The sequence below is a fragment of the Streptomyces sp. NPDC046939 genome (assembly GCF_040644575.1).
Taxonomy (GTDB): Bacteria; Actinomycetota; Actinomycetes; order Streptomycetales; family Streptomycetaceae; genus Streptomyces.
Genome location: NZ_JBEYWV010000002.1, coordinates 223,501 through 333,681, shown reverse-complemented (window position 1 = coordinate 333,681; position 110,181 = coordinate 223,501). Strand labels below are relative to the sequence as shown.

107 protein-coding genes and 1 riboswitch (2 of these 108 cut by a window edge) are annotated in these 110,181 nt (G+C 72.8%); of the genes, 50 read left to right on the top strand and 57 right to left on the bottom strand.

Going from position 1 to position 110,181, the window contains the following annotated elements; all coding sequences use genetic code 11:
* A protein-coding gene (locus ABZ877_RS03800) for a phospholipase D-like domain-containing protein (RefSeq protein ID WP_361063752.1) crosses the window boundary here: on the top strand, positions 1–919 show its 3' portion. Its footprint begins 344 nt before the window's first position; 919 of the gene's 1,263 nt are visible here — the last part of the coding sequence; the start codon falls outside the window, past its left edge; its stop codon occupies positions 917–919.
* 12 nt (positions 920–931) lie between these two features.
* On the opposite strand, the gene ABZ877_RS03795 is transcribed toward ABZ877_RS03800, so the two are convergent.
* On the bottom strand, positions 932–1,645 hold the full coding sequence (locus tag ABZ877_RS03795; protein ID WP_361063749.1) for a class I SAM-dependent methyltransferase: 714 nt from the start codon (positions 1,643–1,645) through the stop codon (positions 932–934).
* Between the two features lie 309 nt (positions 1,646–1,954).
* Between ABZ877_RS03795 and rho the strand changes: the two genes are divergently transcribed.
* The 6 genes from rho (at position 1,955) to ABZ877_RS03765 (ending at position 7,914) form a co-directional block, all read left to right on the top strand.
* On the top strand, positions 1,955–3,088 hold the full coding sequence (gene rho, locus ABZ877_RS03790) for a transcription termination factor Rho (RefSeq protein WP_361063747.1): 1,134 nt from the start codon (positions 1,955–1,957) through the stop codon (positions 3,086–3,088).
* Between the two features lie 30 nt (positions 3,089–3,118).
* Complete coding sequence (locus tag ABZ877_RS03785) at positions 3,119–3,610, top strand: GNAT family N-acetyltransferase (RefSeq protein ID WP_361063744.1); 492 nt, start codon at positions 3,119–3,121, stop codon at positions 3,608–3,610.
* A 76-nt stretch (positions 3,611–3,686) separates the two neighbouring features.
* Positions 3,687–4,190, top strand: coding sequence for an inorganic diphosphatase (locus ABZ877_RS03780; protein ID WP_361063742.1), 504 nt, complete (start codon positions 3,687–3,689; stop codon positions 4,188–4,190).
* A 28-nt stretch (positions 4,191–4,218) separates the two neighbouring features.
* A riboswitch (cobalamin riboswitch) is annotated at positions 4,219–4,439 on the top strand.
* Positions 4,440–4,469: 30 nt separating this feature from the next.
* Entirely contained in the window at positions 4,470–5,561 is a 1,092-nt protein-coding gene (locus ABZ877_RS03775; protein WP_361063739.1) for a HoxN/HupN/NixA family nickel/cobalt transporter, read from the top strand.
* A gap of 545 nt (positions 5,562–6,106) precedes the next feature.
* A complete protein-coding gene (locus ABZ877_RS03770; protein WP_361063890.1) occupies positions 6,107–7,096 on the top strand; it encodes a hypothetical protein in 990 nt (329 codons plus the stop codon).
* A gap of 83 nt (positions 7,097–7,179) precedes the next feature.
* Positions 7,180–7,914, top strand: a complete 735-nt coding sequence (locus ABZ877_RS03765; RefSeq protein WP_361063736.1) for a dienelactone hydrolase family protein — start codon at positions 7,180–7,182, stop codon at positions 7,912–7,914.
* A 50-nt stretch (positions 7,915–7,964) separates the two neighbouring features.
* On the opposite strand, the gene ABZ877_RS03760 is transcribed toward ABZ877_RS03765, so the two are convergent.
* The 3 genes from ABZ877_RS03760 to ABZ877_RS03750 form a co-directional block, all read right to left on the bottom strand.
* Positions 7,965–9,929, bottom strand: coding sequence for a M13-type metalloendopeptidase (locus ABZ877_RS03760; protein ID WP_361063734.1), 1,965 nt, complete (start codon positions 9,927–9,929; stop codon positions 7,965–7,967).
* 100 nt (positions 9,930–10,029) lie between these two features.
* Positions 10,030–12,249 (bottom strand): NADP-dependent isocitrate dehydrogenase, encoded by a 2,220-nt coding sequence (locus tag ABZ877_RS03755; RefSeq protein WP_361063731.1) that lies wholly within the window; start codon positions 12,247–12,249, stop codon positions 10,030–10,032.
* Between the two features lie 114 nt (positions 12,250–12,363).
* On the bottom strand, positions 12,364–12,726 hold the full coding sequence (locus ABZ877_RS03750) for a hypothetical protein (protein WP_361063728.1): 363 nt from the start codon (positions 12,724–12,726) through the stop codon (positions 12,364–12,366).
* Between the two features lie 245 nt (positions 12,727–12,971).
* Between ABZ877_RS03750 and ABZ877_RS03745 the strand changes: the two genes are divergently transcribed.
* Entirely contained in the window at positions 12,972–14,351 is a 1,380-nt protein-coding gene (locus ABZ877_RS03745) for an MFS transporter (RefSeq protein ID WP_361063725.1), read from the top strand.
* Between the two features lie 43 nt (positions 14,352–14,394).
* On the opposite strand, the gene ABZ877_RS03740 is transcribed toward ABZ877_RS03745, so the two are convergent.
* The 7 genes from ABZ877_RS03740 to ABZ877_RS03710 form a co-directional block, all read right to left on the bottom strand.
* Positions 14,395–16,311, bottom strand: a complete 1,917-nt coding sequence (locus ABZ877_RS03740) for a helix-turn-helix domain-containing protein (protein ID WP_361063722.1) — start codon at positions 16,309–16,311, stop codon at positions 14,395–14,397.
* 22 nt (positions 16,312–16,333) lie between these two features.
* Positions 16,334–17,134, bottom strand: a complete 801-nt coding sequence (locus tag ABZ877_RS03735; RefSeq protein WP_361063719.1) for a 3-hydroxybutyrate dehydrogenase — start codon at positions 17,132–17,134, stop codon at positions 16,334–16,336.
* Between the two features lie 66 nt (positions 17,135–17,200).
* The gene (gene ectA, locus ABZ877_RS03730) at positions 17,201–17,713 is read right to left on the bottom strand and encodes a diaminobutyrate acetyltransferase (protein WP_361063716.1); all 513 of its coding nucleotides are present in this window, start codon (positions 17,711–17,713) and stop codon (positions 17,201–17,203) included.
* A gap of 4 nt (positions 17,714–17,717) precedes the next feature.
* Positions 17,718–18,197 carry an NUDIX domain-containing protein gene (locus ABZ877_RS03725; protein WP_361063713.1) on the bottom strand — a complete coding sequence of 160 codons (480 nt, stop codon included), beginning with the start codon at positions 18,195–18,197 and terminating at the stop codon, positions 17,718–17,720.
* 56 nt (positions 18,198–18,253) lie between these two features.
* Positions 18,254–19,858, bottom strand: a complete 1,605-nt coding sequence (lnt, locus tag ABZ877_RS03720) for an apolipoprotein N-acyltransferase (protein ID WP_361063710.1) — start codon at positions 19,856–19,858, stop codon at positions 18,254–18,256.
* Positions 19,859–20,043: 185 nt separating this feature from the next.
* Positions 20,044–20,619 carry a hypothetical protein gene (locus ABZ877_RS03715; RefSeq protein WP_361063707.1) on the bottom strand — a complete coding sequence of 192 codons (576 nt, stop codon included), beginning with the start codon at positions 20,617–20,619 and terminating at the stop codon, positions 20,044–20,046.
* A 77-nt stretch (positions 20,620–20,696) separates the two neighbouring features.
* On the bottom strand, positions 20,697–21,482 hold the full coding sequence (locus ABZ877_RS03710; protein WP_361063704.1) for an aspartate/glutamate racemase family protein: 786 nt from the start codon (positions 21,480–21,482) through the stop codon (positions 20,697–20,699).
* Positions 21,483–21,540: 58 nt separating this feature from the next.
* Here ABZ877_RS03710 and ABZ877_RS03705 point away from each other — a divergent pair, with 58 nt between their 5' ends.
* Positions 21,541–22,713, top strand: a complete 1,173-nt coding sequence (locus ABZ877_RS03705) for a glycosyltransferase (protein WP_361063702.1) — start codon at positions 21,541–21,543, stop codon at positions 22,711–22,713.
* 6 nt (positions 22,714–22,719) lie between these two features.
* On the opposite strand, the gene ABZ877_RS03700 is transcribed toward ABZ877_RS03705, so the two are convergent.
* Positions 22,720–23,985 (bottom strand): TerD family protein, encoded by a 1,266-nt coding sequence (locus ABZ877_RS03700; RefSeq protein ID WP_361063700.1) that lies wholly within the window; start codon positions 23,983–23,985, stop codon positions 22,720–22,722.
* 270 nt (positions 23,986–24,255) lie between these two features.
* On the opposite strand from ABZ877_RS03700, the gene ABZ877_RS03695 reads away from it, so the two are divergent.
* The 4 genes from ABZ877_RS03695 to ABZ877_RS03680 all read left to right on the top strand — a co-directional run bounded on the left by ABZ877_RS03695 (position 24,256) and on the right by ABZ877_RS03680 (position 28,829).
* Entirely contained in the window at positions 24,256–24,696 is a 441-nt protein-coding gene (locus ABZ877_RS03695; protein ID WP_361063697.1) for a DUF6643 family protein, read from the top strand.
* A 54-nt stretch (positions 24,697–24,750) separates the two neighbouring features.
* Entirely contained in the window at positions 24,751–25,572 is an 822-nt protein-coding gene (locus ABZ877_RS03690) for an MOSC N-terminal beta barrel domain-containing protein (RefSeq protein WP_361063695.1), read from the top strand.
* Positions 25,573–25,673: 101 nt separating this feature from the next.
* The gene (locus ABZ877_RS03685; RefSeq protein WP_361063887.1) at positions 25,674–26,279 is read left to right on the top strand and encodes a hypothetical protein; all 606 of its coding nucleotides are present in this window, start codon (positions 25,674–25,676) and stop codon (positions 26,277–26,279) included.
* Positions 26,280–26,408: 129 nt separating this feature from the next.
* A complete protein-coding gene (locus ABZ877_RS03680; protein WP_361063692.1) occupies positions 26,409–28,829 on the top strand; it encodes a right-handed parallel beta-helix repeat-containing protein in 2,421 nt (806 codons plus the stop codon).
* On the opposite strand, the gene ABZ877_RS03675 is transcribed toward ABZ877_RS03680, so the two are convergent.
* Positions 28,799–31,198 (bottom strand): hypothetical protein, encoded by a 2,400-nt coding sequence (locus ABZ877_RS03675; RefSeq protein WP_361063691.1) that lies wholly within the window; start codon positions 31,196–31,198, stop codon positions 28,799–28,801. The genes ABZ877_RS03680 and ABZ877_RS03675 overlap by 31 nt on opposite strands.
* A gap of 233 nt (positions 31,199–31,431) precedes the next feature.
* On the opposite strand from ABZ877_RS03675, the gene ABZ877_RS03670 reads away from it, so the two are divergent.
* On the top strand, positions 31,432–32,277 hold the full coding sequence (locus tag ABZ877_RS03670; protein ID WP_361063688.1) for a DeoR/GlpR family DNA-binding transcription regulator: 846 nt from the start codon (positions 31,432–31,434) through the stop codon (positions 32,275–32,277).
* Between the two features lie 86 nt (positions 32,278–32,363).
* Entirely contained in the window at positions 32,364–32,846 is a 483-nt protein-coding gene (locus ABZ877_RS03665; RefSeq protein WP_361063685.1) for an SRPBCC family protein, read from the top strand.
* A 37-nt stretch (positions 32,847–32,883) separates the two neighbouring features.
* On the opposite strand, the gene ABZ877_RS03660 is transcribed toward ABZ877_RS03665, so the two are convergent.
* A complete protein-coding gene (locus ABZ877_RS03660; RefSeq protein ID WP_361063884.1) occupies positions 32,884–34,002 on the bottom strand; it encodes a PLP-dependent cysteine synthase family protein in 1,119 nt (372 codons plus the stop codon).
* 378 nt (positions 34,003–34,380) lie between these two features.
* Between ABZ877_RS03660 and ABZ877_RS03655 the strand changes: the two genes are divergently transcribed.
* A complete protein-coding gene (locus ABZ877_RS03655; RefSeq protein WP_361063682.1) occupies positions 34,381–34,695 on the top strand; it encodes a hypothetical protein in 315 nt (104 codons plus the stop codon).
* A 231-nt stretch (positions 34,696–34,926) separates the two neighbouring features.
* Positions 34,927–35,487, top strand: coding sequence for an ATP-binding protein (locus ABZ877_RS03650; protein ID WP_361063679.1), 561 nt, complete (start codon positions 34,927–34,929; stop codon positions 35,485–35,487).
* Between the two features lie 302 nt (positions 35,488–35,789).
* Here the strand turns inward: ABZ877_RS03650 and ABZ877_RS03645 are convergent, their stop codons facing one another.
* The 3 genes from ABZ877_RS03645 to ABZ877_RS03635 are packed head-to-tail and all read right to left on the bottom strand — an operon-like array spanning position 35,790 to position 39,429.
* Complete coding sequence (locus ABZ877_RS03645; RefSeq protein WP_361063677.1) at positions 35,790–38,354, bottom strand: FtsX-like permease family protein; 2,565 nt, start codon at positions 38,352–38,354, stop codon at positions 35,790–35,792.
* The gene (locus ABZ877_RS03640; protein WP_361063674.1) at positions 38,351–39,124 is read right to left on the bottom strand and encodes an ABC transporter ATP-binding protein; all 774 of its coding nucleotides are present in this window, start codon (positions 39,122–39,124) and stop codon (positions 38,351–38,353) included. The genes ABZ877_RS03645 and ABZ877_RS03640 overlap by 4 nt, the downstream gene beginning before the upstream one ends.
* Complete coding sequence (locus ABZ877_RS03635; RefSeq protein WP_361063671.1) at positions 39,121–39,429, bottom strand: SHOCT domain-containing protein; 309 nt, start codon at positions 39,427–39,429, stop codon at positions 39,121–39,123. Before ABZ877_RS03635 ends, ABZ877_RS03640 begins: the two co-directional genes overlap by 4 nt.
* 158 nt (positions 39,430–39,587) lie before the next feature.
* Here ABZ877_RS03635 and ABZ877_RS03630 point away from each other — a divergent pair, with 158 nt between their 5' ends.
* Positions 39,588–40,151, top strand: a complete 564-nt coding sequence (locus tag ABZ877_RS03630; RefSeq protein ID WP_361063668.1) for a TetR/AcrR family transcriptional regulator — start codon at positions 39,588–39,590, stop codon at positions 40,149–40,151.
* 14 nt (positions 40,152–40,165) lie between these two features.
* Positions 40,166–40,750, top strand: a complete 585-nt coding sequence (locus ABZ877_RS03625; RefSeq protein WP_361063665.1) for a DUF4865 family protein — start codon at positions 40,166–40,168, stop codon at positions 40,748–40,750.
* A gap of 20 nt (positions 40,751–40,770) precedes the next feature.
* Here the strand turns inward: ABZ877_RS03625 and ABZ877_RS03620 are convergent, their stop codons facing one another.
* The 4 genes from ABZ877_RS03620 to ABZ877_RS03605 form a co-directional block, all read right to left on the bottom strand.
* Complete coding sequence (locus ABZ877_RS03620) at positions 40,771–42,027, bottom strand: ROK family protein (protein ID WP_361063662.1); 1,257 nt, start codon at positions 42,025–42,027, stop codon at positions 40,771–40,773.
* 59 nt (positions 42,028–42,086) lie between these two features.
* A complete protein-coding gene (locus ABZ877_RS03615; RefSeq protein ID WP_361063659.1) occupies positions 42,087–42,737 on the bottom strand; it encodes an alpha-ketoglutarate-dependent dioxygenase AlkB in 651 nt (216 codons plus the stop codon).
* Positions 42,738–42,821: 84 nt separating this feature from the next.
* Positions 42,822–43,673, bottom strand: coding sequence for a class II fructose-bisphosphate aldolase (locus tag ABZ877_RS03610; RefSeq protein ID WP_361063656.1), 852 nt, complete (start codon positions 43,671–43,673; stop codon positions 42,822–42,824).
* Between the two features lie 32 nt (positions 43,674–43,705).
* Entirely contained in the window at positions 43,706–44,590 is an 885-nt protein-coding gene (locus ABZ877_RS03605) for a sugar isomerase (RefSeq protein ID WP_361063654.1), read from the bottom strand.
* A gap of 141 nt (positions 44,591–44,731) precedes the next feature.
* Here ABZ877_RS03605 and ABZ877_RS03600 point away from each other — a divergent pair, with 141 nt between their 5' ends.
* The 3 genes from ABZ877_RS03600 (at position 44,732) to ABZ877_RS03590 (ending at position 47,830) form a co-directional block, all read left to right on the top strand.
* Positions 44,732–45,511, top strand: coding sequence for a DeoR/GlpR family DNA-binding transcription regulator (locus ABZ877_RS03600; protein ID WP_361063651.1), 780 nt, complete (start codon positions 44,732–44,734; stop codon positions 45,509–45,511).
* Positions 45,512–45,631: 120 nt separating this feature from the next.
* Complete coding sequence (locus ABZ877_RS03595; protein ID WP_361063648.1) at positions 45,632–46,837, top strand: MFS transporter; 1,206 nt, start codon at positions 45,632–45,634, stop codon at positions 46,835–46,837.
* Between the two features lie 255 nt (positions 46,838–47,092).
* Positions 47,093–47,830, top strand: a complete 738-nt coding sequence (locus ABZ877_RS03590) for a maleylpyruvate isomerase family mycothiol-dependent enzyme (protein WP_361063881.1) — start codon at positions 47,093–47,095, stop codon at positions 47,828–47,830.
* Positions 47,831–47,857: 27 nt separating this feature from the next.
* On the opposite strand, the gene ABZ877_RS03585 is transcribed toward ABZ877_RS03590, so the two are convergent.
* Positions 47,858–48,274 carry a MarR family transcriptional regulator gene (locus ABZ877_RS03585; RefSeq protein ID WP_361063645.1) on the bottom strand — a complete coding sequence of 139 codons (417 nt, stop codon included), beginning with the start codon at positions 48,272–48,274 and terminating at the stop codon, positions 47,858–47,860.
* A gap of 86 nt (positions 48,275–48,360) precedes the next feature.
* On the opposite strand from ABZ877_RS03585, the gene ABZ877_RS03580 reads away from it, so the two are divergent.
* Positions 48,361–49,878 carry an MFS transporter gene (locus ABZ877_RS03580; protein WP_361063642.1) on the top strand — a complete coding sequence of 506 codons (1,518 nt, stop codon included), beginning with the start codon at positions 48,361–48,363 and terminating at the stop codon, positions 49,876–49,878.
* Positions 49,879–49,882: 4 nt separating this feature from the next.
* On the opposite strand, the gene ABZ877_RS03575 is transcribed toward ABZ877_RS03580, so the two are convergent.
* Positions 49,883–50,548, bottom strand: a complete 666-nt coding sequence (locus tag ABZ877_RS03575; protein ID WP_361063639.1) for a response regulator transcription factor — start codon at positions 50,546–50,548, stop codon at positions 49,883–49,885.
* On the bottom strand, positions 50,545–51,777 hold the full coding sequence (locus ABZ877_RS03570) for a sensor histidine kinase (RefSeq protein ID WP_361063636.1): 1,233 nt from the start codon (positions 51,775–51,777) through the stop codon (positions 50,545–50,547). Before ABZ877_RS03570 ends, ABZ877_RS03575 begins: the two co-directional genes overlap by 4 nt.
* A gap of 212 nt (positions 51,778–51,989) precedes the next feature.
* Between ABZ877_RS03570 and ABZ877_RS03565 the strand changes: the two genes are divergently transcribed.
* Positions 51,990–52,460 carry a nitroreductase family deazaflavin-dependent oxidoreductase gene (locus ABZ877_RS03565; protein ID WP_361063633.1) on the top strand — a complete coding sequence of 157 codons (471 nt, stop codon included), beginning with the start codon at positions 51,990–51,992 and terminating at the stop codon, positions 52,458–52,460.
* A gap of 6 nt (positions 52,461–52,466) precedes the next feature.
* Here the strand turns inward: ABZ877_RS03565 and ABZ877_RS03560 are convergent, their stop codons facing one another.
* Entirely contained in the window at positions 52,467–53,690 is a 1,224-nt protein-coding gene (locus ABZ877_RS03560; protein ID WP_361063630.1) for a geranylgeranyl reductase family protein, read from the bottom strand.
* 143 nt (positions 53,691–53,833) lie between these two features.
* Between ABZ877_RS03560 and ABZ877_RS03555 the strand changes: the two genes are divergently transcribed.
* A complete protein-coding gene (locus tag ABZ877_RS03555) occupies positions 53,834–55,195 on the top strand; it encodes a dipeptidase (protein WP_361063628.1) in 1,362 nt (453 codons plus the stop codon).
* Between the two features lie 68 nt (positions 55,196–55,263).
* The gene (locus tag ABZ877_RS03550; RefSeq protein ID WP_361063625.1) at positions 55,264–56,022 is read left to right on the top strand and encodes an MBL fold metallo-hydrolase; all 759 of its coding nucleotides are present in this window, start codon (positions 55,264–55,266) and stop codon (positions 56,020–56,022) included.
* Between the two features lie 4 nt (positions 56,023–56,026).
* Here the strand turns inward: ABZ877_RS03550 and ABZ877_RS03545 are convergent, their stop codons facing one another.
* From ABZ877_RS03545 to ABZ877_RS03520, 6 genes are all read right to left on the bottom strand, one after another.
* A complete protein-coding gene (locus ABZ877_RS03545) occupies positions 56,027–57,058 on the bottom strand; it encodes an oligopeptide/dipeptide ABC transporter ATP-binding protein (protein WP_361063623.1) in 1,032 nt (343 codons plus the stop codon).
* A complete protein-coding gene (locus ABZ877_RS03540; RefSeq protein ID WP_361063620.1) occupies positions 57,055–58,197 on the bottom strand; it encodes an ABC transporter ATP-binding protein in 1,143 nt (380 codons plus the stop codon). Before ABZ877_RS03540 ends, ABZ877_RS03545 begins: the two co-directional genes overlap by 4 nt.
* On the bottom strand, positions 58,194–59,111 hold the full coding sequence (locus tag ABZ877_RS03535) for an ABC transporter permease (RefSeq protein WP_361063617.1): 918 nt from the start codon (positions 59,109–59,111) through the stop codon (positions 58,194–58,196). Before ABZ877_RS03535 ends, ABZ877_RS03540 begins: the two co-directional genes overlap by 4 nt.
* The gene (locus ABZ877_RS03530) at positions 59,104–60,090 is read right to left on the bottom strand and encodes an ABC transporter permease (RefSeq protein ID WP_361063615.1); all 987 of its coding nucleotides are present in this window, start codon (positions 60,088–60,090) and stop codon (positions 59,104–59,106) included. Before ABZ877_RS03530 ends, ABZ877_RS03535 begins: the two co-directional genes overlap by 8 nt.
* Before the next feature lie 78 nt (positions 60,091–60,168).
* Positions 60,169–61,983 carry an ABC transporter family substrate-binding protein gene (locus ABZ877_RS03525; RefSeq protein ID WP_361063612.1) on the bottom strand — a complete coding sequence of 605 codons (1,815 nt, stop codon included), beginning with the start codon at positions 61,981–61,983 and terminating at the stop codon, positions 60,169–60,171.
* 209 nt (positions 61,984–62,192) lie between these two features.
* Positions 62,193–63,188 carry an NUDIX domain-containing protein gene (locus ABZ877_RS03520; protein WP_361063609.1) on the bottom strand — a complete coding sequence of 332 codons (996 nt, stop codon included), beginning with the start codon at positions 63,186–63,188 and terminating at the stop codon, positions 62,193–62,195.
* 173 nt (positions 63,189–63,361) lie between these two features.
* On the opposite strand from ABZ877_RS03520, the gene ABZ877_RS03515 reads away from it, so the two are divergent.
* Positions 63,362–63,538, top strand: coding sequence for a hypothetical protein (locus ABZ877_RS03515; protein WP_361063606.1), 177 nt, complete (start codon positions 63,362–63,364; stop codon positions 63,536–63,538).
* Positions 63,539–64,118: 580 nt separating this feature from the next.
* On the opposite strand, the gene ABZ877_RS03510 is transcribed toward ABZ877_RS03515, so the two are convergent.
* A complete protein-coding gene (locus ABZ877_RS03510) occupies positions 64,119–65,000 on the bottom strand; it encodes an aminoglycoside phosphotransferase family protein (protein ID WP_361063603.1) in 882 nt (293 codons plus the stop codon).
* A 241-nt stretch (positions 65,001–65,241) separates the two neighbouring features.
* On the opposite strand from ABZ877_RS03510, the gene ABZ877_RS03505 reads away from it, so the two are divergent.
* Positions 65,242–65,667 carry an STAS domain-containing protein gene (locus tag ABZ877_RS03505; protein ID WP_361063600.1) on the top strand — a complete coding sequence of 142 codons (426 nt, stop codon included), beginning with the start codon at positions 65,242–65,244 and terminating at the stop codon, positions 65,665–65,667.
* Between the two features lie 78 nt (positions 65,668–65,745).
* Positions 65,746–65,934 carry a CsbD family protein gene (locus ABZ877_RS03500; RefSeq protein WP_361063597.1) on the top strand — a complete coding sequence of 63 codons (189 nt, stop codon included), beginning with the start codon at positions 65,746–65,748 and terminating at the stop codon, positions 65,932–65,934.
* 79 nt (positions 65,935–66,013) lie between these two features.
* On the opposite strand, the gene ABZ877_RS03495 is transcribed toward ABZ877_RS03500, so the two are convergent.
* Positions 66,014–66,976, bottom strand: coding sequence for an ROK family protein (locus ABZ877_RS03495; protein WP_361063878.1), 963 nt, complete (start codon positions 66,974–66,976; stop codon positions 66,014–66,016).
* Positions 66,977–67,196: 220 nt separating this feature from the next.
* Here ABZ877_RS03495 and ABZ877_RS03490 point away from each other — a divergent pair, with 220 nt between their 5' ends.
* A complete protein-coding gene (locus ABZ877_RS03490; protein WP_361063594.1) occupies positions 67,197–68,231 on the top strand; it encodes a LacI family DNA-binding transcriptional regulator in 1,035 nt (344 codons plus the stop codon).
* 52 nt (positions 68,232–68,283) lie between these two features.
* Here ABZ877_RS03490 and ABZ877_RS03485 read toward each other — a convergent pair whose 3' ends face one another.
* From ABZ877_RS03485 to ABZ877_RS03465, 5 genes are all read right to left on the bottom strand, one after another.
* Entirely contained in the window at positions 68,284–69,582 is a 1,299-nt protein-coding gene (locus ABZ877_RS03485) for an aldolase/citrate lyase family protein (RefSeq protein ID WP_361063591.1), read from the bottom strand.
* A gap of 172 nt (positions 69,583–69,754) precedes the next feature.
* On the bottom strand, positions 69,755–70,717 hold the full coding sequence (locus tag ABZ877_RS03480; RefSeq protein WP_361063588.1) for an electron transfer flavoprotein subunit alpha/FixB family protein: 963 nt from the start codon (positions 70,715–70,717) through the stop codon (positions 69,755–69,757).
* A 75-nt stretch (positions 70,718–70,792) separates the two neighbouring features.
* Entirely contained in the window at positions 70,793–71,581 is a 789-nt protein-coding gene (locus ABZ877_RS03475) for an electron transfer flavoprotein subunit beta/FixA family protein (protein WP_361063585.1), read from the bottom strand.
* Between the two features lie 256 nt (positions 71,582–71,837).
* Positions 71,838–72,344: a flavin reductase family protein gene (locus tag ABZ877_RS03470; RefSeq protein WP_361063582.1), complete on the bottom strand. Its 507-nt coding sequence runs from the start codon at positions 72,342–72,344 to the stop codon at positions 71,838–71,840.
* Positions 72,345–72,517: 173 nt separating this feature from the next.
* On the bottom strand, positions 72,518–72,871 hold the full coding sequence (locus ABZ877_RS03465) for a thioredoxin family protein (RefSeq protein WP_361063580.1): 354 nt from the start codon (positions 72,869–72,871) through the stop codon (positions 72,518–72,520).
* A gap of 240 nt (positions 72,872–73,111) precedes the next feature.
* On the opposite strand from ABZ877_RS03465, the gene ABZ877_RS03460 reads away from it, so the two are divergent.
* Positions 73,112–73,840 carry a lysophospholipid acyltransferase family protein gene (locus ABZ877_RS03460; RefSeq protein ID WP_361063577.1) on the top strand — a complete coding sequence of 243 codons (729 nt, stop codon included), beginning with the start codon at positions 73,112–73,114 and terminating at the stop codon, positions 73,838–73,840.
* A gap of 9 nt (positions 73,841–73,849) precedes the next feature.
* Here the strand turns inward: ABZ877_RS03460 and ABZ877_RS03455 are convergent, their stop codons facing one another.
* The 5 genes from ABZ877_RS03455 to ABZ877_RS03435 all read right to left on the bottom strand — a co-directional run bounded on the left by ABZ877_RS03455 (position 73,850) and on the right by ABZ877_RS03435 (position 78,518).
* On the bottom strand, positions 73,850–74,536 hold the full coding sequence (locus ABZ877_RS03455) for a phenylalanine--tRNA ligase beta subunit-related protein (RefSeq protein ID WP_361063574.1): 687 nt from the start codon (positions 74,534–74,536) through the stop codon (positions 73,850–73,852).
* A 21-nt stretch (positions 74,537–74,557) separates the two neighbouring features.
* Positions 74,558–75,157: a transglutaminase family protein gene (locus tag ABZ877_RS03450; RefSeq protein ID WP_361063571.1), complete on the bottom strand. Its 600-nt coding sequence runs from the start codon at positions 75,155–75,157 to the stop codon at positions 74,558–74,560.
* 90 nt (positions 75,158–75,247) lie between these two features.
* Positions 75,248–76,318, bottom strand: coding sequence for a low specificity L-threonine aldolase (locus ABZ877_RS03445; RefSeq protein ID WP_361063568.1), 1,071 nt, complete (start codon positions 76,316–76,318; stop codon positions 75,248–75,250).
* A gap of 11 nt (positions 76,319–76,329) precedes the next feature.
* Positions 76,330–77,085: an SDR family NAD(P)-dependent oxidoreductase gene (locus ABZ877_RS03440; protein WP_361063565.1), complete on the bottom strand. Its 756-nt coding sequence runs from the start codon at positions 77,083–77,085 to the stop codon at positions 76,330–76,332.
* 26 nt (positions 77,086–77,111) lie between these two features.
* Positions 77,112–78,518 (bottom strand): DUF6421 family protein, encoded by a 1,407-nt coding sequence (locus ABZ877_RS03435; RefSeq protein ID WP_361063562.1) that lies wholly within the window; start codon positions 78,516–78,518, stop codon positions 77,112–77,114.
* Positions 78,519–78,751: 233 nt separating this feature from the next.
* Here ABZ877_RS03435 and ABZ877_RS03430 point away from each other — a divergent pair, with 233 nt between their 5' ends.
* Positions 78,752–79,306 (top strand): FABP family protein, encoded by a 555-nt coding sequence (locus ABZ877_RS03430; protein WP_361063560.1) that lies wholly within the window; start codon positions 78,752–78,754, stop codon positions 79,304–79,306.
* A 493-nt stretch (positions 79,307–79,799) separates the two neighbouring features.
* On the top strand, positions 79,800–80,483 hold the full coding sequence (locus tag ABZ877_RS03425; RefSeq protein ID WP_361063556.1) for a glycerophosphodiester phosphodiesterase family protein: 684 nt from the start codon (positions 79,800–79,802) through the stop codon (positions 80,481–80,483).
* Positions 80,484–80,487: 4 nt separating this feature from the next.
* On the opposite strand, the gene ABZ877_RS03420 is transcribed toward ABZ877_RS03425, so the two are convergent.
* On the bottom strand, positions 80,488–81,039 hold the full coding sequence (locus ABZ877_RS03420; protein ID WP_361063553.1) for a GNAT family N-acetyltransferase: 552 nt from the start codon (positions 81,037–81,039) through the stop codon (positions 80,488–80,490).
* Positions 81,040–81,123: 84 nt separating this feature from the next.
* Between ABZ877_RS03420 and ABZ877_RS03415 the strand changes: the two genes are divergently transcribed.
* Positions 81,124–81,516 carry a VOC family protein gene (locus ABZ877_RS03415; RefSeq protein WP_361063550.1) on the top strand — a complete coding sequence of 131 codons (393 nt, stop codon included), beginning with the start codon at positions 81,124–81,126 and terminating at the stop codon, positions 81,514–81,516.
* A 144-nt stretch (positions 81,517–81,660) separates the two neighbouring features.
* A complete protein-coding gene (locus tag ABZ877_RS03410; RefSeq protein ID WP_361063547.1) occupies positions 81,661–83,088 on the top strand; it encodes an NAD(P)/FAD-dependent oxidoreductase in 1,428 nt (475 codons plus the stop codon).
* Positions 83,089–83,097: 9 nt separating this feature from the next.
* On the opposite strand, the gene ABZ877_RS03405 is transcribed toward ABZ877_RS03410, so the two are convergent.
* Both ABZ877_RS03405 and ABZ877_RS03400 read right to left on the bottom strand, forming a co-directional pair.
* Positions 83,098–83,634: a MarR family transcriptional regulator gene (locus tag ABZ877_RS03405; protein WP_361063544.1), complete on the bottom strand. Its 537-nt coding sequence runs from the start codon at positions 83,632–83,634 to the stop codon at positions 83,098–83,100.
* Between the two features lie 39 nt (positions 83,635–83,673).
* Entirely contained in the window at positions 83,674–85,377 is a 1,704-nt protein-coding gene (locus ABZ877_RS03400) for an FUSC family protein (protein ID WP_361063541.1), read from the bottom strand.
* Between the two features lie 152 nt (positions 85,378–85,529).
* Here ABZ877_RS03400 and ABZ877_RS03395 point away from each other — a divergent pair, with 152 nt between their 5' ends.
* From ABZ877_RS03395 to ABZ877_RS03375, 5 genes are all read left to right on the top strand, one after another.
* On the top strand, positions 85,530–86,075 hold the full coding sequence (locus tag ABZ877_RS03395; protein WP_361063538.1) for a DUF5134 domain-containing protein: 546 nt from the start codon (positions 85,530–85,532) through the stop codon (positions 86,073–86,075).
* 96 nt (positions 86,076–86,171) lie between these two features.
* Positions 86,172–87,107, top strand: coding sequence for a M56 family metallopeptidase (locus ABZ877_RS03390; protein ID WP_361063536.1), 936 nt, complete (start codon positions 86,172–86,174; stop codon positions 87,105–87,107).
* 34 nt (positions 87,108–87,141) lie between these two features.
* Entirely contained in the window at positions 87,142–87,849 is a 708-nt protein-coding gene (locus ABZ877_RS03385; RefSeq protein ID WP_361063533.1) for a phosphatase PAP2 family protein, read from the top strand.
* A gap of 33 nt (positions 87,850–87,882) precedes the next feature.
* The gene (locus tag ABZ877_RS03380) at positions 87,883–88,596 is read left to right on the top strand and encodes an HAD-IA family hydrolase (RefSeq protein ID WP_361063530.1); all 714 of its coding nucleotides are present in this window, start codon (positions 87,883–87,885) and stop codon (positions 88,594–88,596) included.
* Positions 88,597–88,784: 188 nt separating this feature from the next.
* A complete protein-coding gene (locus tag ABZ877_RS03375) occupies positions 88,785–89,501 on the top strand; it encodes a helix-turn-helix domain-containing protein (RefSeq protein ID WP_361063527.1) in 717 nt (238 codons plus the stop codon).
* On the opposite strand, the gene ABZ877_RS03370 is transcribed toward ABZ877_RS03375, so the two are convergent.
* Positions 89,489–90,994: a hypothetical protein gene (locus ABZ877_RS03370; RefSeq protein ID WP_361063524.1), complete on the bottom strand. Its 1,506-nt coding sequence runs from the start codon at positions 90,992–90,994 to the stop codon at positions 89,489–89,491. The two genes, ABZ877_RS03375 and ABZ877_RS03370, sit on opposite strands and share 13 nt — an antisense overlap.
* Before the next feature lie 93 nt (positions 90,995–91,087).
* Between ABZ877_RS03370 and ABZ877_RS03365 the strand changes: the two genes are divergently transcribed.
* Both ABZ877_RS03365 and ABZ877_RS03360 read left to right on the top strand, forming a co-directional pair.
* On the top strand, positions 91,088–91,765 hold the full coding sequence (locus ABZ877_RS03365) for a DUF305 domain-containing protein (protein ID WP_361063521.1): 678 nt from the start codon (positions 91,088–91,090) through the stop codon (positions 91,763–91,765).
* 278 nt (positions 91,766–92,043) lie between these two features.
* Positions 92,044–93,399 (top strand): NADP oxidoreductase, encoded by a 1,356-nt coding sequence (locus ABZ877_RS03360; protein WP_361063519.1) that lies wholly within the window; start codon positions 92,044–92,046, stop codon positions 93,397–93,399.
* Here ABZ877_RS03360 and ABZ877_RS03355 read toward each other — a convergent pair.
* Positions 93,387–93,788: a helix-turn-helix transcriptional regulator gene (locus ABZ877_RS03355; RefSeq protein ID WP_361063516.1), complete on the bottom strand. Its 402-nt coding sequence runs from the start codon at positions 93,786–93,788 to the stop codon at positions 93,387–93,389. The two genes, ABZ877_RS03360 and ABZ877_RS03355, sit on opposite strands and share 13 nt — an antisense overlap.
* Positions 93,789–93,887: 99 nt before the next feature.
* Here ABZ877_RS03355 and ABZ877_RS03350 point away from each other — a divergent pair, with 99 nt between their 5' ends.
* A complete protein-coding gene (locus tag ABZ877_RS03350; RefSeq protein ID WP_361063513.1) occupies positions 93,888–94,970 on the top strand; it encodes an NADH:flavin oxidoreductase/NADH oxidase in 1,083 nt (360 codons plus the stop codon).
* A 24-nt stretch (positions 94,971–94,994) separates the two neighbouring features.
* On the opposite strand, the gene ABZ877_RS03345 is transcribed toward ABZ877_RS03350, so the two are convergent.
* Genes ABZ877_RS03345 through vdcB form a run of 3 tightly spaced genes read right to left on the bottom strand, consistent with a single transcriptional unit; the run spans position 94,995 to position 97,329 of the window.
* Complete coding sequence (locus ABZ877_RS03345; protein WP_361063510.1) at positions 94,995–95,237, bottom strand: non-oxidative hydroxyarylic acid decarboxylases subunit D; 243 nt, start codon at positions 95,235–95,237, stop codon at positions 94,995–94,997.
* A 32-nt stretch (positions 95,238–95,269) separates the two neighbouring features.
* Positions 95,270–96,697: a non-oxidative vanillic acid decarboxylases subunit C gene (vdcC, locus tag ABZ877_RS03340; protein WP_361063507.1), complete on the bottom strand. Its 1,428-nt coding sequence runs from the start codon at positions 96,695–96,697 to the stop codon at positions 95,270–95,272.
* Positions 96,698–96,735: 38 nt separating this feature from the next.
* The gene (gene vdcB / locus ABZ877_RS03335) at positions 96,736–97,329 is read right to left on the bottom strand and encodes a non-oxidative vanillic acid decarboxylases subunit B (protein ID WP_361063505.1); all 594 of its coding nucleotides are present in this window, start codon (positions 97,327–97,329) and stop codon (positions 96,736–96,738) included.
* 83 nt (positions 97,330–97,412) lie between these two features.
* Here vdcB and ABZ877_RS03330 point away from each other — a divergent pair, with 83 nt between their 5' ends.
* Together ABZ877_RS03330 and ABZ877_RS03325 are read left to right on the top strand one after the other, a co-directional pair.
* On the top strand, positions 97,413–98,315 hold the full coding sequence (locus ABZ877_RS03330) for a helix-turn-helix transcriptional regulator (protein WP_361063502.1): 903 nt from the start codon (positions 97,413–97,415) through the stop codon (positions 98,313–98,315).
* A gap of 119 nt (positions 98,316–98,434) precedes the next feature.
* Positions 98,435–99,523, top strand: a complete 1,089-nt coding sequence (locus tag ABZ877_RS03325) for an exo-alpha-sialidase (RefSeq protein WP_361063499.1) — start codon at positions 98,435–98,437, stop codon at positions 99,521–99,523.
* A 32-nt stretch (positions 99,524–99,555) separates the two neighbouring features.
* Here the strand turns inward: ABZ877_RS03325 and ABZ877_RS03320 are convergent, their stop codons facing one another.
* A complete protein-coding gene (locus ABZ877_RS03320; RefSeq protein WP_361063496.1) occupies positions 99,556–100,233 on the bottom strand; it encodes a uracil-DNA glycosylase in 678 nt (225 codons plus the stop codon).
* A 125-nt stretch (positions 100,234–100,358) separates the two neighbouring features.
* Between ABZ877_RS03320 and ABZ877_RS03315 the strand changes: the two genes are divergently transcribed.
* Both ABZ877_RS03315 and ABZ877_RS03310 read left to right on the top strand, forming a co-directional pair.
* Positions 100,359–101,360 (top strand): BadF/BadG/BcrA/BcrD ATPase family protein, encoded by a 1,002-nt coding sequence (locus ABZ877_RS03315; RefSeq protein ID WP_361063493.1) that lies wholly within the window; start codon positions 100,359–100,361, stop codon positions 101,358–101,360.
* 127 nt (positions 101,361–101,487) lie between these two features.
* Complete coding sequence (locus tag ABZ877_RS03310) at positions 101,488–102,423, top strand: hypothetical protein (protein WP_361063490.1); 936 nt, start codon at positions 101,488–101,490, stop codon at positions 102,421–102,423.
* Between the two features lie 135 nt (positions 102,424–102,558).
* On the opposite strand, the gene ABZ877_RS03305 is transcribed toward ABZ877_RS03310, so the two are convergent.
* Both ABZ877_RS03305 and ABZ877_RS03300 read right to left on the bottom strand, forming a co-directional pair.
* Positions 102,559–103,602, bottom strand: coding sequence for a lactonase family protein (locus ABZ877_RS03305; RefSeq protein WP_361063487.1), 1,044 nt, complete (start codon positions 103,600–103,602; stop codon positions 102,559–102,561).
* Between the two features lie 103 nt (positions 103,603–103,705).
* Positions 103,706–105,205 carry an FUSC family protein gene (locus ABZ877_RS03300; RefSeq protein WP_361063484.1) on the bottom strand — a complete coding sequence of 500 codons (1,500 nt, stop codon included), beginning with the start codon at positions 105,203–105,205 and terminating at the stop codon, positions 103,706–103,708.
* A 317-nt stretch (positions 105,206–105,522) separates the two neighbouring features.
* Between ABZ877_RS03300 and ABZ877_RS03295 the strand changes: the two genes are divergently transcribed.
* Together ABZ877_RS03295 and ABZ877_RS03290 are read left to right on the top strand one after the other, a co-directional pair.
* Positions 105,523–105,786 carry a hypothetical protein gene (locus ABZ877_RS03295; protein ID WP_361063481.1) on the top strand — a complete coding sequence of 88 codons (264 nt, stop codon included), beginning with the start codon at positions 105,523–105,525 and terminating at the stop codon, positions 105,784–105,786.
* A gap of 89 nt (positions 105,787–105,875) precedes the next feature.
* Entirely contained in the window at positions 105,876–106,340 is a 465-nt protein-coding gene (locus tag ABZ877_RS03290; RefSeq protein ID WP_361063478.1) for a LuxR C-terminal-related transcriptional regulator, read from the top strand.
* Between the two features lie 19 nt (positions 106,341–106,359).
* On the opposite strand, the gene ABZ877_RS03285 is transcribed toward ABZ877_RS03290, so the two are convergent.
* Together ABZ877_RS03285 and ABZ877_RS03280 are read right to left on the bottom strand one after the other, a co-directional pair.
* Positions 106,360–107,115: a DUF3152 domain-containing protein gene (locus ABZ877_RS03285; RefSeq protein ID WP_361063475.1), complete on the bottom strand. Its 756-nt coding sequence runs from the start codon at positions 107,113–107,115 to the stop codon at positions 106,360–106,362.
* Positions 107,116–107,231: 116 nt separating this feature from the next.
* Positions 107,232–108,098, bottom strand: a complete 867-nt coding sequence (locus ABZ877_RS03280; RefSeq protein ID WP_361063472.1) for an NAD(P)H-binding protein — start codon at positions 108,096–108,098, stop codon at positions 107,232–107,234.
* A 105-nt stretch (positions 108,099–108,203) separates the two neighbouring features.
* Here ABZ877_RS03280 and ABZ877_RS03275 point away from each other — a divergent pair, with 105 nt between their 5' ends.
* Positions 108,204–108,911 (top strand): TetR/AcrR family transcriptional regulator, encoded by a 708-nt coding sequence (locus ABZ877_RS03275; RefSeq protein WP_361063469.1) that lies wholly within the window; start codon positions 108,204–108,206, stop codon positions 108,909–108,911.
* 118 nt (positions 108,912–109,029) lie between these two features.
* Here the strand turns inward: ABZ877_RS03275 and pulA are convergent, their stop codons facing one another.
* On the bottom strand, positions 109,030–110,181 hold the 3' portion of the coding sequence (gene pulA, locus ABZ877_RS03270; protein WP_361063875.1) for a pullulanase-type alpha-1,6-glucosidase. The gene runs 4,104 nt beyond the window's last position; 1,152 of the gene's 5,256 nt are visible here — the last part of the coding sequence; the start codon falls outside the window, past its right edge — the gene reads right to left on this strand; it ends in the stop codon at positions 109,030–109,032.

The following is a 110,181-nucleotide window of genomic DNA, read 5'->3' as shown; positions in this document are numbered from 1 at the left end:
GGCGCTCGGCTCCGACACCGCGAAGACGTCCTGGGTGCACGAGTGCGGGGCGGGCCGCGGCTGCGTCGGGACGCGCACGCTGGGCACGGTCGACGCCATCAACCACAACAAGTTCCTGCTCCTGTCGCAGACGCAGGGCACGCCGAACGTGGTCGTGCAGTCGTCGGCGAACCTGCACAACGGCCGCGACGGCACGAAGGGCTGGAACAACGCGCTGGTCCTGACCGGCAACGACAAGATCTACGCCGCGTACGACGCCTACTTCGACGACCTCGCGGCCGGCAAGGCGAACAACAACTACTACGACACCGGCCGCGCTCCGGTGACGTCCGGCGCGGCCAAGGCGCACTTCTACCCGCGCGCCGAGAGCAACGGCAAGCCGTACGACGACGCCTCCGAGGACACCGTCGCGACCGTGCTCGACCACGTGCAGTGCTTCGGCAACACCAAGTACGGCACGACCGACAACCACCGCACCCGCATCCGCGTCTCCATGACCATCTTCAGCCGCCCCTATCTGGCGCAGCGGCTCGTCGCCCTCGACGCGGCGGGCTGCTACGTGGAGGTCTCCGAGACGTACAACCCGTCCAGCGCGCTGGAGAAGCAGTCGTTGCAGTACCTGCTCGCGAAGACGTCCAGCGCCTACAACGGCGTGATCACGAAGTACTACTGCCAGGCCGACCCGGTCTGGATCCACGACAAGTACCTGCTCGTCGAGGGCAACTACTACGACGGCCCCGACCGCAAGATCGTGTGGACAGGCAGCCACAACTGGAGCGGCAACTCCCTGCGGCAGAGCGACGAGACGATGCTGCAACTGGAGGACGACGCCGTGCACGACGCGTACGTGGCGAACTTCAACGAACTGCGCGCCGCGACGACGCACCAGCCCGCGAACGGCGCCGCGATCGCCTGCTGACCAGCGCGGGGGTCAGGAGCGGCGGGTGGCCACGACGAGGCGGCAGCGCGGGCTGCCGTCGGGCCGCTCGCCCAGCTCCGGCAGCGCCCGCAGCGCGACGTCGAACCCGGCCGCCGCGAGCTCCCGCCGTACGTCGCCGAGCCGGAACGGCCGGTAGTACATGACGAACGGCGGGCGCCACAGGGCGTTGCGCACCCGCATGACGGTGTCGAAGCCGAGCGTCGTCCAGTACGCGGGTGACCCCGGCGGCGCGGGAGCGGGCAGCGGGAAAGCGAACTGCCCGCCTACGCGCAGTACTTGACGCACCTGGGTGAAGAGGTCCGGGTACTGGCCGGGCAGGAAGTGCCCGAACGCGCCGAAGCTCACCACCAGGTCGAAGACGGGCCCGAAGGGCAGCGCGAGGGCGTCGGCGCGCACATAGGAGGCGGCCGGTTCGCCCTCGCGCGCGACACCCAGCATCCCCGCGCTGAAGTCGACGCCCACGGTCCGCCCGGCGCACACCTCGCGCAGCACGCCGAGCCCCGCCCCGGTCCCGCAGCACAGGTCGAGCCCGTCCCCGTACGGGCCGAGGTCGCGCAGCGCCCGGGCGACCGGCGTGAGCACGCTGTCCGGCGTACGGAACGGGGTGCGGTCGAACTTCGGGGCGAGCAGGTCGTAGCCGCGCTCGACCGAGGACAGCGCCTGGACGGCCAGCTCGCGGAAGGTGGGGCCCTGGGGTGTGAACATGGCGGCTCAGCATAGGTCGGCGCGCCCGTGAAGTCCGCCGGTGCCGTCCACCCGGATGTGAGTGCTACACTCCGAGTGGCACGTGTGTACGCCCCCTCCGTGGCGCCGGTGCCGATCCTCTCGCTTCACAGCGATCTCTCTTTGTCAGCGCCTCAGCGCGCGCGTCTTCCGGCCTCGGGCTGTCCTGCCCGTCTCGCACGGGGCGTGATGTTCCGCCCCGCCTCGCGCCGGTCCTCCCTTCCCTCGTCTTCCCTTCCCTCTTCTCCACTCCGCGTACGCACGGCGTCCGCGAAAGGACCGTGATCGACCATGACCACCACCACACTTGAAGCACCGGACACCGCCGTACGGACGGCGTCCGGCGTCCTCGACATCGGCGCGAACGGGGCGGGGCACCTGCGCGCCGCCGGCCTGCTGCCGACCTCCCGCGACGTCCAGGTCCCCGCCGCGCTCGTCCGCAGGTTCGGGCTGCGCAAGGGCGACTTCGTCGACGGGCTGTGCGCCAGGCCGCACACCCTCACCCACGTGGAGACCGTCGACGGCGCACCCGCCGACGCCGTCCGCGACCGTCCCCGCTTCGGCGACCTCACCCCGGTGCACCCCTCGCAGCGCCTGCGCCTGGAGAGCCCGGGGAGCGGCCTCGGGGGCCGTGTCGTCGATCTCTTCGCGCCGGTCGGCAAGGGGCAGCGCGGACTGCTCGTCGCGCCGCCGAGGACCGGCAAGACCGTCCTGCTGCAACAGCTCGCCGCCGCCGTCGCCGCGAACCACCCCGAGGCCCATCTCATGGTGCTGCTCGTCGACGAACGGCCCGAGGAGGTCACCGACATGCGGCGCTCCGTGCGCGGCGACGTGTACGCCTCCACCTTCGACCAGCCCGCCAAGGCCCACATCGCGCTCGCCGAACTCGTCGTCGAACGCGCGAAGCGCCTGGTCGAGCGGGGCCGCGACGTCGTGATCCTGCTCGACTCCCTCACCCGCCTGTGCCGCGCCCACAACAACGCGGCGTCCTCCGGCGGCCGCACCCTCTCCGGCGGTGTCGACGCCGCCGCCCTGCTCGGCCCCAAGCGTCTGTTCGGGGCCGCGCGCGACACCGAGAAGGCCGGCTCCCTGACGATCCTCGCCACCGCCCTCGTCGACACCGGCTCCCGCGCCGACGACTACTTCTTCGAGGAGCTGAAGAGCACCGGCAACATGGAGCTGCGCCTGGACCGCGCGCTCGCCGACCGCCGCGTCCACCCGGCCGTCGACCTCGCCCCGTCCGGCACCCGCCGCGAGGAACTCCTGCTCAGTCCGGCGGAGTTGGCGGCCGAGCGCGGCCTGCGCCGCGCGCTCCAGAACCGCGACGGGCACTCCTCCTACGAGGCGCTGCTCGACAAGCTCCGCCACACCCCGGACAACGCCGCGTTCGTCCGCCAGATCCACTCGACGGTACCCACGCACTGAGACCGCGCCCGTATGCGTAATACTCGACGCATGACATCGAGCATTACGCGCCCGGGCGGTGACCCCGCCGTCACGGTGCGCCGGGCCACCGCGCGCGACGCCCGGCGCCTGACCCGGCTCGTGCGCGGCTCCCGCGCCTACGAGGGCCCGTACGCGCCGATGGTCGCGGACTACCGGGTGGGCCCCGACTACATCGAGGCGCACCGGGTCTTCGTCGCGGTCTCCGTGGCCGACGACCGCGTGCTCGGCTTCTACTCCCTGCTCCTCGCCCCGCCGGAGCTGGACCTGATGTTCGTCGCGAACGACGCGCAGGGGCTCGGCATCGGGCGCCTCCTCGTCGCGCACATGCGGGGCGAGGCGCACGCCGCCGGGCTCGACCACGTACGCGTCGTCTCCCACCCGCCGGCCGAGGGGTTCTACCGCAGCGTCGGGGCGCTGCGCACCGGCACGGCGCCCGCCCGTCCCCCGGCCGTCGCATGGGACCGTCCTGAACTCGTCTTCCCCATCGCCCCCGCCGTCTGAGGGGTTCCGCCCCCGGCCCGCGCGGCGCACACTCGGTGGCAATTCGAGCGGGCGGCAATGCGGCAAGGAGGCCACATTGGGCGGCAGCGAGACGCGCGGCGACGCGTTCGACGTGATCGTGGAGATCCCGCAGGGCTCCCGGAACAAGTACGAGATGGACCATGAACTCGGGCGGATCCGGCTCGACCGGATGCTGTTCACCTCGACCCAGTACCCCGCGGACTACGGCTACGTACAAGGCACCCTCGGCGGCGACGGCGACCCGCTGGACGCGCTCGTGCTGACCGGCGACGCGACGTTCCCCGGCTGCGTCATCGAGTGCCGGGCCATCGGCATGTTCGTGATGAGCGACGAGAAGGGACCGGACGAGAAGATCCTGTGCGTGCCCGCGCACGACCCGCGCCACGCGGAGACCCAGGACATCGAGGACCTCCCCGAGTTCGACCGCCTGGAGATCACCCACTTCTTCGAGGTCTACAAGGACCTGGAGCCCGGCAAGTCCGTGGAGGGCTCGCACTGGGAGGGCCGGGACAAGGCGTACGAGGAGATCCGGCGGGCGCGCGAACGCCGGGAGGGGTAGCCGCCCGAGGCGCCGCGGAGCCCGTCCTCTAAGGTGGGCGGGCCGTGGTGCTCGGGAAGACCGGTGACGGCCCCCAGGGGTCAAGTCCGGAGCGGCCCTCGCCACTGTGATCGGGTTCCGTACCGCCCTCGGGCCGGTGCGGAGCACGCCGTTCCACCAGGCCACTGGCCGCCTCCGGGCGGCTGGGAAGGCAGGAGCGGCGGCGCATGCCCGTAAGCCAGGAGACCGGCCACGGCATCTCACGAAGTGATCCACGAGGTGCTGGAGCGTGATCAAGGCATGACCCTGCCCGGGAACCCCTCTCCCTTCCGCTGGCGCCGGGAGGACACCGTCCGTACGGCGGGCCTCCTGGCGGTGATCGCGGCGCTGCACGTCGTCGCGTTCGGCGTGCTGTTCCTGCTGGTCGTCCCCGAGCACTACGAGGTCGGGGACAAGGCGTTCGGCATCGGCCTCGGCGTCACCGCGTACACGCTCGGAATGCGGCACGCGTTCGACGCCGACCACATCGCGGCGATCGACAACACGACCCGCAAGCTGATGGCGGACGGCAAGCGGCCCGTCTCGGTCGGGTTCTGGTTCGCGCTCGGCCACTCCAGCGTGGTCGTGGCGATGGCGGCGCTGGTGGCGGGCGGCGCGGCGCTCGCCGGAACGCTGCTGAACGACGAGTCCCGCACCCACCAGGTCCTCGGCGTCGTCGGCACGACGGTGTCGGGCACCTTCCTGTACCTGATCGCGGCGCTCAACCTGGTGGCGCTCGTCGGCATCCTCCGGGTCTTCCGGGCGATGCGCGAGGGCACGTACGACGAGCGGGAGCTGGAAGCGCACCTGGATTCGCGGGGCTTCATGAACCGCGTCCTCGGCCGCTTCACCAGGTCCATCACCCGCCCCGGCCAGATGTACCCGCTGGGCTTCCTCTTCGGCCTCGGCTTCGACACGGCGACCGAGGTGACGCTGATGGTGATGGCGGGCAGCGGAGCGGCCGCCGGCCTCCCCTGGTACGCGATCCTGTGCCTGCCCCTGCTCTTCGCGGCGGGCATGAGCCTGTTCGACACCCTGGACGGCACGTTCATGAACTTCGCGTACCAGTGGGCGTTCTCCAACCCGGTGCGCAAGGTGTTCTACAACCTCACGATCACCGGGCTCTCCATCGCGGTCGCGTTCTTCATCGGCACGATCGAGCTGGTCGGCGTCCTGCACGAGAAGCTCGCCCTGACGGACGCCGTGACCGGCTGGATCGCCGGCCTCGACCTCGACAACGTGGGCTACGTCATCGTCGGCCTGTTCGTCGCGGTGTGGGCGGCGGCGCTCGCCTACTGGCACCTGGCCCGGGTCGAGCAGCGCTGGTCGGCGCGGGTCGCCGAGGGTGGTTAGCGGCGGGCTGGTGGGCCTGGCGTGACCAGGGCGCACAGGGGGGCGCGCGGAAGCGGGCCGTTCGGCCCTCGGAGGAGGGTCGACCGGCCCGCATACTCCACCGTCCCCACTGGGGATACTTCTCAGCAGAGCCTCCCGTGCCCTCGCTCTCCCGCCGCGGCGCACGGTCGAGGCCCGGGCCCGCCGGTCGCAGGAGGGGGAGCTGCAATCGGCGGGCCCGGCACCCTTCCGGGGACGGTCCTGCGCGGAGCCGCCGTGGTCCGGGCGATAAGGTATCGGGTCGAACCGCACGCGCCCGAGCAGCCAGGAGCACCTCCGTGACCGTAGCCATCGACTCGTCCGAGGCACCCGTCCCGTCCGGCGAGGAGACCGGGGGGACGAGCGTCGCGGAGCCCACGCCGGGGACGCACGCGGACGAGGAGACGGCCGGGCCGCTGGGCACCGCCGCCACCTGGACGCCGCCCGCCGACGAGCCCGCCGGGGGCGAAGGCGCCGAGAACTTCTGGCAGCCCGCGGACGCCGAGGGCGAGGCCGCCCCGCGCGAGATCCCCGAGGCCGTCCACCGCGACGCCCACGCGTTCGGGGTCTACGCCCGTACCGGCGGGTGGGCGTTCGCCCTGAAGGTGGCCCGCAGCGTGCGGCCCGGCGGACAGCCCGCCGGTGACTCGCCGAAGGTCTCCGCACGGAAGTTCGCCGAGCTCGCCGAGTGCTCCCCCGAGCGCGTCATGCGGTTCTACAAGGCGTGGGACAGGGCGGCGGACGACGGCGTGGTCCCCCAGTTCGAGGCGCTGGCGCCGGGCGAAGAGATCGAGCTGCCGGACGCCGATCTCTGGCTGCAGTACTACGTCTCCCGCTCCAGCGCCGCGTCCGTGCGCGGGCAGGCCATCACCGAGGCCGCCGAGGCCGAGGGCATCCGGCCCACCAAGGCCCTGGAGGTCGCCGAGAACCCCACGGCGCTGCGGGCCGCGATCCTCGCCGACCCCGGCACCGCGGAGGCGGCCCGCAAGGCGCTGCTCGACCGGCTCGACGAGGACCCCGTGCTCCGCTCCGGCCTGGCCCGCGACATCGTGCGTACGGACGATCTGAAGAAAGCCGTCGCCGAGGAGTCCAAGACCGGCGACCGCCTGGAGTACGTACGGAAGATCGCCGAGGAGGGGCAGGTCAAGACCCCCGCGGGCCAGAAGATCGAGGCCCCGCGCGCGTTGCGCGAGGAGGCCGAGCGGCACCTCTCCCTCATCGACGAGCTCGACGAGGACGAGGAGGCGGGCGAGTGGGCCCGTGAGGCGTACGACTCGGTGCGCACGCTCATCGCGGAGACCGTCGAGGCCGACCCCGAGCTGCGCGTGCAGGAGCGGCGCGCGAAGTTCTACAGCAGCCTGCAGAAGGCGACGAAGGCGTTCGAGGAGCTGACCTTCGACGACATCCAGGAGATCGACGACATCTACGAGGACGACATGGTGCGCCGCCTGGAGGAGCTGCAGACGGCCATCTCGGCGTGCATCTCCGCGCTGCAGTCCGCCCAGCAGAAGGACTGACCGGTCCAGGCCCCTGCGCGGGTCCGGGCGCGGGCAGTGGCATCGTGGGGGACGATCACCCAGCCCAGCTCAGGAGGCACCACGTGGCGGACACCCCCGAGAACCCCGCGACCCCCCGCTCCACCGGCCGCCCGGCCCACCAGAACGTGACGTTCGACAGCGGCGGCACCCCCGCCCACGGCTATCTGGCCCTGCCGCCCACGGGCAGCGGCCCCGGCGTCATCGTGATCCAGGAGTGGTGGGGCCTGACCGACCACATCGCCGACGTGACCAACCGGCTCGCGGGCGAGGGCTTCGTGGCCCTCGCCCCCGACCTCTACGGCGGCAACGTGGCGCACGACTCCGGCGAGGCGCTGCGCATGATGCGGGACCTGCCGGTGGAGCGCGGCGTCGAACTGCTCTCCGGCGCCGTCGACCACCTGCTCTCGCTGCCCGAGGTCACCTCGCAGACCGTCGGCGCGGTCGGCTTCTGCATGGGCGGCGGCTTCGTCCTCTACCTGGCGGCGCAGGACCCGCGGGTCAGCGCGGCCGTCCCGTTCTACGGCGTCATCCAGGGCGAGGTCCCCGACTTCTCCGGGCTCAAGGCCCAGATCCTCGGCCACTACGGCGAGCACGACGAGAGCATCCCGCCCGCCACGCTCGACGGCCTGGCCCGCACCATCAAGGAGCAGTCCGGCATCGACGCGGATCTGCGCCTGTACCCGGCGGGCCACGCCTTCTTCAACGACGGCCGCCCGGAGGCGTACGACCCGGAGGCGTCGGCGAAGGCGTGGACGGCGACGCTGGACTTCCTGCGCTCACACCTCTCCGCCGACTGAGGAACGGCGGGGCCAGGAGGCCCGAACCTCCCGGCCCCGCCCCACCGCACCTACCAGATCCGCACCCGATCAGCGGGGTCGAGCCACAGCCCGTCCCCCTCCTTCGTCCCGAACGCCGTGTGGAACTCGTCGAGGTTGCGCACGATGTTCGCCCGGAACTCCGGCGGCGAGTGCGGGTCGATCGTCAGGTACTGCTGCTCCTGCTCCTTGCGCCGCTTGGTGCGCCAGCAGTACGCCCAGTTCAGGAAGAGCCGCTGCGACCCGGTGAGCCCGTCCTCGCCGGTCGGCACCTCCGCGCCGTCGAGCGAGATCAGATAGGCGGTGTGGCCGATGGTGAGGCCGCCGAGGTCGCCGATGTTCTCGCCGACGGTGAGGGAGCCGTTGACGTACTCGCCGGGCAGGTTGCGCGGCGAGAAGCCGTCGTACTGCTTGATGAGCGCCTTCGACTTCGCCTCGAAGGCGGCCTTGTCGTCGGCGGTCCACCAGTCGTTGAGGTTGCCCTGGCCGTCGTACTGGGCGCCCTGGTCGTCGAAGCCGTGGCCGATCTCGTGGCCGATGACGGCGCCGATGCCGCCGTAGTTCTCGGCGGCATCCGCGTCCGGCGAGAAGAACGGCTTCTGGAGGATGCCGGCCGGGAAGCAGATCTCGTTGGTGCCCGGGTTGTAGTAGGCGTTGACGGTCTGCGGGAGCATGAACCACTCGTCGCGGTCGACCGGCGCGCCGATCTTGGCCATCTGCCGGTCGTGCTCGAAGGCGTCGGCGGCGTGCGCGTTGGCGAGGAGGTCGTCGGCGACGACGGTGAGCGCCGAGTAGTCGCGGAACCGGTCCGGGTAGCCGATCTTCGGGCGGAACGTGGCGAGCTTCTCGTACGCCCGCTCCTTCGTCTCGTCCGTCATCCAGTCGAGGGCGGCGATGGACTGCCGGTACGCCTCCAGGAGGTTGGCGACCAGGTCGTCCATGAGCGCCTTGGACGTGGGCGGGAAGTGCCGGGCCACGTACTCCTTGCCGACGGCCTCGCCCATGGCGCCCTCGACGAAGCCGACGGCGCGCTTCCAGCGGGCGCGCAGCTCGGGGGTGCCGTTGAGGGTGCGCCCGTAGAACTCGAAGTTGTTGCGGACGAACGCGGAGGACAGGTACGGGGCCGCGTTGCGCACGACGCGCACCGTCAGCCAGTCGCGCCACTGCTCGATGGGCGTCTCGGCGAGGACCGTGGACAGGTGCGCGAGGTAGGACGGCTGGCGCACGCAGGACTGGGCGAGCGTGTCGTCGTTGCCGCCGAGCCCGGTGACGTAGCCGCGCCAGTCGAACTCGGGGGCCAGCGCGGTGAGTTCGTCGAACGTCGTCAGGTTGTACGTCTTCTGCACGTCCCGCGTCTCGGCGCGCTCCCAGTGTCCGGAGGCGAGCCGGGTCTCCAGGGCGAGGACGGTGCGCGCGGCGGAGGCCGGGTCGGCGTGCTCGGCGAGGGTGAGGAGTTCGGTGAGGTAGCCCTGGTACTTCTCGCGGGTCTCGGCGAACTTCTCGTCGCGGTAGTACGACTCGTCGGGCAGGCCGAGGCCGCCCTGGAGGATGTTGTAGAGGTAGCGGTCGGAATCGCGGTCGTCGGTGTCGATGTACGAGCCGAAGAGGCCGGAGCCGCCGATGCGCTCGAAGCGGCCGACGAAGGCGGCGAGCTCGCGCGTGTCACGGAGCGCGGCCACCTCCGCCAGCAGGGGGCGCAGCGGGTCGAGGCCGCGGGCCTCGACGGCGTCCTCGTCCATGAACGACGCGTAGAGGTCGGCGATCTTGCGGGCCTCGTCGGGTTCGAGGCCGGTGGGGCCGCCCGCGGCGATCTCCTGAATGATCTCCTTGACCTGCTGCTCGGCGACGTCGACGAGCTGCACGAAGGGGCCCCAGCTGGAGCGGTCTTCGGGGATCGGCTCGGTGGCGAGCCAGCGGCCGTTGACGTGGCCGAAGAGGTCGTCCTGCGGTCGGATCTCCGGGTCCATGCCCGGACGTGCGTCATCCAGAGTGCTCATCGCCGCAGCCTACCCAGGTCAGCGGCGTCATACAGCAGCAGATATGCCGCACTGCCCCACAGGCGCGGAGCCTGTGGGGCAGTGCGGGTCAAAACGGTGCTCAGGCGAGCGACGCCAGCGCCTCGTTCAGCGTCTGCGACGGACGCATGACGGCCGCGGCCTTGGCCGGGTCGGGCCGGTAGTAGCCGCCGATGTCGGCGGGGCTGCCCTGGACGGCGTTCAGCTCCTCGACGATCTTCTGCTCGTTGGCGGCGAGCTTCTCGGCGAGCGCGGCGAACGCCTTGGCCAGCTCGGCGTCGTCGGTCTGCTGGGCCAGCTCCTGCGCCCAGTACAGGGCGAGGTAGAAGTGGCTGCCGCGGTTGTCGATGCCGCCGACGCGACGGGTCGGCGACTTGTCCTCGTTGAGGAAGGTGCCGGTGGCGCGGTCGAGGGTCTCGCCGAGGACCTTGGCGTGCTTGTTGCCGGTCGTGGTGGCGAGGTGCTCGAAGGAGACGGCCAGGGCGAGGAACTCACCGAGGGAGTCCCAGCGCAGGTAGTTCTCCTTGACGAGCTGCTGGACGTGCTTCGGAGCGGAGCCGCCGGCGCCCGTCTCGAACAGGCCGCCGCCGTTCATCAGCGGGACGACCGACAGCATCTTGGCGCTGGTGCCCAGCTCCAGGATGGGGAAGAGGTCGGTCAGGTAGTCACGGAGCACGTTGCCCGTGACCGAGATGGTGTTGAGGCCCTGGCGGATGCGCTCGACGGAGAGCTTCGTGGCGTCCTCCGGGGAGAGGATGCGGATGTCCAGGCCCTCGGTGTCGAACTCCGGCAGGTACTGCTCGACCTTCTTGATCAGCTGGGCGTCGTGGGCGCGGCCCTCGTCCAGCCAGAAGACGGCCGGGTCGCCGGTGGCGCGGGCGCGCGTGACGGCGAGCTTGACCCAGTCCTTGATCGGGGCGTCCTTGGTCTGGCAGGCGCGGAAGATGTCGCCCTCGGAGACGGTCTGCTCCAGGACGACGTCACCGGCCTGGTTGACCAGACGGACGGTGCCGGTGGTGGGGATCTCGAAGGTCTTGTCGTGGGAGCCGTACTCCTCGGCCTTCTGCGCCATGAGGCCGACGTTCGGCACGGAGCCCATGGTGGCGGGGTCGAAGGCGCCGTTGGCGCGGCAGTCGTCGATGACGACCTGGTAGACGCCCGCGTAGGAGGAGTCCGGGATGACGGCGAGGGTGTCGGCCTCGGCGCCGTTCTTGTCCCACATGTGGCCCGAGGTGCGGATCATCGCCGGCATGGAGGCGTCGATGATGACGTCGGACGGGACGTGCAGGTTGGTGATGCCACGGTCGGAGTCGACCATGGCCAGGTCCGGCCCGGCGGCCAGCTCGGCCTCGAAGGACGCCTTGATCTCGGCGCCGTTCTCCAGGGACTCCAGGCCCTTGTAGATGCCGCCGAGGCCGTCGTTCGGGGTGAGCCCGGCGGCGGCCAGGTCGGCGCCGAAGCGGGCGAAGGTCTCGGGGAAGAAGGCGCGGACGACGTGGCCGAAGATGATCGGGTCGGAGACCTTCATCATGGTGGCCTTCAGGTGCGCGGAGAAGAGGACGCCCTCCTCCTTGGCGCGGGCGACCTGGGCGGTCAGGAACTCGCGCAGGGCGGCGACGCGCAGCACGGAGGCGTCGACGACCTCACCGGCGAGGACGGGTACGGACTCGCGCAGGACGGTGGTCGTGCCGTTGTCGGCGACCAGCTCGATGCGCAGGATGTCGTCGGCCGGGATCACGGTCGACTTCTCGGTCGAGCGGAAGTCGTTGGCGCCCATGGTGGCGACGTTCGTCTTCGAGTCGGCGGACCAGGCGCCCATGCGGTGCGGGTGGGCCTTGGCGTAGTTCTTCACCGAGGCGGGGGCACGGCGGTCGGAGTTGCCCTCGCGCAGGACCGGGTTCACGGCGGAACCCTTGACCTTGTCGTAGCGGGCGCGGATGTCGCGCTCCTCGTCCGTCTTCGGCTCGTCGGGGTACGCGGGCAGCGCGTAGCCCTGCTCCTGAAGCTCGGCGACGGCCGCCTTGAGCTGCGGGATCGAGGCGGAGATGTTCGGCAGCTTGATGATGTTGGCCTGCGGCGTCTTCGCCAGCTCGCCCAGCTCGGCGAGGGCGTCGGGGATGCGCTGGCCCTCCTGGAGGTACTCCGGGAACACGGCGAGGATGCGGCCGGCCAGGGAGATGTCACGGGTCTCGACGCGCACACCGGCGGTGGACGCGTAGGCCTCGATGACCGGCAGGAAGGAATACGTCGCGAGGGCCGGGGCCTCGTCTGTGTGCGTGTAAATAATGGTCGAGTCAGTCACCGGGGGCTCCGCTCCACGTCTTCCATCGTCGGTCTGCTGTCGTGCGATATTGCTCGACATCAAGATATCTCGTGCCGGGCCCGTCTTCGAAAGGGCCCCGGGCAGTCGCCCGGCTCACGGACCGCCGTCGTCACAGCCGAGCTGCGCGTCGATCTGTCCGGCGGTCAGAGGACCGTCGTCGGTCCAGTACTTCCCTGGTCCCAGATGCGCACTCCTGATCGTGCGCAGGGTGAGGACGCCGTCACGCCCGTCGCCTGTCGTGTCCGTGTAGGCCACTCCGATGACTGGGGGGATCGAGGACGCGCCGGGCCGTGCCGAGTGCTCCGCGAACCCCTCGCCGGACCAGAGCGTGATCCGACCCTTCCGGGCCGACGCGGAGACCGGTCGCGAGGCGGACCACACGACGCGCGGACTCTCGTGCCCGACGTCGTCGGCGTCGTAGACCTCCACGCGCCTGATCTCGTCCGTGGGGCACATCGGTATCCTGACGACGATCGTGTCGCCCTCGGCCCGCGCCCCGAACGTCGGCGGGTCGGCCGGATCCGACGGGAACAGGCCGCAGCCGACAGCCCCGTCTCCCCTGGGCCGTTCCGGGGGTCATCCGCCCGGCCGCCACACCCGGCCGCAAAAGTATGGTGTCCCACCACATACGCCGCTGACCTGCGCGTTCCTACCTTGTGCCAGCAACTAGACGTCCCCGTCCCCGCCTGGAAGTGGTGCACATGGCCTCCGCAGCAACCGCTCCGCCGACACCGGCCAGCCTCAAGCGCATCGTCGCGGCGAGTCTCATCGGCACCACCATCGAGTGGTACGACTTCTTCCTGTACGGCTCCGCCGCCGCGCTCGTCTTCAACAAGCTGTTCTTCCCCGAGTCCGACCCGCTCGTCGGCACTCTGCTCTCGTTCCTGACGTACGCCGTCGGTTTCGCGGCGCGCCCGCTCGGCGCGCTCGTCTTCGGCCACTACGGCGACCGGCTCGGCCGCAAGAAGCTCCTGGTCCTGAGCCTGCTCCTGATGGGCGGCGCCACCTGCGCGATCGGTCTGCTCCCGACGTACGCGAGCGTCGGCGTCGCGGCACCCGTCCTGCTGACCCTGCTGCGCCTCGTCCAGGGCTTCGCGCTCGGTGGTGAGTGGGGCGGCGCGGTGCTGCTCGTCTCCGAGCACGGGGACGCCCGGCGGCGCGGCTTCTGGGCGTCGTGGCCGCAGACCGGCGCGCCCGCGGGCCAGCTCCTCGCGACCGGTGTCCTCTCCGCTCTGACCGCGCTGATCTCGGACGACGCGTTCACCTCGTGGGGCTGGCGCGTCCCGTTCCTGCTCTCCGGCGTCCTCGTCATGGTCGGATTGTGGATACGTCTCTCTGTCGATGAATCGCCGGTCTTCAAGGAGGCCCTGGCCCGCGCCGAGGCCCGCAAGGCGCAGGACTCGGGGACGGTCGAGAAGATGCCGCTCGTCGCGGTCCTGCGCCACCACTGGCGGGACGTGCTCGTCGCGATCGGCGCCCGGATGGCCGAGAACATCAGCTACTACGTGATCACGGCCTTCATCCTCGTCTACGCCACCACGTCGGCCGGTGTCTCCAAGCAGACCGCGCTCAACGCCGTCCTCATCGCCTCCGCCGTGCACTTCGCCGCGATCCCCGCGTGGGGCGCCCTGTCGGACCGGGTCGGCCGCCGGCCGGTGTACCTGCTCGGTGCGGCGGGCGTCGGGCTGTGGATGTTCCCGTTCTTCTCGCTCGTCGACACCGCGAGCTTCGGCAACCTCGTCCTCGCCGTCACCGTCGGCCTGGTCCTGCACGGCGCGATGTACGCCCCGCAGGCCGCCTTCTTCTCCGAGATGTTCGCGACCCGGATGCGCTACTCCGGTGCCTCGATCGGCGCCCAGTTCGCCTCGGTCGCGGCGGGCGCGCCCGCGCCGCTCATCGCGACGGCCCTGCTCGCCGACTACGACAGCTCGACGCCGATCGCCCTGTACGTGATCGCCGCCGCGCTGGTGACCCTGATCGCCGTCGGCGTCGCGAAGGAGACCCGCCACCGCGACCTCGCCGACATCGAGCCGGAGGATGAACCGGTCGCCGCCCGGCGGGCGGACGCGCACAGCGTCTGACGGCACCCCTCGTACCGGCCCCGTACGCCTCTCGCGTACGGGGTCAGCGCGTGTCCGGGCCCGTGAGGCGGTGCAGCCGCAGCGCCAACTGGATCTCCAGGGCCCGCGCCGGTGACTGCCAGTCCGCGCCGAGCAGCCGGCCGATCCGCTCCAGGCGCTGGGCGACGGTGTTGACGTGGACGTGCAGGGCGTCCTTGGTGCGGGCCGGGCTCATGCCGGACGCGAAGTAGGCGTCGAGGGTGCGGACGAGGTCGGTGCCCCGGCGCTCGTCGTAGGTGACGACCTCGCCGATGGTGCGGGCGACGAAGCCGCCGATGTCGCGGCTGTCGGCGAGCAGAAGGCCGAGGAAGCCGAAGTCCTCGGCCGCCGCGCCCTCGCCCGCCCGGCCGAGCAGGCGCAGCGCGTCGAGGCAGCGGCGGGCCTCGACATAGGCGCAGGAGGCGGCGTCGGCCCGGTGGGCCAGGTCCGTGACGGGGGCGGAGGCGCCGACGGTCACCGGTTCGTGGATCGCCGCCGAGAGCCGCTTGGCGACGTGCGCGGCGATGTCGGAGGCCGTGCCGTCCGCGCTCAGGGGAAGGAGCAGGACCGTACCGCCGTCGCGCGCGGCGGCGAGGCCGTGCCGGGTCGCGGCGAGGTGGTTGGCGGCCGACCACAGGCGGCGGCGGGTGGCCGCCTCCTGCTCGGCGTCGGCGCCGGCCGTCTCGGGGCGGGCGGCGAGCACGACGTGCGCGGTATCGAGGTCGGCGTGGAGGCGTGCGGCCCGCTCGCGCAGGAGGCGCGGATCGTGGTCGCGGGCGTCGAGCAGGTCGTCCAACAGCTCCCCTCGTACGCGCTGTTCCGCCTCGGCTGCCGAACGGCGGGCGAGGAGCAGCAGGGACGTGACCATGGCGGCGCGCTCCAGGGTCCGCTGGTCGACGGGGTCGAGCCGGGCCTGGCCGCGCAGGACCAGGGCGCCGAGGAGTTCCCCTCCGGCGGCGACGGCCGCGACCCAGTCGTCGCCGCGCCGCACCGCGTGGCCCTCGGCCCGGGACGCCTCGACGGCGTCGCCGGGCGCGGTGTCCGCGTCGGTGAACTCGACCGTGCCGTCGAGGACTTGGGAGACGGCGGCGGCCACGTCGTGCACGCCGCCGCCGCGCAGCACCAGTTCGGCGAGGCGGTCGTGGACGTCGGAGGCGCGCTCGATGACGCCGCTGCGGTCGCGGATGATCGCGTTGGCGCGCTCCAGTTCGCCGAGCGCCTCGCGGGTCTCGGTGAGCAGGTTCGCGGTGTCGATGGCCGCGGCGGCGAGCGCCGCGAACGAGCCGAGCAGGGCGATCTCCTCCCGCGCGAAGACGCGGGCGCGGCGGTCGGCGGCGAACAGCACGCCGATCACGTGCGGCCCGAGCGACAGCGGCACCCCGAGGATCGCGACGAGGCCCTCGTCGTGGACCCCGGCGTCGATGGTGCGGGTGTGCTGGAAGCGCACGTCCTGCCCGTAGTTGTCGGTGACGTACGGGCGTGCGGTCTGGGCGACGAGCCCGCCGAGCCCCTCCCCCATCCCGAGCCGCAACTGCTGGAACCGGGCGGCGACCGAGCCCTCGGTCACGCGCATGTACGTGTCCCCGCGCGCCGGGTCGTTCAGCGTCAGGTACGCCACGTCGGTGCCGAGCAGCGACCGGGCGCGCTGCACGATGGCCTGGAGCACGGCGTCGAGGTCGCGGAGCCCGGCCAGGTCGTGGGCGGTCTCGAACAGCGCGGACAGCTCGGCCTCGCGGCGCCGCCTGCCCTCCATCTCCTCCCGCACCCCGAGCGCGAGCCGCTTGGCGTGCTCCAGGGCGGCGATGCGGTCGGGGTCGGCGCCCTCGGCGCGCGCGAGCAGCACCGGCTGTTCGTAGGCGTCGGCGGAGGCGCCCCGGGCGAGGAGTTCCAGGAACGGGGCCTGGGTGTCGGCCTGCGCCGGGTGCGGTGGGTGCTGCTCCATGGGCAACAGGATCACCCGCGCCTCAATGGGCGGTCCAGCCTCCGTCGAGGGTCAGCGACGCCCCGGTCATGAAGGACGCCTGCGGGGTGCACAGGTAGGCGACCGCCTCCGCGACCTCCTCGGGTTCGATGAGCCGCTTGAGCGCGCTGTCCTGCAACAGCACTTCGCTCACCACCCGGTCCTCGCCGATGCCGTGGGCGGCGGCCTGGTCGGCGATCTGCTTCTCGACGAGCGGGGTGCGCACATAGGCCGGGTTGACGCAGTTGGAGGTGACGCCGTGCGGGGCGCCTTCGAGCGCCGCCGTCTTGGAGAGCCCTTCGAGGCCGTGCTTGGCCGCGACGTACGCCGATTTGTACGCGGAGGCGCGCAGGCCGTGCACCGACGACACGTTGACGATGCGGCCCCACCCCTGCTCGTACATGTGCGGGAGCGCGCCCCTGATCAGCCGGAACGGGGCCTCCAGCATCACCGTCAGGACGGTGTGGAACACCTCGGGCGGGAACTGCTCGATGGGGCGGACCAGTTGGAGCCCCGCGTTGTTGACGAGGACGTCGACGCCGTCCGCCGCCGCGGCCTCGGCGGCGTCGAGGTCGGTCAGGTCGAGGACGTACGGTTCGACGCCGTCGGTCCGCGCGGCCAGTTCGTCGAGCCCCTCCCGGTCCAGGTCGACCGCGCGGACCTTGGCGCCCGCGGCGGCGAGCCGCAGGACGCAGGCGCGGCCGATGCCGCCTGCGGCTCCGGTGACGAGTGCGGTGCGTCCGCCGAGGTCGAGCGGTGCGGCCTGGGCGAGGGGCGCGGCGGCGAAGGGGGTACTCGGGGTCATGCTCCGCACCCTAGGCAGCGCGCGGACGCCACCCGATGTGGCCGCCACCCATACTTCGGCGCCCGTTCATGGTGCGCCGACACCCCCGGCCGGAGTGAGCGGCCCGACGCGGAACAGCACCTCCGGGCCGTGGTCCGCGCCGGGGAAGTCCTCGCGGCCCCACAGCGGGGTGCGGACCAGGCCGGCGCGGCGGTCGCGGGCGAAGGCGGAGAGCCAGGCCGCCGAGGCGTGGTTGTCCGGGGCGACCGTGGCCTCCACGTGGCGGAAGCGGCCGTCGGCGACGAGGTCCAGCATCCGGCGCGCCAGGCCCCGGCCCCGGAGGGCGGCGTCCACCGCGGTCTGCCAGACGAAGAGGGTGTCCGGGGCCTGCGGCCGCGCGAACCCCACGAGGTAGCCGCGGACCCCGGCGGCCGTCCGGGCGACCGCCGAGGTGGTGGCGAAGTCACGGCACCAGAGCACGTAGAAGTACGGCGAGTTGACGTCGATGCCGGGCGCGTCGCGCGCGATGCGCCACAGGGCGGGGCCGTCGCCCGGCAGCGGACGGCCGACCGTCACCTCACCGCGGCCGGGTGGCGCCACGGCCTCACCCCTCCCCGATGCCCTCGAACCAGGTCGGCGCGTCCTCGGTGGCCAGCTTGATGCGGTGCAGCTCGAACGTGGCGAGGCGCGGCAGCGCGTCCAGGGCGAACCAGTCGACCTCCAGCGACTCGTCGTCGTTGACCCGGCAGTCGGTGGTCGTGGCGCGGCACAGGAAGGTGATGTCCATGTACTGGCACTGGTCGCCGTTGTCGTACGTCACCGGTTCGAGCGCCTGCACGAGCAGGACGCGCTCCGGGACGCACTCGACGCCCGTCTCCTCCTCCACCTCGCGCGCCGCGACCGAGGCCGGCTGCTCGCCCGGCTCGGCGATCCCGCCCGGCAGACCCCACAGGCCCGTGTCGCTGCGGCGGTGCAGGAGCACCCGCTGCTGGTCGTCGAGGACGACGGCGGTGACGCCCGGCAGGTAGAGCAGTTGGTGGCCGGCGCTGGCCCGGATCTTGCGGATGAACTCTGGAGTCGCCATACCCACGACCCTATCCGCACGCCCGGGGGCCGGGTCCGTGTGCTCGGAGGGCGGTCTCAGTCCTGGACGCGCCGCCCCTTGCGGCCGCGCGCGAAGGCCCCGGCGAGGCCGGCCGCGCCGACGAGGACCAGGAGCGCCTCGGGCCAGGCGCCCGCGCGCGTGGCGAGCGTCTGCGAGGTGCGCCTCGGCACATCGGCGACGAGGGTGTCGGCCTCGAACATGCCGGTGTGCTGGGCCACGGACCCGTCGGGCCGGATGACGGCGCTGATGCCGCTCGTCACCGGGACCATCACGGCCCGGCCGTGCTCGACCGCGCGCACCCGGTCCATGGCGAGCTGCTGGTAGGTCATCTGGCTGCGCTCGAACGTGGCGTTGTTGCTCGGCACGGACAGGATCTGCGCGCCCTCGCGGACCTGGTCGCGCACCACGTCGTCGAACGCGGCCTCGTAGCAGGTCACGTTGCCGATCTTCGTGCCCGCCATGTCGAAGGCGACGGCCTTGTCGCCGGGGACGAACTCGCCCGCGCGGTCCACGTCCTTGCTGAAGATCCGGAAGAAGCTCCGGTACGGCATGTACTCGCCGAACGGCTGGAGGTGCCGCTTGTCGTACGTGGCGCCGGGCCCGGTCTCCGGGTCCCACAGGATCAGCCGGTTGCGCTCCGTGCCGTCCTTGGCGGTGACGACGGCGCCCACCGAGATCGGGGCGCCGACGGCCCGCGCGGCCTTGCTGATCTCGGCGTACGCGTCCTGGTTGACGTACGGGTCGATGTCGGAGGAGTTCTCCGGCCACAGGACCAGGTCGGGCCGCTTCACCTCGCCCGCCTCGATCCTCGCGGCGAGCTTCAGCGTCTCCCGTACGTGGTAGTCGAGCACGGCCCGGCGCTGGGCGTTGAAGTCGAGGCCCATGCGCGGCACGTTGCCCTGGATGAGGGCCACGCGCGCGGTGCCGTCCTGCGCGGCGTTCGACACGAGCGGCGAGGCCGCGGCTCCGGCGATCACGGGTACGACGGTGAGCGCGGCGGCGGCGACGGCGGCGCGGTCCCGCACGAGACGGCCCGCGCCGTGACGCCGCAGGGCGATGACGCGCAGGGCGAGCGCGGCGAGGCCGAAGCCGCACAGCACCACGGCGAAGCCGAGCAGCGGGGTGCCGCCGAGCGAGGCCAGCGGCAGGAACACGCCGCTGGGCTGCCCGAAGGCGACCTTGCCCCAGGGGAAGCCGCCGAACGGGAACCGGGCGCGCAGCGCCTCGTCCGCGATCCAGACCCCGGCCGCCCACAGCGGCCACAGCGGGAGCCGCGACACGTACGCGATGCCGAGCCCGGCGAGGGAGACGAGCAGCGCCTCGGCGGCGGCGAGCGCCAGCCACGGCAACGGGCCGACGTCGACGCCGGTCCAGGAGAGCAGCGGCACCAGATAGGCCAGTCCGAACAGGAGGCCGAGCCCGAACCCGGCGCGCATCCGCCGCCCGTGCACCGCGACCCCGAACAGCGCGAACGAGAGCGGCGCGAGCCACGGCAGCTCCCGCGGCGGAAAACTCGCCCAGAGCGACAGCCCGGCGGCCACCACGAGCCCGACGGGCACGAGCCGTCGCAGGCGAGAGGATCCGACGGGCGGTGCGGCGGGCTCGTCCGAGGAGGCGACGGGCGGTGCGGTGACGGTCACCCGGGGAGTGTACGGCGCGTCGCTGTCAACGAGACATGCCGACCGGACGCGGACGCGGGTCGGGAGCAGGTCAGAGGGTCGGCCGGGGCCGGAGGCGGCGTTCCGTCCAGGGACGGGGTCCGCACGGCGCTACGGCTCTGTCACCGGGCTCCGCCCGTCAGACCCCGCCCACGGACCGGCCCAGGTCAGAGAACCGGTCGCGTGGCCTTCGGCTTCGGGCGGGGGGTCAGGCGGTCGCGGATGTGGCGGACCGCGCTCTCCGCGTCGTCCACCGTCACCGTGAACCTGCGGCCGTCGCCGAGGATCAGGACCAGGCCCTCACCCCGGCGGACCACGACGGCCGTGCCGATCTCGGGGCGCCAGCGGTAGCCCCAGCCGCCCCACTGGCGCGGTGTGACGCTGGGCGCGAAGTCCGCGTCGACGACATGGGCGAGCGGGATCTTGCGGCGCGGCACACCGACGTGGCCGCAGCGCACCTCCAGGTGGTCCTTGTCGACCTTCACGGCGACGTGGAGGAAGGCGAGGGTGCCGAAGAGGATGAGGAGTCCGGCGGCGATGAGGCCGACCACCGACATCGCCAGGGCGGCGATGCCCGAGGCCCATGAGCTGACCACGGCCAGCTCGATGCCGAGCGCGAGGCAGGCGAAGCCTCCCAGCGCCAGGATCCACTGCACGCGGTTGCGTGCGCGGCCGGTCCAGATCTCGCTCGCGTGGGCGGAAGTGCGTCGCCCCGGGTGCTTGTCGGCGGCGTTTTCCCTCATGCACACGAGCCTACTCATGTTCCCGGGCGAAGGCACGAGGTCGCGCAGCGTGACGGTTCCGCGTCGCCCCGCGCGGCTCAGCAGACCTGGCTGATGGCCTGCAACGATCGCCCCTCGGCGTATGTGAGAGCGGCTTCCGGGAGTGTCTCCGTACGGCCACTGAGGATGACGGTGAGTGACCCGCGGGCCTCCGGGTCCGCGGCAGGGCGCTCGCCGATCCGGCGCAGCGCCTGCGCGGCCACGGCGCCTGCGCTGCCGAAGAGGGCGAGCGGGGCGGCGCCGGGCTGCTGGACGGCGGCGCGGATGCGCTCGGCGACCAGTTCGTAGTGGGTGCAGCCGAGGACGACGGCCTTGACGTCGGGCGGGGTGAGCGCGGCGGCGGCCGCGACGGCCCGGTCGATGCCGTCCTCGTCGGCCCACTGCACCGCGTCGGCGAGCCCGGGACAGGGCACCTCGGTGACCTCGACCCCGGCGGCGAAGTCGCGGATGAGGCCGCGCTGGTAGGGGCTGCCGGTGGTGGCGGGCGTCGCCCAGATGGCGAGGGGGCCGCCGCCGGTCGCGGCGGGCTTGATCGCGGGGACGGTGCCGATCACGGGGATCGCCGGTTCGAGCCGGGCGCGGACGGCGGGCAGGGCGTGCACGGACGCCGTGTTGCAGGCGATGATCAGCGCGTCGGGCTGGTGCGCGGCGGCGGCCTCGCAGGCGGCGAGCGCGCGCTGGGTGACGTCCTCGGGGGTGCGCGGACCCCACGGCATGCTGTCCGGGTCGGAGGAGAGCACGAGATCGGCGTCGGGCCGCAGGTTCCGTACCGCCACGGCCGCCGCGAGCAGGCCGATTCCCGAGTCCATGAGCGCGATCTTCACCCCGAAACCATAGACGATGGGTCCGACAAGGCGGCGTGGGTGGGGCAGACTGCGGCGGATGGACGTCGTTGTGTGGATCACCGCGGCCTCGCTGGCCGCATGGCTGTGGCTGCTGCTCTGCCAGGGCTTCTTCTGGCGCACCGACCTGCGCCTCCCTCCGGCCGCCGAGCCCGACGACTGGCCGGACGTGTGTGTCGTCGTCCCGGCCCGTGACGAGGCGGAGGTCCTGCCGGAGAGCCTGCCGTCGCTGCTCGCGCAGGACTATCCGGGGCGGGCGGAGATCTTCCTCGTGGACGACGGCAGCAGCGACGGCACGGGCGAGGTGGCGCGGGCCCTCGCCGCGCGCCACGGCGGCCTTCCGCTGACGGTCGGCTCCCCCGGCGAGCCGCCCGCGGGCTGGACGGGCAAGCTGTGGGCGGTCCGGCACGGCATCGCCCTGGCACGCGCGCGTGGACCTGAGTTCCTGCTGCTGACCGACGCGGACATCGCGCACGAGCCGGACAGCCTGCGCGGCCTGGTGGCGGCGGCCCGCACGGGCGGCTTCGACCTGGTGTCGCAGATGGCGCGGCTGCGGGTGGCGAGCGCGTGGGAGCGGCTCGTGGTGCCCGCGTTCGTGTACTTCTTCGCGCAGCTCTACCCGTTCCGGCGGATCGCGAGGAAGGGCTCGCGCACGGCCGCCGCCGCGGGCGGCTGTGTCCTGCTGCGGACGACGGCGGCGGAGCGGGCGCGCATCCCGGACGCCATCCGCCAGGCGGTCATCGACGACGTGTCGCTCGCGCGCGCGGTGAAGCGCTCGGGCGGCCACATCTGGCTGGGCCTCGCCGAGCGCGTCGACAGCGTGCGGCCCTATCCGCGCCTGGCGGACCTGTGGCGGATGGTGTCGCGCAGCGCGTACGCCCAGTTGCGCCACAACCCGCTGGTCCTGCTGGGCACGGTTCTCGGCCTCGCCCTGGTCTACCTGGTTCCCCCGGTCGCCCTGTGCGCGGGCCTAGTCGCGGGCAGCGCACAGGCGGCCCTGCTGGGCGCGCTCGCGTGGGCGGTGATGACGGGCACGTATCTGCCGATGCTCCGCTACTACCGCCAGCCCTGGTGGCTCGCCCCGCTGCTGCCGTTCACCGCGTTCCTGTACCTCCTGATGACGGTGGACTCGGCGGTGCAGCACTACCGGGGCCGGGGCGCGGCCTGGAAGGGCCGTACGTACGCCCGCCCCGACGCCGCGCCCGAACAGTGACCGGCGCTACTTGCGGCCCGGCGTCCAGTCCATGCCCCATCCGTAGGCCTGGTCCACGGTGCGCTGCGGGCTGACGCCGCGCGCGGGGACGAGGTAGCGGGCCTCGCGCTGCACGGTCAGGTCGCCGCCGTCGTGCGTGATGAGGGCGAGGGCGCACACCGTGGAGGGGACGGTGCACTCGTCCAGGGAGAAGTCGATGGGCGCCCCGTTGAGGGGGTGCAGCGTCACGGTGGCGTGCAGGTCGGCGAAGCTGCGCGCGCCCTCGTAGATGGTCACGAAGATGAGGATGCGGCGGAACGCGTCCGTGTGGTCGAGGTTGATGCTCAGGTTCTCGCCGGTCGCGACGGATCCGCTGCGGTCGTCGCCGTCGAGGTGGATGTACGGGGGCTGGTGCAGTGAGCCGAACGCGTTGCCCAGGGCTTGGACGACCCCCTTGCGTCCGTCGGCGAGTTCGAAGAGGGCGCACAGGTCGAGGTCGAGATCGCGGTGCAGGGCGGTGGCCCGGCCGCGCTTGCTGCCCCAGCCGCTGAACTGCTTGCGCACCTCCCAGTTGAGGTTGACGCGCATCGTGCCGGAGGTGCCGCCCTGCTTGGCGAGGGAGACGGTGGGCGCGGCCTTGGTGAGCGTGACCTTGGTGAGGCGTACGGGTGCGGGCGCGGGCGGCGCGGGTGGGGCCGGCGGGTTCGCCGGGGGCGCGGGGGCGTGGACGGGCGCCGCCGGTGCGGCGGGCGCGGGCGGCGCCGCGTGCGGGGGTTCGTCGACGCTGATCCCGTAGTCCGTGGCGAGCCCTTCGAGGCCGCTGTCGTACCCCTGGCCGACGGCGCGGAACTTCCAGGCGCCCTGGCGCCGGTACAGCTCGCCGAGCACGAACGCGGTCTCGACCGTCGCCTCGGCGTCGAAGCGGGCGAGTTCGGTCCCGGCCGCCGCGTCGAGGACCCGGATGTAGAGGCCGGGCACCCGGCCGAACGTGCCGCCGTCCGCGGACGCGGCGAGGACGATGCGCTCGATGTCCGCCTCCACGCGCGCGAGGTCGACGGAGAGGGTGTCCGTCACGGCGCCGCCTGCCGTGTTCTTGCCCTCGTGCCGGACCGCTCCCGAGGCGTGCGCGGGCTGGTTGTAGAAGACGAAGTCGGCGTCGGAGCGCACCTTTCCGGCGACGAGGAGGAGCGCCGAGGCGTCGGCGTCGGGGACACCGGGGCCGGATCGCCAACCCAATTCGACGCGCACGGCCGGGGCCGGCACGGCGACATTCGAACCTTTGGCCATTGTCATGTCTGCCCCCAAAACTCGATCCCGGATTCTCCGCCAACCTATTCCCCGGCCGGGAAAGGACCGCACAAGCGCGCACAGAGACCGACGAAGATCACCGTTCAACCCGTCGGTAACCCGTCAGGAACGCGGCATTTACACGATCCTGGCGTCCCGTGGCGACCGTTTTTGGCAAGTTCGCTCACATTGGGGACATGCGACCACGCCCGACACACAAAACAACCCTCTTATCGGTCTCCCCAACGACCACATCGTGGGCTTAACTTATGTGCCATGACCTCCCCCCGCTCCACCTATGGCGGCGGTTACCACTCCGCGCCGTCCTTCCCGGACACTCCGATCTACGACTCCCTCGTCGCAGAACGGGGCACCCCCCAGATCGCCCCGATCCGGGTCCCCTCCGCGTACGACACCGGTAGTCACCTGCCCGCGCTGCCGTCCGCCCTGCCCGCACTGCCGTCCGCCCCGTCGCCGCAGTACGGCTACGCGCCGCAGCAGCAGCACGCCCCGATGCAGCCCGCCATGCACTCGGCGCCGACCGCCTACATCCCGCAGCAGGCGGCCGGGCCGCGCGGCTATCCGGGCCCGCAGGTGCAGCCGCCGCGCCCGGCGCCCGGCACCGGCTACGAGGCGATGCGCCCGGCCGCGCCCCGGCCCGCCCCGGCCCCGTACGAGGATCCGTACAACAACCGCCAGCAGTACCGCGGTTACTAGGGCGAAGAGGGCTCGCCGCGTGGGGCTGTCGGTGCCTGCTGGCAGGATGGCCCCATGTCGCAACCTGTGCTCAGCTCGATCCATGTCCACCCGCTGAAGGCGGTTCGGGGGCACGCGCCGCGTGAGGCGGCCGTGGAACCGTGGGGGCTCGCGGGGGACCGCCGCTGGGTACTGGTCGACGCCGACCGCAAGATCGTCACACAGCGCCAGCACCCACGGCTCGCGCTGGCCGCCGCCGAGCAGCTGCCCGGCGGCGTCCGGCTGTCCGCGCCCGGCATGGAGCCGCTGGCGGTCGACGTGCCCGAGCCCGACATCACGGCCACGATCCAGGTCTGGAAGGACAAGGTCGAGGCGGTGCCCGCCGCCGGGCGCGCACACGCGTGGTGGAGCGCCTACCTGGGGGCGGACACACAGATGCTGCACCTGGACGACCCGGCGACCAGACGGCCGATCGACCCGGAGTACGCCCGGCCCGGCGAGACCGTCAGCTTCGCCGACGGCTACCCGCTGCTCGTGACCACCCTCTCCTCCCTCGACGCCCTCAACTCCCTGATCGCGCAGGGCGACCACGCGGACGAGGGCCCCCTGCCCATGAACCGTTTCCGGCCAAGTGTGGTCGTCTCGGGGACCGCGCCCTGGGCCGAGGACGACTGGACGCGCATCGCGATCGGCGAGGTCACCTTCCGCATCACCAAGAAGTGCGGCCGCTGCGTGGTGACCACCACGGACCAGGACACCGCCGAGCGGGGCAAGGAGCCGCTGCGCACCCTCGCCCGCCACCGCCGCTTCGGCGACCAACTGTGCTTCGGGACGAACGTGGTGCCCGAGGTGCGCGGCACGGTGCGGGTGGGGGATCCGGTCACCGTGCTCGCATAACCGTCACCCGGTGGGGGAACCCGGAGGCCCGGCATGCTCGTTGGAGGACAATGGCAGCCTGGCAGTCGGGGGCAGGACGGTACGGAAGGGGGGTGCAGTCCGTGCGAGCGATCACCGGCCTCTGGCGCTGGCGCCGCAATCCGCTGTGCCGCAGGACAGACCTGGCCGAGGCATGGGTCGCACTGGTCGCGCTGGTCCTCATGGTGGTGGCCGCACCGGCCGCCGGCGCCGTCGCGGGGACGCTCGCGCGCGACGCCCTGTACCGCTCGGTCCGCCACCAGCACGAGCAGCGCCACGAGGTGACGGCCACCGTGGTCCAGAAGCCGGCGCAGCCGCCGCTCGACCCCGACCCCGAGACCGCCACCGCGCGCGACGCGCACAGCCGGGTCCTGGCCACGTGGAGGGCGCCGGACGGTACGGCGCACCGCGACCGGGTCATCGCCGGGCTGCGGTCCCCGCGCGTGGGAGACACCTTCCCGCTGTGGATCGACGGCACGGGCCACGTCGTGGGCCGCCCCCTGGACCGGACCACCGCCGCCACGCACGCGGTGCTCGCCGGGGTCGGTACGGCCACCGCCCTCGTCGGGCTCGTGGAGGGCGCCCGCCGCCTGATCGTCTGGCGCATGGTCCGCCGCCGGTACGCGCGCCTGGACCGCGCCTGGGACATCGCCGGTCCCGACTGGGGCCGCACGGGCACGGGGAGCTGACAGGGTTCGGCTCCGGTCAGCCCCCGAGGTCCGCGCACGCTACGGTGGACCCACCTTTCGCAGGACAAGCGCGCCGGGCAGGGCGCGGAGGCGACCCGCGGGACGACGAGGTGGGGGCAGATCAGCGCCATGGCACAGGGCACGGTCCAGGTGACGCACACCGGCACATCGCGGTGGCGGCGCCGCACGGGTGAGTACGCGTCGCTGGCCGCCGCCCTGGAGGCGGCCGGTGACGGCGACATACTCACCATCGCCCCCGGCACCTACCGGGAGAACCTCGTCGTCCAGCGCGCGGTGACGCTGCGCGGCCCGGACGGCACCCCCGGCTCGGTGCGCATCGCGCCCGCCGACGGGGTGCCGCTGACGGTGCGGGCCTCGGCGACGGTCCGGGACCTGCACATCGAGGGCCAGGACGTGGCGGCGCCCGCGCTGCTCGTCGAGGAGGGCGCCCCCGAACTCGCCGACATACGCGTGGTCACCCGCTCCGCGTCCGGCATCGAGGTCCGTGGCGGCGCCCGCCCGACCGTGCGGCGCTGCACCGTGGACAACCCCGCCGGCATCGGCATCGCCGTCCTGGACGGCGGGGGCGGCGTCTTCGAGGAGTGCGAGATCGTCGCCGCCGGACAGGCCGGGATCGCCGTCCGCGGGGGCGCGCGCCCGCGCCTGGAGCGCTGCCGCGTGCACCACACCTCGGGCTCGGGTCTCTCCGCGACCGGCGAGCACAGCGGCCTGGAGGCCATCGGCTGCGAGGTGTACGAGGTCAAGGGCTCGGGCGTGCAGGTGACCGGCCGGGCCACCGCCCACCTCACCGACTGCGACGTGCACCGCACCACGGCCGACGGGGTCACGCTCGACACGGACGCGGTCCTCACCCTCGCGGACTGCCGCATCCACGACGTGCCCGAGAACGCGATCGACCTGCGGTCCCGCTCCGTGCTCACCCTGACCCGCTCCACCGTGCGCCAGTTCGGGCGCAACGGTCTGTCGGTGTGGGACCCCGGCACGCGCGTGGACGCCAACCAGTGCGAGATCCACGACAGTACGGGCGACTACCCGGCGGTGTGGGTGAGCGACGGCGCGACCGCCGTGCTCGACGCGTGCCGGGTGCACGACGTGCCGGACGCCCTGTTCGTGCTCGACCGCGGCTCGCGCGTCGACGTCGTGGACAGCGACCTCTCGCAGGTGCGCAACACCGCCGTGTCGGTGAGCGACGGCGCGACGGCGCAGCTCGACGACTGCCGCATCCGCGAGGCCGCGACCGGCGCCTGGTTCCGCGACCACGGCAGCGGCGGCACCCTCGCCAACTGCACGGTCGACACGGTGCAGACCGGTGTCATCGTCACCAAGGGCGCCGACCCCACGATCGAGCGCTGCACCATCACCTCCCCCGCCGAGGCGGGCTTCTACGTGTCGGCGGGCGGCCGGGGCAGCCTGACCGGCTGCCGCGTCACGGGCAGCGGCGGTTACGGCTTTCACGTCATCGACGGCTGCCGCACGACCTTGAAGAAGTGCCGTACGGAGCGGTGCGCGCGCGGCGGCTACGAGTTCGCCGAGGACGGCCCGCTCGTCGAGGACTGCACCAGCGACGAGAGCGGCGGCGTCCGCCCCGGCTCCGCCGCGACGCCCCCGCCGGTCGCGGAGTCGGCCGTGCAGACCGCCACGCAGACCGTCGGGCTGCTCGGCACGGTGCCCGACCAGCGGCCCACGGCGGCGCCCGCGGCGGCGCCGCCGAAGCCGGCCCGTACGTCGAAGGACGTGCTGAGCGAACTCGACTCCCTGGTGGGCCTGGAGGACGTCAAGCGGGAGGTGCGGGCGCTCACCGACATGATCGAGGTGGGGCGCAGGCGCCAGGAGGCCGGACTCAAGGCGGCGTCCGTGCGCAGGCACCTGGTCTTCACCGGCTCCCCCGGCACCGGCAAGACGACGGTGGCGCGCCTGTACGGGGAGATCCTCGCCGGGCTCGGCGTCCTGGAGCAGGGCCATCTCGTGGAGGTGTCCCGTGTCGACCTGGTCGGCGAGCACATCGGGTCGACCGCGATCCGCACCCAGGAGGCGTTCCAGCGGGCGCACGGCGGCGTGCTGTTCATCGACGAGGCGTACGCCCTCTCCCCCGAGGACTCCGGGCGCGACTTCGGCCGTGAGGCGATCGACACCCTCGTGAAGCTGATGGAGGACCAGCGGGACGCCGTCGTCGTCATCGTCGCGGGCTACACGGCGGAGATGGAGCGGTTCCTGTCGGTCAACCCCGGGGTCGCGTCCCGCTTCTCACGGACCATCACGTTCTCCGACTACGTGCCGGAGGAGCTGCTGCGCATCGTGGAGCAGCAGGCCGAGGAGCACGAGTACCGGCTCGCCCCGGGGACGCCGGAAGCACTGCTGAAGTACTTCACGGCGCTCCCGAAGGGCCCGGCGTTCGGCAACGGGCGCACCGCGCGGCAGACGTTCGAGGCGATGGTGGAGCGGCACGCGGGCCGGGTCGCGCAGGTCGACGAGCCGAGCACCGACGACCTGACGCTGCTCTACCCGGACGACCTGCCCGAACTGCCCTGAGGCTCGGCCCCGGACTCGGGCCGCTGCCGCGGGACGCCCGGCGTGAGGCGCGCGAGCAGCCGCCTCCGCTCCTCGGCGAAGACCGGGTCCGCCTGGTAGTCGCTGTGGCCGAGGATCGGCGCGGGCAGCGGGTGGCGCTCCGTGCGGCCGTAGGCGAGCGGGTCGAGGAGCGCCGGGTGGTCGACGACGGGGCCGCACTTGCCGGGCAGCTTGATCGGGCCGCCGATCGGGTCGGTCCTGCGGTGCAGGTTGCGCCAGCAGTCGACCTGCCGGTGCAGGGACGCCAGGGCGGCGGGGCCGAAGTGCGCCGGGAACCAGCGCCCGTACAGCCGCTCGATCGGTGAGCCGTAGGTGAGCAGTCCGACGCGCTTGCGCACGGCCGGGTGCAGTTGCCAGGCGGCCGCCGCCGCGAGGACGCTGCCCTGCGAGTGGCCCGAGAGGATGAGACGGCCGCCCGTGGTGCGGGTCCAGGTGGCCATGCGCCAGGTCAGGTCGGGGACGGCGCGCTCGGCGTAGCAAGGCGGCGCGAAGGGGTGCGCGGCGCGCGGCCAGAAGGTGCCCACGTCCCACAGGATGCCTATGGTGCGGCGCGCGGACGGGTCCTTGTAGGCGCGGCGGCCCCAGGTGACGAACAGTATGAAGCCCGCGCCGATCAACCAGGAGCCGAGCGCCTGCGCGGTGTCGGCGGCGCCCTGGACGATCGGGTACGAGCCCTCGGCGGCGACTCCGGGCACCTCGCCCGTGGTCCAGGCGCCGACGACGGCGAGGGCGCCGAGGAGCAGCGTCACCGCCGAGACGACGCCCGCGATCAAGGGGGCCTTGTCGGTGAGGGCGGCACGCGCGCGGGTGCCCGCGATGCGCTCGGTGCGGGCCGTGTCGGTGGCCTCGCCCGGCTCGGTGGTCCCGCCTGGGCGGGTGTCGAGGTGGTAGTCCTCGGCGACCCGGGCCTTCTCGCGCTTCTTCACGCGCGCGGTGCGCACGGCGAGCGCGGCGCACAGCACGGCGAGGACGACGAGGAGCGGCGGGATGACGGAAGCCTGCCAGGAGAGCAGGACGGGCGGCCCGTCGATCAGTCCGCTGGTGCCGTCGAGCCAGTCGGCGACGCGCTGGGCGATGCCGCCGGTCATCACGCCGCCGAGCGCGCAGGCGAGCATGGCGGTCGCGGGGCCGCCGAGGCCGCGCAGGGCGGTGCGCGGGTCACGGGCCCTGCGGTAGATCACCTTCGCGACGACGGCGAGGACCACGACGAGGGCGCCCTGGACCAGGGCGATGCCGCCGAACACGGCGTCGCCGGGGAGGCGGCCCGAGGAGCGCCACTCGGGGCGCGACCAGGCCGCGTACACCATGCTGAGCGCGAGCAGGGCGAGCGCGGCGTACGGCAGGGCGCGCACGGCCGCGCGGTTCAGGGCGGTGTCCAGGGTGTTCTCGCTGCGGCCGCGGTGGACGACGACGCCGACGACGGCGACCGCCCCGGTGAGAAGGCCGCCGACGAGAACCCAGCCCAGGACGTCGAGGAGCGCGGGCCCGCCGGGCGCCCGGTCGTGGCGGGCGGCGGAGGTGGAGACGGCGGCGGCGACGGTCAGCAGGCCCGCGGCGGCGTGCGCGGCGCGCAGCCGGGCGACCAGACGGCGCCCGTACCAGAAGCCGGGCTTGCCGAGGGCGGTGCCGCCGTCCCCGTTGTCCGGCTCGGGCTGGTGCGGCAGCGGGAGCTGGGACTCGTACGCGCTCCAGGTGCGGTGCGAGAGGTACCAGAGCAGGGCCGTCAGGGCGGTGGGGACGAGCCCGGCGAGGGCGAGGCGGCGGCCGGGCTGGCTCCACCAGCCGCCGTGGCCGTGCGCGTCCACGGAGAGGAAGCCGAGCCAGGCCCGCTGCTCGCCGCAGGCCGCCGTGCCCGCGCACTGCCAGGCCGTGAGGTCGAGCGCGACCTCGCAGGCCGCCGCGACGAAGAGGACGGTGAGGGTGAGTCCGGTCAGGCGGACGAGCAGGCCGTACAGGCGCACGGTGCGTGACCTGCGGCGGGCGTTGGGCCGCATCCAGTGGGCGAGGTTGACGACCATGAAGGGCAGCAGCACCAGCCACAGGGCCCGTGATCCGTTGCCGGACGTCAGGTTGCACCACACGTACGCCTCGGGCACCGGTCTGCCCCGGTACTCCTCGGGGCGGTCCTCCGCGTCCACGTCCTCGGCGCGGCGGAACATCGCCGCCGTCTCGTCGCCCGCCACCCGGACCGTGCGCGGGTCGTCGAGCATGGCCTGGGGCGTGGTGCCGCCAACGCCGTGGACGAGCAGTTCCAGGGCGGTCTCGTCGGCCGCCGTCTTCGCTCCGGTGCTGTCGGTCCCGTCCTTGCCGTGATCGTTCTCGCGCGCCATGGTGCGTGTCCCCCGTTCCTCAACACCAGCAGGATCCCCGCTCGGCGCGCGCGTGCACCTCGTCCCTCACGGAATCTCCCCGATCGTTGCGGCACCGATGTGCGCGGAGCCCTCGCCGGGGGTGGTACGGCGGTGGTACGGCTGTCGGTGGCACATGCGAGGATGACGACGCGATGAGCACACCGTGTGGCAGCCCGCGAGAGGCGGGGTTCGGCGAAGGGATCCGACGGGACGTGAGCGAGAATCAGAACCTCCTCGCGGAGCAGCGCCGCTCCCTGATCCTCGACGAGGTCCGCCGCCGCGGCGGCGTCCGGGTCAACGAGCTGACCAGGAAGCTCGGCGTCTCCGACATGACGGTCCGCCGCGACCTCGACGCGCTGGCGCGCCAGGGCGTCCTGGAGAAGGTGCACGGCGGCGCCGTCCCGGTCGTCGAGGCCAGCTCGCACGAGCCGGGGTTCGAGGCCAAGTCCGGTCTCGAGCTGACCGCCAAGGAGGACATCGCGCGCGCGGCGGCGTCGCTGGCCGCGCCCGGCACCGCGATCGCCCTGTCCGGCGGGACGACGACGTACGCGCTGGCCCAGCACCTGCTCGACGTGCCGGACCTGACGGTGGTGACGAACTCGGTGCGGGTCGCCGACGTCTTCCACGCGGCGCAGCGCAGCGCGGGCACCCGGCAGGGGGCGGCGACGGTGGTCCTCACCGGCGGGGTGCGCACCCCGTCCGACTCGCTCGTGGGTCCCGTCGCGGACCAGGCCATCGCGGCGCTCCACTTCGACGTGCTCTTCCTCGGGGTGCACGGCATAAGCCCGCAGGCCGGTCTCTCCACGCCGAACCTCGCGGAGGCGGAGACGAACCGGCGGCTCGTGCAGTCCGCGCGGCGTGTGGTGGTCGTCGCCGACCACACCAAGTGGGGGACGGTGGGGCTCAGCTCGTTCGCCTCCCTCGACCAGGTGGACACGCTGGTGACGGACGCGGGGCTGCCGGTGGAGGCGCGCGCCGAGATCGACGAGCACGTACGGCTCGTGGTGGCCGGGGAGCCGGTGCCGTCCGGGGGCGGCGAGGGCGGTACAGACATCTGACGGAGGGGTGGCTATGGTGACCGTGCTCGGTCAACCACCCTTGTCCGCAGGCCCGTTGGGGCTTCCTGTACGGAGGCTGAACGTTCATGGCACGCAGGCTCCTGCCCGTAGGTCCGGACTTCGTCGAGACCGCTCCGCTCCGCCTCGTCTTCGCCCGTGAGGTGTCGGCCCCGCCGGAGGCGGTGTACCGGGCGCTCGTGGACGACGTGCCCGGGTGGCCGCAGTGGTTCTCCGCGGTGACGTTCGCGCGGCTGCTCGACGGCGGCACCCGGCGCGAGGTCCACCTCAAGGGCGGGACACGCGCCCTGGAGACGATCGTCGCGGCGGAGCCGGACACGCGGTATGCCTACCGGGTCGACCGGATCAACGTGCCCGGGGTGCGGGCGCTCCTGGAGGAGTGGCGGATCGTGGGCGTGCCCGGTGGGGCGCGGGTGCAGTGGACGTTCGCGGCGGACGGGACGGCCGCGTTCCGGGCGGTGCTCAGGCTGGGGCGGTCCGGGCTCGGGCGGGCGTTCCGTGACGCGGTCGGGGCGCTTGACGCTCGGCTGGCTTCGGCGCCCCGTACGTGAGCCGGGGGTTACGGGGCTCTGCCCCGGACCCCGCTCCTCAAGCGCCGGACGGGCTTGAAGTCCCGGGCCACTCGCCCGTCGACAGGAGCTGGTCGATCGTTCTCGCGTACGGCGTGATGTCCAGGCCCTGGCGCTCCAGCCATTCGTCCGCGTAGTACTTGTCGAGATAGCGGTCGCCCGGGTCGCACAGCAGGGTGACCACGCTGCCCTTGCGGCCCTCGGCCACCATCTCCGCGACGATCCTGAGGGCGCTCCACAGACCCGTGCCGGTCGAGCCGCCCGCCTTGCGGCCGATGGCGCGCTCCAGGGCGCGGACGGCGGCGACGCTCGCCGCGTCCGGGACCTTCATCATGCGGTCGATGGCGCCGGGGACGAAGCTGGGCTCCATGCGCGGGCGGCCGATGCCCTCGATGCGGGAGCCGCAGTCGCTGGTGGCGTCGGGGTTGTCCGTCGTCCAGCCCTCGAAGAAGCAGGAGTTCTCGGGGTCGGCGACGCAGATGCGGGTGTCGTGCTGCATGTAGTGGACGTAGCGGGCGAGCGTCGCCGAGGTGCCACCGGTGCCGGCCGTGGCCACGATCCAGGCCGGACAGGGGTAGCGCTCCAGTTCGAGCTGGCGGTAGATGGACTCGGCGATGTTGTTGTTGCCGCGCCAGTCCGTCGCCCGTTCCGCGTACGTGAACTGGTCCATGTAGTGGCCGCCGGTGCGGGCGGCGAGGGCGGCCGACTCCTCGTACATCGTCCGCGGGTCGTCGACGAAGTGGCAGCGGCCGCCGTGGAACTCGATCAGCCGGCACTTCTCGGCGCTCGTCGTACGCGGCATCACCGCGATGAAGGGGACGCCGATCAGCTTCGCGAAGTACGCCTCCGAGACGGCCGTGGAGCCGCTGGACGCCTCGATGACGGGGCGGTCCGGCCGGATCCAGCCGTTGCACAGGCCGTAGAGGAAGAGCGAGCGGGCCAGACGATGCTTGAGGCTGCCGGTGGGGTGGGTCGACTCGTCCTTCAGATAGAGGTCGATGCCCCAGTGCTCGGGGAGCGGGAAACGCAGCAGGTGGGTGTCGGCCGAACGGTTGTTGTCGGCCTGCACCTTGCGGACGGCCTCTTTGAGCCATGTTCGGTATGCGGTGTCGCTGCGGTCGATGTCGAGCGTCGGCAGCGGCTCACCGGCCGTGCCGTCGCCTGCGGGACGATCCTGCTCACGTGTGCTCACCGCGCGGCTCCTTCGCGTCGTTCCGCGCGTCGGCCAGGGCGGAACAGGTCGGGACGACGTGCCGAACGAGCCGGTGCGGATCCGGTCGGACCTGACCGGACACTCCCGATCATAGACACCTCCCGCACGCTTCTCACCTGCATAAACACCTCTTTGAGCAGCTCAAAGGCGGGCCTGGCGATGGGCGGGGACGCCTGCCCGGGGGGAGGCATGTTCGGGGTGCGCCTGCTGCTTCACACCACGTCCACATGTGTACTGGTGCTCCTGGCCAGGTGCGTGCAGACTGCACCGCACGGACGCACTCGAACGAGGGGGCGAAACGGCATGGCGGAGCCGGAGTTCACGGCGACGGGCGTGCGCATCGGGCGGGGGCTGCGCTCACTGACCCGGGCCGGACAGGTCCGGATAGCGGGCGGCAGGCTCGAACTGCTCACGAGTTACGGCAGTGAGATCGACAGCGCGCCCCTCGCGGAAGTCCGCGCGGGCAAACCCTGGTTCGGCTCCGACGACAGCGCCACGGCCGAGGTCGACGGGCGGCGGTATCTGCTGCGGCTCGGCGAGCAGAGCACGGACGCGGGGCCACCGACCGCGCGCCGGTTCATCGAGGCGGTGCGCAGGGCGACGACGCGCACGCCCTGAGCCGGTCCGCCCGTCCGACGGCCCGCACGCCGCGCCGCGCCGGGTGAGCCGTCGAAGTTGCAGCGCCGCATCCCCTGGGTCACGCTGGTCACGCATCACTACTCAGGGTTTACCGGCGATGACGCTGCGAACCAGCCCGCCGGACACGTAGCGGGCGGTCCTGCCACAGCGTGATCGCACCGCTCGATCCGTACTCGTCTTCTTCCGGACCTATTTCGGGGAGTCGCAGCCGTGATCAGCCAGCCGAGCAGGCATTGCACGGTGGAGCTCCAAGCCCTGCCGTCGCGGATCGGACAGGTCCGCAGAATCGTATCGGCGCAGTTGCGCTACTGGCATCTCGACCCATTGATCGACCTCGCGGAGCTCGGCGTCACCGAGCTGCTCACCAACGTGCACCGGCACGTCGAGCCGGACAAGAGGTGCACCGTCGAGATGGAGTTGCGCAGCGAGCGACTGACGCTCTCGGTGCACGACCACGACCCACGCCTCCCCGAGATACGGGACGACGACGTGCCCGCCGACGCGGTGTGCGGCGACGCGGCCTGTGATGACCTGGCCGCGCTCGCCACCTGCGGGCGCGGGCTCGCGATGGTCGCCGCCGTCAGCGAGAGCTGGGGGGTGCGGCCGCACGGCGACGGCGGCAAGGTCGTCTGGTTCACCCTGCCGGCCCCCGCCCCCGCGAAGGCGCTCCCGCCGACCCCGGTCCACACCGCGATCACCCCCCTCGACACCGACGTGTCCCCCCGCCCGGCCCCCCACCACGCTCCCGCCCGGTCGGCCGTCGCAGGCTGACCGGGCGGTGACACCCCGCGTCCGCGGGGAACGGGGGGGTCTTGGGGCGCGGGGATGGTCGGGCTGGGCTGAGGGCGGGCGGTGCTCATGAGGGCTCGGGGATGGTCGGGCTGGGCACGTGGTGGGCGGTGCTCATGAAGGCTCGGGGATGGGTCGGGCCGGGGTCGCGGTCGGCGGTGCGCATGAAGGCGCGGGGGTGTTCCGGCCGGGCTCACGGTCGGCGGTTGTGGGCGCACGGGCGCCCCGGCGCCTCTACCGCCGGGTGCGCCCCGCCACCGCCGGTGCGCCCGGCCACCGTCCCCTCACTCCATCGCGATCGCCCGGAGTACGTCCATGCGGGATGCCCTGCGGGCGGGGCGTAGGCCCGCCACGGCGCCGGCTGTCAGGCCCACCAGGGTCACGACGGCGAGCCGAGCTGGGGGCAGGGTGAAGACGAACGTGCTGGTCGTCGCGTTGTCGGAGGACTTGATCAGGGCCCAGCCCAGGAACGCGCCGAGGAGGAGGCCGCCCGCCGTGCCGAAGGCGGCGATGAGGACCGACTCCCAGCGGACCATGGCCCGGGACTGGGGACGGGTCTGGCCGACGGCGCGGAGCAGGCCGAGTTCGCGGGTGCGTTCGTGCACGGCGAGGGTGAGCGTGTTGGCGATGCCGAGGAGCGCGATGAGGACGGCCAGGGCGAGCAGCGCGTAGACGAGGGTCAGCATCATGTCGATGCCGCCCGCCGAGGACTGCGCGTACGCCTCGCGGGTCTGGACCTCGGGGTTGCCGAAGCGCTGCGCCACCTTCTCGACCGCCGCGGCGCCCTCCCCCGTACGCACGCCGTCCTTGAAGGTGACGGAGACCAGCGTGTCCGCGTCCTGCGTGCGGTGCGGCGCCCACGCCTCGCGGGTGATGACGTAGTCGCCGACGAGTTCGGAGCGGCCGTAGACGGCGCGGACGGTGAAGGGCCGTGTCGCGCCGTCGGTGAAGGTGAGATGGGTCGTGTCGCCGAGGCGCAGGTGCCGGGCGTCGGCCTCGGCGCGGGTGAGGGCGAGTCCGTCGCGGCCGAGCGCGGTGAGTGAGCCCTGGACCTCGCCCAGGTCGAAGGAGCGGGACAGGGCCACCGGGTCGGTGACCGTCAGGGCGCGGCCCTCGCCGTCCACGTCGGCGACGCCCTTGCCGAGCCCGACCGCCGTCGCCACCTCGGGCAGCTTCGCGACGGCCGGGGCGAGCCGCGGGCTCAGACCGCTGCCGCCCGCGCCGAACGACGGCGTGGAGACGGCGACGTCGCCCGCGAAGGACCGGTCGACGGTCTGGTTCATCGTCGCTTTCAGCGAGGCGCCGAAGACGGTGAACAGGGCGACCACCGCGACGCCGATCATCAGGGCGCCGGCGGTGGCGGCGGTCCGTTTCGGGCTGCGGAGCGCGTTGCGGCGGGCGAGGCCGCCGGTGACGCCGCGCACCTTGTCGAGGGGCGCGCCCAGCACCCGTACGGCCGAGGCCGCGGCGACCGGGCCGAGCACGATGAACGAGACGAGCACCATGGCCGCCCCCGTGCCCGCGAGCACCAGCGACGGGGGTGAGGTCAGGACGCCGGTGAGGGTGGTGGCGATCGCGGCCAGGCCGAGCACCGTGCCGAGCAGGGCGCGGCGCCGGGAGGCGCCCGACCCGTCGACGGCCGTCTCCCGCAGCGCGGCCAGCGGCGCGGTCCGTCCCGCGCGCAGGGCGGGCAGCAGCGCCGATCCGAGGCAGACGACGACACCGACGGCCGACGGCAGCAGCAGGGACAGGGCGCTGATCACCAACGCGCCGTCGGGGAACGGGAACCCGATCGCCGGGAACAGCGCCCGCAGTCCGGCCGCGATCCCGACACCGCCCGCGAGCCCGGCCGCCGAGGCGAGGACGGCGACGGCGCTCGCCTCGATGAGCGTCGAGCCCGTGACCTGGCGCCGGGACGCGCCGAGGGCGCGCAACAGGGCGTTCTCGCGCGTGCGTTGGGCCACGACGATCGCGAACGTGTTGTGGATCGAGAAGGTCGCGACGAGCAGCGCGATGCCGGAGAAGACGAGCAGGAAGGTGGTGAACAGGGTCAGGAACTGGCCGGAGATCATGTCGGTGTTCTCCTGCGCGGACTCCTGGCCGGTGAGGGCCTCCACCCCGTCCGGCAGGTGTGCGCGCAGGCGGTCGACGAGCTGGCTCTGGCTCACGCCGGGGTCCGCCCGCACCTGGATCGACGCGGCCTCGCCCGGCTTGGCCGTCAGATACTTCTCCGCGTCCGCGCGGGTCATCCCGGTGAAGGTGACCTGTGCCATGCCGTCCTCGCCGCCGAACGTGGCGAGGCCGACGATCCTCACCCGTACCGGGTCCGGCGTCCGCAGCGTCGTCGTGTCGCCGATCCGCAGATGGCCCTTCTCGGCGGCGCCGCGGTTGACGACGACCTCGCCGCTCGCGCGCGGGACGCGCCCCTGTGCGAGCTGGTACGGGTTGAGGCGTGCGTCGGTGATCCAGTTGCCGGCGAGCGTGGGCGGGCCCTGGCCCCCGATGGGTTCGCCGTCCGCGCCGATGAGCTGTCCGGCGCCCTGGATGTTCGGCGCGGCGGCGGCGACGCCGGGCTCGTCGGCCAGGTCGTCCGCGAGGGACGCGGCGACGGGCCTGCGCGTGCCCTGGCTCTGGCCGGGCGTGGTGATGACGTTCGTGCTGCGGACGACGGCGTCGGTGCCGCTGCTGGCGCCCGCGAACATGGCGTCGAAGCTGGCGCGCAGCGTGTCGCCCATGACGAGGGTGCCCGCGAGGAACGCGACACCGATCAGGACGGCGGTGAACGTACCGGCGAACCGCCTCTTGTGCGCGGTGAGGGACTTCAGGCTGAGCCGGGCGACGGCGTTCATGACGGCCCCGCCCCCTCGGACGCCACGTGTTCGAGCGCCTTCATGCGGTCGAGGATCGTGCGGGCGGTGGGGCGGTCCATCCGGTCGACGAGGCGGCCGTCGGCGAGGAAGACCACCTCGTCGGCGTGGGCGGCGGCGACCGGGTCGTGCGTCACCATGACGACGGTCCGGTCGGTGCGCCGCACCGCGTCGCCGAGGAGTGCGAGGACCTCCGCGCCGGAGCGCGAGTCGAGGTTCCCGGTGGGCTCGTCGGCGAAGACGACGTCGGGCCGGCCCGCGAACGCCCGTGCCACGGCGACGCGTTGCTGCTGTCCGCCGGAGAGTTCGGCGGGCCGGTGGTGCAGCCGGTCGCGCAGGCCCACGGTGTCGATGAGCGCGTCGAGCCACTCCTCGTCGGGGCGGGCCCCGGCGAGGTCCGTCGGCAGGGTGATGTTCTCCGCGACGGTCAGGGTGGGCACGAGGTTGAACGCCTGGAAGACGAAGCCGATCCGGTCGCGGCGCAGCAGCGTCAGGCGCCGGTCGTCAAGGGCGCTCAGCTCGGTGTCGCCGAGGTACGCGGACCCTTCCGTCAGCGTGTCGAGCCCGGCCGCGCAGTGCATCAGCGTGGACTTGCCCGAACCGGACGGCCCCATGATCGCGGTGAAGCGCCCGGCGCGGAAGCCGACGCTCACGCCGTCGAGGGCGCGGACGGCGGTGTCCCCGGTCCCGTACACCTTGACGGCCTTGTCGACGCGCGCGGCGGTACGGGTGAGGGTGGCGGCGGCGGTCATGCCGCACCGCCCTTGCCCGTCGCCGGGTGCCCGAACTCCTCGTTCAGGACGGACAGCCTGCGCCAGTACTCGTCCTCGTCGATCTCCCCGGCGGCGAAGCGTCGGCCGAGGACGGCGATCGGCGAGTCCGGCCCGACGCGCGGCCCGGACCGCCACGACCCGCGCCCGCCGCGCCACACGGTGCGGCGCAGGAGGGCGACGCCGCCGATCACGACGGCCGCCCAGACGAGCGGGAGGAAAAGAATCCACGGACCGGGGCCGTCGCCGCCGCCGAAGTGCGCGAGTGTTGTCTGCATCTGACTCATCTCCCGAGGGGTGCCACGTGTTGGCTGCTTGCTCGATGGTTCGAGCCTCGCGCCGGGAGGTGGTCCGGGTCGTCGTACGGCCAGCGGCACCGCACGTACGCCCATGGGAGTACGGGCTGATCTTGTTCTCTGTACCTACTAGTACGTACACTGCGGTCGTGAAGACTCAGGAGCGACTGATCGAGACGACCCGCGAGCTTCTGTGGGAGCGCGGTTACGTCGGCACCAGCCCGAAGGCGATCCTCCAGCGGGCGGGTGTCGGCCAGGGCAGCATGTACCACCATTTCACCGGCAAGCAGGATCTGGCGCTCGCCTCCATCCGGCGCACCGGCGAGGAGATGCGGGCCGCTGTCGACCGGTTGCTCGACGCCGACGGCACGGCGTACGAGCGGGTCGAGGCGTACCTGCTGCGCGAGCGTGACGTCCTGCGCGGCTGTCCCGTCGGGCGGCTCACGATGGATCCGGACGTCCTCGCCAGCGAGGAGCTGCGCACACCTGTCGACGAGACCATCGCACACGTGCGGAACCGGTTGGCCGAGGTGGTGCGGGAAGGTGTCGACCGCGGTGAGTTCGGGCCACATGTGGTGCCGGACGAGCTGGCGGCGACCATCGTGGCCACCGTCCAGGGCGGTTACGTCCTGGCCCGCGCCGGCGGCGACACCGGCGCCTTCGAGGCGGGCGTACGCGGCCTGCTGGCACTTCTCTCCCCCGCCACCGACTGAAGGCGCGACGAATCATGCACGCGATGCAGTACGAGATCACCCTCCCGGCCGACTACGACATGGGGTTCATCCGCGCGCGGGTCGCGGAGAAGGGGCATCTGCTCGACGACTTCGCGGGTCTGGGCGTCAAGGCGTACCTGGTGCGGGAGCGCGGCGTCGACGGTTCGCCCGTGAACCAGTACGCGCCGTTCTACCTGTGGACCAGCCCGCAGGGCATGAACGCCTTCCTCTGGGGGCCCGGTTTCCAGGGCATCGTGCGGGACTTCGGGCGCCCGGTCGTCCAGCACTGGACGGGTGTGGCATACGAGGAGGGCCGCGCGGCCGGGAACGTCGCACGGGCGGCCGTACGGCGGCGGACCCCGGTCGAGGCGGGCGCCGATCTGCCGCGGCTCATGGCGGAGTCGGTCGAGTCGGTGACGCGACTCGCCGCCGCCGAGGGCGTGGTGTACGCGGCCGCCGCCGTCGACCCCCGTACCTGGGAGCTGCTGACCTTCTCCGTCTGGGACCACGCGTCACCCGACGCCCCCGGCGACGTCTACCAAGTGCTGCACCTGTCGCAGCCCGAGCGGAAGCTGCTGCCGCGCGGGAGGCAGTGGTAGCGGAGGCTGCACACAACGCCTCAGACCCCGGCGAGCGCGCCCAGGGGGTCGTCGAGCACCGGCTGCCAGGCCAGTTCGGCGGCGCCGACCAGGCTGTTGTGGTCGAGCGTGCACGCCAGGATGGGGACGCCACCGCTGCGCCCCCACAGGCTGCGGTCGGCGACGACGGCGCGCAGCCGTTCGGGGGCGGCGTCCAGGAGCGTGCGGTGCAGGCCGCCGAGGATGATGCGGTCCGGGTTCAGGATGTTGACGAGCCCGGCGAGACCGAGGCCGAGCCGGTCGACGAGCGCCTCCAGGGCCGTGCGCACCCCGCGGTCGTGCGGCGCCTCCGCGAGCAGGGCGCGGGCCTGGTCCAGGAGGGAGCCGCCCGGGTCCGGGTCGCGGCCCGCGGCGATGAGGAAGGCCAGCGGGTCGGCCTCCACGTCGAGGCAGCCGCGGCTGCCGCAGTGGCAGGGGCGGCCCTCGGGGTTGACCGTGAGGTGCCCGACCTCCAGGGCGAGGCCGGAACTGCCGGTGTGCAGGCGGCCGTCGATGACGAGGGCGCCGCCGACGCCGCGGTGGCCCGTGGCGACGCACAGCAGGTCGCGGGCGCCGCGCCCGGCGCCGTGCCGGTGCTCGGCGAGCGCGGCCAGGTTGACGTCGTTCGCCGCGAACGCGGGGATGCCGAGGCCCGCCTCCCGTACGCAGTCGGCGAAGATCTGCCGCACCGGGGCCCCGGCGGGCCACGCCAGGTGCAGCGGGTTGAGGGCCGTGCCCTCGGGCTCCGCGACGGCGGACGGCACGGCGAGCCCCGCGCCGACGCACCGCCGCCCGGTCGTCTCCAGGAGCCGGACGCCCGCCTCCACGACGGAGCGCAGGACGTCCGCCGGGTCCGGGTCGATGATCGCGCAGCCGGGCGTGGTGGCGACGATGCGGCCGCCGAGTCCGACGAGCGCCGCGCGGTACCCGTCGGAGTGCACCTGCGCGGCGAGCGCGACCGGGCCGTCCTCGGCGACGGAGAGGCGGTGCGAGGGGCGGCCCTGCGAACCGGCGGCGGCGCTCGGCCTCGCGTCGATCCGGATCAGCCCGAGCGCTTCGAGCTCGGCGGCTACGGCGCCCGCGGTCGCGCGGGTCACGCCGAGTTCGGCGGTGAGGACGGCGCGGGTCGGCGCCCGCCCGGTGTGGACGAGTTCGAGCGCGGGCCCGAGCGCGCTGCGGCCCCGCTCCAGGCGCGGTGGCCGCGCGGCCCCGCCGCCCGCCGCCTGTCCCCCGGCCCCGGAGCCGTCCTGCCCGCCCATCAGCAACTCCTCGCCCTGATCACGGTCAGGAATGGTAGCCGGTGAAGGCCGTGGCCCCGTCAGAGTCCGCTGACGCGCAGGGTGATGTTGAGCCTGCCCGTCAGACCCAGTCCGGGCGGCGCGGTTCCGGGCAGGGTGCGGGGCACCCCGTGGTACGCGAACCGGGAGGGGCCGCCGAACACGAACAGGTCGCCGCTGTGCAGCTCCACGTCCTTGTAGGGCTTCGTCCGTGTCTCGGTGTTCCCGAACCGGAAGACACATGTGTCGCCGAGGCTGAGCGAGACGACCGGCGCGGCGGACCGCTCGTCGCGGTCCTGGTGCATGCCCATACGGGCGTCGGCGTCGTAGTGGTTGATCAGCGCGATGTCGTACGGCTCCCGCCCCGGCGCCTCCCCGTACGCGGCGGTGACCGCGCGCCGCCCCAGCTCCGCCAGGTCGGGCGGCATCGCCTTCACGGGCTGCCCGTCGCCGTCGACGGCGGTGCGCGCGTACCCGTACGGGAACCAGTGCCAGCCGAGCCCGAACTGCCGGACCGTCATCCGGCCCCTGCCGGGCAGGCGCACCTCGCGCAGCCCGGCGGGCGGGCGCGCCCACGTCCGGCACGCCTCGACGAGTGCGCGCTGCTCGGCCGTGCCGAGCCAGTCCGGGACGTGGACCGCGCCGGGGGCGATCTCCTCGGGCGGGCGGGCGAACAGTCCGGGTGCGGTCATGCCTCCATCCTGCGCCCTCGCCATGACACACGTGTGCCCGGCAGGCGGCCTGCCGGGCACACGTGTGGTGAGGTGTGCCGGGGCTCAGCCCCGCACCACCGTGATGAGCTCCCCGACGGTACGGACCATGGCCTCGCGCCCGACCGTCAGATACTTGCGGGAGTCGACGGCGTCGGGGTGTCCGGCGAGGAACTCCCTGATGGCGGCGGTCATCGCGATGTTGAGGGCCGTGCCGACGTTGACCTTGGCGATGCCGCCGCGCACGGCCGCCGCCAGCTCGTCGTCCGGCACCCCGGAGGACCCGTGCAGCACCAGCGGCACGTCCAGCCCCTCGGCGAGCCGCTTGAGGAGGTCGTGGTCGAGGGCGGCAGTGCGGGTCGTCATCGCGTGCGAGGAGCCGATCGCGACGGCGAGCGCGTCCACCCCCGCGTCGGAGACGAACGCGCGCGCCTCCCCCGGGTCGGTACGGGCGCCGGGCGCGTGCGCGTCGAGCGGCGCGGCCCCGTCCTTGCCGCCGACCTCGCCCAGCTCGGCCTCGACCCACAGGCCGTGCGCGTGGCCCCAGTCGGCGGCGGCGCGGGTCGCGGCGAGGTTCTCGTCGTAGGGCAGGCGCGCGGCGTCGTACATCACCGAGCTGAACCCGGCGTCGGCGGCCTGTCGCAGCAGTTCGTCGCTCTGTACGTGGTCCAGGTGGAGGGCGACGTCGACGCGGGCCGCCTCGGCGACGGCCACCGCGGCGCGGGCCAGCGGCAGGAGGCGGCCGTAGCGGTAGCGGACCGCGTTCTCGGAGATCTGCAGGACGACGGGGGCGTCCACGGACTCGGCGCCCGCGACGACGGCCTCGACGTGTTCGAGCGTGATGACGTTGAAGGCGGCGACGGCGCCGCGACGGGCCGCCGCCGCGCCGACGAGTGTCCCTGTGGCTGCGAGGGGCACTGCCCCTCCTCTCAAGTGGGCCGCGGTCGCGGTCAGTTGGCGGTCAGGATCACCGAGCGCGTGAGGTGGCGGGGGCGGTCGGGGTCGAGGCCCTGGCGGGCGGCGACCGCGACGGCGAGGCGCTGGGCGCGGACGAGTTCCGCGAGCGGGTCGAGACGGCCCTCGACCCACTGGGCGCCGGTCGCGGCGACCTGCTCGGCCAGGCCCTCGGGCGCCTCGCCGATCATCCAGGTGGCGGTGCCCGCGGTGGTGACGCTGATCGGGCCGTGGCGGTACTCCATCGCGGGGTACGCCTCGGTCCACGACAGGGACGCCTCGCGCATCTTCAGCGCGGCCTCGTTGGCGAGGCCGACCGTCCAGCCGCGGCCGAGGAAGGTGAACTGGCCGCACTCGACGAGCCCTTCGGGCAGCGGTTCGGCGAGGGCGGTGCGCGCGTCGGCGACGGCCTGCTCGGTGTGGAGGCCGAGGTGGGCGCGGAGCAGGGTGAGCGCGGTCGTGGCGAAGCGGGTCTGCACCACGGACTGCTCGTCGGCGAAGTCCAGGACCACGAGGTCGTCGGCGGCCGTCCTGATCGGGGTGTCCGGGTCGCCGGTGAGGGCGGTCGTGCGGACCTTGCCCTTCAGCGCGGCGAGGAGGTCGAGGACCTCGGTGGTGGTGCCGGAGCGGGTCAGCGCCACGACCCGGTCGTAGGAGCGGCCCGAGGGGAACTCCGACGCCGCGAACGCGTCGGTCTCACCCTCGCCCGCCTGTTCGCGCAAGCCGGCCGCCGCCTGCGCCATGAACCACGAGGTGCCGCAGCCGACGATCGCGACCCGCTCACCCTGCGCCGGCAGCGCGGCCTTGTGCGTGAGGGCCAGCTCCGCGGCCCGTGTCCAGCACTCCGGCTGGCTGTTCAGCTCGTTCTCGACGTGACTCATGTCCGTACCCACTCCCCGGTGGCTCGTTCACGGCGGTGCTTGTTCGTGCAAGATATAGCGAGCTTTCAAGCAGTATCAAGCATTCGCGCGCAAACGGTTAAGGTCGTGCCGACCGAGCCGATCGACGATTGGAGGCCGCGGATGTCCCGCGACGCCCGCTGGAAGTCCCTCCTGGAACTGCTCGTCGAGCGCGGCCGGCTCGACGTGGAGGAGGCGGCGGCCGAACTGGGGGTCTCCGCCGCGACGATCCGGCGCGACTTCGACCAGCTCGCCGAGCAGCAGATGCTCGTGCGCACGCGGGGCGGGGCCGTCGTGCACGGCGTCAGCTACGAGCTGCCCCTGCGCTACAAGACCGCGCTCGGCGCCGCCGAGAAGCAGCGCATCGCCAAGGCGGTCGCGGACCTCCTCACGCCCGGCGAGGCGGTCGGCCTCACCGGCGGCACGACGACGACGGAGGTCGCCCGCGCGCTCGCCGTCCGGCCCGACCTCGCCTCCGGCACCCCGGCGCTCACCGTCGTCACGAACGCCCTGAACATCGCCAACGAGCTGGCGGTGCGCCCCCAGTTCAAGATCGTGCTGACCGGCGGGGTGGCGCGCCCGCAGTCCTACGAGCTGATCGGCCCCCTGGCGGACGGCGTGCTCTCCCAAGTCACCCTGGACACGGCGGTCCTCGGCGTCGTCGGCCTCGACCTCACGCACGGCGCCTCCGCCCACGACGAGGCCGAAGCGGCGATCAACCGCCTCCTGTGCGAACGCGCGGAACGGGTCGTGGTCGCGGCGGACTCCACCAAACTGGGCCAGCGCGCCTTCGCCCGCATCTGCCCCATGTCCCAGGTGGACATCCTGGTCACGGACACGGCGGCGGAGAGGGAGACGCTGGGGCGGTTCGAGGAGGCGGGGGTGCGGGTGATCGCGGTGTGAGGAGGCGGGACTCCTCCCCGTACCGCCCCGCACGGTCAGTCCACAGCTCAGCGGCGCCCAAGCCGCCCCTCGGGCAAACCCCCTTGTCCCAAGCTCACCCCACCCCCTACCCTTCACTTTGTGCCGCTATTGAACAAACTCCGGGTCGTCAGCGCCGACGGCCCGCGTCGTTCGCCCCTGTCCCGGCTCCGCGCCGTGCTCACCCTCTTCTTCGCCCTCGACGGGTTCGTGTTCGCGGGCTGGGTCGTGCGCATCCCCGCGATCAAGGAGCAGACCGGGGCCTCCGCGAGTGCGCTCGGGCTCGCGCTGCTCGGGGTGTCGGCCGGAGCCGTCGTCACGATGATGCTGACGGGCGGGTTGTGCCGCCGGTTCGGCAGTCACGCGGTGACGGTGGCGTGCGGGGTGCTGCTCCCGCTCACCGTCGCCCTGCCCCCGCTGACCCACTCCCCGCTCGCGCTCGGCCTCGTCCTGCTGGCGTTCGGCGCCGCGTACGGCGGCATGAACGTGGCGATGAACAGCGCGGCCGTCGACCTCGTCGCCGCGCTGGGCCGACCGGTCATGCCGAGCTTCCACGCCGCGTTCAGCCTCGGCGGCATGGTCGGCTCGGGCCTCGGCGGACTCGTCGCGGGACACCTCTCGCCGACCCGGCACCTCCTCGCCCTCACCGTGATCGGCCTCGTGGTCACCGCTGCCGCCGCACCGACCCTGCTGCGTCACACCCCACCGGCCCCGCCGGAACGCGTCCAGGACGAGGACGCCGCCCCGCGCCCCGCCGGCCGCCGCGCCACCGGCCTCGTGATCGTCTTCGGCCTCATCGCCCTGTGCACGGCGTACGGGGAAGGGGCCCTGGCCGACTGGAGCGCGCTCCACCTCGAAGAGGACCTGCACGCACATCCGGGTGTCGCCGCGGCCAGTTACTCGTGCTTCGCGTTCGCCATGACGATCGGCCGGCTCTCCGGCACGGCCCTGCTCGAACGGCTCGGCAGGACCCGCACCATGGTCCTCGGCGGGGCGACCGGCGCGGCCGGAATGCTGCTCGGCGCGCTCGCACCCTCGGTGTGGCTGACCCTCGTCGGCTTCGCGGTGACCGGCCTCGGCCTGGCCAACCTCTTCCCCGTCGCCATCGAACGCGCCGGAGCCCTCGCGGGCCCGACCGGCGTCGCCGCCGCCTCGACCCTCGGCTATGGCGGCATGCTCCTCGGCCCGCCCGCGATCGGCTTCATGGCGGACTGGTTCTCCCTGCCCACGGCCCTGACAAGCGTGGCGCTGCTCGCGGCGATCGCCGCGACCATAGCCTTCGCAACCCGCAATGCGACGACTCCCTGAGCATTACGGTCCCCCGAGCACGGCGGCTTCCCGAGTTCGACGGTCCCCCGAGTACGACGCCGCCCAAGCACGACGGCCCCCGAGCACCACGACTCCCCGACCACGACGCCTCCCCAAGCACGACGCCGCCCGAGCGCGACGACCCCGAGCACGACACCCCCGCGCCGCCACCCCCGCTCCCCGCATCTCAATCCCCGAAAACCGTGTCCCCGGACCCGTGTCACCCGGCACACTCGCCCCATGGAGATACGTCCCATCGAGATAGCCGAACACCTTCACGTCGTGGACACCGAGGGCCGGCGCCTCGCGGCCGCTGCCGAGCAGGCGGGTGTCGACGCCAAGGTGCCGACCTGCCCGGGGTGGCAGATCCGGGACCTGCTGCGGCACACGGGCATGGTGCACCGCTGGGCCGCGGGGTTCGTCGCGGAGGGGCACCAGGAGCCGCACCCGGACGGCGGCCTGCCCGATCTCGACGGGGAGGAGCTGATCGACTGGTTCCGGCGGGGACACACGTATCTGGTCGACACGTTGACGCAGGCGCCGCCCTCCGTGTCGTGCTGGACCTTCCTTCCCGCCCCCAGCCCGCTCGCCTTCTGGGCGCGGCGGCAGGCCCACGAGACGACGGTGCACCGGGTCGACGCCCAGTCGGCGCTGACGACCGCGCCGGACCCGATCGCCGAGGACATCGCGGTCGACGGGATCGAGGAGCTGCTGCTCGGCATGCACGCCCGCAAGAAGAGCCGGGTCCGCTCGGACGAGCCGAAGGTGCTGCGCGTACGGGCGACGGACGCCGACGCGACCTGGACCGTCCACATCACCCAGGACCCGCCCGCGACCGAGCACGGCGGAACGGCCGAGGCGGACTGCGAACTGGCGGGCCCGGCCGCGCGCCTCTACCTGTCGCTGTGGAACCGGCTGCCGTTCCCGTCCCTGACGGGCGACGCGTCGGTGGCCGCGCTGTGGCGCGAGCGCTCGGCGATCACCTGGAACTGACCCCGGCACGCCTTCCGCGACCGGGGATCACTCCTCGGCCGTCAGCATCCGGCTCAGCACAGCACGCTGCAACGGCCGTACCTCGCCGTGCAGTTCACGCCCCTTGGGCGTCAGGCAGACCCGCACGCCGCGCCGGTCCTCGCTGCACATCCCGCGCTCCACGAGCCCGTCCTTCTCGAGGCGGCCGATGAGGCGGGACAGCGCGCTCTGGCTCAGATGGACCTGCGCGGCGATCTCCTGCACCCGGAACCCGTCGGCGCCGTCCTCGGCCGTGCCCTCGGCGAGCACATCGAGGACCTCGAAGTCGCTGGCGCCGAGTCCGTGCTGGTGCAGCGCACGGTCGAGTTCGCACATCGTGCGCGCGTGTACCGCGAGGATGCCCCGCCACTGGTCCACGAGGTCCGGCGCGGCCGCGACCCTCGCTCCCGACTTGTGTGCCGCCATGGTCGCACCGTAGCAGAGAATTCCGCTTTATTGCATCGGCATTAAATGCGCTTGCATTGAATGCATGTGCATGTACTGTGCTCCGCATGACTTCTCCGCTCACCTCTGCTCCGTCCTCGTCCGAGGCGTCCCAGGAGCAGGCGTCCCAGGAGCACTGGTCCCCCCGCCTCTGGGGGACGTTGCTCGTCCTGTGCGCCGCGATGTTCCTCGACGCGCTCGACGTGTCGATGGTCGGCGTCGCCCTGCCCTCGATCGGCTCTGAACTGGATCTGTCGACCGCCACACTGCAATGGGTCGTCAGCGGCTACATCCTCGGCTACGGCGGCCTCCTGCTGCTCGGCGGCCGCGCGGCCGACCTCCTCGGACGGCGCCGCGTCTTCCTCGTGGCGCTCGGCGTCTTCGCGGTCGCGTCCCTGCTCGGCGGGCTCGTCGACTCGGGGCCGCTGCTGATCGCGAGCCGCTTCATCAAGGGCCTGAGCGCCGCGTTCACCGCGCCGGCCGGCCTGTCGATCATCACGACGACGTTCGCCGAGGGCCCGGTCCGCAACCGCGCCCTGTCCATCTACACCACCTGCGCCGCCACCGGCTTCTCCATGGGCCTCGTCCTGTCCGGGCTCCTGACGGAGGCGAGCTGGCGCCTGACCATGCTGCTCCCCGCGCCGATCGCGGTGATCGCCCTGCTCGTCGGCCTCAAGCTGATCCCGCACAGCGCCAAGGAGGAGAACCACCGCGGCTACGACGTCCCCGGCGCCGTCACCGGCACCCTCGCCATGCTGCTGCTCGTCTTCACCGTGGTCCAGGCCCCGGAGGCCGGCTGGGGATCGGCCCGCACCCTGCTCTCCTTCCTCGCCGTCGCCGTCCTCCTCACCGTGTTCGTCCGCATCGAGCGCCGCTCCCCGGGCCCGCTGATCCGGCTCGGCGTGCTGCGCTCCGGCTCGCAGATCCGCGCCCAGATCGGCGCGATGACCTTCTTCGGCTCCTACGTCAGCTTCCAGTTCCTCGCGACGCTGTACCTCCAGTCGCTGCTCGGCTGGTCCGCGCTGAGCATGGCGCTCGCCTTCCTGCCCGCGGGCGCCCTCGTCGCCCTGTCCTCGACGAAGGTCGGCGCGATCGTGGACCGCTTCGGCACCCCGCGCGTGATCGCGACCGGCTTCGCGCTCATGGTGCTCGGCTACGCCCTGTTCCTGCGCATCAACCTCGACCCGGTCTACGCGGCCGTCATCCTGCCGACGATGCTGCTGATCGGCGCCGCCTGCGCCCTGGTCTTCCCGTCCCTGAACATCCAGGCCACCAACGGCGTCCACGATGACGAGCAGGGCATGGTCTCCGGCCTGCTCAACACCTCCGTGCAGGTCGGCGGCGCGATCTTCCTCGCGGTGGTGACGGCGGTGGTCACGGCCCAGGCCCCGGAGGGCGCGGCGCCGCAGGCGGTCCTCGACAGCTTCCGGCCCGGCCTGATCGTGATCACCGCGGTCGCCCTGGTGGGTCTGCTCACCACCCTGACCGGCCTGCGGACGCGCCCCACGCGGGACAGCGTCGTCGTCGTGAAGTCCGTACCCCGGGAGGCCGCGGCCACGGAGGAGGAACTCGCGCTGCGCGACTGACGGCTCAGCCGAGCCAGCCGGGCCGCACGAGCCCCGACTCGTAGGCGAGGACGACAAGCTGGGCGCGGTCGCGCGCGCCCAGCTTCACCATCGTCCGGCTCACATGAGTCTTGGCGGTGAGCGGGCTGACGACGAGGCGGCGGGCGATCTCCGCGTTGGACAGGCCGATGCCGACGAGCGCCATCACCTCCCGCTCCCGCTCGGTCAGCCCGGCCAGCGACGCCGCCGCCTCCGGCTCCTTGGACCGCGCCGCGAACTCCGCGATCAGCCGCCGGGTCACCCCCGGCGAGAGCAGCGCGTCCCCCTCGCCAACGGCCCGCACGGCGCGCAGCAGTTCCGCCGGTTCGGTGTCCTTGACCAGGAAGCCGGAGGCGCCGGCCCTGATCGCCTCGAAGACGTACTCGTCGAGCTCGAAGGTGGTCAGCATGACGACCCTCACCGCCGCGAGATCGGGGTCCGCGCCGATCTGGCGGGTGGCGGCGAGTCCGTCGAGGAGCGGCATGCGGATGTCCATGAGGACGACATCGGGCCGCAGCGCCCGCACCGCGCGGACCGCCTCCTCGCCGTCGGCGGCCTCGCCCGCCACCTCGATGTCGTCCTGCGCGTCGAGCAGCGCCCGGAATCCGGCGCGGACGAGCGACTGGTCGTCGGCGAGCAGTACGCGGATCAACGCGGGGTCTCCTTCGACGGCGCGGCGGTGAGGGGCAGTTCGGCGACGACCCGGAAGCCGCCGTCGGGGCGCGGGCCCGCCTCGATCGTCCCACCGAGGGCGGCGGCGCGCTCGCGCATCCCGGCGAGCCCGTTGCCGCTGCCGCCCGCCTCGGCGTGGCTCGCGGGACCTTCGTCATCAACGGTGAGCCTCAACTGGTTACCTGCGTAACGCAGTTGAACGCGTGCACGACGCGACTCCGAGTGCCGTACGACATTGGTCAACGCCTCCTGCACGATGCGGAACGCGGCGAGGTCGGCGCCCGGCGGCAGGGCCGGACGCCTGCCGTCCGTACGGACGTCGACGGTCAGCCCGGCTCCGGCCGCCTGCTCCACGAGTTCCGGCAGCCGGTCGAGGCCGGGCGCCGGGGCGCGGGGCGCCGCGCCGGGCGCCCTCAGCGTGTCGAGCACCTGCCGGACCTCGCCGAGCGCCTCCTTGCTCGCGTCCTTGATGGTGGTCAGCGCGGTGCGCGCCTGCTCGGGGTCGGTGTCGAGCAGGGCGAGCCCGACACCCGCCTGCACATTGATCACGGAGATCGAGTGCGCGAGCACGTCGTGGAGTTCGCGGGCGATGCGCAGCCGTTCCTCGTCGGCCCGCCGCCGCGCCGCCCGCTCCCGCTCGGCCCGCGCCTGCTCCCCCTGCTCGCGCCGGACCCGTGCCAGTTCGGCGACGGCCACGACGGCGAGCACCCACGCGGCGACGAGCCCCTCCTGTCCCCAGGGCCGCGGCCCGTCGCCGGACGGGGGCAGGTACGCGTACAGCCAGTGCGCCAGGAGCAGATGGCCCAGCCAGAGCAGCCCGGCGGCGGACCAGGCCGCGCGCCGGTGCCCGGCGACGATCGCCGAGAAGCACGCCAGCGCGACGGTCAGGAAGACGGGCCCGTACGGATAGCCGCCGCCCAGATAGACGGAAGCGCAGACGACGGTGGCGAACGCGACCGGCACCGGGTGGCGGTGCCGCCACAGCAGCACGAGACAGCCGGTGATCAGCAGCAGGCGGGCGAGGAGGTCGAGGGCGACGCGGTCGGTCTGATTCCGCGCGGCGAAGTGCGACCCGGCGAGAACGAACACCGTGACCAACGCGGTGGACCGCCAGGGCCACCGACCACGCGCCCCTGCGACCCACCACGTCTCCCCCACACCCCGGCCCCGCCACGCCGAACCGCTGCCTGGCCCTCGCTGCTCCTCCATGCCGCCACGCTAAGCCGCGCGGCCGGTGACCGGCGTCGGCCCGGCGAGGTGATCACCCATACTCCCAGGGAAGTACGCCCCACGCGTCCAGCCGCCCGCACCCGCCCGCGACCGGCGTCGGCCCGGCGAGGCTTGATGGGGCGCACGGCCGCGCGCACACTGCCCCCAAGCGGGAGCAGCGCTCCCGGAATCTCACCCCTCAGGAGTTCCGGATGTCCGCGCACACCCACCTGCAGAAGCCCGGCTGGTTCTTCACGCACGTCACCAATCCGACCGTCATCTGGCTGTGCCGCCGGGGGATCGGCGTCTGGGGCTCCCGGATCCTGGTCGTCCGGGGCCGTAAGAGCGGGGTCGCGCGGCAGACGCCCGTCCATGTGCTGACCGTCGACGGGCAGAGCTACATCATGGCTCCGCGCGGTCACGTCCAGTGGACCCACAATTTGCGGGCGGCGGGCCGCGGAGAGCTGCGTCTGGGCAAGAAGGCCGCCCCGTTCACCGCCACCGAGATCGCCGACGACGACAAGCCTCCGCTGCTGCGCGCGTACATGAAGCGCTGGAGGGCGGAGGTCCGCGTGTTCTTTCCCGACGTGAGCCGGAAGGCGACCGAGGACGAGCTGCGCCGCATAGCCCCGAGTCGCCCCGTCTTCCGTATCACCCCGGGCGCTGACGCCCCGCGCCCGTAGCGGCTGTCAGTGGTCGAGCCGCGACAGCGCCTTGCCCGCGAGCGGGTGGGTGCGGACCAGCTCGCCCAGCGTCGTCGAACCCCGGGTGATCCGCGCGAACGCGTTCCACGCGGGGCGGAACCCGGTGAGCACCGTGTGGAGCAGCCCGGGCCTGCGCTCGAAGACGGTCAGCATCCGCTTGCCGACGGCCATCTCGACGCCGAGCCCTGCCTTGATCGCGAAGGCGTAGTTGAGTGCCTGGCGCCGGGCGTCCACGGCGTCGTGCGCCTCGGCGACGCGCACCGCCCACTCCCCCGCGAGCCGGCCCGAGCGCAGCGCGAACGAGATGCCCTCGCGCGTCCAGGGTTCGAGGAGCCCGGCCGCGTCGCCGCAGACCAGGACCCGGCCGCGGGAGAGCGGCGAGTCCTCGGCGCGGCAGCGCGTGAGGTGCCCGGAGGAGACGGCGGGCTCGAACCCGGCGAGGCCGAGCCGCCCGATGAAGTCCTCCAAGTACCGCTTGGTGGCGGCGCCTTCGCCGCGGGCCGAGATCACGCCGACCGTCAGGGTGTCGTCCTTGGGGAAGACCCAGCCGTAGCTGCCGGGCATGGGTCCCCAGTCGATGAGGACGCGGCCGCGCCAGTCGTCGGCGACCTCCTGAGGAACCGGGATCTCCGCCTCCAGGCCGAGATCGACCTGGTCGAGCTTGACGCCGACGTGCGCGCCTATGCGGCTCGCGCTGCCGTCGGCGCCGACCACGGCGCGGGCCAGGATCGTCTCGCCGTCCTGGAGGACGACGGCGACCGTGCGCCGGTCGGGCACCTCGCTGCCGTGCTGCTCGACGCGGGAGACGGCGGCGCCGGTGCGCAGCTCGGCGCCCGCCTTCTGGGCGTGCTCGACGAGCTGCGCGTCGAACTCGGGCCGGTTGATCAGGCCGAACAGCGTGTTCTTGGAGCGGCGGGTGCGCGCGTACTTGCCGTTCAGGGAGAACGTCACCGCGTTCACCCGGTCCTTCAGCGGCAGCTCGAAGCCGGGCGGCAGTGAGTCCCGGGAGGGGCCGATGATGCCGCCGCCGCACGTCTTGTAGCGCGGGAGCTCCGCCTTCTCCAGGAGCAGCACCCGCCGTCCGGCGACCGCGGCCGCGTACGCGGCGGACGCTCCCGCGGGGCCGGCGCCCACCACGACGACGTCCCACACCCCCATGGCCCGCTCGTCGTCCATGTCGTTGCCGCCCGTCGAGTTCTCGCTGCTCACGTTGGTCTACTGCTCCCGATCAGCTGCCTGCCGCACGTTTCTCCCGCATCCTACGGCGGGCCGCCCCGTGACCCGCGGCGGGAGGATCATGCGAGGATCGTCGCCACACCCTGCACAACGTCGCACCTACGAGGAGCGTGCCCATGTCGCCGCATGCGATCGCCGAGACCGTCGCCTCCCTGCTCCCGCGGGCCAAGGCCGAACTGGCCGAGCTGGTGGCCTTCAAGTCGGTGGCGGACTTCGCTCAGTACCCGAAGAGCGAGAGCGAGGGTGCCGCCAACTGGGTCGCGGACGCGTTGCGCGCCGAGGGCTTCCAGGACGTGGCGCTGCTCGACACCCCGGACGGCACCCAGTCGGTCTACGGTTTCCTGCCCGGCCCCGAGGGCGCGCCGACCGTGCTGCTGTACGCGCACTACGACGTGCAGCCGCCGCTGGACGAGGACGGCTGGGTGACTCCCCCGTTCGAGCTGACCGAGCGGGAGGACGGCCGCTGGTACGGGCGCGGCGCCGCCGACTGCAAGGGCGGCGTGCTCCTGCACCTCCTCGCGATCCGCGCGCTCAAGGCCAACGGCGGCGTGCCGGTCGGCGTCAAGGTGATCGCCGAGGGCTCCGAGGAGCAGGGCACCGGCGGCCTGGAGCGCTACGCCGAGCAGCACCCGGAGCTGCTGCGCGCGGACACGATCGTCATCGGCGACGCGGGCAACTTCCGCGTCGGCCTGCCCACCGCGACGGCGACCCTGCGCGGCATGACCCTGGTCCGCGTCGAGATCGACACCCTGGAGGGCAACCTCCACTCCGGCCAGTTCGGCGGGGCCGCCCCCGACGCCCTGGGCGCCCTGGTCCGCGTACTGGACTCGCTGCGCGCCGAGGACGGCTCGACGACCGTCGACGGCCTGGAGCCGGGTGCGGCGTGGGACGGCCTCCAGTACGAGGAGGAGGCGTTCCGCAAGGACGCGAAGGTCCTCGACGGGGTCGAGCTGATCGGCTCGGGCACGGTCGCCGACCGCATCTGGGCGCGGCCCGCCGTCACCGTCCTCGGCATCGACTGCCCGCCGGTCGTCGGCGCGACGCCGTCCGTGCAGGCCGGTGCCCGCGCGCTGATCAGCCTGCGGGTGCCGCCGGGGACGGACGCCGCCGAGGCGACGAAGCTCCTGATCGCGCACATCGAGGCGCACACCCCGTGGGGCGCCCGTGTCCGCGTCGAGCAGGTCGGCCAGGGCCAGCCGTTCCGCGCGGACACGACGAGCCCCGCGTACGCGGCGATGGCCGAGGCGATGGCGGAGGCGTACGACGGGCAGGAGATGCAGTACGCGGGCCAGGGCGGCTCGATCCCGCTCTGCAACACCCTCGCCTCGCTCTACCCGGAGGCGGAGATCCTCCTGATCGGCCTGAGCGAGCCGGAGGCGCAGATCCACGCGGTGAACGAGAGCGTGTCGCCCGAGGAGCTGGAGCGCCTGTCGGTGGCGGAGGCCCGCTTCCTGCAGAAGTACGCCGCCGCCAAGTAGCCGGGCGGTTTCTTCGCCGAGAGCCGAGAAGGACGGGGTCGTGTCCGCCGCGTCCGTACGGTCGCCCCATGACGACCTCCCCTGGCCGCCCACCGGCGGACACGATCGACCTCACTCCCCGGCTCCGCCTCCTGCGCTTCCCGGTGGGCCAGGCCTACCTCTGGCGCGACGGCACCGGGCCCGGCGCCGAGCTGACCCTGGTCGACGCGGGCGCGGCCGGTGCCGGGCGGCCGATCGCCGACGCCGTACGCGACTGGGGGCACGCCCCCGAGGACGTACGGCGGATCGTGCTCACGCACTTCCACGAGGACCACGTGGGCGGCGCCGGGGAGTTCGCGCGGCTGAGCGGCGCCGAGGTGTACGCGCACCGGCTCGACGCCCCGTACATACGCGGCGAGGCCCCGGAGCCGCCACCCGTCTTCGAGGACTGGGAGCGCCCGCTGCACCGACAGGCGCTTTCTCGGCTGCCGCCCCGGCCCGAGCACCCGGAACTGCCCGCGCGCATACGGGAGTTGTCGGACGGCGACGTGCTCGGCTTCGGGGGCGGCGCGCGGGTGGTCGGCGCGCCGGGCCACACCGACGGGTCGCTCGCGCTCCATCTGCCGGAACACGGTGTTCTGTTCACCGGTGACGCGGTCGCCGCGTCACCGGTGGACGGGCAGGTGATCCTCGGCGTCTTCAACCTCGACCGCGCGCGGGCCGTCGCGTCCTTCCACCGCCTCGCCGCGCTCGACACGGACGTGGTCTGCTTCGGCCACGGCGACCCGGTGGTCGGCGGCGCGGGCGCCGCGCTCCGCGAGGCAGCGGCGGCGTACGAACCCGCGTAGGGGCTCAGAGCAGTTCGAGAGGTTGCGCGTAGTGGCAGGCCACGGGTGCTCCGGTGCCCCGGTCGGTCAGCTCGGGCGTCCGCTCCACGCAGGCTTCCCGCTCGGTCTCGGACAGCTCCGTGGCGAACTTCGGGCAGCGGGTGCGGAAGCGGCAGCCGCTCGGCGGGTTGATCGGGCTCGGCACCTCGCCCTCCACGGTGATCCGGCGCCGGGCGCGCTCCTTGCGCGGGTCCGGCAGCGGGATCGCCGAGATCAGGGCCTGCGTGTACGGGTGAGCGGGGTGCGCGAACAACTGGCGCGTCGGGGCGAGTTCGACGATGCGGCCGAGGTACATGACGGCGACCCGGTGGGCGACGTGCCGCATCACCGACAGGTCGTGCGCCACGAACAGAAAGGACAGGCCGAGTTCCGACTGGAGGTCCATGAGAAGGTTGAGGACGCCGGCCTGGATGGAGACGTCGAGGGCGGAGACCGGTTCGTCGAGGACGATGACCTCGGGGCGCAGCGCGAGGGCGCGGGCGATGCCGATGCGCTGGCGCTGCCCGCCGGAGAACTCGTGGGCGAAGCGGTTGCCGTGCTCCGGGTTCAGGCCGACCAGGCGGAGCAGCTCGCGTACGTCAGCCCGGCCCGCGAGGTCGTAGCGGTCGTGGATGCGCAGGGGTTCGGCGACGATGTCGTGGACGGTCATGCGCGGGTCGAGCGAGGCGTACGGGTCCTGGAAGACGATCTGCAACTGCTCGCGCAGCGGCCGCATCTGGCGTCGGCTGAGCCCGGTGAGTTCGCGTCCCCGGTAGCCGACGGAGCCGGTCGTGGCGCGCTCCAGGTTGAGCACGGTGCGGGCCGTCGTGGTCTTGCCGGAGCCGGACTCGCCGACGAGGCCGAGGGTCTCGTCGGCGTACAGGTCGAAGGAGACGCCGCAGACGGCGTGCACGTCGCCGATGCGGCGGCGCACGAGGCCCCGCGCCCGTACGGGGAAGTGCTTGACGAGGTCACGGACCCGCAGGACGGGTTCGGCCGGCGCGTCCCGCTGGCTCATGCGGGGTCCTCCCGTCGCGGCTCCGGTACGTCGTCGGGGTCGGTGAGGCGGGCGAGGGCGGCCGGGTCGGCGCCTTGCGCGCCGAAGAGCGCGCCCGCGCCCGTGTCCGCCAGGCGTTCGGCGAAGTGGCAGGCGCTGCGGTGGGCGGCGGTGTGCGTCACGCGCAGCGGCGGCTCGTCGCGGTCGCAGATCTCCTGCCGCATCGGGCAGCGGGGGGCGAACGGGCAGCCGGGCGCCATGTTGAGCAGGGAGGGCGGCGAGCCGGTGATCGGGGTGAGCCGTTCCTGCTCCTCGTCGCGGTCCATGCGGGGCAGCGAGCCGAGCAGCCCGAGGGTGTAGGGCATGCGCGGCGTGTAGAAGATCTCCTCGACGGAGCCGGTCTCCACGACGCGGCCCGCGTACATGACGGCCACCCGGTCGGCGTGGCCCGCGACGACGCCGAGGTCGTGGGTGATGAGGACGAGCGCGGCGTCGGTCTCGGCCCGCGCGGTCTCCAGGGCCTCCAGGATCTGCGCCTGCACGGTGACGTCGAGGGCGGTGGTCGGCTCGTCGGCGATGATGACGGCCGGGTCGTTGGCCATGCCCATGGCGATGACGACGCGCTGGCGCATGCCGCCCGACAGCTCGTGCGGATAGTTGTCGACCCGCTGCGCCGGGTGCGGGATGCCGACGGTGGCGAGGAGGTCGACGGCGCGGGCGCGGGCGTCGTGCGCGGAGAGCCCCGGCTGGTGGCGGCGCAGCCCCTCGACGAGCTGCGCGCCGACGGAGTGGACGGGGTTGAGCGATGTCATGGGGTCCTGGAAGATCATGGCGATGCCCCGGCCGCGTACGTCGGAGAGGGCGGCGTCGTTCAGACCGAGCAGCTCCGCGCCCTCGAACCGGACGGAGCCGCTGATCCGGGCCGTCGCCGGGAGCAGCCCCATCACGGCGAGCGCCGTCACCGACTTCCCGGAACCGGACTCGCCGACGATGCCGAGGGACTCGCCCCGCTCCAGCCGGTACGACACCCCGCGCACCGCCCGTACGAGACCGTCCTCGGTCGGGAACTCGACGTGCAGGCCGTCGACCTCGAGCACCGTCTCCTCGGTGGGCCGCACCAGCTCGGCCCGGCCCTCGACACCTTTGCCACGGAAGGTCATTGCCGCACCCTCTGCTGTCGCGGGTCGAACGCGTCGCGCAACCCGTCGCCGATGAAGTTGATGGTCAGCGCGATCACGATGATGAACGCGCCGGGGATGTAGAACAGCCAGGGCCGGGTGTCGACCGCCGTCTGCGCCTGGGCGACGAGCAGCCCGAGCGAGGTGTCGGGCGGCTGCACGCCGAAGCCCAGGAACGACAGGGCCGTCTCGGTGAGGATGCCGGTGGCGACCAGGATGGTGGCGTTGACGATGATCGGGCCGAGCGCGTTGGGCAGCAGATGCCGGAAGATGATCCGGGCGTCCGACGCGCCGAGCGCCCGCGCCGCCTCCACGAACTCCTTCTCCCGCAGCGACAGCACCGTGGAGCGCACGACACGGGAGACGTACGCCCAGGTCAGACCGGCGATGACAAAGGCGATCCAGTACCAGGCCCCGCCGCTGCGCGAGGAGATGACGAGCGCGATCGCCAGCAGGGGCAGCGTCAGGACGAGGTCGGCGATCCGCATCAGGAGCGCGTCGACGAGACCCCGGTAGAAGCCGGAGACGGCGCCCCACACGGCACCGATGAGCGTCGAGCCGATCGCGATCATGATGGCGATCTTCAGGGAGGTCTGGGTGCCGCGCATGACCTGCGCGTACGCGTCGTAGCCGGAGGAGTTGGTGCCGAAGGGATGCTTCAGGGACGGCGGCTGGGAGTTGTCCTCGGTGTAGGTGCCGTACGAGTAGTGCCACAGGTGCGGGCCGATGAACGCCCAGAGCACGATCAGCACGAAGACGGCCAGGGAGATCATCGCGGCGCGGTGGCGCAGGAACCTGCGCAGGATCAACTGGGTCTGCGTCCGCTCCTTGACCGTGAACTCCTGGTCGTCGCGCGGCACTTCGCCCGCCGCACCCGGGGCCTGGGTGTCAGTCATAGCGGATCCTCGGGTCGAGTACGGCGTAGAGCAGGTCGGCGAGGAGGTTGAAGACGATGACGATGACGGCGGAGAGCAGCAGCCACGCCATCGTGCGGTAGACGTCGACCTGGGACGCGGCCTGGACGAGCATCTCGCCCATGCCGTGCCACTGGAAGATCGTCTCGGTGACGACGACACCGCCGAGCAACTGTGCCGTGTCGAGCGCGGTGACGGTGGTCAGCGGGATGAGCGCGGTGCGCAGCGCGTGGTGGGTGAGGACCTTGCCGCGGCGGATCCCCTTGGCCCGCGCGAGACGCACGTAGTCGCTGCCGAGCACTTCGAGCATGGAGGCGCGGGTGTAGCGGGTCCAGGAGGCGAAGGAGACGAGGGCGAGGGTGATGACGGGCAGCACGAGGTGGCCGACGCGGTCGCTGAGGCGGTTGCCGAACGTGTCGACGTCCAGGTACGGCGACTTCTCCCCGATGGTGCCGAGGAAGCTGCTGCCGGTCGTGTCGTTCAGCCAGATCCCGCCCTGCTTGAGCAGGACCGCGAACCAGAAGACGGGCATCGCGAGGAAGAGGAACCCGGCGAACGTGATGAGGTAGTCGGAGACCGAGTACTGGCGCACCGCGCTGTAGACGCCGCACCCGATGGCGAGGATCAGCGCGATCGCCATGGCGGCGATGACGAGGACGAACGTGACCCGGAACCGGGTGAACAGATCGTGTCCGATGTCCAGGTTGGGCTGCACGGACGGGCCGAAGTCCCCGTGGAGCACGCCGGTGATCCAGTTCCAGTAGCGTTCGGCGACCGGCTGGTCGGCGTGGATGTGGTGGGCGAAGGCGGCGACGGCCGCCTTGCTCGGGGCGGGCTGGCGGGACGTGGCGAAGTTGGCCACCGGGTCGCCCGCGTTGACGACGATCAGGAAGACGAGGAACGTCGACACGATCATCACGGGGATCGAGACGAGGATGCGGCGCACGGCGTAGGCGAACATGCCCTTCCCTCGGGTGCGTGGCCCGCGGACGCGCGCGGTGCGCGGGTCCGCGGGCCGGGTCTGCTGACGGGCGGGCCGTTACTTCTTCAGGCCCCACTCGGCCGTGTTGTACGGCGGTCCCACGTTGGTGGCGTTGTCCCGCATGTTCACGAACCGGGTCTGCACCGCGAGGAGCGTCGGCTTCTGGTAGAGCGGCAGCACGTACGCGTCGTCGACCATGATCTTGTCGGCCTGGTTGAGCAGCGAGGCCGCCTTCGCGCTGTCCGTCACGCCGACCGCCTCGGTGATCAGCTTGTCGACGCGCTTGTTGCTGTAGCCGCCGTAGTTGCCGCCGCCCCCGGTCACCCAGTTCTGCTGGGCGTTGCTGGTGGGGAACGGCGAGGCGACCCAGGCGAAGACGATGATGTCGAACTGGTGCCCCTGCAGCACCGTGCCGAGGTCGGCGGCGCCGATCGGCTTGATGTCCACCTTGATGCCGAGCGAGGCCATGGAGCTCTGCAGGATCTGGCACTCGCTCTGCCGGATCTGGTTGCCGGTCGTGTAGCGGCAGTTGAAGGGCCCGACGGCCTTCCCGTCCGGCGTCTTCAGGGCGCTGCCGATCCCGGTGAACCTGGCGTCGCTCAGGTACTTCTTCGCCTTGGTGAGATCGCCCGAGCCCTGCCCGCTGCCGGTGACCGTGTCCTCGTACCCGGCCTGCCCCGGCACCTGCATGTGGCTGCCGAGCTGCTTCACCTTCGGGTCGAACTGGCCGACCGTCTTGGCCATGATGTCCTTGACGCTGATGGCGGTGAACATGGCCTGGCGCAGCGGCTTGTACTTGCCGAGCACGGGGTCGTGCAGGTTGAGGTCGAAGTGCTCCCAGTTCAGGCCGCTGCTGATGGTGTACGTGACCTTGGGGATGTCCTTGAGCTGCTTGACGAGGTCGACCTCGGGCTGCGGGTAGATGCCCTGCACCTCGTTGTTGCGCAGCGCGATGGGCTCCTGGGTCGCGTCGGTGATCACTTTGAAGACCAGCCGGTCGAGCGACGGCTTCCGCTCCCCCCACCACTTCGGGTCGGGCACGAAGGTGGCGTGGTCGTTGTCGGTCCAGTCCTGCATCTTGTACGGGCCCGCCGTCGTGTACTTCGTCGGCGGTGTCTTGCCGAAGTACTGCCAGCCCTTGGCGAGCTGGGCGGCCGACATGGTCGCGGCGGTGCCGGCCTTCACGCCCGCGACCTTCTCCGCGACGTGCGCCGGGTAGAGCGGGTAGGCCGCGCCGAAGAGCGACTTCCAGTCGGAGAACGGCTTGGCCATCACCACGGTGACGGTCTTGCCTCCGTCGGACCCGGTGACGGACTTGATGCGGTCGTAACCGGCGGTGGACTGCGGCAGGCACCCCTTGGTCTGGCTCGTGTCGCTCGCGGGCGGCAGCGGGCAGTCCTTGCCGTTGTTGGTGCGCCAGTAGTAGACGAAGTCGTCGGCGGTGATGGCCGTGCCGTCGTTCCACGACGCCTTCGGGTTGATCTTGTAGACGAGCGTCTGCGGACTGGTCCTCGTCATGGTCGCGGACGTGACGAGGTCGGTGTTCAGCTTGACGGTGAAGTCGGGCTGCGGCACGTAGACGGTGGGAAGGACGACACCGACCGCCTCGGCGTTCTCGAAGGTGTTGCCGTTGGCGTCCTGGACGTTCCACTGCTGGATGTTCTTCTCCAGGACGTACGTGAAGGAGCCGCCGGACTTCGTGGCACCGGAGTTGCAGGTGGTGGCCTTCCCCTGGGCGCCGCACGAGGAGAGCCCCTGCGAGCCGCCCTTCTCCCCGCCGTCACCGCCACCGCTGCTGCACGCGGCCAGGACCAGAGTGAGGCCCGCCGCGAGCGTGAGGCCCCTCGTGAGGGCTGTAGAAGGCGCGCGCATGTCCCTCCGTTCAGCCGGCAGGCGTCGGCCGGCACGGTGAGGCGGCCGGAGGCCGCGAGAGATGGCTGCGCCTTCACGGTAGAGCCGTGCCACACCTTCGTAAGCGCCCGTGCCATACCAGAAACATGACGTTCCGCCCTAGATTCTCCCTAGGCAGTTCCCGTGAACGGCAAAGGAGGGGACGCGCCCGGGGCGGGCCGCGCCGCCGGTCAGTCGACGGGAACCCCGGCCTCCAGGTAGTGCGCGGCGCCGCGCTCGCGGGCGCGCAGGGCCCAGCGCAGCCGCTCGAAGCGGACCGGGGGCAGCAGACCGGCCGCCTCGCGCTCGCCGACGAAGCGCCAGTCCCGCAGCTCGGGGCCGGGCAGCAGGACGCGGCGGGCGGCCTCGTCGGTGAGCCGGCCGCCGTCGAAGAGGAGCCGCAGACCGCCGTAGCGGGGCGGCTCCGGTGCTTCCCAGTCGACGACCAACAGCCGGGGCACGTCGTCGAGGTGGATGCCGGTCTCCTCCGCGACCTCGCGGATGCCCGCGCGGGCGGGCGCCTCGCCCCGCTCCACGACACCGCCGGGGAACTCCCAGCCCGGCTTGTAGGTGGGGTCGACGAGCAGCACCCGCTCCTCCTCGTCGAAGAGCAGCACCCCCGCCGCGACCGTCTCGGCGGTCGGCTCCGGGGTCTGCACGATGTCGCACAGGGGCGCCTCCCCGGCCTGCACCGCGGCGGCTATCCGCACGGCGGTGTCGTACGGGGTCAGCGCGCCGTTGTCGACCAGGTAGGCGTCGGCCGCGAGCCAGCTCGCGAGGGCGGTGCGGTAGGGCTCGATGTCGGCAGGGGGCTCGCCGCCGGGGTCACGCTGGCGCAGGATCGTTTCCCCGGGGGCGAGGAGCACATGGCACACGGGGATGCGCCGGGCGGCTAGGCCACCGAAGATCTCGTCCCGGTACTCCTGGCGCATCAGCCCCATCGGCACCACGAGGATGCCGCCCAGCTCGGCGAGGAGGGCGGCCGCGGTGTCCACCACGAGCCGCCGCCAGATCGGGAGCTCCTGGCGGTCGTTCACCTCGGCGAGCCGCTTGGCCGGCAGCAGCCGTTCCAGTTCGCCGTCGATCACCTCGGGGTCGAAGAGCGTGCAGTTCGGGATCAGGTCGCTCAGCTCCCGTGCGGCGGTGGTCTTGCCCGCGCGGGACGCGCCGTTGACCCAGACGATCACGGTTCCCCCTCATCCATCGGCCCCCTGAGGCTTGCCCGCAACACCCCGCCACGGAAACCAGCCGCAGATCAGAGGCGGTGCGAGCGGGTCGCGGAGCGCGCCGATCACCCGCCGGACCCCGGGCGTTCACAACTCGGAGGCGCGTTGTCAGTGTCACCCACTACGCTCCCCACATGACCTTCACCGAGAACCGTGCGCCCGCGCGGTCCGCCGACGAGCTGAACGAGCGGATCCGCGTCCTCATGGCACACTCCGGCGGCCGCCTCAGCGAGTCCCAGCGCCGGGAGTACGAGGTCCTGGTCGTGGAGTGGGCGGCGGCGGTGAAGGGCGACATCGTCAAGGCGGCGTAAGCCTCCGGCGGGACGCCACGACGGACCCGGGCCGGCGCGCACACCGGTGAGGTGTCCGCGAGCCGGGGCAGCAGGGCCCGGCCGCCCTGGCCTGCGAGCGTTCGCAGGCCACCCGAACCCGGACCTACCGGAGAAGCAGGCAGTACCGCTGTTCGCCGTGGTCGACGGCGCCGCCGGGTAGGTGCCACAGGCCCGGCGCGCACACCGGTGAGATGTCCGCGAGCCGGGCAGCAGGGCCCGGGCCTCCCCGCGCGTCACCGCGTACGCGGACACGCGCCTCGTACTCCCTGCCGCTCTCCGCTCCCCCGGGCCCGCCCCGCCGTGATCATGGCGAGGGGCGGTCGCCGGGGCGCCCGCACACCGCCTCAGGGATGTGACGGTGGCGGGGCCCCCCGCGACCCGCGCGGAGAACCGGAAGACCGGGGTGTCCGCCGCTGCCCGACGGCGTACCACCGGCCCATGTCCGGCCTCCCGGTGTCTCCGCGCTACGCAGTCAAGCGCAGCGGCGCGGGCGCCAGAAGCGTGTGCGGGGGCGCCGTCGCGGCGCGGCTTTCACACGGGCGCGCGCGCTGCACACGGCCTACCCGGCGAGGGCCGCCCGGATCTGCCGCGTCGTCTGCTCGGCGACGCGCGGACTGGTGGCGGCGTACGCCGTGTACGCGGAGAGGCCCGTCGTCAGGGCCCAGCCGCGTCCGCGCAGCCAGGCCGCCTCGTCGACGCCGAGCGCGGCGCGGAAGACGGCGCGGGCGTCCGGGGACAGCAGGGTGAAGGCGACCATGAGGTCGACGGACGGATCGCCGAGCCCGAGGTTGCCGAAGTCGATGACCGCGCTGAGGCGGCCGTCGACGGTGAGCAGGTTCCCGGTGTGGAAGTCGCCGTGGAACCACACCGGCGGCCCCGCGTGGCCGGGACCGGCGAGCGCGGCGTCCCACAGCTCCGTCATCGCGGACGCGTCGAAGACGCCGGCGACGGCCGCGATGGCCTCCCGCGTGGATCCGTCCCGCTCCGCCAGCGTCTCGGCGCGCCCGGTCTCGCCCTCTCCGGGTTCCACGCCCCACAACGCCCGCAGGAACGCGGCCAGTTCACCGGCGGCCTCCGTCGAGTCGCCGAGACGCTCGACCGTCGCCACCTCCCCGTCCAGCCAGCGGGTCACGGCCCAGGGCCACGGATAGCCGAGCGCCGGTTCGCCCACCGCGACGGGGACGGGCACGGCCAGGGGCAGGCGCGGCGCGAGACGGGGCAGCCAGTACTGCTCCTTCCGCGCCTGCCCGATGGCCCCGGGATGGCGCGGCAGACGCACCGTCAGCTCGTCGCCGAGGCGGTGGATGACGTGGTCGGACCCGGCGGGGTCGACGAGCGTCAGAGGCAGCCCGGACCACTGCGGGAACTGGCTGTCGACGAGGTCCCGGACGAGCGCCGAGTCGATGTACGGGCGGTCCGTCCCGGCCCCTCGGAGGCTCACATCGAACCCCTTTTCCGTTCACTTGTACCTTTAAATGTCAAGCACTTCATTCTCAATTCACTCCATCAAGTGATGTGGGCGATCGGGAATCGTTACGCCACAACGCCGTGCGACATATGCCGATACGGTGACCGACCAGGCGCCCCAGTCCCCGGCGACCTCCCGATTCGTTCGCACGAAACATGTGGCAGCGCGGACGGCTCCCCCGGAGCCGGACTAGTGCTCGGCCCCGGGGGGACCGATGCGACAGGGCAACCAACAGAACTACGTCTCCGGTGAATGCGGAGACTACGACGGCACCGCCGGCGTGACGGGCTGCGAGGAGTTCCTCCACCCGCCCGTGGTGCACACACCCGGCGACTGCGCGGTGATCGAACTCCGTGGTGAGATCGACCTCCTCGCCTTCCAGCGGATGGCGCCGCTGATCGACACCGTGGCGGCGGGCCCGTACCGCGTAGTGGCGATCGACCTCACCGGCACCACGTTCTTCGACTGCTCCGGGCTCTCCCTCCTGGTACGGGCCCACCGCAGAGCCGCACACCGGGGCGGCCGGATCAGCGTGGTCTGCCGTCACCGCCTGACGCTGCGCATCATCGAACTCTCCGGTCTCACCGAGGTGTTGACTCCCGTGGCGACGGTGGAGGATGCGCTCCGGCCGTCACGGTGAGTATCGGCCGGGGATGCGGGCGCGTGAAAGCGGTTTTAGCGTGGCACCTGTCTTGGCTCACCGACCGAGGAGCGAACGATGGGCGAGAACGCCATGGACAAGGCGAAGGGCAAGGCCAAGGAGATGCTCGGCCAGGCCACCGGCAACGAGCGCATGAAGTCCGAGGGCAAGGTCGACCAGGCCAAGAGCAAGGCCCGCGAGACCGCCGACGACATGCGTGACCGGGCCGAGGGCGCCCGCGACTCCCTGCGCGAAGACGACAAGTAGCCGGGCGGGCGGCAGGCGAGGATCAGCGGATCAGTCCTCAGCCGGTCCTCCGGCCACACGGGCACACCCGTGCCGGCCTTCACACCGTCTGTCGCTCCACCCCGCCGAGCACCGCGCCGGACTGCAGCGCTGCCGCCGCCGCGCCGACGAGCCCCGCGTCCGTGCCCGTCGACGCCGGGGCCACCGTGAGCCGCCGCACGAAGGAGAGCGTCGCGTAGTCGCGCAGGGCGCGGCGCAGCGGGGTGAAGAGGACGTCGCCCGCCTTCGCCACTCCCCCGCCGATCACGGCGATGTCGATCTCGACGAGCGTGGCGGTCGCCGCGATGCCCGCCGCGAGGGCCTGCGCCGCGCGCTCGAAGGAGGCGACGGCCGCGCGGTCGCCGGCGTGCGCGGCGCGGGCCACGGCGGCGGCGGAGGCGTCGCCGTCGGCGCCCGGGCGCCAGCCGTCGCCGAGGGCGCGGCGGGCGATGTTGGGGCCGCTGGCGATGCGCTCGACGCAGCCGCGCGCGCCGCAGGGGCACGGGTCGCCGTCGAGGTCGACGCTGATGTGGCCGATGTGGCCCGCGTTGCCGGTGGGGCCGGGGTGGAGCTGCCCGTTCAGGATCAGGCCGCCGCCGACACCCGTGGAGACCACCATGCACAGGGCGTTGTCATGGCCGCGGGCGGCGCCCTGCCAGTGCTCGGCCGCGGTGATCGCCACGCCGTCGCCGACGAGTTCGACGGGGAGGCCGCCCGCGAGCGACCGTACGCGGGAGACGAGGGGGAACTCGCGCCACCCCGGCACATTGACCGGGCTGACCGTGCCGTTCGAGCGGTCCACGGGGCCCGCGCTGCCGATGCCGACGCCACGTACCCGGGGCCACAGCTCGGAGACGGTCAGCTCGGCGAGGACCGAGTCGACCGCGCCCATCACCGTCTCACCGTCCTCCTGCGCGGGGGTCGGACGCTGTGCGCGCGCCAGGATGCGGCCCTGGTCGTCCACGAGGGCGCCGGCGATCTTGGTGCCGCCGATGTCGAGCGCGGCGACGAGGTCCATGTGCATCAGTGTCAAGTCCCCTGGGAAAAATGGCAGGTCGGAGAAGGAAAGTCTAGGAAGCCAAGTAGAGCGGTGGACAGTCTCTCCCGAGCCTGACAACGTTGTCCAGGCCCTATGCTCGACGCCACACGTCCGTGCAGGATGATGAAGCCCGACGCATCGGGCCCGTCACCCGCACGGGTGGCCGGCTCGTTCCGGCCGCGACGACAGGACAGGACAGCGCATAGTGGACCGCACCGCCCGCCGCACCGAGAACCGCTACGGCAACCGCCCGACCATGAAGGACGTCGCCGCGCGCGCCGGGGTGGGCCTCAAGACGGTCTCCCGGGTCGTCAACGGCGAGCCGGGCGTCACCCCCGACACGGAGCGCCGCGTACAGGAGGCGATCGCCGCACTCGGCTTTCGGCGCAACGACAGCGCGCGGGTCCTGCGCAAGGGGCGTACGGCCAGCATCGGGCTGGTCCTCGAGGATCTGGCGGACCCGTTCTACGGACCGCTGAGCCGCGCCGTGGAGGAAGTCGCGCGGGCGCACGGGGCGTTGCTCATCAACGGCTCCAGCGCGGAGGACCCCGAGCGCGAGCAGGAGTTGGTGCTCGCCCTGTGCGCGCGCCGGGTCGACGGCCTCGTGATCATTCCCGCTGCGGACGATCACCGCTACCTGGAGCCGGAGATCGCGGCCGGGGTCGCGACCGTGTTCGTGGACCGGCCCGCCGGGCGGATCGACGCGGACGTGGTCCTCTCCGACAGCTTCGGCGGCGCGCGCGACGGTGTCGCCCACCTCATCGCGGGCGGGCACCGGCGGATCGGCTTCATCGGCGACCAGCCCCGCATCCACACCGCCGCGGAGCGGCTGCGCGGCTACCGGGCGGCCATGGAGGACGCCGGGATATCCGTGGACGAGCGCTGGATGTCGCTGGGCGTCACCGACCCCGAGCGGGTGCGGCGGGCGGCCGAGTCCATGCTGAAGGGCGAGGAGCCCGTCACGGCGATCTTCGCGGGCAACAACCGTGTGACGGTCACCGTGGTCCGGGTCCTGGCCGAGGCCGGGCGCAGCGTCGCCCTCGTGGGCTTCGACGACATCGAACTCGGCGATCTCCTCCAGCCCGGGGTGACCGTGGTCGCGCAGGACGCGGCGCAATTGGGCCGCACCGCCGCCGAGCGCCTCTTCCGCCAGCTCGACGGCGCCACCCTCCTCCCCGAACGCATCGAACTCCCGACCCGCCTGATCAAGCGCGGCTCGGGCGAGCTGCCCCCGGCGTGACGAAGGGCCCGGCGCCGCGAAGGCGCCGGGCCCCTTCTTCCCGATCGAGCGCCTATCCGGCCTTGGCCGTCAGGTCACCGCGGCGGGGGCCCGCGTAGCCCTCCAGGTCCGTTCGGGTGAGGCCGGTGAGGCGGGCCACCTCCGCCACGTCCAGGGCGCCGCAGTCCAGGCCGCGGAGCAGGTATCCGGCGAGGGCCTTCGCGGTGGCGGGCTCGTCGGCGATGTCGCCGGAGGACTGGTTCGCGTAGGCGGCGAGGCGGGCGGCGGCCTGCTCGAAGCCCTCGCGGTAGAAGGCGAAGACGGCGGCGTACCGCGTCGGGATGTGGCCGGGGTGCATGTCCCAGCCCTGGTAGTAGGCGCGGGCAAGGGCGCGGCGCGTGAGGCCGTAGTGCAGCCGCCAGGCGTCGTGGACCTTGGCGGTGGGGCCGACGGGGAGCACGTTCGTCGAGCCGTCGGAGACGCGGACGCCCGTACCGGCGGCGGCGACCTGCATGACGGCCTTCGCGTAGTCGGCGGCGGGGTGGTCGCTGGCCTGGTACGCGGCGGAGACGCCGAGGCAGGCGCTGTAGTCGAAGGTGCCGTAGTGCAGGCCGGTCGCGCGCCCCTCGGCGGCGTCGATCATGCGGGCGACGGCGGCGGTGCCGTCGGCGGCGAGGATGGACTGGCTGGTCTCGATCTGGATCTCGAACCCGAGCCGCCCCGCGTCGAGCCCGTGCGCCTTCTCGAAGGCTTCGAGGAGCCGGACCATCGCGGTGACCTGCTCGGGGTAGGTCACCTTGGGCAGCGTGAGGACGAGCCCGTCCGGCAGGCCGCCGTGCTCCATCAGGCCGGTGAGGAAGATGTCCAGGGTGCGGATGCCGCGGTCGCGGACGGCCGCCTCCATGCACTTCATGCGGATGCCCATGTACGGGGCGGCGGTCCCCCGCGCGTACGCCTCGGCGATGACGCGCGCGGCCCGCGCCGCCGTCTCGTCCTCGTCGGCGTCGGACGCGGGCCGGTACCCGTCCTCGAAGTCGACCCGCAGGTCCTCGACGGGCTCGCGCTCCAGCTTCGCCCGTACGCGGCTGTGGACGGGCTCGGCGAGTTCGTCGGAGAGGTCGAGGACGGCGGCGAACGAGGCGGCGTCGGGCGCGTGCTCGTCGAGCTGCGCGAGCGCCTGGTCGCCCCAGGAGCGGATGGTGCCCGCGTCGAAGGCGTCACCGGGGACGTAGACGGTGTGGACCGGCTGGCGGGTGCCCGGGTCCCCGGGGTAGCGGCGGCCGAGTTCCGCGTCGACCGGGGCGAGTGAGGCGCTGATGCCCTCGCTGACCGCGCCCGCGAGGCTCGTCGACACCTTCTCCTGCTGACCCATCCCTGCACCCTCCATACGCTCACTGTTTCCGCTTCACGGAATCAACAATCCGTATAGCGAAGTTAACGGCCGGGGTGATCGGCGTCAATGGCCCCTCGGGCATGGTCCCGGTACGCGGACGGGGCCGCGCGGCGATGAACGCCACGCGGCCCCGTCGAAGCGGCGGAACAGGTCAGCCCTTGCGGGCCTTGACCTCCTCGGTGAGCTGGGGGACGACGTCGAAGAGGTCGCCGACGACGCCGTAGTCGACCAGGTCGAAGATCGGGGCCTCGGCGTCCTTGTTCACCGCGACGATCGTCTTCGAGGTCTGCATGCCGGCCCGGTGCTGGATCGCGCCCGAGATGCCGTTGGCGATGTACAACTGCGGCGACACACTCTTGCCGGTCTGGCCGACCTGGTTGGAGTGCGGGTACCAGCCCGCGTCCACCGCCGCCCGGGAGGCGCCGACCGCCGCGCCCAGGGAGTCCGCGAGCGCCTCGATCAGCGCGAAGTTCTCCGCGCCGTTCACACCCCGGCCACCGGAGACCACGATGGCGGCCTCGGTCAGCTCCGGGCGGCCGGTCGACTCGCGCGGCGTGCGGCCGGTGACCCTGGTGCCCTTCGCGGCGTCGGAGAAGGACACCTCCAACGCCTCGACCGCCCCGGCGGCCGGGGCCGCCTCGACGGCGGCGCTGTTGGGCTTGACGGTGATGACCGGGGTGCCGGTGGAGATCCGGGACTTGGTGGTGTAGGAGGCGGCGAACACCGACTGGGTGGCCACCGGGCCCTCCTCATCGGCCTCCAGGTCGACGGCGTCGGTGATGACACCGGACTTGATCCGCAGCGCCAGCCGCGCGGCGACCTCCTTGCCCTCCGCCGAGGACGGCACCAGGACGGCGGCCGGGGAGACGGCGGCGACGGCGGCCTGCAGCGCCTCGACCTTCGGCACCACCAGGTAGTCGGCGTACTCGGCGGCCTCGTGGGTCAGCACCCGGGTCGCGCCGTGCTCGGCCAGCACCGCGGCGGTGTCACCGGCGCCGTTGCCCAGCGCCACCGCGACCGGCTCACCGATCCGGCGGGCCAGCGTCAGCAGCTCCAGGGTGGGCTTGCGGACGGCACCGTCCACGTGATCGACGTAGACCAGAACTTCAGCCATGGGACTTCAATCTCCTGCGTTCAAAGAAGGTGGGGTGAACCTGCCGGAACGGCCATGGGCGGCCGTCGTCCTGGCCTAGATGAACTTCTGGCCCGCGAGGAACTCGGCGAGCTGCTTGCCGCCCTCACCCTCGTCCTTCACGATCGTGCCCGCGGTGCGCGCGGGGCGCTCGGCCGCCGACTCGACCTTCGTCCAGGCACCCTCCAGACCGACTTCCTCCGCCTCGATGTCCAGGTCCGAGAGGTCCCAGGACTCCACCGGCTTCTTCTTCGCCGCCATGATCCCCTTGAACGAGGGGTAGCGGGCCTCACCGGACTGGTCGGTCACCGACACCACCGCAGGCAGCGCCGCCTCCAACTGCTCGGACGCGGTGTCACCGTCGCGGCGGCCGGTGACCTTGCCGTCCTCGACCGCGACCTCCGACAGCAGCGTCACCTGCGGCACACCCAGCCGCTCGGCCAGCAGCGCCGGGACGATGCCCATCGTGCCGTCCGTGGAGGCCATACCGGAGATCACCAGGTCGTACCCGGCCTTCTCGATCGCCTTGGCGAGCACCAGCGAGGTACCGATCGCGTCGGTGCCGTGCAGGTCGTCGTCCTCCACGTGGATCGCCTTGTCCGCACCCATCGACAGCGCCTTGCGCAGCGCGTCCTTGGCGTCCTCCGGACCCACGGTCAGGACGGTGATCTCCACGTCGTCGTCGGAGTTCTCCGAGATCTGCAGCGCCTGCTCCACCGCGTACTCGTCCAGCTCCGAGAGCAGCCCGTCCACGTCGTCACGGTCGACGGTCAGGTCATCGGCGAAGTGCCGGTCGCCGGTGGCGTCGGGCACGTACTTCACGGTGACAACGATCCTCAAGCTCACGCCGGCTCTCCTACTGCAATCGTCTTGTACGGGGCGGTTCTGCCGCTGCGGCTGACAGCGCCTTCTACCAGGCAGCATAGGCGCCCGTTGCGGACAACTCCGGTCGGGGCGGCCCGCGCTCCGAACGAAATATTACTCGTCAGTACACCCAGTCCATGCCCACTGAGCAAGCGCTTTGAACTGTGACCTTGCCAACGGTGAGTAATCGCCCGGAGCAGGAACTTTCCGCCCACCTCGCGCGAGGGGCCGGGGACCGTCAGTCGCGCAGCCTGTTGAAGCGGCCCTGGTGGTACAGGAGCGGGCGGCCGACGCCCGCCGGGTCGCCGCAGACGGCCTCCGCGAGCACGATGCGGTGGTCTCCCGCGGGCACGCGCGCGATGACCTTGCAGACGAGCCAGGCCAGCACACCGTCGAGGAGGGGGACGCCCTCGGGCCCCTCGGACCAGCGGGTGGGCGCGGCGAAGCGGTCGGCGCCGCTCCGGGCGAAGGTGGCGGCGAGATCGGCCTGGTGCTCGCCGAGTATGTGCACGCCGACGTGGTCGGCCTCGGCGACGGTCGGCCAACTGGAGGCGCCGAGACCGATGCCGAAGGAGATCACCGGCGGTTCGGCGGAGACGGAGGTCAGGGAGGTGGCGGTGAAGCCCACGGGCGCCGCGCCGGGGGCCGTGATCACCGCGACCCCGGCGGCGTGCTGCCGGAAGACCGAGCGGAGCAGGTCGGGGGAGGCGGGCCGGGCGGTGCGCAGGTCGGGCGTGGCCGTCATGGAGTTGTCCTTCTGCCGAGGGGTTCGGGCGGGGTCCGTGGCTTCGTCAGGAAGCAAGACAGCGCGCGCTCGAACAACGGGCCAGGTCGACGTGGACCCGCTCGTAGAGATGGAGTTCCTCAGGCATACGGTCAGACTGACGATACGTGGCGCGTGCAGTCAAGTGCGTCCCGTCATCTGGGAGCATGATCACTGACGGCTTCGGCGTCGACCGCGCGGCCGAGCGCGGCGATCACGTCCGCCTTGCGCGGCTGTCCGGCCGCGCGGCGCACCTCGCGGCCGTCGGCGGCGAGGACGAGCACGGTGGGGGTCTTCTCGACACCGCTGCGGCGCACGAGGTCGAGCCGGGCCTCGGCGTCGATCTCGATGTGCGACACGCCCGGGACCATGGCGGCGATGTCCGCGAGGACCCGCCGGGTGGCGCGGCACGGGGCGCAGAAAGCGCTGGAGAACTGGACGAGCGTGGCCCGCTCCCCCAGCTCGGCACCCAACTGCTCGGCGTCGAACGTCATTTCACCCGCGGTCATCCGGTGCCTCCTCTTTCGGCCGCTCTTCTTGCAGCGTTCCGGCGTCCGTCCGCATTCCCGCTCACGTGACGAGGATCTCGCGCGCGACCGGAACCAGGACTGTTCACCCGGCCGTTCTTGGGGCACGATCTGCGACAAGCCGGAAAACCTACGGCTGCGTAACTTACCGCGCGGGAGCCGCCTCGACCGAAAGCGTTCGGAAGGCCCTCTCCACGGCAATAAGAAGGGTCCATTCCCTCCATGGCAGAGCTCGTCTACCGTCCGGTCATCGGCGCCGCGAAAACGATGTTCAAGGCGCTCGACCTGAAGATCGACTGCAAGGGCTCGGAGAACATTCCGCGCTCGGGCGGAGCCGTCCTGGTCAGCAATCACATCAGCTACCTGGACTTCATCTTCGACGGCCTCGCCGCGCTGCCCCAGAAGCGGCTCGTCCGCTTCATGGCGAAGGAGTCGGTGTTCCGGCACAAGATCTCCGGTCCGCTCATGCGCAGCATGAAGCACATTCCGGTGGACCGCGCGCAGGGCGAGCACGCCTACCAGCACGCGCTGAAGGCGCTGCGCTCGGGCGAGATCATCGGGGTCTTCCCGGAGGCGACGATCTCGGAGTCCTTCACCCTGAAGAGCTTCAAGACCGGCGCCGTACGACTCGCGCAGGAGGCGGGGGTGCCGCTGATCCCCATGGCGCTGTGGGGCACCCAGCGCGTGTGGACCAAGGGCCGGCCGCGCAACTTCAAGCGACAGCACATCCCGATCACGATCCGTGTGGGCGAGGCCCTGGAGGCCTCCCGCGACCAGTACGCGGGGGCGCTCACCCGTAAGCTCCGCGACCGCGTGCAGGAGCTGCTCGAAGCGGCGCAGCGGGCGTACCCCGTACGGCCGAAGGGGCCGGACGACACGTGGTGGATGCCGGCGCACCTCGGCGGGACGGCCCCGACGCCGGAAGAGGTCAAGGCCGCCGAGGCCCGCTGACGGCGGCGCTCAGACCGCCGGGTGGACGGTGAGGCGCGCGCCGGGGCTGAACTTCCGCAGCAGTTCGGCCAGCTCCGCGCCCGCCGCCTCCAGGCCCGCGTGCTCGCCCATGCCCTCCAGGAGGAAGAGGGCGTCGACCGAGGTGTCGGTGAGGCGGGTGCGGGTGCCCTGGCGCCAGTTCCACCGGCGGCAGGTGACGCCCTCGTCGTCGCACCAGACGACCTCACCGGCGTCCGGGTGCTCGACGACCTCCTCGCCGGAGGCCACGGTCACGAACTCCTCCTCACCGGTCGCCCGCACCAGGCGCATGCCGCCCTTGATGTGGCCGAGGTCCTCGCCGCCGACCGGGATCAGGTGGGCGACGCTGATGGCGTTGTAGACGTCCACGAGTGTGTTGATGCGCGGCAGGCCGCCGTCGGCGAGGGCCCGCTTGGCGAGCGCCTCGGCGGAGTTGCGCGTGCGGTTCGGCTTGGCGCCGAAGGCGGTGTACGCGGCGCGCCAGGCCACCATGTGCGGGTCCTCGTGCGGGGCGCGTCCGCCGAGGCGCTCGGCCAGGCGGCGCGCCGCGTCGTCGAGCAGGGCGGACGTCTCCGGCGTGCTGGGCGTGTTGACGAGCCCTTCGGCCTCGATGGCGATGTGGTGGAAGTCCGGGGCGAGGGCGCGGACGTCGTCGGAGACAGTGATCTTCAGGGGCATGGCCTGCCTTACGGAGTCGACTTACGACGGGAGCGAGTCGGGGAGGTGCTCCCAGAGGTACGGGCGGTCCGGGGCGTCGCGCAGCGCGGCGAGCACCGCCGGATGCGGTACATCGAAGAGTACCGGATAGTCCATCTCATTGGACTCGACGTCGGGATGGAAGGCCAGCCGCTCCCCGTCGAGCGAGAACTGGGCGTCGACGCCCGGCTTGTTGCCGCGTGGGTCCTGCCGGTGCCATGCGCCGTGGAACCGTACGGCGATCAGTCCGTGCACGCACCAGCCCGTGCCCGCGTCGTGCGTGAGCCGCTGATAGCAGAGGGCGGTGGGGATGTCCTCGGCGCGCAGCAGCGCGGTCAGCGCGTGGGCCTTCGCGTGGCAGATGCCGGTGCGCCGCGCCAGGACGTCGGAGGCGCGCCAGGTGACGCGGAGATCGCCGCTGTCGGCCGAGTGCGGGACGGTGTCGCGGACGTATTCGTAAGCGGCCCGGGCGTATGCATATGAATCGGCGGCGCCCTTCGCGAGCTCCGCGGCGGTCTCGCGCACGAGCGGATGGCGATGGTCGATGACGTCGTCCGCCGCCAGATAGGCCGACAGATCGGGGTTCTTCTGGATCAGCTCCATGCGGCGGAAGCATAGGAAGGCGACCGGCCGCCGGTCAATGGATTTACGGCCGATCGCATACCTATGCAGCGGTGGAGTGCGGGCGGGTCGCTACCGCGCCATCTCCTCCTTGAGCGCCGCGACGAACCCGTCGACGTCCTCCTCGCGGGTGTCGAAGGCGCACATCCAGCGGACGTCACCGGCCGCCTCGTCCCAGAAGTAGAACCGGTAGCGCTTCATGAGGCGCTCGGAGACGTCGTGCGGGAGGCGCGCGAAGACCCCGTTGGCCTGCACCGGGTGGAGGATCTCGACGCCGTCGACCGCCCGGACGCCCTCGGCGAGGCGCTGGGCCATCTCGTTGGCGTGGCGGGCGTTGCGCAGCCACAGGTCCTTGGCGAGCAGCGCCTCCAGCTGCACCGAGACGAACCGCATCTTCGAGGCGAGCTGCATGGAGAGCTTGCGCAGGTGCTTCATGTGGCGCACCGCGTCCTGCTCCAGGACGACGACGGCTTCGCCGAACAGCGCGCCGTTCTTGGTGCCGCCGAGCGAGAGGATGTCGACGCCGACGGCATTGGTGAACGTACGCATCGGCACGTCCAGGGAGGCGGCGGCGTTGGCTATGCGCGAGCCGTCGAGGTGCACGCGCATGCCGCGCTCGTGGGCGTGGTCGCAGATCGCGCGGATCTCGTCGGGCGTGTAGAGCGTGCCCAGCTCGGTGGATTGCGTGATCGAGACGACCTGCGGCATCGCGCGGTGCTCGTCCTCCCAGCCGTACGCCTGCTGGTCGATCAGCTCGGGGGTGAGCTTGCCGTCGGGTGTGGGGACGGTGAGGAGCTTGAGGCCGCCCATGCGCTCGGGGGCGCCGCCCTCGTCGACGTGGATGTGCGCGGAGTCGGCGCAGATCACCGCGCCCCAGCGGTCGGTGACCGCCTGGAGCGCGACGACGTTGGCGCCCGTGCCGTTGAAGACCGGGAACGCCTCGGCGGTGGGTCCGAAGTGGCTGCGGATGATCCGCTGGAGGTGGTCGGTGTAGTCGTCCTCGCCGTACGCGACCTGGTGCCCGCCGTTGGCCAGGGCCAGGGCGGCCATGACCTCGGGGTGGGCGCCCGCGTAGTTGTCGCTGGCGAAGCCCCGGACCGTGGGGTCGTGGTGCCGGCGGGCGTCGGTCTTGGGAGGATTCACGGCTTCGCTGTCTACTCTGCCAGCCACAGACGGGTCCCGTTCACTTCGGCGGCGGGCTTGTCCCAGACGGCGGCGATGGCGTCGGCCAGCTCCGTGACGTCGGTGAAGCCCGCGAACTTCGCGTTGGGGCGTTCGGCGCGCATCGCCTCGTGCACCAGTGCCTTCACCACCAGGATCGCAGCCGCCTGCCGGGGTCCGGCCTCGCCCCCCGCCTTGCGGAAGGCGTCGCCGAGGGCGAGCGTCCACGCCTCGGCCGCGGCCTTGGAGGCGGCGTACGCGGCGTTGCCCGCGGTCGGCTTCGAGGCGCCGGTGGCGCTGATCAGCAGGTAGCGGCCCCGGTCCGAGCGGCCGAGCGGTTCCTGGAAGGCGAGCGAGGTGTGCTGCACCGTGCGGATCAGCAGCTTCTCGAGCAGGTCCCAGTCGGCGAGGTCGGTCTCGGCGAAGCTCTTGCTGCCGCGCCAGCCGCCGACCAGGTGGACCAGGCCGTCGACGCGGCCGAAGTCCTTCTCGATGCGGCTCGCCCACGCGCGCGTGGCGTCCAGGTCGAGCAGGTCCACGGTGTCGCCCAGGACCGTGGCGCCGCCGTGCGCGTAGCGCGCCTCGTCGACCGCCTCGGCGAGCCGCTCCGCGTCCGCGTCGGCGCCGATGACGGTGGCGCCCGCCTCCGCGAGCCGCTTCAGCGCGGCGCGCCCGGCGGGCCCGGCCGCTCCGGCGACCGCGATCACGGCACCGTCGAGGGGGTTCCTGGTGGTGTCGGTGTCGGTCATGGCCGTCGCCTCCTGTACGGGGTCGCTCATGCGGCGACCCGCTCGGCACCCGCGGTGATCCCCTTGGTGGAGGCGATCACATGCTTCAGCTTCTTGGACAGCGCCTCGTAGAACATGCTGAGCGGGAACTCGTCGGGAAGCACCTCGTCCACCAGCTTGCGCGGCGGCAGGCTGGTGTCCAGGGCGTCGGGGCCCTTGGCCCAGCGGGAGCCCGGGTGCGGGGCGAGGTAGGTCGACACGAGGTCGTAGGCGGCGAACCAGTGGACCAGCTTCGGGCGGTCGATGCCGTCGCGGTAGAGCGTCTCAATCTCGCCGCAGAGCTGGTTCGTCACCTCGGGGGCGCGGTCCCAGTCGATGTGCAGCTTGTTGTCCGTCCAGCGTACGACGTCGTGCTTGTGCAGGTAAGCGAAGAGCAACTGGCCGCCGAGACCGTCATAGTTGCGGACGCGCTCGCCGGTCACCGGGAAGCGGAACATGCGGTCGAACAGCACGGCGTACTGGACGTCACGACCCTGCGGGACGCCGTCGGCCTCCAGCTTCACGGCCTCCTTGAAGGCGGTGAGGTCGCAGCGCAGCTCCTCCAGGCCGTACATCCAGAACGGCTGGCGCTGCTTGATCATGAACGGGTCGAAGGGCAGGTCGCCGTGGCTGTGCGTGCGGTCGTGGACCATGTCCCACAGCACGAACGCCTGCTGGCAGCGGTCCTGGTCGCCGACCATCTCCGCGATGTCCGCCGGCAGCTCGACACCGAGGATGTCGACGGCCGCCTCCGTGACGCGGCGGAAGCGGGCCGCCTCGCGGTCGCAGAAGATGCCGCCCCAGGAGAACCGCTCCGGGGCCTCGCGCACGGCGATCGTCTCCGGGAAGAGCACCGCCGAGTTCGTGTCGTAGCCCGAGGTGAAGTCCTCGAAGGTGATGCCGCAGAACAGCGGGTTGTCGTAGCGGGTCGCCTCCAGCTCGGCGAGCCAGTCGGGCCACACCATGCGCAGGACGACGGCCTCCAGATTGCGGTCCGGGTTGCCGTTCTGCGTGTACATCGGGAACACGACCAGGTGCTGCAAACCGTCCTGGCGCTGGGCCGCGGGCTGGAAGGCGAGCAGCGAGTCCAGGAAGTCCGGCACCTTGTAGCCGTCGTCGGCCCAGCGGCGCAGGTCGGCGACGAGCGCCTGGTGGTACGCGGCGTCGTGCGGCAGCAGCGGGGCGAGCTGTTCCACGGCCGCCGTGACGCGGTCCAGGGCCAGGTCGACGGCGGCCCGCGCGGGGGCGCCCTCGGCCTCGAAGTCGATCGACCCGTCCTTCTCCTGCCAGGTCCTGATCTCCTCCACGGCGTCCTTGAGCACGGGCCACGCCGGGTGGTCCACCACCCTGTCGCCGACCACAGGAGCCGGAGGAACGGTAGCCTCCGCACCCGCCTGCACAAGAATTTCCGTCATGTCCCATCCTCCACAGGAGAACCTCGCGTCAGAACACCGTATGCATCTCCGGTTCTCCAGGACAAGGGGAGCTTCGGGAAATTATCCTGCGCGCCCCCCGGTACCACCGCTGTTTTTCCTGTCTCGCCCGCGCGAAACGATGACCTCTGCCACAGCGGCCCCGCGCGGCCGGGAGAGCGGCGCCCCGGCTTAGGCTGGCCCCGCGCCATCCCCTCGACCCCTGGGAGCCACCCGTGTCCGACGCCGCCGCGCCGCCGTACCCGTACGGCGAGACCGACCGCCCCGACGCGGCGCCCGCGCCGCACCCGCTGCTCGCGCCGGTGCTCGGCCTGCTCGGGGCCTGGCACGGGCGCGGACGCGGCGGGTACCCCACCATCGACGGGGAGTTCACCTACGCGCAGGAGGTCACCTTCACGCACGACGGGCGCCCCTTCCTCCGGTACGAGGCGCGGGCCTGGCTCCTCGGCGCCGACGACACGCCGCTGCGCCCGGCCGCGCGCGAGAGCGGCTGGTTCCGGCTGCGACCGGAGGGCCGGATCGAGGCCCTGATCACGCAACCGACCGGCATCGCGGAGATCGCGTCCGGCCACGCGGCGGACGGCACGGTCACCCTCGCGACGGACACCGTGGCACTCACCCCGACGGCGAAGAAGGTCGAGGCGACCACGCGCCGCTACGTCATCACCGACGGCACCCTGGAATTCACCCACGAGCTGGCTGCGGCGGGCGAACCACTGCAACACCACCTCTCGGCCCACCTCACGCACCCCGGCCCGCACAACCACTGACGGGGCCACCGCCCCGGGGGTCAAGCGACGGCACGCCCCGCCCGACCCCGGCGGACTCCCTCGCATCGAAGCGGCCCCAGGACGGAATCCGATCATGGGGCTCGGCGGGCCGATGCGTCGTAGCCCCCCCCGTCGGCCCGCCCGACCCACCACCGCCCGGCGGACCCCCTCGCGTCGAAGCCGCCGCAGAGCCGAACCCGACCGCCAGGCTCGGCGGAACCGATCCGTCGCAGCACCCCCCGTCGGCCCGCCTCACGCGCCCCCACCCGGACAACCACTGACGCCCCCTCGTCAACCCGGCACGCGCCCACCCCGCGATCGAGTGACCGCACGCGCCCGCCCCCCTCAACCAGGCCCGCACCACCCCGCAACCAAGTGACGGCCCGCCCCCGCCATGGACCAGCGGGCTCCCTCGCGTCGAAGCCGCCCTGGGGGCGGACCCGGCCGTTAGGCTCGGCGGAGCCGATCCGTTGTCGACGGAAGCGAGACCACCTTGAACTTCCTCACCATCGGGCATCGCGGAGCCATGGGGGTCGAACCCGAGAACACCCTGCGGTCCTTCGTCGCCGCCGAGCGGGCGGGGCTCGACCTCATCGAGCTCGATCTGCACCTCAGCAAGGACGGCGCGCTCGTCGTCATGCACGACGCCGACGTGGACCGCACCACGGACGGCAAGGGCCCCATCGCCGACAAGACCCTCGCCGAGCTGCGGACCCTGGACGCGGGGCGCGGCGAGCGGGTGCCGGTGTTCGAGGAGGTCCTCGACGCGGTGAGCGCCCCGTTGCAGGCGGAGATCAAGGACACGGCCGCCGCCCGCGCGCTCGCCGAGGTCATGCTGCGCCGCGATCTCGTGCACCGGGTCGAGGTGATCTCCTTCCACGACGAGGCCGTCGCGGAGATCGCGCGGCTCGTGCCCGGTGTGCGGACGGCGCTGGTCGCCAGCCGCTACGGTACGAACGTCGTGGAGCGGGCCCTCGCCGTCGGCGCCACCACGCTCGTCCTCAACATCCGCCGCCTCACCCAGGAGATCGTGGAGCACGCCCGCAAGGCGGACCTGCGGATCATCGGCTGGGTCGTGAACACCCAGGACGACCTGCGGCTCGTCCGCGCCCTCGGCCTGGACGGCGCGACCACCGACTACCCGGAGATCAAGCGCACCGGCCGCTTCACCGCATAACGGCTCAGGCCAGCTCCTTGACCAGCAGCTCGAACTCCAGGTCCGCGCGCCGCGGGATGCCGAAGCGCTCGTCGCCGTACGGGAAGGGGCTCGTTCTTCCCGTACGGCGGTAGCCGCGCCGCTCGTACCAGGCGATGAGCTCCTTGCGCACGGAGATCACCGTCATGTGCATCTCGCGCACACCCCATGTCTCGCGCGCCGTCCGCTCCGCCTCCGCGATGATCACCTTTCCGAGCCCGGCGCCCTGGAGGGCGGGGCTGACGGCGAACATGCCGAAGTAGGCGTGGTCCCCGCGGTGCTCCAGCTGGCAGCAGGCGACGATCGCGCCGTCCCGTTCGACGGTCAGCAGCCGGCTGTCGGGGTGCTCGACCACTTCCAGGACGCCTTGCGGGTCGGTCCGCTGGCCCTCCAGGATGTCCGCCTCCGTCGTCCAGCCGGCCCGGCTGTCGTCCCCGCGGTAGGCCGACTCGATGAGCGCGACGAGCGCGTCGACGTCGCCCTTGGTGGCCTCGCGGAAGCTCAGGCCGTCGGTGGCGGGGTGCGGGGCGGTGGTCATGGACGCCTCTCCGATCTGCGGGGCTGCGGTGTAAAGCCTGTCGGCGCCGTCGAGGTTAACCCGGGCGCAGTACTGTCCGTCGTCATGGTTCACGTACTGAGCAGCAGGGTTCTGATCAGGCCGGGAGACCCCGAGCGGTCGCGGAGGTTCTACGGGGAGGCGCTCGGGCTGGCCGTGTACCGCGAGTTCGGCACCGGTCCCGAGCGGGGCACGGTGTACTTCCTCGGCGGCGGCTTCCTGGAGGTCGCGGGGCGTTCCGAACCGCCGGTCACGCCGGGGCTCCAGCTCTGGCTCCAGGTGGCGGACCTGGACGCGGCGCACGAGGAGCTGGTGGCGCGGGACGTGCCGGTGCTGCGCGAGCCGCGGACGGAGCCGTGGGGCCTGAAGGAGATGTGGATCTCCGATCCGGACGGCACCCGCATCTGTGTGGTGGAGGTCCCCGAGGATCACCCGATCCGCTCCCGGCCTTCCATCTGACGTGCGCGGCTGACGTGCGGTGACGCGGGGTGCGACGCACGATGGCGAAGAGTCAGGGGATTCGGCGGCGCCGATCCGGATACATGAGCCGGAGCAACGCTCCTCGCCTGTCCGTCCACCGTCCAGCCCAGGAGAGATCCGATCATGACCGCTCCCCGTACCTCGACCGTGCCCCGGATTCTGATCATCGGCGGTGGGTTCGCCGGGATGGAGTGCGCCCACAAGCTGGAGAAGGAGCTGAAGCCCGGGGAGGCGGTGCTGAAGCTCATCAGCCCGATGGACCATCAGCTCTATCTGCCGCTGCTGCCCCATGTGGCGTCCGGTGTGCTGACCCCGCAGTCGGTCGCCGTGCCGCTGCGCCGGATGCTGCGGCGCACCTCCATCATCCCCGGCGGCGCCATCGGTGTGGACCCGAAGGCGAAGGCCGTCATCGTCCGGAAGATCAACGGCGAGTGCAGTGTCGAGCGCTACGACCACCTGGTGCTCACGCCGGGCAGTGTGACCCGTCAGTTCGACATCCCCGGCATCGACGAGCATGCCGTCGGCGTCAAGACGCTCGCCGAGGCGGCCTGGATCCGCGACCACGTCATCTCGCAGCTCGACCTCGCGGCGGCCAGCACGGACCCGGCCGAGCGGGAGGCGCGGCTGCAGTTCGTGGTGGTGGGCGGCGGCTACGCCGGCACGGAGACGGCGGCGTACCTCCAGCGGCTGACGAGCGCCGCGGTGAGGCGGTACCCCGGGCTCGATCCGCACCTGATCAAGTGGCACCTGGTCGACATCGCCCCGAAGCTCATGCCGGAGCTGGGCCCGCGCCTCGGCGACAAGGCGATGGACATCCTGACGCGGCGTGGCCTGCACGTCTCGCTCGGGGTCTCGGTGGCGAAGGTCACCGAGGACCGGGTGACGTTCACCGACGGGCGCGAGCTGCCCTGCCGCACCCTCATCTGGACGGCGGGCGTCGCGCCGAGCCCGCTGGTCGCCACGCTGGGCGCGGAGACGAACAAGGGCCGCCTGGTGGTCACCCCCGAGCTGACCGTGCCGGGCCTCGACGGTGTCTTCGCGCTGGGCGACGCCGCCGCCGTGCCGGACCTCGTCAAGGGCGGCGACGCGATCTGCCCGCCGACCGCGCAGCACGCGATGCGGCAGGGCTGGGCGGCGGCCCGCAATGTGCTGGCGGCGGTGCGCGGGACGCCGCTGACGCCGTACCGCCACAAGGACCTCGGGCTCGTCGTCGACCTCGGTGGTATCCAAGCGGTGTCGAAGCCGATGGGTGTGCAGCTCACCGGGTTGCCCGCGCAGGTCGTGGCCCGCGGCTACCACCTGGGCGCGCTGCGGACCGTCACGGCCCGTTTCCGTACGGCGGCGAACTGGGCCCTGAACGCTGTCGCGGGCGACGACTTCGTCCGCACCGGCTTCCAGCGGAACCGGCCCGCCACGCTCAAGGACTTCGAGATGACGGACGCGTACCTGTCGCCGGAGGAGATCCACCAGGTGATGGCCGACCACGCGGCGGGCCGGTCGACGGTCCCGGAGAAGCCGGAGCTCGCGATCAACCTGGCCGCCGAGCTGTAGGGCCCTCTCCTAGCTCCGGGGGCCGCCCAGGCGGCCCTCCAGCTGGGAGAGCAGGTCGCCGAGCAGGGTGCTGAGCGCGGTGTCGCGGCCGCCGTCGAGACCGGCGAGGACCGTCGACTCGTAGGCGAGCTGGCGCGGCAGGATCTCGTCGACGAGTGCGCGGCCCTCATCAGTGAGGCTGAGGTGGGACACCCGCCGGTCGCGGGTGTCGCCGCGCCGGGCGACGAGGCCGCGCTCCTGGAGCTGCTTGAGCCGCTTGGTCACGGCCGCGCCCGAGGAGAACGTCTCGCGCGCCAGGTCGCCCGGGGTGAGTTCACGGCCTGTGCGGCGCAGGGTGCCGAGCAGGTCGAACTCGGCCCGGGTCAGTCCGGCGTGGCGCAGGGGCGCGTCCTCGGCCTGCTGGAGCAGCGCGGCGCACCGGTTGATGCGGCCGATGATCTCCATCGGGGCGGTGTCGACGTCCGGTCGTACGGCCTGCCACTGCTGGACGACCGACGACACCGTGTCGGGCGGTCGCTCCGCCGCCGTCTCGGCTCTCGTGCTCATGCTGCCTGCCCGGACCTTCCGCTGAGGCTTCGTACCTTGTCAGTTGCGGGCGCCGCTCGGGTCGTCCGCCGTGTCACCAGTGTCGTCGACGGCGGGCTCCGGCAGGCCGGGGGCCTGGCGGCGGACCGTCGCGGCGAGCGTACGGTGTCCGGCGCGTTCGGCGGCGACCACCCGCTCCTCGGGCAGCGCCCGCTGCCACCACTCCCCCGCCGCCGTGTCGGTGGCGGTGCGCAGCTCCACCAGGGCCGCGACCAGCGAGCGCCGTGCCGTCTCCAGGGCGGCGGGTCCCGGCGCGGCGGAGGCGAGGGTGCGTTCGGCGTTCTCGCGGGCGGCGTCGACGCGCGTGAGGGCCTGTTCGATGGTGTCGCCCGCGCGCCGGTTGGTCACGATGACGGCGGCGACGACGCCGAGGACCGCGCCGACCAGCGTGTCGACGATCCGGTCGGTGATCAGTTCGGCGGGCTCCTGGAAGCGGGCGAACTCGGTGACGAGCAGCGCCATCGGGGTCACGCACAGGCTGCCGAGCCAATAGTTGCGGGTGATGAGCGCCTCGGCGCCGAAGCTGAACGCCATGCAGCACAGCACCAGGGCGAGCGGCGCGAGGTGGGCGAGGGGGACGACGGCGGCGAAGACGAGCACGCCCGCGAGGTTGCCGACGACGCGCTGGACGCCGCGGTTCCAGGTCAGCGTCACATTGGCCTGGTAGAGGGAGGCGGCGGTGACCAGGGCCCAGTAGGGGCGTCCGATGCCGAGGGCGAGCGAGGCGTACCCCGCGAGGGCGCAGCCGACGAAGGTGCGCAGGGCGACCGGGAGCAGCGGCGAGCCGGGGCCGATCCGCCGCCAGAGGGAGGGGGCGCCGCCGCCCACGCGTTCCGCCTCCACGCCGAGCAGTTCGTCGTCCTCCCCCGCGACGCGGTCGGGGCGCGGTACGGCTCCGGCGCCGCGCAGCCCGGCGGCCCACGCACGCAACCGGTCCGCGTCGGTGTCGCCCGGTGCGGCGATGGCCACCTCCGCGCGGACGACGAGCCGCTCCAATGCGCGGCGGGCGGGGGTCTGCGCGCCGGTGGCGAGGAGGGACTGCCAGGCGGCGTGCACGGCGGCGGCCGCGGCGCCGCGCGCGGGCGCGTGCCCGGGGCGCTCGGCGTAGGCGGCCGCCGCGTTCAGGGCGCGTGCGGTGGCCCGCCGCTCGGGGCCGTGCGGGCGGACGAGGGCGGGGGCCATGCCGACCAGCCAGGCGACGGCGCCCGCGCCGAGGGTGAGCGCGAGGTGTCCCGGCACCTGGCCGATGCGCTGTGGCGCGAACAGGGAGGCCGAGCTGATGAAGGTGAAGATCAGGTGGCCCGGCGGGCCGATCCGCGTGGCGTCGCAGAGCGTCTTCTGCGCGGCGGCGAGCAACGCGCCGACGGCCACGAGCGCCACGGCGGAGGAGAGGAGCGACGCCGCGACGAGCGCGGCGGCGACGCTCAGCCACATCCCGAGGACGACGCCGGCGAGGGCGCGGGCCCGGGCCGCGTAGGGCAGGTTGTGCCCGTACAGGGCGCAGAAGCTGCCGGCCATCGTGTACATCATCAGGTCGAGCCGGCCGAGGGCGAGCAGCGTGAAGTTCGGTATCGCCGCCGAGGCGACGACGCTCGTGGCCGGTTTGAACCAGATGTCCGACGGCCTGTTGGGGCGCAGCACCCCCGCGAGCGGGAGTCGGCGGGCGGTGAGGGTCCTCGGGGAGGTGGGGGAAGTACTGCGCATGCTTAAACCTTAACAGGTGTTTTACTCGTAAAAGATAGCCGTCACGGGCGCACTCCGGCCGCCGCGCGACCGGCAGTGCCTCCCTGCGCCGCCATACGCGCCCGCGTGCACGGGCATCTCCTCCGCAGTCACGCAGAAGAGGGGGACCCGGGGTGCACGGACCGATGTCGGCCGCCTGGCTGCTCGTCGCGTTGTGCGCGGCGACCGGCGCGTACTGCCTGCTGCGCATGCGCAGCACCGTGGAGGACCAGCGCCGCACGGCGGGCGGCGAGGCCCTGATGGGGTTCGGGATGGCGCTGATGGCGGTCCCGGCCGCGGTCCTCGCGCCGCCGTCCTGGACCTGGCTGCTGTACGCGCTGGTGTTCGGTGCCGCCGCGCTGCGGGCCCTGTGGGCGGCGCGCCGGGGCGGGCACCACCTGCACCACCTGGTGGGCACGTTCGCGATGGCGTACATGGCGGTGGAGATGGCGGGGCGCCCGGCGGCGCACGCGCACCACGGCGGCGGGGCGGGGACCCCGGCGCTCACCGGGCTGCTCCTCGTCTACTTCGCGGTGTACGTCCTGTATGCCGGAGCGCGGCTCGTGCCCGCCGCCTCCGGGGTGCCCGCGCGCGCGGGCTGGGGCGACCGGCCGGAGCTGGCGCGGGCCTGCCGCCTGTCGATGGGGATCGGCATGCTGGCGATGCTGCTCGCCATGTGAGGCGGGCGGGGCGGGGCGTGACCCCAGCCGTGTCGTACATCACTTGCGGCGCTGAGCCATACCCCGGCGCGCGCCCCGCTACATAGGCTGACGGCCATGACGGTCCCCGTAGCGCTGTTGCTGCTCGGCACCCTTCTCGCTGTCGTCGCCCCGCGCATGCTCGCGCGCGCCGACTGGCCCGAGCGGGAGCCGATCGTCGCCCTGTGGGCGTGGCAGTGCGTGGTCGCGGGTGTGCTCCTGTGCTGTGCGCTGTCGATGGTGCTGAGCGCCGCCTCCGCCTGGCAGGCCGTGCGCGGCCAGCTGTTCGCGCCCGCGCCGCACGCGGTCGTGGACGCGTACGCGCTGCGCACCACCGGTCCGTGGGCGCCCGTCGTCGCCGTGGCGCTCGCGCTCGGCGGGGCGTGGACGGCCGCGATGCTGGTGCGGGAGGTGCGCGCGGCGCGGACGCGGCGCAGGCGGCGGCGGAGCGAACTCCTCGTGCGCTCGCCCCTGTTGCCCGGCGAGGAGCCCGGCTCGGACCGGCTCGTCGTCCTGGAGGCCGAGCGGCCCGACGCGTGGTGGCTGCCGGGGCCGACGCCCCAACTGGTGATCACCACCGCCGCGTTGCGCCGCCTGAAGGGGCACCAGCTCGACGCGGTGCTCGCGCACGAGATGGGGCACGCGCGGTGGCGGCACGACTGGCTGCTGCACTGCTCGGGCGCGCTCGCGGGCGGGTTCCCGCAGGTGCCGGTGTTCGCGGCGTTCCGGGACGAGATGCACCGCCTGGTCGAGCTGGCCGCCGACGACGTGGCCTCGCGCCGGTTCGGGCGGCTCACCATCGCGCTCGCCCTGGTGGAACTGAACGAGGACCGCGGTGTGTTCGGGCCCTGCCCGACGCCGCAGACGCACGTCCCGCAGCGCGTGCACCGGCTGCTCACGCCGCCGTCGCGGCTCTCCCCCGCGCACCGCCTCCGGCTGACCGCGGTGGCGGCCCTGGTCCCGCTGGCGCCGCTCCTCGTGACGTTCGTGCCGGGATTGCGCGCGTTGGGATAGTGTGCGCCGCCGATGTCGGGTCAGGATCACAGGTATGCACCCGGCGCGACTCGATACCCCCGTCCGGCCGGCCGCCCCGCTGACGGCGGCGCTCGGCCTGGCCTGTGTCCTGCTGCTCGCCCTTGTGGCGGTGCGCTGGTCCCCGCTGATGGGCCTGGACGCGGACATCGTACGGACGCTGCACCGCGGCGCCGTCGCCGAGCCGGGCCTGACCCGCGCCAACCGGATCCTGTCGGACTGGGTGTGGGACCCGTGGGCGATGCGGGCCGGATGCGCCGTGCTCGCCGGGTTCGCGGTGTGGCACCTGCGTGAGCGGGTGCTCGGCGCGTGGCTCATCGTGACCTGCGCGCTCGGCTCGCTCCTCCAGCAGGCGCTCAAGGCGGTCGTCGACCGGCCGCGCCCGGTCTGGCCGGACCCGGTCGACTCGGCGCACTTCGCGGCGTTCCCCTCCGGGCACGCGATGACGGCGACGGTCGTGTGCGGCCTCGCCCTGTGGCTGCTGCGCCGGTACGAGGCCGGGCCCGCCCTGTGGGGCGCGGGCCTCGCGATCTCGGCGGTGTCGGTGCTCGGTGTGGGCCTGACCCGGCTCTGGCTCGGCGTGCACTGGCCCTCGGACGTCCTCGGCGGCTGGCTGCTGGGCGCGCTGACGGTGGCGCTGTCCACGGCCGCGTACGAGAAACGGTTCGGCACCGGGCGCCGGCCCGGCCCCGGTCCCGGGACCGGCCCGAACAGCCCTGCTTGACCTGGGAGTTCACCGCCCGCCAGGATCGGGCGCATGACGATCACCGCCGTGCTCTTCGACTTCTCGGGGACGCTCTTCCGCATCGAGTCCGCAGCGTCCTGGCTCCGCGCGGGCCTCGACGAGCTCGGGCTGACGCTGCCGGACGCCGAGTTCACGCGCACGGCGCGGGCGCTGCACGACTCCGGGGCGCTGCCGGGAGGCACGACGGCGCACGTCACCGTCCCCGACCACCTCGCCGCCCTGATGGCCGTCCGCGACGTCGACGCGAGCCGCCACCGCGCCGCCTACACGGGGCTGGCCCGCGAGGTCGCGCTCCCCGACGAACGGCTCTACGACGTCCTGTACGAGCGCCACATGCGCCCGGCGGCGTGGCACCCCTACCCCGACACCCGCGAAGTTCTGGCGGGTCTGCGCGAGCGCGGCGTGCCGGTCGCCGTCGTCAGCAACATCGGCTGGGACCCGCGCCCCGTCTTCGTTGAGCACGGGCTCGACGCCTACGTGGACGCCTACGTCCTGTCGTACCGGTACGGCGTCACGAAACCGGACCCGCGCCTCTTCGAGGCCGCCTGCGAGGCGCTCGGCGTCGCCCCGCGCTCGGCGCTGATGGTCGGCGACGACCGCCACGCGGACGCCGGAGCGGCGGCCCTGGGCTGCGCCCTGCACTTCGTGGACCATCTGCCACCGGACGAGCGGCCGGACGGGCTGCGGCCGGTGCTCGATCTCGTGCGGGGTGAACGGGTCGGCTGAGAGGAGCACCGGCCCCCGGGCGGCGCCGACACCGTCCGGAGGCCGGCAGCGGAAATAGCGCGGCCGTATTGGACGATCCCCCGCGTCGCCCAATACGGCCGCTTTCCCACACGCACCGCCCCCGAGGGGCCGGTGGCCGGGACGCGCTGAGTATATTGGCTCAGAGCCAGTCAACGCAGGAGTCAAGAATGTCCCCCCGCAGCGCATCGGTCAATGAGGAGTTGCGCCGACGTTCGCGCGAGCGGCTCCTGCAGGCGACTCTGGAGCTCGTCGGGGAGCGCGGCTACGACGCGACGACCCTCGGCGACATCGCGGACCGTGCCGGTTCGGCACGCGGTCTGGTCTCGTACTACTTCCCGGGCAAACGGCAGTTGCTGCAGTCCGCCGTGCACCGGCTCATGCACCGCAGCCTCGAGGATGCGCTGGAGAGGGAGCCGCGGACGCAGGACGGGGACGAGCGGCTCGCGCGCGCCATCGACGCCATCCTGGGCCTCGCCCGGGACCAGCCGGTGCTCATGCGCACGCACATGGCGGGCATCCTTCAGGCCGAGGGGTTCGTGCAGTGTCCCGAGCAGCAGCGGCTCGCGATGCTGCTGCGCGACACCGTGGTGCGCCACGGCACGCTCGACGTCGACCGGGACTACCCGATGCTGCGCGCCGTCCTGATGGGCGCGGTGTTCGCCATGCTCGTACCGGGTGTGCCGATGCCGCTCACGGCGCTGCGCGCCGAGCTGTTCGCCCGCTACCACCTGGAGTGGGAGCGGGGGTTCCCGCCGGGCGACGGGGATGACGCGTCGCCCGGCGGGAACCCGGCCCATGGCAGGGCCGCCGATTTCTCCCGCTACTTCGAGCGGCCGCGGCCTGCCGGGGAGAGCGGGGAACCGACCGGACCTCAGTCGAAGTAGTCGGGCTGCGTCTGGACGTTCAGCTCGTCCACGCGCACCCGCTTGGCCGGATCCGTTCGCTTGTCACTGATCTTCAGGACGTCGAAGCCCTTCTGGATGTCGTTGGAGTAGATGTACCCGTTGTAGTAGTACGCCGACCACGAGCCGCCGGTGGCCAGGGTCTCGGTGCTGAGCGGGCCGCGCTCGAAGTAGCCGATCTCCTTCGGCTGGTCCGAATTGGTGAAGTCCCAGACGGAGACGCCGCCCTGGTACCAGGCCTGGACCATGATGTCCTTGCCCTTGACCGGGATCAGGGAGCCGTTGTGCGCGACGCAGTTCTCGGTGTCGGCCTGGTGGCGCGGGATCTTGAAGTAGCTGCGGAAGACGAGCTTGCGCTTGTCGCCCTTGCCGACGATGTCGTAGATGCCGTCCGCGCCGCGGTTCGGGCCGATCGCGGCGTTGCAGGTGGCCGCGCCGCCGCCGCCCAGCTCGTCGGTGAAGACGACCTTGTTCGCCTTCTGGTTGAAGGTCGCCGAGTGCCAGAACGCGAAGTTGACGTTGTCCTGGACCTGGTCGATGACCTTCGGGTGCTCCGGGTCCTTGATGGAGAACAGGATGCCGTCGCCCATGCAGGCGCCGGCGGCCAGGTCCTCGGAGGGAAGGACGGTGATGTCGTGGCAGCCCGTGGTCTTGGAGACACCGGGGTTGGTGGGGCCGCCCGGGTTGCCGCCGCCGTCCGGGCCCTCACCGGGGAACAGGACGGGGAAGTTGACGACGGCCGCCTTCTGCGGGGCCTTGCGCGGCACCTTGATGACGGAGATGCCGTCGTGCGGCGGCTGGCAGTCCGGGAACGTCGCGCTCGGCGAGTACGAGGAGACGTAGATGTAGACGTTCTTCTTCTCCGGCACCAGGGTGTGGGTGTGCGAGCCGCACGCGGTCTCGACGGCGGCGACGTACTTCGGGTTCCGCTTGTCGCTGATGTCGAAGACCTTCATCCCCTCCCACGACGACTTCTCGGTCGCGGGCTGGGTGGTGGAGGCGCAGGAGTTGTCGCTGCGGGAGCTGTCCGTGGACAGGAACAGCAGGTTCCCGGAGACGGAGATGTCGTTCTGCGAACCCGGGCACAGGACCTGCGCGACGGTCCTGGGCGCCTTGGGGTTGCTGATGTCGAAGATGCGGAAGCCGTCGTAGTTCCCGGCGAAGGCGTACTTGCCCTGGAAGGCGAGGTCGCTGTTGGTGCCGGGGAGCACGTCCTTGGGGATGTTGGTGAGGTGCTCGACGTTCGCGGAGTGGACTATCTCGTCCTTGCCGGGTATCTCGTCCGCCGCGATGGCCGCGCGGACCTCGTTCTCGGTGCTCTGCGACACGCTCTTGGGCGCCGCGGTGCGGTCGCCCGGGTCGGGTGTGGCCGACACCGGGCCCGCGGCCAGCAGAGCCGCGAGGAGTCCGGCGGCTGCGGTGGCGACTCCGAGGCGTCTGCGACGCGTTCGGGTGGAGTCCTGCAACAGGGTCACTGTTGTCTCCCTGACTGACGGTACTGACGACGACTGACATGAGCGTCAGCGATACGTGAACTGTTCACGGATCCCACGAGTATCGTCTTCCTCATGCACAGATCAACAGATGGCAACAAGCTCGTCATGAAAGTTGCTGCACCCGCGCTGCTCGCGGCGCTCGCGCTGGGGTTGACCGCGTGCGACTCGGGGGGCTCCGGCGGCTCGGACCGGGCCAACTCCCCCAAGGACGGCGGGCCTTCCGTCATCGCTCCGGGCAAGCCGGGCGAAGCCGCGGAGACGCTGTCGGCCCGGGACGCGCAGGAGCGCCGGGGCGACGACCGGCCCAACTCGGCCGACGTCCGCTACGCGCAGATGATGATCCGCCACCACCAGCAGGCCCTGGAGATGACCGAACTCGCGCCGAAGCAGGCCCAGTCGGGCGCCCTGAAGCGCCTCGCCGAACGGATCTCCGCCGCGCAGGGGCCGGAGATCGAGACGATGCGGGGCTGGCTGAAAAAGCACGGTCGCGCGGAGAGCCCGTCGGGGCACGCCGGGCACGAGGAGATGCCGGGGATGGCGAGCGAGGCGCAGCTCGGGAAGTTGCGGGCCGCGCACGGCAAGGCGTTCGACGCGCTGTTCCTGAGGCTGATGACCACGCACCACCAGGGGGCGGTGACCATGGCCACCGACGTGAAGAGCCAGGGCAACGACGTGCAGATCGAGGAGATGGCGGACGACGTGATCGCGCAGCAGACGACGGAGATCAGCCGGATGCGCGACATGTCCTGACGATCCGGTCCCCGGGGCCCGCCGTCAGACTCCCATGCCGCCCGGAGGGCTGCCCCGCGGCGTGTGGTGCGTGCTCTGGGGCCCCCCTGCTCGAAGAGCTTGAGGGAGCGTGCCAGGCGTCGCGGGGCAGGGGTACCTCCCGGCCGGAGGCTGGGGGAGGGAATTGCCGGACAAACCCTCGCGGCCGGAACAGACACCCCCCGGGGTCACACGCCTCCCCAGGCGTCCCCGCCGGTGCCATGCTGGGAGGAAGCAGCGCACCTGTGGAAGGAGCGCCCGTGCCGTACATCGCCGTGGTCGGTTCCGGGCCGAGCGGGGTCTACACCGCGCAGGGTCTTGTCCAGCAGACGGTCGTCCCTGACGTTCGTGTCGACGTGCTCGACCGGCTGCCGTGCCCGTACGGGCTGGTCAGGTACGGTGTCGCGCCCGACCACGAGAAGATCAAATCGTTGCAGGGCACGCTGCGGACGGTGCTCCAGGACGAGCGCGTCCGCTTCCTCGGCGGGGTCGAGGTGGGCCCGGCGCTGCCGCCCGCCAAGCTCCTGGAGCTGTACGACGCGGTGGTGTACTGCGTGGGGGCCGCGGCCGACCGGCGGCTCGGCATTCCCGGGGAGGACCTGCCCGGAAGCTGCTCGGCGACCGACTTCGTGGCCTGGTACAGCGCGCATCCGGACGCCCGGGACGACGGTTTCGTACGGGGTGTGCGGACGGCTGTCGCGATCGGCGTCGGGAACGTCGCGGTGGACGTGGTCCGGATCCTGGCGCGGGGCGCCGACGAGCTGGCGCCCACCGACATGCCGCAGGCGGCCCTCGGGGCGCTGGCCGCGAGTGAGGTGCGGGACGTGTACATGGTGGGGCGGCGGGGTCCTTCGCAGGCCCGTTTCACCACGAAGGAGCTGCGCGAGCTGGGCGGGCTGGCCGGTGCGGAGATCGTCGTGGACGAGGCCGAACTGGCGCTCGACCCCGGCTATCGTGACCCGGCCGCGCTGCCCGGCGCCGTCCGCCGCAATGTGGAGGTGCTGCGCGACTGGGCGGGAGCGCCGCGCCGGGGCGCCGCACGCCGGATCCGCCCGCGCTTCTTCCTCCGCCCCGCCGAGATCATCGAGGGCGCAGACGGCCGGGTCGCCGGGGTGCGCTTCGAGCGGACGCGGCCCGACGGGCTCGGCGGCGTCCGCGGAACCGGGACGTTCGAGGTGATCGAGGCGGAACTCGTGCTGCGGTCCGTGGGCTACCGCGGGGTGGCGCTGGAGGGCCTGCCGTTCGACGCGGCGCGCGGCACGGTCCCGCAGGCGGCGGGGCGCGTCCTGCGCGACGGCCGTGTCTCGCCCGGCGAGTACGTCGCGGGCTGGATCAAGCGCGGCCCGACCGGCGTCATCGGCACGAACCGCCCCTGCGCCAAGGAGACGGTGGCCTCCCTGGCCGCCGACCTCAGCGCGCCGACCGCCCCGGAACGTATCGCCCGGGACCCGCTGGCGGGCCTGCTCGGCGCCGGACTGCACCCCGTGGAATGGAGCGGCTGGCAGTCCATCGAACGCGCGGAGGCGGCCCTGGGCCACTCCCTGGGCCGCAACTCGGTCAAGATCCCCGACTGGGACGGCCTGCTGAGCGCGGCCCGCGCCGTTCAGGAGGTCTGAGGCCCCTCGTCCTCCCCCAGCCGCTCCGCCTGGCGGTCCGCCGCCGACAGGACGCTGTCCAGCAGGCCGGGGAAGAGGGCGTCCAGGTCCGCACGGCGCAGGCCGTTCAGCTTGGCCGTGCCCCGGTAGACCTGCTCGATCACGCCGCTCTCGCGCAGGACGCGGAAGTGGTGCGTGGAGGTCGACTTCGTGACGGGCAGGGCGAAGTGGGAACAGGACAGGCCCGGGGAGTCGTTCCCCTGCGCGGACGCCATCTCGCGCACGACCGCGAGACGCATCGGGTCGGAGAGCGCGTGCAGCACCGCTTCGAGCCGGATCTCGCTCCGGTCGGGGTGCGCGAGGGCCCGGTTGCCGGTGGAGGGCGCTGCGTGCGCCGCGGCGGTCGTCATGGCGCTCATTGTACGAGGCTCCTCGTAGTTTGACAGTTCCCGTACTACGGTGCCTATCGTACAAGGGAAGAAGCCCGATCCGTCCGAATGGAGTCCGCCGTGAGCGCGCTGTTCGAGCCGTACACCCTGCGATCGCTGACCGTCCCGAACCGCGTCTGGATGCCGCCGATGTGCCAGTACAGCGCCGCCCCCGAGGGCCCGCTGACCGGCGCCCCGAACGACTGGCACTTCCAGCACTACGGCGCCCGCGCCGCCGGCGGCACCGGCCTGATCATCGTCGAGGCGACCGGCGTCAGCCCCGAGGGCCGGATCTCCCCGTACGACCTGGGCATCTGGAACGACGAGCAGGTCGCCGCGTTCCGGCGCATCACCGAGTTCCTGAAGTCGCAGAACACCGTGCCGGGCATCCAGCTCGGGCACGCCGGCCGCAAGGCGAGCACCGACCGGCCCTGGAAGGGCGGCGGGCCCGTCGGCCCCGAGGAGCACGGCTGGCAGGCCGTCGCGCCGAGCGCCGTCCCGTTCGACGACAAGCACCCCGTGCCGGCCGAGCTGACGACGGAGGGCATCGCCGAGGTCGTTCAGCAGTTCGTGGACGCGGCGCGCCGGGCGCTGGACGCCGGGTTCCAGGTCGCCGAGATCCACGGCGCCCACGGCTACCTCATCGGCCAGTTCCTCTCCCCGCACAGCAACAAGCGCACGGACGCGTACGGCGGCTCCTACGAGAACCGCACCCGGTTCGCCCTGGAGGTCGTCGACGCCGTCCGCGCCGTGTGGCCCGACGAGCTGCCCCTCTTCTTCCGCATCTCCGCGACCGACTGGCTGGAGGGCGAGGAGGGCTGGACCGCCGACGACACCGTGCGGTTCGCCGCCGAGCTCCAGGCGCACGGCGTGGACCTGATCGACGTCTCGACGGGCGGCAACGCCGCGGGCGTCCGCATCCCCGTCGGCCCCGGCTACCAGGTCCCGTTCGCCGCGCGCGTCCGCAACGAGGCCGGTGTCCCGGCCGCCGCCGTCGGCCTGATCGACAACGCCGAGCAGGCCGAGAAGATCCTCGCCAACGGCGAGGCCGACGCCGTCCTCATCGGCCGCGAGATTCTCCGCGACCCGTCCTTCGCCCGCCATGCGGCCCGCGAACTCGGCGCCGACGTGCACGTCCCGGACCAGTACCACCGGTCCGTCTGAGGCACCGCCCCGCTGTGGGCCGCCTCAGGCGGTCCGCAGCGGCGGGATCGCCGGGACCTCGATCGCGTCGTCGATGTCGGCCTGCGTGAGCTTGAACAGGTCGGGGTACGCGTCGCGCCGCGTGCGCCGGTCCGGCTCGGTGGTGCGCCAGGTGTAGAGGCACCGGTCGCACTGGAGCACGTCCCAGACGCCGGGGACCGGTGAGGTGGCGAGCAGGCTGACCGCCTCGAAAGCGCAGCGGGGGCATTCAAGCTGCTGTTCCTGCATGGCTGTTGACCTTCCTGTGAGTCGTACGGGTTTCAGTGCCGGGCCGCGATCATGCGCTGCAACCGGGCCGCCCATTCGGCGGTCTCGGGCAGGTCCTTGGCCGGGGTGGAGAAGTTGCCGCGCACGTCGGGCGCGACCGGCGTCGTCGCGTCGATGATCATCTTGCTGGTGATGCCGGCGGGCTGGGCGGCGGGCGCGAGTTCGAGGACCGAAAGGTTGGGGATGACCACGACGTCGTCCTTCGGGTTCACCTTCGCGGACATCGCCCACATCACCTGCGGCAGGTTGAACGGGTCCACGTCCTCGTCGACGAGGATCACCTGGGAGACGTAGCCGAGCCCGTGCGGCGTCGTCATCGCCCGCATCCCGACGGCCTTGGCGAAGCCCCCGTACCGCTTGGCCGTCGAGATCACGACCATCAGGCCGTGCGTGTACATGGCGTTGACGGCCCGCACCTCGGGGAACTCCGCGCGCAGTTGCTTGAGCAGCGGCACGCAGGTGTTGGGGCCGACGAGATAGTCGACCTCGGTCCACGGCATGCCGAGGTAGAGCGACTCGAAGACCGGGTTCGTGCGGTACGAGACGCGCTCGACGCGGATCACCGGCATCCGGCGCCCGCCCGAGTAGTGCCCGGTGAACTCGCCGAACGGGCCCTCGATCTGCCGCGTACGGGACTCGATCACACCCTCGATGACGACCTCGCTGCCCCACGGCACGTCGAAGCCGGTGAGCGGCGCGGTCGCGATCGGGGCGGGTGCCCCGCGCAGCGCGCCGGCCATCTCGTACTCGCTCTGGTCGTACGCCATCGGCATCCCGGCGACGATCGCCATCACCGGGTCGTTGCCGAGGGTGATCGCGATGGGCAGGTCCTCGCCCACCTCCTCGGCCTTGCGCAGGTGCTGCGCCACGTCGTGCATGGGCACGGGCTGGAAGGCGAGGCGGTCCTTGCCGATGACCTGGATGCGGTACGTACCGACGTTCTGCTTGCCGAAGTCCTCCGGGTCCTCGGGGTCGCGGGAGACGACGGCGGCCTTGTCCAGGTAGAAGCCGCCGTCACCGTCATTGAGGCGGAAGAGGGGCAGGACGGAGAAGAGGTCAACGTCCGCGCCCTCCTGGGTGTTCTCGCGCCAGGGCGCGTCCTCGCGGCGCTCGGGCGCGACGGGGAAGGCGTCCCAGCGCCGCGCGAACTCCTCCACCTGCTCCTTGACCGGGGTGTTGCGGGGCAGCCCGAGGGCGAGCGCGTGGTTGGCCCAGGAGCCGTGCACGTTCAGGGCGATCCGGGCGTCCGTGAACCCCTTGACGTTGTCGAAGTACAGCGCCGGGGCGTTCTCGCCGATGCGGCCCGTCGCGTTGGCGGCGGCCGCCAGGTCGGGCTCGGGCAGCACCTCGTCGGTGATGCGGAGCAGTTGCCCTTCCTTCTCCAGGGTGGAGAGGAAGCTGCGCAGGTCGTCGTAGGCCATGGGGGTTCCTTCTTGCTGCGGTACTGCGGTACGGGGGTTCAGGCGGCGTCGCGGGAAGCGGCTCGGGCGGCCCGCATCCCGGCCCAGCGGCGCGCGGCGGGCGCGGGCAGCTCGAACTGGTCGAGGATGCGCGCCGTGACGTGGTCGACGATGTCGTCGACGCTCTTCGGGTGGTTGTAGAAGGCGGGCATGGGCGGCACCAACTGCACGCCCATCCGCGCGAGTTCGAGCATGTTCTGGAGATGGATCTCGCTCAGCGGCGTCTCGCGCGGAACGAGGACCAGCTTGCGGCGCTCCTTCAGGACCACATCGGCGGCGCGCGCCACGAGCCCTTCGGCGTAGCCGGTCCTGATGCCCGCGAGGGTCTTCATGGAGCACGGCACGATGACCATGCCGTCGGTGCGGAACGAGCCGGACGAGATCGTGGCGCCCTGGTCGTCCGGATGGTGCGTGACGTCCGCGAGCGCGGAGACCTCGGCGACGGACAGGCCGGTCTCCAGCTCGATCGTGGTGCGCGCCCAGCGGGAGAGGACCAGGTGCGTCTCCACGTCCGGCAGCTCGCGCAGGTTCTCCAGGAGCCGGACACCGAACGGCGCGCCCGTCGCCCCCGTCATACCGACGACCAATCGCACAGACCTCTCCTCACACGTCGCTGACCTGTGGTTTCACGCTAGGCGGCAGGGCGGGGCCGAGGGCGGTACGCTCGGGACTCGGCATGGGGAGAAACGGACAGAAACGAGGGGACGCGCCCGGCGCCGACGTCAGGGAGCTGGCGTACACGCCGGCCGTCGGCGCGCCCGCCGGGGTCGAGGTGCTGGAGCTGGCCGGCCTGTACGAGCGGGCGCGGCGGCACGGCAACGACCCGTACGTCCCCGCCCGCCCGGCCTTCCACCAGTTGATCGGGGCGCGCGGGCGGCCGGTGCGGATGTGGGTGGACTTCGTCGAGCAGGAGCTGCGGCCCGGGTCCTGGCTGTGGATCCGCCCGGGGCAGGTGCAGCGGTTCGGCTCGGACCTGGCGGCGGCGGACGGGGTGATCGTCCTGTTCCAGCCGGGCTTCCTGCCGCCCGCGACCGTCTCGGCCGCGCACATGGACCCGCCGTACGAGCAGCGCCCGCTGAGCCCGCGCGGGGCCGACGCGGAAGCGGTGGCGCTGGCGCTCGACCACCTGCGCCACGAGTACGGGGCGATGGCCTCGCTCCCCCTGGAGGCGCACACCGAGGTGCTGCGCGCGCTGCTCTCGGTGCTGCTGGTGCGCCTCGCCGCCGTAAGGGAACCGGCGCCGGACGCGACAACCGTGTCTCCCACGTTCCGCCGCTTCCACGCCGCCGTCGAGCGGGACCACGCGGTGACCCGGCGCGTGGAGGACTACGCGGCGGCGCTCGGCTACAGCCCGCGCACTCTCACCAGGGCGGCGCTCGCCGCGACGGGGCGCACCGCGAAGCAGTACGTCGACGACCGGGTCCTGCTGGAGGCCAAGCGGTTGCTGTGGCACAGCGGGCTCCCGGCGCGGGAGGTGGCGGCACGGCTCGGCTTCGCCGACGCCAGCGACTTCACCAAGTTCTTCCGGCTGCGCGCCGGGGAGACGCCGGGAGCGTTCCGGGCGGGACCGGCACGGTGAGGCCGAGGGGTCGCCGTACCCGCCTGACCTGCGGCGCCGGCGCTCGGAGCAGCCATTGTCAGTGGCGGGGTGCAGACTGACGGACACCTGGAGACAACGGCGTTTCGGAGGTGTGCGGCATGACGGACGTACTGCTGGCGGTGGGCACGCGCAAGGGGCTGTTCCTGGGGCGCAGGCGCGGCGGCGGGGCCTGGGAGTTCGACGAGAGCCCGTACTTCAACGCGCAGGCGGTGTACTCCGTCGCGCTCGACACCCGGACGGACACGCCCCGGCTGCTCGTGGGCGGGGACAGCGCGCACTACGGCCCGTCCGTGTTCCACTCGGACGATCTCGGGCGGACCTGGACCGAGCCGTCCGCGCCCGCCGTGAAGTTCCCGAAGGACACCGGCGCCTCCCTGGAGCGGGTGTGGCAGTTGCACCCGGCGGCGGCCGAGCCGGACGTGGTGTACGCGGGCACGGAGCCGGCGGCGCTGTACCGCTCGGTGGACCGAGGCGAGTCCTTCGAGCTGTGCCGCCCGCTGTGGGAGCATCCGACGCGCTCCCAGTGGGTGCCGGGCGGTGGCGGCGAGGGCCTGCACACGGTGCTCACGGACGCCCGTGACCCGCGCGCCCTGACGGTGGCGGTGTCGACGGCCGGGGTGTTCCGCTCGGCGGACGGCGGCGCGAGCTGGGCCCCGTCGAACTCCGGGGTGGCCGCCGTGTTCCTGCCCGACCCGAACCCCGAGTTCGGCCAGTGCGTGCACAAGGTGGCGCGGGACGCGGCCGACCCGGACCGGCTGTACCTGCAGAACCACTGGGGCGTGTACCGCAGTGACGACGCGGGCGCGAAATGGACCGACATCGGCGAGGGCCTGCCCTCGACCTTCGGCTTCGGGGTCGCCGCGCATCCGCACCGGGGCGACACGGCGTACGTCTTCCCGATCACGGCGGACATCGACCGGGTCCCGGCCGAGCGCCGATGTCGCGTCTACCGCACGCAGGACGCGGGCGCGAGCTGGGAGCCGCTGACCAGCGGACTCCCGGACGGCGACCACTACGGCACGGTACTGCGGGACGCGCTGTGCACGGACGACGCGGACCCGGCGGGCGTCTACTTCGGCAACCGGAACGGGGAGGTGTACGCCTCGCACGACGACGGCGACAGCTGGCGGCAGGTGGCGTCCCATCTGCCGGACGTGCTGTGCGTGCGCGCGGCGGTCGTGGGGTGAGGCCGAGGAGCTGAGGCCGGGCGCCCGGGGAGCTACGGCAGGCGCCAGTCCACCGGCTGCGCGCCCAGGGAGGTCAGCAGCTCATTGGTGCGGCTGAACGGGCGGGAGCCGAAGAATCCCCGGTCCGCCGACATGGGCGAGGGGTGCGCGGACTCGATCGCCGGCAACTGGCCGAGCAGGGGGCGCAGATTGCGTGCGTCGCGCCCCCACAGCACGGAGACGAGTGGCTTGTTCCGGGCGACCAGGGCCCGTATCGCCTGCTCGGTGACCTCTTCCCAGCCCTTGCCGCGGTGGGCGCCCGGGCTGCGCGGGGCGGTCGTCAGCGCCCTGTTGAGCAGCAGCACGCCCTGCTTCGTCCAGGGGGTGAGGTCGCCGTTGGACGGGCGGGGCAGGCCGAGGTCCGCGGTCAGCTCGCGGTAGATGTTCTGGAGGCTGCCGGGCAGCGTCCGCACCTCGGGCGCAACCGCGAAGCTCAGGCCGATCGCCATGCCGGGGGTCGGGTAGGGGTCCTGGCCGACGATGAGCACCCGCACGTCGTCGAAGGGCTGCTGAAAGGCCCTGAGGACGTGCGGTCCGGCCGGGAGGTAGGTCCGGCCCGCGGCGATCTCGGACCGCAGGAAGTCCCCCATGGCCGCGATGCGTCCGGCCACGGGCTCCAGGGCCTTCGCCCAGCCCTCTTCGACAAGTTCGTTCAAAGGTCGCGCTGCCACGACGCGTCACTCTACTGCCACCCGGCGGCCACCCCGCCGCCGGGGAACCGGTGCGCGGGAAGGGGGTACGGAGAGGGGTGCGGCGGCGCTAGTGTTCCTCCTCGGACAGGACAGGAGGGCCCCGGGTGCCTACAGCGAACCAGTCGCCGGCCGCCGACACGGCGCCGGACGCGGCGCGTTGGGTGCTCGGTGTCGACTCCGGCGGCTCCGGTCTGCGCGTCGCGCTCGCCCCCGCCGACGCGCCGTTCCACGCCGGGAGCACCGCGTCCCGCGAACCCGTGCGGACCGTGGCGGCGGGCATCGACCCGGCCCATATGTTGGAACAACTGGTTCCCATGGCACGGGAGTTGCTGAAGGCGGCCGGGGAGCCGGTCCTGACCGCGGTGACCATCGGCGCCGCCGGGATGGCGACGCTCGGCGACGGCCTGCGGGCCGAACTGCCGGACGCGCTCAAGCGGGAACTGGGCGTCACACGGCTGGCGTTGGCCGGGGACGCCGTCACCGCGTACGCGGGCGCGCTCGGCCAGCGGCCCGGCGCGGTCGTCGCCGCGGGCACCGGCCTCATCGCCCTCGGCACCGACCTCACCGCCTGGCGCAGGGCCGACGGCTGGGGCCATCTGCTCGGCGACAGCGGCGGCGGCGCCTGGATCGGCCGCGCCGGACTCGACGCGGCGATGCGCGCCCACGACGGGCGGCGCGGCGGCAGCGCGGCGCTGCTCGAACTCGCCGAGGAGCGGTTCGGCCCGGCGGGCGAGCTGCCGGGGCGGATCTATCCGCGCACCGACCGGCCCGCCGCGCTCGCCTCGTTCGCCCCGGACGTCGCGCGCTGCGCCGGGAACGACCCGGTCGCCGCCGGAATCCTCGGCGACGCCGCGCGCCACATCGCGGAGGCGGCCGCCGCGGTCTGCCCGGCGGACGGCGGCGAGGTCGCGCTCACCGGCGGACTCTTCAAGATGGGCGAGCCCCTGCTCGGCCCGCTCCGCGCGCAGCTCGCGGAGCAGCTCCCCGGCGCCACCGTCGTCTCCGCCGCCGGTGACCCGCTCAGCGGCGCGCTGGTCATCGCGGGTGCCCTCGCGACGGGTGGTCTCCGACTGCCGCGGGAGGGGCGTCTGCTGTACGTCCCGTAACCCCGCGCACCCGCTCGGACCAGGACACTTGATCCATCCGTAACCGATCGGACAATCGCGGACGGATACCGCTCAGCTCCCCCCTGACCGCGCGACGGGGCCGGGAGAGCCAGTAGCATGCGGCGCCATGAGCTCCCCCAATGGGCCCGCTTCCGGCCTGCCTGTACGAATGCCGCGACCTCGCCAGCCCGGACGCCACCGCCGTCCGGAACCCGTGGCCGCCCCCGAGGGCGCACCGGCCCTCGTGCTGGCCGTGCCCGGCACGCCCAGCGCGGAGACGCGCATGCTCGCCGACGAGGTCGTGAGCATCGCCCGGTCCGAGCTCCCCGGTCTGGACGCCCGCGTCGGCTTCGTCGACGGGGAGACCACCGACTTCCCGGTGTCCGCCGAGTTCCCCTCCCTCGCGTCCGTGCTCGCGCACGCCGCGAAGGAGCGCACCGCCCGCTACGAGCAGGCCGTCGCCGCCGGTGCCGAGGCGTCCGCGCCCGAGGGCCCCGTCGCGGTCGTCGTGCCGCTGCTCGCGAGCCCGGACGGCGCGCTGCTTCGCCAGATCCGGCAGTCCATCGCCGACAGCCGCGTCGCGGCCGAGCTGACCGACGTCCTCGGCCCGCACCCGCTGCTCGCCGAGGCCCTGCACGTGCGGCTCTCCGAGGCCGGGCTCGCCCGCGCCGACCGGGCCCGCCTGTTCACCGTGGCGACGGCCGCGGACGGCATCGTCCTCGCGTCCGTGGGCGGCGAGGAGGCGGTGCAGGCCGCCGGGATCACCGGGATGCTGCTCGCCGCGCGGCTCGCCGTGCCCGTGATCGCCGCCGCGCTCGACAAGGAGGGCGCGATCGCCGCCACCGCCGAGCAGCTCCGCGAGTCCGGCTCCCAGCAGCTCGCGCTCGCCCCGTACCTGGTCGGGCCGGAGCTGGACCCGAGCGTGTGGGAGGCGGCGGCCAAGGACGCGGGGCTCGCCGCGGCGGCGCCGCTCGGGGCGTATCCGGCGATGGGGAAGTTGGCGCTGGCGAAGTACACGGGGGCGCTGGGGATCACGCCTCAACCGGTTGCCTCCGGCGGGTGACCGGTACGACGGTGGGCCCGGGACGTTCCGCGTCCCGGGCCCTTCGTCGTGGGCGGTCTTTTTGACGGCTCGCCCTGCGGGCTCGATCATCGCCCTTCGGGCTCGTCCTCAATCGCCGGACGGGCTTGGATGGGGTCAGTCGAACACTACGCAGGAGGCCGCCGGGACCCGTACCGAGCCCGCTCTCGTCGGCTCGCCCGACTCCGCGTCCAGTGTGAACCACGTGACGTCGCCGGAGCGTTCGTTCGCCGCGTAGAGGTGGTGGGCCGAGGGGGCGAGGGAGAGGTCGCGGGGCCAGTGGCCGCCGCAGGGGGTCGTGGAGCGGAGGGTGGCGTGCTCGCCCGTGGGGTCCAGGGTGAGCGTCGAGATGACGTCCTCGCCGCGCGTCGCCGTCCACAGGAAGCGGCCGTCGGGCGAGACGACGATCTCGGAGGGGTAGGCGTCGCCGCGCGGCGCCTGGGCCAGGACGGAGACCTCCGTCAGCGGCTTGAGGACGCCCGCGTCCGCGTCCCAGGCGCAGACCGTGAGGGTCGGAGTCAGTTCGTTGAGGACGTACGCGTACCCGCCCGACGGGTGGAAGGCCAGGTGGCGGGGGCCCGAGCCGGGGCGCAGGGCCGTCTCGTGGTGGACGGTGAGCCGGCCGTCGGTGAGGGCGCAGACGCGGACGGAGTCCGTGCCGAGGTCGACGCTGACCGCCCAGCGGCCGCTCGGGTCCGGCAGGACCTGGTGGGCGTGCGGGCCCTGCTGGCGTTGCGGGTGCGGTCCTGAACCGGTGTGCCGCAGCACGTCGCGGCCGCCCGCGTCCGGGGTGCCGTCGGCGCGCAGCGGGAGCGCGGTGACGCTGCCGGAGCCGTAGTTGGCGGTGAGCACGTGACCGCCCCACAGGGACAGGTGCGTGGGGGCGTCGCCGCCGACCGGGGCGGGCTTGCCGAGCGGGGTCACGGGGGTGGTGTCGGTGCGGAACGCAGTGACCGTGCCGTCCGTCGTCTCGCCGACCGCGTACAGCAGGCCGTCGCCGACCGCCAGGTACGAGGGGTCGGGCGCGGCGTCGCTCGCGCCGAGGAGGGTCAGGGAGCCGTCGGAGGCGTTCAGCGCGGCGGTGACGACGCCGGGGCCGCCCGCCGCCGTGAACGATCCGATGTAGGCCCGTCCCGACCGTCCTGACTGGCTGCCGGTCACTGTGTCCCCTTTCGGCGTGCGGGCCGCGTGCCCGTGCGCCGACCGTAGCAGCGGCTCCGGCCCTGGCCGCCGAGGGGAGCGACGACTCGCCCCGTGCCCCGTCCTACGTGCCCGCGCCCGCCCGCTCGGCCCCGCGCAGCGGCACCGCGAGCTCCACCAGGGCGCGTTCCAGGGCGTGCAGATGGGCGAGGACCGGTTCCGCCTCCGGTGTCCGGGGCGCGGCCGTGACGCCTGTTCCGTACGGCGCCGGGGCGGTCAGGGCCTCCACCGCCGTCTCCACGCGCCAGCAGGCGGCGGCCAGGCGGGCGTCGTGGGAGGCCTCCGGGTCGGCGGCGACGGAGGCGAGGCCGCGGACCTCGCGGGCGCAGTCGTCGAGGAGGGCGAGGATCGTGCGGGCGCGCTCCTTGCGGGCCCGCAGCGGGCTGAGCGGGTGGACGAGGGGCGCGAGCGAGAGGCGTACGCGGGCAAGCAGCGCCTCCAGTTCGGCGACGCGCGGGGCGGGGTCCGCGGTGGCGTCACCGGCGAGGCGGGCGGCGGCCTCGGCGGTGCAGGCGTGGACGCACCGCAGGGCGCGTTCGACCCAGGCGTCGGTGACGGAGTGCGTGGTGACGGGCAGGACGAGGAGCACGGCGAGGACGGCGCCGAGCGCCCCGACGGCCGTCTCCGCCACGCGCAGCGCGAGCAGGCCGGGGTCGAGGACACCGAGGAGCCCGTACAGCATGCTCGCCATGGTGGTGACGGCCAGCATCATCCAGGTGTAGGAGACGGCGGCGGTGTAGAAGATGCCGAAGACGCTCAGCGCGATCACCACGGCCGCCGCGACCGGCTCGTCGTGCAGGGGGACGGCGACCAGGAAGCCGAGGACGATGCCGAGCACCGTGCCGAGGAAGCGCCGGAAGCCGCGTACCAGCGTCTCGCCGCGCGAGGTGGTGTTGACGAAGACCCACCAGGTGGCGCCGACGGCCCAGTACCAGCGCTGGTCGGAGAGGAGCTGGCCGACGGCGAGCGCGAAGCCCGCGCCGACGGTCGCCTGGACGGCCTGCCGGGTGGTGATCCGGGCCAGACCGGTCCCCGTGAACGGGGCGGGTACGGGCGCGGGCACGGGGGCCCGGCGCTCGTAGCACCACGCGCCGAACCGCACCGCGGCGGCGACGGCGAGCGAGAGCAGCACCGCCGTGTACAGCTCCGGGAGCCGGTCCGGCGTGGTGTGCAGGAACTGCGCCGCGAAGTACGTCATGAACGCGAAGACGCCGAGGGAGTGGCCGCGCGGCCCCCACCGCCGCGCGTACACCCCGGCCCCCACGATCGCCAGGAAGACCAGGTCGCGGGCGACGGGCTGGGCGTGGAGGAGCGCGGCGAGGGCGAGGACGGGGAGGCCGACGACCGGGAGCAGCGCCGTCGTCACCGCCTGGCCCCGGACCGTCGCGTCGGCCACCGTGAACAGGGCGAGGAGCGCGGCGAGACCGCCCGTGACGGCCGCCGTCAACGCGTGGCCCAGCGCCCCGCTCACCGCCACGGCGAGCCCGATCCCGAGCACGGCGCGGCTCGCGAACCGCAGCCGCGCACGTCCCGGATCCGGCGCCACGAAAGCCCTCTTCAGCAATGTCCCCGCCCTTCGATGTGTGTCCGGACATGAGTAAGGCGCCCCGGAGGTCCCTTTCCCGGAGGAAGCGGGGGTTCCGCAGCGCCATCGACCTTCGTATTGCAGCACCCCGGGGGCTCGTGGTTCAACAGAGCCCTGATGTGCTGAGCCATTGGTCCAGTCGGGAGGGGTGTCCGTCGGCCGGGAGAGGGCCAACGGACCACCCGCCCGCTCTCCCGGCTCCCACCGTGCCCGTGTCACCCGCACGAGGTGATGCGGTGCGTCCCGGCCGCGCGGCAGGGTCGTCCCCGAACCGGACACGTACGGGAGGGGGCGTCATGGGCGGGGCGCGGGCGGGCTCGGGAGCGGACGGGCCGTCAGCGGGCGCCGACTACGAGATCCGGGTCCGGGGCAGCATCGGCGAGGCGTTCAGGGCCGAGTTCGGCGAGCTGACGATCGTGCTGCACCCGGCCGAGACCGTCCTGCTCGGGGCGGGGCTCGACCAGGCGGCCCTGTACGGGATCCTCGACCGCGTCCAGGCGTTCGGCCTCGAACTCCTGGAGGTGCGGCGTCTGCCGGGCGCGCGCGACGGAGGACGCTGACCGCAGAGGGCCGACAAGCCCCTTCCGCGCGCCCCCCTCCGCCCGCACGGTGGGAGGGAGATGCCCTGTCACATGGGGAGGTGAGGGGCATGCGCACGCACGCGTCGCGCACGGGGCCCGACGGCTCCGGTCCTGTGGACGGGCGGGTGGCGGACCTGCACGGCAGGCTGCGCTCGCTGAGCCGCGATCCGCTGGGGGCGGACGAGGCGGTGACGACGTGTCTGGTGTGGGTCGCCGGTGTCCTGGTGGAGATCGCGGAGGACGTGACGGACGCGCGGAGCGCGCGCGAGCTGCGGGACGAGGCGTCCGCCGTCCTGGCCTCCGTGCCGGGACCGGCCCCGGTGGCCGACAGGCCGGCGCGAGAGGCCCTGACGGACCGTCAACTCGCCGTGCTGCACGCCTTGCAGCACGAGGTGCCGCTGCGGCAGATCGCGGACGGCATGTACGTCTCGTACAACACGGTCAAGAGCCACACCCGCGCGGTCTACCGCAAACTGGGCGCGCGGTCGCGGGCCGAAGCCGTCGACCGGGGGCGGGAGCTGGGGCTGATGTGAGACCCGGCGCGCGGCGCGCTCACGGTACGCGGGGGCCGCCCAGGTAGGTGCCCGCGCGGTCGTAGGGCCAGGCGTTCGCGGTGCAGCCGTGCAGGCCCTTGATCTGCTGCATCATCGCGGGCGCGGGCCGCCCGGCCGCCGGGCACGTCTCGTGTCCGTGGCCGATGCGGTGGCCGACCTCGTGGTTGACGATCAGCGCCCGGTAGTCGGCGAGGGGCCCGTCGAACTCGGGCGAACCCTGCACCCAGCGCCGCAGGTTGACCACGACCGACCGCCCGATGCTGCAGTTCACCTCGCCGCCGGTGTCGAGGCCCGCCGAGCCGCAGAGGCAGTCCACGGTGTGCGGCGTGGCGATCTTGATGATGAAGTCGCGCGGCCCCGAGCCGACGAGCTGGAAGGCGTCCACCCCGTCGCGGCTCCAGCCGCGCGGATCGCCGAGGATGCCCGCGATCTCCCGCGCGGCGCTGTCGGCCGGTATGCCGATGCCGTCCTCGACCTGCACTTTGTAGCGCCGCAGCTTGGACCCGGAGCCGACCGGGGCGCCCTCGCCGCGCGCCGTGGTGAAGGTGCCGGGGCCCACGACGGGCAGCGCGCCCGGGTCGCCCCCGTCCCGTACGCAGCGGGCGACGGCGAGCGCCTTGCTGTGGCGCCAGTACGCGTAGGCGCCGCCGCAGGCCGCGAGCACGGTGGCGATCACCGCGCTCGACACGAGCACCTGTGTCAGGCGTCTTCGCGCCCTCCCGGCGCGGCGCTCCCCCTGGTCCCCTCGGTTCATCCCGGCCCCCCTGAGTCGATGAACCCCTTGATCCTGCCACTTGGTCCGGACCACGTCACGGAGGGGGCCTCCGGTCCGCCCGGCAGGCCGGGCGCGCCGGGCAGATCAGGACGCGGTCAGCCCGCCGCCGCGACGGCCTCCTTCAGTACGTCGCGCAGGGGCGTCGGGGCGTGCCCGGTCAGGGTGGCGAGGGTGGGGTCGACCGCCGCGAACTCGCCCCGGCGGGCGGCCCGGAACAGGCCGAGCAGCAGATCTGCCTGAGCCGTCGGCACGCCGTGCGAGACGAGGCGCGCGTGATAGTCGGCGTCGGGGACGACCACGCGCTCGACGGGGCGTCCGGCGATGTCCGACAAAAGAGCCGCGATGTCGGCCAGGTCGAGGGCCTCGGCGCCGGTGAGCGCCGGGCTCGGTCCGTCGAAGCGGCCTTCGCCGGTCAGGACGAGCGCGGCGGCCTCGGCGAGGTCGGCGTGGGCCGTCCAGGAGACGGGGCCGTCCTGCGGGGCGACGAGCTGCCCGCTGCGCAGGGCGTCGCCGAGCATCATGACGGCGGACGCCGCGTAGAAGCCGTTGCGCAGGGCGGTGTGGGCGACGCCCGCCTCCCGCAGCGCCTGCTCGGTGGCGGCGTGGTCGGGCATGGGCGCGAAGAGCGAGGTCGGGCTCGCCCCCATGTGGCTGGTGTAGAGGACGCGGCGGGCGCCCGCCGCCACGGCCGCCGTGATCGCGGCGCGGTGCCCCGCGACGACGTGCTCGCCGGTGGAGTCGATGGAGACGATCAGGACCTGCTCGGCGCCCTCGAAGGCGTGGGCGAGGCTCTCGGGCTCGGTGAAGTCGCCGCGGCGGACACGCACTCCGCGCTCCGCGAGGTCCCGCGCCTTCTCGGGAGCGCGGACGCTGACGCCGATCCGGTCGGCGGGGACCCGGTCGAGCAGTCGCTCGACGGTCTCGCGGCCGAGCTGTCCGGTGGCTCCGGTGACGATGAGCATGACGCCTCCATGCTTAGGGGATTCGAGCGGGGTAATCGCTGATAACAATTGAACGTTAGCATCGATACCGTATCGGCGCTAACGCCTCCCTGTTACCGTTCCCTCATGAGCGTCGACGACATCACCGCGGAGGGCGGCCCCCGGGAGCGGATCCTGGCGGCCACGGCGAAGCTGCTGGCCGAGGGCGGTGAAGAGGCGGTGTCGACGCGGGCCGTCGGGGCCGCCGCCGGGGTGCAGGCGCCGACGATCTACCGGCTCTTCGGCGACAAGCAGGGCCTCCTCGACGCGGCGGCGGCCGAGGGCTTCGCCGCGTACCTCAGCGACAAGACCGAACTGGCCTTCACCGACGACCCGGTGGCCGACCTGCGCGCGGGCTGGGACCTGCATCTCGACTTCGGCCTCGCCAACCCCGCGTTGTACCTGCTCATGTTCGGCCGCCGACGCCCCGGCACCGTGCCGCCCCCGGCCGCCGTCGCCGGGTACGAGGTGCTCGCCACGCACATCCGGCGCATCGCCGAAGCGGGCCGGCTGCGGGTCACGGAGGAGCGCGCGGCGCAGCTCGTGCACGCGGCGGGCAGCGGGGCGACGCTCGCGCTGCTCGCGCAACCCGCTGAGCAGCGGGACAGGGAGGTGTCGGCGCTCGCGCGCGAGGCGGTCATCGCGGCGATCACCACCGACGCCCCCGCGGCACAGGCCCCGGGTGCGGCCGGCGCGGCGGTGGCGCTCCGCGCGGCCCTGCCGGAAACCACCGCGCTGACGGAGGCGGAGCGGACGCTGTTGCGCGAGTGGCTGGACCGGATCGCCCGGCACTGACCGGCCCGGACCCGAGCGACGCGGCGCGTGTCCCTGTGCCTGCTGTACAGGTGGCGGTCCCGAGGCCGGACGACAAAGACGCCCCCTGCCCGTGCGGGCAGGGGGCGTCCTCGTGGGATCACTTGCTCTTGAACACCGCCACCGTCCGGGCGGGCACCTCGAACGTGCCCGTTCCCGCCTCGTACGAGGCCGACCTGACGACGGAGTCCGAGCCGCCGGCCTGCGTCGGGTGCAGCCGGTAACCGGTCCCGGCGAGACCCGGGACCGTCTGGCTCTGCCGCTGCGGCGTCGCGTTCAGGACGACCACGAGGTCACCGAGGCGCATGGTGAGGACGCCCGGCGTCTCGTCCTTGCCCGAGAGCGGGAACGACAGCTCCTTCTGGACCTGCCCGGCCGAGGCCAGGTGGAAGGCGGGCTCGGCCGTGCGGATCCTGAGGAGGTCCTGGTAGGCGGCCGATGTGCCGTCGATGGCGGCGCAACCCGGCACGGGCACCGACTTCAGCAGCGGCGCCGCGTACGGCCACTTGGCCTTGTTGTCGGCGGCCGGGGGCAGGCCGCGCCCGAACCCGTTGCCCGCCCGGCAGTCCCAGTGGATGGCGTTGAACCAGTCGCCGCTGTCGAACGAGTTCCGGTCGAGCGACTTCGAGCGGAGCAGGTCGGTGCCCGCCTGCGACAGGGCCGGGCCCTGGGACAGCGCGGCCGTCGCCATGGCGAGGACCTGCATGCGGGAGCGGTCCGCCGTGCTCGTCGACGCGGGCAGCTTGTACGTCAGCGTGTCGTACAGGGACTCGTTGTCGTGGGCGTCCGCGTAGGCGAGGGCGTCGCCGGGCGCGGCGGCGTATCCGGCGGGGGCGCCGTTGTAGTCGACGTCGGAGCCCTTCACCTTCTTGCCCGTGCTGTCGGTGAACTCGTAGGCGGCGAGGTTGCCGGACAGGCCGACCTTGATGAGGTCCTGGTAGTGCAGGAGGCGGGCCTTCTGCTCCGCCGGGGTGCCGTTCGCCTTCGAGGAGTTGGGGTCGGTGTAGAGGCCGGAGGCGAAGCCCTGGACGCCCGGGTCCTCGTCGAAGGGGCTGCCGCCGCGCACGGCGTCGCGGGCCCGGTCGGCGAAGGTGGCGATGCCGGTGCCCGCCATGTTCTTCTGCGTGGCCTGCACGAAGCGGGCGTCGTCGGCGACCTCGCCGAAGTTCCAGCCCTCCCCGTAGAGGATGATCTTCTTGCCGTCGACGCCGTCCTTCTTGAGGGTGAGCGCGTCGAGGGCCTTGCGGACCGC

Excerpts from the sequence above, each read along its gene's own strand:
- ABZ877_RS03795 (WP_361063749.1), bottom strand. The coding sequence starts at position 1,645 with ATGTTCACACCCCAGGGCCCCACCTTCCGCGAGCTGGCCGTCCAGGCG.
- rho (WP_361063747.1), top strand. The coding sequence starts at position 1,955 with ATGACCACCACCACACTTGAAGCACCGGACACCGCCGTACGGACGGCG.
- ABZ877_RS03785 (WP_361063744.1), top strand. The coding sequence starts at position 3,119 with ATGACATCGAGCATTACGCGCCCGGGCGGTGACCCCGCCGTCACGGTG.
- ABZ877_RS03775 (WP_361063739.1), top strand. The coding sequence starts at position 4,470 with ATGACCCTGCCCGGGAACCCCTCTCCCTTCCGCTGGCGCCGGGAGGAC.
- ABZ877_RS03760 (WP_361063734.1), bottom strand. The coding sequence starts at position 9,929 with ATGAGCACTCTGGATGACGCACGTCCGGGCATGGACCCGGAGATCCGA.
- ABZ877_RS03750 (WP_361063728.1), bottom strand. The coding sequence starts at position 12,726 with ATGTGCCCCACGGACGAGATCAGGCGCGTGGAGGTCTACGACGCCGAC.
- ABZ877_RS03745 (WP_361063725.1), top strand. The coding sequence starts at position 12,972 with ATGGCCTCCGCAGCAACCGCTCCGCCGACACCGGCCAGCCTCAAGCGC.
- ABZ877_RS03740 (WP_361063722.1), bottom strand. The coding sequence starts at position 16,311 with ATGGAGCAGCACCCACCGCACCCGGCGCAGGCCGACACCCAGGCCCCG.
- ABZ877_RS03735 (WP_361063719.1), bottom strand. The coding sequence starts at position 17,134 with ATGACCCCGAGTACCCCCTTCGCCGCCGCGCCCCTCGCCCAGGCCGCA.
- ABZ877_RS03725 (WP_361063713.1), bottom strand. The coding sequence starts at position 18,197 with ATGGCGACTCCAGAGTTCATCCGCAAGATCCGGGCCAGCGCCGGCCAC.
- ABZ877_RS03715 (WP_361063707.1), bottom strand. The coding sequence starts at position 20,619 with ATGAGGGAAAACGCCGCCGACAAGCACCCGGGGCGACGCACTTCCGCC.
- ABZ877_RS03705 (WP_361063702.1), top strand. The coding sequence starts at position 21,541 with ATGGACGTCGTTGTGTGGATCACCGCGGCCTCGCTGGCCGCATGGCTG.
- ABZ877_RS03700 (WP_361063700.1), bottom strand. The coding sequence starts at position 23,985 with ATGACAATGGCCAAAGGTTCGAATGTCGCCGTGCCGGCCCCGGCCGTG.
- ABZ877_RS03695 (WP_361063697.1), top strand. The coding sequence starts at position 24,256 with ATGACCTCCCCCCGCTCCACCTATGGCGGCGGTTACCACTCCGCGCCG.
- ABZ877_RS03690 (WP_361063695.1), top strand. The coding sequence starts at position 24,751 with ATGTCGCAACCTGTGCTCAGCTCGATCCATGTCCACCCGCTGAAGGCG.
- ABZ877_RS03680 (WP_361063692.1), top strand. The coding sequence starts at position 26,409 with ATGGCACAGGGCACGGTCCAGGTGACGCACACCGGCACATCGCGGTGG.
- ABZ877_RS03675 (WP_361063691.1), bottom strand. The coding sequence starts at position 31,198 with ATGGCGCGCGAGAACGATCACGGCAAGGACGGGACCGACAGCACCGGA.
- ABZ877_RS03665 (WP_361063685.1), top strand. The coding sequence starts at position 32,364 with ATGGCACGCAGGCTCCTGCCCGTAGGTCCGGACTTCGTCGAGACCGCT.
- ABZ877_RS03655 (WP_361063682.1), top strand. The coding sequence starts at position 34,381 with ATGGCGGAGCCGGAGTTCACGGCGACGGGCGTGCGCATCGGGCGGGGG.
- ABZ877_RS03645 (WP_361063677.1), bottom strand. The coding sequence starts at position 38,354 with ATGAACGCCGTCGCCCGGCTCAGCCTGAAGTCCCTCACCGCGCACAAG.
- ABZ877_RS03640 (WP_361063674.1), bottom strand. The coding sequence starts at position 39,124 with ATGACCGCCGCCGCCACCCTCACCCGTACCGCCGCGCGCGTCGACAAG.
- ABZ877_RS03635 (WP_361063671.1), bottom strand. The coding sequence starts at position 39,429 with ATGAGTCAGATGCAGACAACACTCGCGCACTTCGGCGGCGGCGACGGC.
- ABZ877_RS03625 (WP_361063665.1), top strand. The coding sequence starts at position 40,166 with ATGCACGCGATGCAGTACGAGATCACCCTCCCGGCCGACTACGACATG.
- ABZ877_RS03620 (WP_361063662.1), bottom strand. The coding sequence starts at position 42,027 with ATGGGCGGGCAGGACGGCTCCGGGGCCGGGGGACAGGCGGCGGGCGGC.
- ABZ877_RS03615 (WP_361063659.1), bottom strand. The coding sequence starts at position 42,737 with ATGACCGCACCCGGACTGTTCGCCCGCCCGCCCGAGGAGATCGCCCCC.
- ABZ877_RS03605 (WP_361063654.1), bottom strand. The coding sequence starts at position 44,590 with ATGAGTCACGTCGAGAACGAGCTGAACAGCCAGCCGGAGTGCTGGACA.
- ABZ877_RS03600 (WP_361063651.1), top strand. The coding sequence starts at position 44,732 with ATGTCCCGCGACGCCCGCTGGAAGTCCCTCCTGGAACTGCTCGTCGAG.
- ABZ877_RS03585 (WP_361063645.1), bottom strand. The coding sequence starts at position 48,274 with ATGGCGGCACACAAGTCGGGAGCGAGGGTCGCGGCCGCGCCGGACCTC.
- ABZ877_RS03580 (WP_361063642.1), top strand. The coding sequence starts at position 48,361 with ATGACTTCTCCGCTCACCTCTGCTCCGTCCTCGTCCGAGGCGTCCCAG.
- ABZ877_RS03570 (WP_361063636.1), bottom strand. The coding sequence starts at position 51,777 with ATGGAGGAGCAGCGAGGGCCAGGCAGCGGTTCGGCGTGGCGGGGCCGG.
- ABZ877_RS03565 (WP_361063633.1), top strand. The coding sequence starts at position 51,990 with ATGTCCGCGCACACCCACCTGCAGAAGCCCGGCTGGTTCTTCACGCAC.
- ABZ877_RS03555 (WP_361063628.1), top strand. The coding sequence starts at position 53,834 with ATGTCGCCGCATGCGATCGCCGAGACCGTCGCCTCCCTGCTCCCGCGG.
- ABZ877_RS03550 (WP_361063625.1), top strand. The coding sequence starts at position 55,264 with ATGACGACCTCCCCTGGCCGCCCACCGGCGGACACGATCGACCTCACT.
- ABZ877_RS03545 (WP_361063623.1), bottom strand. The coding sequence starts at position 57,058 with ATGAGCCAGCGGGACGCGCCGGCCGAACCCGTCCTGCGGGTCCGTGAC.
- ABZ877_RS03540 (WP_361063620.1), bottom strand. The coding sequence starts at position 58,197 with ATGACCTTCCGTGGCAAAGGTGTCGAGGGCCGGGCCGAGCTGGTGCGG.
- ABZ877_RS03535 (WP_361063617.1), bottom strand. The coding sequence starts at position 59,111 with ATGACTGACACCCAGGCCCCGGGTGCGGCGGGCGAAGTGCCGCGCGAC.
- ABZ877_RS03530 (WP_361063615.1), bottom strand. The coding sequence starts at position 60,090 with ATGTTCGCCTACGCCGTGCGCCGCATCCTCGTCTCGATCCCCGTGATG.
- ABZ877_RS03525 (WP_361063612.1), bottom strand. The coding sequence starts at position 61,983 with ATGCGCGCGCCTTCTACAGCCCTCACGAGGGGCCTCACGCTCGCGGCG.
- ABZ877_RS03515 (WP_361063606.1), top strand. The coding sequence starts at position 63,362 with ATGACCTTCACCGAGAACCGTGCGCCCGCGCGGTCCGCCGACGAGCTG.
- ABZ877_RS03505 (WP_361063600.1), top strand. The coding sequence starts at position 65,242 with ATGCGACAGGGCAACCAACAGAACTACGTCTCCGGTGAATGCGGAGAC.
- ABZ877_RS03500 (WP_361063597.1), top strand. The coding sequence starts at position 65,746 with ATGGGCGAGAACGCCATGGACAAGGCGAAGGGCAAGGCCAAGGAGATG.
- ABZ877_RS03495 (WP_361063878.1), bottom strand. The coding sequence starts at position 66,976 with ATGCACATGGACCTCGTCGCCGCGCTCGACATCGGCGGCACCAAGATC.
- ABZ877_RS03485 (WP_361063591.1), bottom strand. The coding sequence starts at position 69,582 with ATGGGTCAGCAGGAGAAGGTGTCGACGAGCCTCGCGGGCGCGGTCAGC.
- ABZ877_RS03480 (WP_361063588.1), bottom strand. The coding sequence starts at position 70,717 with ATGGCTGAAGTTCTGGTCTACGTCGATCACGTGGACGGTGCCGTCCGC.
- ABZ877_RS03470 (WP_361063582.1), bottom strand. The coding sequence starts at position 72,344 with ATGACGGCCACGCCCGACCTGCGCACCGCCCGGCCCGCCTCCCCCGAC.
- ABZ877_RS03465 (WP_361063580.1), bottom strand. The coding sequence starts at position 72,871 with ATGACCGCGGGTGAAATGACGTTCGACGCCGAGCAGTTGGGTGCCGAG.
- ABZ877_RS03460 (WP_361063577.1), top strand. The coding sequence starts at position 73,112 with ATGGCAGAGCTCGTCTACCGTCCGGTCATCGGCGCCGCGAAAACGATG.
- ABZ877_RS03455 (WP_361063574.1), bottom strand. The coding sequence starts at position 74,536 with ATGCCCCTGAAGATCACTGTCTCCGACGACGTCCGCGCCCTCGCCCCG.
- ABZ877_RS03450 (WP_361063571.1), bottom strand. The coding sequence starts at position 75,157 with ATGGAGCTGATCCAGAAGAACCCCGATCTGTCGGCCTATCTGGCGGCG.
- ABZ877_RS03440 (WP_361063565.1), bottom strand. The coding sequence starts at position 77,085 with ATGACCGACACCGACACCACCAGGAACCCCCTCGACGGTGCCGTGATC.
- ABZ877_RS03435 (WP_361063562.1), bottom strand. The coding sequence starts at position 78,518 with ATGACGGAAATTCTTGTGCAGGCGGGTGCGGAGGCTACCGTTCCTCCG.
- ABZ877_RS03420 (WP_361063553.1), bottom strand. The coding sequence starts at position 81,039 with ATGACCACCGCCCCGCACCCCGCCACCGACGGCCTGAGCTTCCGCGAG.
- ABZ877_RS03415 (WP_361063550.1), top strand. The coding sequence starts at position 81,124 with ATGGTTCACGTACTGAGCAGCAGGGTTCTGATCAGGCCGGGAGACCCC.
- ABZ877_RS03410 (WP_361063547.1), top strand. The coding sequence starts at position 81,661 with ATGACCGCTCCCCGTACCTCGACCGTGCCCCGGATTCTGATCATCGGC.
- ABZ877_RS03405 (WP_361063544.1), bottom strand. The coding sequence starts at position 83,634 with ATGAGCACGAGAGCCGAGACGGCGGCGGAGCGACCGCCCGACACGGTG.
- ABZ877_RS03400 (WP_361063541.1), bottom strand. The coding sequence starts at position 85,377 with ATGCGCAGTACTTCCCCCACCTCCCCGAGGACCCTCACCGCCCGCCGA.
- ABZ877_RS03390 (WP_361063536.1), top strand. The coding sequence starts at position 86,172 with ATGACGGTCCCCGTAGCGCTGTTGCTGCTCGGCACCCTTCTCGCTGTC.
- ABZ877_RS03385 (WP_361063533.1), top strand. The coding sequence starts at position 87,142 with ATGCACCCGGCGCGACTCGATACCCCCGTCCGGCCGGCCGCCCCGCTG.
- ABZ877_RS03380 (WP_361063530.1), top strand. The coding sequence starts at position 87,883 with ATGACGATCACCGCCGTGCTCTTCGACTTCTCGGGGACGCTCTTCCGC.
- ABZ877_RS03375 (WP_361063527.1), top strand. The coding sequence starts at position 88,785 with ATGTCCCCCCGCAGCGCATCGGTCAATGAGGAGTTGCGCCGACGTTCG.
- ABZ877_RS03365 (WP_361063521.1), top strand. The coding sequence starts at position 91,088 with ATGCACAGATCAACAGATGGCAACAAGCTCGTCATGAAAGTTGCTGCA.
- ABZ877_RS03355 (WP_361063516.1), bottom strand. The coding sequence starts at position 93,788 with ATGACGACCGCCGCGGCGCACGCAGCGCCCTCCACCGGCAACCGGGCC.
- ABZ877_RS03345 (WP_361063510.1), bottom strand. The coding sequence starts at position 95,237 with ATGCAGGAACAGCAGCTTGAATGCCCCCGCTGCGCTTTCGAGGCGGTC.
- vdcC (WP_361063507.1), bottom strand. The coding sequence starts at position 96,697 with ATGGCCTACGACGACCTGCGCAGCTTCCTCTCCACCCTGGAGAAGGAA.
- ABZ877_RS03330 (WP_361063502.1), top strand. The coding sequence starts at position 97,413 with ATGGGGAGAAACGGACAGAAACGAGGGGACGCGCCCGGCGCCGACGTC.
- ABZ877_RS03325 (WP_361063499.1), top strand. The coding sequence starts at position 98,435 with ATGACGGACGTACTGCTGGCGGTGGGCACGCGCAAGGGGCTGTTCCTG.
- ABZ877_RS03310 (WP_361063490.1), top strand. The coding sequence starts at position 101,488 with ATGAGCTCCCCCAATGGGCCCGCTTCCGGCCTGCCTGTACGAATGCCG.
- ABZ877_RS03295 (WP_361063481.1), top strand. The coding sequence starts at position 105,523 with ATGGGCGGGGCGCGGGCGGGCTCGGGAGCGGACGGGCCGTCAGCGGGC.
- ABZ877_RS03290 (WP_361063478.1), top strand. The coding sequence starts at position 105,876 with ATGCGCACGCACGCGTCGCGCACGGGGCCCGACGGCTCCGGTCCTGTG.
- ABZ877_RS03285 (WP_361063475.1), bottom strand. The coding sequence starts at position 107,115 with ATGAACCGAGGGGACCAGGGGGAGCGCCGCGCCGGGAGGGCGCGAAGA.
- ABZ877_RS03280 (WP_361063472.1), bottom strand. The coding sequence starts at position 108,098 with ATGCTCATCGTCACCGGAGCCACCGGACAGCTCGGCCGCGAGACCGTC.
- ABZ877_RS03275 (WP_361063469.1), top strand. The coding sequence starts at position 108,204 with ATGAGCGTCGACGACATCACCGCGGAGGGCGGCCCCCGGGAGCGGATC.